This window comes from Candidatus Hydrogenosomobacter endosymbioticus, from assembly GCF_021654655.1.
Taxonomy (GTDB): Bacteria; Pseudomonadota; Alphaproteobacteria; order Holosporales; family GW7; genus Hydrogenosomobacter; species Hydrogenosomobacter endosymbioticus.
The window spans coordinates 57,672-173,014 of record NZ_AP025225.1; the positions used below are offsets into that span (position 1 = coordinate 57,672).

Below are 115,343 nucleotides of genomic sequence, written 5' to 3' on the forward strand. Positions count from 1 at the left end.
CGACAAAACATATTCGCAACAAGATTGGCAAGTTGTTGAAAACTCTAGCGCGAAAACTTTGTCTGGGATCGAGTATTACTCATATAGGAACCAAACTCCAACAGATCCTTACGCAGACCTTCAATTTTTTAAAGAATATCAAATGATAAAAAACATCCTCTTGTCAAACCCACCAGAAAAGCAAGAGGAGGCGCTAGAGCAAATATCGAATGGCGTTTGGAATGACAACGTAAACCAGATAGATACTAATATACTCAAACAAATAGACACTAAAATACGAGTAGATATGCAAAAACTATCGTCTTCGGAAACAATGCCTCACTCTATAAAAGCAGAAATTTTTTCTGTATATGAGCCTAAACAACAAGTAAAATTATGATTAAATTTATAATTTATTTAAAACATAAGAAATGGCTGATAAAAACAGGAAATATTATATATATATATTTGGGGAGGAATAATTATGAAAAATAATCAAATTGTATTTCCGGTTGGAGAAGAAGGATATGAAGCTCCAAGCACTCACGGTGAAAACTCTGAATGTCCAATTATTGAAATCACTTCTGAAGACGGAGTGCGGCTTTATGAGTTAGGAGAATTGTTGCCAAAACAAATTTTTTTATCTGTAAAAGCGGTTGGGGTTTTTGCTAACAATAACCCAAGCGTTCAGTTGTTAAAAAACGATACCGTATTTGCTTCGAGAAAACTATACTCTGATGCCGCGCTTGCTCCGGTTCAATACTTGGATTTGATGTATGAAGGGTCTGGAACATGCGTTTATTGCAACGGTAAAAGCGAACCAATTGATAGCTTAAACGAAACCGATAGAGCTCAAATATTGATTCAACAAAATAGAGTGATTTACAGAAAGCCTTTTGCTATTTTAAATCATGACGTCGTTTCAAAAATTAAAATTACTACTGGTTCGGACGTTTTTATCGATCCGCCGGGAGAATTTAGAGTTGTCGTGCTTTACCCATATGGAGGATTTTTCTCTCCAGAATATGGACCAAAATCGTTTTCTGCTATGTTTTTTTCTATCCTAGAACGCCAAAACCGTACGAGTATCCAAATAGTAAAAATGGAAGAAATAAAAAGCGACAGTCATTCAGGGAAATTTACTTTTGTAGATGATTCGGTTGTTTTTTACTATATGCCGTCTAAAGAAGAGTCTATATCGCTTGCTGACGCAATAAATTTTGGATATGTGCGAATAGAGGCGGTTTATGATGATCGTAAGTATGTATATAAATCGTGTTCTTACAGCAAAGGAAAAACAAACGAAAGCTTTGAAGTTTGTTTTATTCCATTTATTAATTAATGTGATAGGAGAACTATATGACAATAGTATATCGATCAGAAAAAAAAGCCCCGCTTACTGCAGATGAAGTTGATGGAAATTTTAGAGATCTTGATGAGAGACTGTCTAAACTGGAAAAATCAGTTCAGGTTGGGATTCCAGAAAGTATCGCATCTGTGAAGGTTGACCAAGGAAAATTACATATTTTTGGCACTAAGGGAACTAAGCTTTCTGAAGTCGACGTTCCCGTGCTCTCTTGGAGGCCGAGAGGTATGTGGCAACAGAAAGAAAGTTACAATTCTATGGATGTGGTGTATTACCAAGACTCTTTACACCTGTGCTTAGCGTATCACGTTAGCGACAATTTTAATCCAAAATTCTGGCAGGAGATCCTTAATGTTCAGGGCATTTTGAAATCGTGCGGTATGAAAATGAGATTTTATTCCAATGAAAGCCTTCCTAAAAATCCTGAGCTAGGCACATTGTGCGTTACTAATATCGATAATGGCATTATTATGGCTTATTATGATGGAAAAACTTGGCAGCGCGTCTCCGTTGAGCAGGGGAAATAGCATATGGATATTAGTATTTACGGAAGCGAAGAAAAAATACTTATCGCTGATACTATATACGGAGAGGCTCGTGGAGAAATAGTCGAGTTTGGAAGCGATGCGGCGATTGCTATTGCAAATGTAATCATGAACAGATATGCGAAGAGTCCCAAATATGGGGAAACGATAAAAGAAATTTGCTTGCGGCCGTTCCAGTTTTCCTGTTGGCTACCTAATAATCCAAATCTTGCGGTTATGAAAAGTTGCGAAAGGTTTAATACATATGAATATCAGATTTGCCTATCTGTTGCCGACGAGGCAGAAAAAGGCGGTCTAAAAGACATAATAAGAGGGAGTAATCATTATCACGCGTATGGAATTACTCCGAAATGGGCGCTTGGAAGAACCCCTACAGCAAGAATAGGGCGGCACATTTTCTATTATATCGCATAACAATCATAATTTTTTATTTACTTGCTTTTTTGATGATGTTTTTATATTTGGGAGGGGGCCATGAGCATGTCGCCAACATTTAAGGATTTTTTTGTACGAGCTTTTCCAGAACTGGCATCTGAAGCTAGCGATGAACAATTGACGCAAGCAGAAGCAGTTGCACAGCAGCTTACGCAAAAATCTGATACTTCAGATATATTAGATTCGCTTATGAGGAACGCTGGGCTTATGGGGCTTTTTTCTATGAGAATGAAAAGAATGCTGTTTCCTAGGTGTCCTACTTGTGGCACCAGGCGACGTTTTATCGATAGAAGGTTCTCTAGTACAGAAATAAAGGCAGGTTTTGCTACTGTTGGACTTTTGGGCTGTCTTTTCGCCGTTATTTTTCTAAGAAAATCTCTTCCAAACGACGCTGTAAATGTTTTCTCTATGATAGCTGGAGTTTTTAGTGCATGTTTAAAGGACGTCTATTCGGACTACCGCAGGCCTCAACAGCGATCTTCAACGAAAAGTTGTGGTCTATCATATGAGGACGACGAATTTTACCCAGACTGCGACTAAACGAGCACCTCAAACAAGAAGCCCAGCGACCTCTAAGTCGCCGGATTTTCTTGTTTACACAATTGTGCAAGAATTAAAACTAGTAATTAATTACTGCTGTTGGTTTGATTTCGATTCTTCAGAGTCATGCGAGCTCGAAGCTATGTTCCTGTGCGTTGAGCAGTACATCTCTATTTCGCAGTTCAAATCAACCAATATTTTGCTAAGCGCCTTTAAAGAAAATTCTGCTTGACACCTCTGAATGGCGATGCGCTCATTTAAAAAATCTATGCTCTGGTTTTTATCTTCTTTTAAAAAATCTGACAAGTCGAGCTGGATAGTATCTATGTATTTTTCTTTCAAAAACACTACGTCTTTTCGCTTAAAAAACTTCTCAATTTCCGTATCATCTGGTAATTTTATTTCTTCATTCTGGTCAAACGAAAGACCAGTATCGAAAAACTTTTCATGGCAAAGGTTCTGTTTCGAATACATACTTAACCCTTTTGAGAAGCCTTCACTTAAGCTCACAATGCTATCCTCACAAGCTCCAGGATGCTGGCCCACTAAGTCTAGGGCCTCTGTGAGATCAGAAAAAACAGAGCTCACACTGTTCATGTTTACTTTTACTAGAGAAAATTTGCCAATGTCTTTATAATCGCCTTTTGCAGGCACGAATTTTACTTTAAAGCTCCTTGCCACTCCATGACTCTCTTCGTAGCAGACAATGTCTTCAATGAAACCGTACCCATTAACTTGAAAAGAAAACACCTTGTCTGCGTCTATTTGATTCCGCACAATCTTGTAGAAATCACCAACGGTAGACGCATCCCTTTTAAAAAGCTCTATATCAACGTTAAAATTCCTACTATTTGCTTCCTTGAGAGCTTTTATCCGATCCTTACAAAGACTCGCAAACTGATTAACTAATACAGGATGGGAACATCCATCCTCTAACTTTAGCAAAGCCCCTAAAGCTTTAATTTTTTTGTCCCTTATATCCTCTGCCACAGACACCTGGGAGAAAACGCATAACGAAATGGCAATAGCCACGGACTGGCGAATATTCATAAAATTCCAACACAAATCGATCCGAGAGTAAAATGTAACACATTTTTAACTATGATTGAACCAGTTTGACGCTGTTATATCTGTGTATAACTCAGTATTGTTTGGGAACTCGGAATTTTCCGCAAATTCTGTAGCGTCATCTATCTCTTTTTGCACTTTTGCATCTATAAGGTCAAAATCAGCGTCGTTTAATAGTTTATTTTTTTTAGCGGTGTTTTTGAAAATCTCTATTGGATCCATGGTCTTTTTTGCTAACTCCAGTTCTTCGGCAGTTCTATACGTTCCAGGGTCTGACATAGAGTGGCCTCGAAACCTGTATGTCATCATTTCTATTACAAGAGGCTGGCTGTGCTTTCTCACATAGCTAAGCGCTTGTTTCGTAACGTCATATACATTAACGACATCTGTTGCATCTATGCGTAGGCCCTGAATACCAAATGGCTCTCCTCTTTTATATAATTCACCTGCGCATGCCCGGCTAACAGATGTTCCCATTGCATATCTGTTGTTCTCTATTACATATATGGCAGGTAATTTCCACAATGCTGCCATATTGAGAGACTCGAAAAACTGTCCTTGATTTGCCGCCCCATCTCCTAAGAATATTAGGCTTACTCCTCCGTCATTGTTGTATTTATGAGAAAGTGCAAGACCTGTTCCTATGGATGTTTGTGCTCCTACTATCCCGTTTCCTCCATAAAAATTCTTCTCTTTGCAGAACATATGCATAGCTCCGCCTTTTCCTTTTGAACATCCATCTATTTTTCCGAAAAGTTCTGCCATTAACGCACCAGGATCGACTTTTTTTGCTAGAAGATGTCCTCTAGACCTATAGGAAGTTATCATAGTGTCCAGTTCTTCAGAGGCTAGGCATGTTCCAACGGCAATGCTTTCTTGTCCAGAATACAGGTGGCAAAAGCCTACTATCTTTCCTCTAGAATACATCTGGGCCGACTTGTCCTCAAAATTTCTTATAAGTCGCATAGAATAATAAATTTTTTCAGCAGAGAGTTCAGATAAACATACGGCTCTGTTTTCTAGAAATTCAAAAGACTCCCACGGTGCGTTGGATACAGACATAAACGCTCAAATTTTGTTTTCTCTCATATAAACGAAATAGTAATACGCAGCTGAAGCTTATGTCAAAATTCGGTTTTCAAAAGTCAGCGTGGTGCGAGTTTTGATTGGCTTTATGCCATAACATTTATTTTGTTTATTAATAAGCAGGCCGCGTAAAATAATCGGATTTACAAAATATTAATTATAAAAATGTACGATATTATAAATATAATATGTGCGCGATTATTAAAAAATGAAAATAAAAAACAGAACTATTACAAGAGCTGAAATCAAGCAGCACTTACGTGATAATTTAGATGTTTCTCTGGGTGACGCTACTCAGCTTCTAGATGCAATAATAAATGAGATGTTTGTTGCTATGCACACAGAAGAAGAGGTGAAAATTTCTACTTTTGGCACTTTTCTTATTCATAAAAAGAAGAAGAGGTTAGGAAGAAATCCAAAAACAAGAGAAGAGGCTGTGATTTGCCCCAGAAAAAGTGTTAGTTTCAGGGCTTCTAGAAAGCTAAAAGATTTAATCGCTGAAAAAGTTCGGGTGTAGAAGGGGTTTGTATTGTTTATAATGGTGCTAAACATAACGTCACAGGTGCCAGAAAACTGTAACTAGCAATGGAGAATTGTTCGCGCCAATGGTATATAAAACTCTGTGAGATTTATTTTTGGTGATCTGTGAAAATATTTGTAGGAGCTGACATAGTTGATATACGGCGCATAGAAAGAGCGATTGTTCGTTTCGGCAATAAATTTATGTCGAGGATTTTTACGAAAAATGAAGAGATATATGCGTTCTCAAGCCCGTTTCCACATAGAAGCTTTGCAAAAAGGTTCGCTGGAAAAGAGGCTGTTGTCAAAGCTCTTGGAATAGGAATTGCTCATGGGGTATCGTGGAGAGACATTGAAATATTGAACGACGGAAATGGCAAGCCTTATGTCGAACTATCTGAAAATATTCTGAGGAAATGTTTTCTGTATAATTTTTTGAGAAGTAATTTCGAACTGGACATAAGCCTTTCCGATGAGTATCCTTATGCTCAGGCATTTGTTGTTGTTTATTATCATGAATCGTGAGGACAGAAAAAAGCGCGGTGATAAAGAAGGTTTTTTTAGAGGCATTTATGAGCGGTTTTTATACGGGAAGAAGAAAGGCGAACTTAGTTTGTCCGAGTCCAATCCTTTGTCCCCTAAGGATGTTTGGAGAGTTATAGTAGGAATAACGCCTCTTGTTCTTATGGTTGTGATTATAAGGTGTGTGGTTTTTTCTCCATTCAAAATTCCGTCTGGGTCTATGATACCAACGCTTCTTGTCGGAGATCATATAGTTGTGTCTAAATTTTCATATGGACTTTCTCGGTATTCTTTCTTTTTTGGCAGCAAGATAGAGTATTTTAAGGGGCGAAAAGTGCAGATGTATAAACCGAAGCGCGGAGATGTTATTGTGTTTGCTTATCCAGCCAACACTTCTATAGATTTCGTAAAGAGGTGCGTTGGGTTGCCTGGTGACGAAATTCAGGTGAAAGATGGGTATTTGTATGTGAACGGGAAAAAAGCAGATCTCCGTAAAGTAAAAGAAAAGTACTCAGAGCATGACGGGCAGGAGTATATATCTGGCGATGTTTATGAAGAGACTATTCCTGGTGATGAAAAAAGTCCTGAGAATAAGCATCTAATACTTATGCAAAATCAGTTTGGCAGCGTTGAAGCAGACAATACTCCTGTGTATAAAGTCCCTGTTGGTCACTATTTTATGATGGGGGACAATAGACATGGGTCCTCTGACAGCAGGTTTATGGATGCTCTTGGGTTCGTGCCTGAGGATATGCTCATAGGGCCAGCGCTATTTGTGTTCTTCTCGGGGGATGAAGGTTTTGGAACACTTCAGCCGTGGACCTGGCCTATGCATATACGTTATTGGCACCTTCTTGACAGGGTGTATTGATGGATATCAGAACAAAGCTGGTGGATGGTGTTACAATACCTTGTCTATGAGCGAGCTGGAGATCAAATGGGCGACCTTTCTGGGTTATGCGATTCTATAGGGTATTCGTTTTCTGATGTTGCTCTTCTTAGGGCGGCGGTTTCTCATGGGGGGCCTGTTAGGGTTAGGTTTGAGAGGTTGGAGTTTATGGGCGACCGTGTTGTTGGCTTGGTTGTTGCTGACGCGCTGCTTGCTAAGTATCCGTTCGCTTCTGAGGGAGAGTTGGCTAGGAGGCATGCAAACCTCGTTTCTAGGACTGCTATGCGTAGGGTAGCCAGCGAGATTGGCGTCGAGCGGTATGTTTTTCTTGACAAATCCGCATTTGACCCTTCGCGTAAAGTATTTGTCGACGTTGTAGAAGCTATAGTAGGAGCCGTGTATATAGACGGAGGGTTTTCTGCTGGGGATTCTGTGGTAAGAAAGTTGTGGAGCCCACTTATCGCAGAAGACATAGAAACTTCCAATATTGACCCTAAGTCTGCGCTACAAGAACTCTTGCAATCTCGCAAGAGCCCTTTGCCGCAGTATTTTGTTGTTCTACAAACTGGGCCCCAACATAACCCTATATTTACAGTAGAGGTCAGTATTCCTGAAGGAAAATTTTCCGCTAGCGGGTATTCCAAACAAGAGGCCGAGCAAAAAGCGGCAGCTGCTGCGTTTGGGGCGTTGAAAAAAACATTTGGCACTGGAAGAAAGAATAAACAATTATAAACAAACATGGTTGGAATTTTGCAAGAGAAGAAAGGCAAAAAATACGCCAACTTAGCGTGTTTTGAAGTTATAATTGTATGTGAAGAGCTCATGCGCGGCGAATTTATGTGTTGGTATCACCAAGTTTCTTACATGGTTTTGCCGTAGTATGTGTGTACGTTATGTTAAAGGCAGCGTTAGTGGTGCCTAGAGGTTTTATTAGTGGGGGCTGATGTGGATTTTGAGAGATACACAGATAGAGCAAAGCAAACCATACAAGCTGCTCAGATGCTAGCTATAAAAAATTCTAACCAGCAGCTTTTGCCAGAGCATCTTTTAGCGGCAGCTTTGCATGACAGCGAAGGAATAGCCGCTGAAATTTTAAATGAAAGTGGCGCGAACTCTGAGCGAGCAAGAAGAATTGCCGATGAGTATATAGAAAAATTGCCAAAAGTAAGTGGCGCAGGAGACAGCATATATGCCTCTGCAAATGTGTATAAAGTGTTTGAAGCGGCGCAGAGATTTGCTGATTCTTGGGGCGATTCTTTTGTTACTATAGAAGCTCTAGTTATTGGGCTTATAGAAGTTTCGTCAACAAGGGAAATTTTGCAAAAATCAGGATTAACAAGGGAAAAACTAGAGCGGGGGATAAACGATATGAGAAAAGGAACAGAAGCTACTTCGCAAAACGCAGAATCTGGATACGGGGCGCTTAAAAAGTATGCGAAAGATGTTACTCACATGGCGCGCGAAGGAAAGCTTGACCCTGTTATTGGTCGCGACGAAGAAATACGCAGGGTTATACAAGTTTTGTCTAGGAGAACTAAGAACAACGCTGTCCTTGTTGGCGAGCCTGGTGTCGGAAAGACGGCATTGATAGAGGGGCTTGCTCTTAGAATAGTTCAAAAAGATGTTCCGGATAATCTTCTAGATGTTCGAGTTATGGCGTTGGATATAGGGGCACTTATCGCTGGCAGCAAGTATAGAGGAGACTTTGAAGAGCGGCTTAAAGCTGTTTTGTCAGAGGTCTCTAAGATTGCAAATAAAATCATCCTTTTTATAGACGAAATACATATGATAGTTGGAGCTGGAAAAACTGATGGCGCTATGGATGCATCCAATATGCTGAAGCCTGCTTTGGCTCGAGGGGAGCTTCATTGCGTAGGTGCGACCACCCTTGACGAGTATAGAGAACACATAGAAAAAGACGCTGCTCTTGCAAGAAGGTTTCAGCCAGTTTATGTGGAGGAGCCCAGCGTTGATGACGCTATATCTATTCTGAGAGGCTTAAAGGAAAGGTATGAGCTTCATCACGGAATTAGAATATCCGATTCCGCTGTTGTAAGTGCTGTTAAGCTGTCTCACAGATATATAACAGAGCGATTTTTGCCAGATAAAGCGATAGACCTTATAGACGAAGCTGCAAGCAGGAGGCGTATGGAAGTTAGGTCGAAGCCAGAAGAGATAGAGAAATTAGAGCGTTCGATAATGCAGCTGAAAATAGAAAAAGAAGCACTTAAAAAAGAAGTAGATGATGCATCTAAGAAGCGGCTAGAAAAGTGCGAGAAACAAATAGCAGACCTAGAAAGCAAACTTGGTGTTCTTACAAGCAAGTGGCATAGCGAGAAATCTGCTATAGAGTCTATGCAAAGCGTGAAAGCAAGGCTTGAAAAAGCGAGAATAGAACTGGATGCGGCTCAAAGAGACGGGAATTTAGCAAGAGCCGGAGAGCTTTTATATAGTGTTATTCCCTCTCTTGAAAATGAGTTGAAAAATGCTGAGAGCGGGAAAAGCTCTTCTATTTTGCGAGAGGAGGTTACCTCGCAAGATATTGCTGCAATAGTTTCCCGCTGGACGGGGATTCCTGTAGATAAAATGTTAAGCGGAGAGCGGGAAAAACTTTTGAATATGGAAAGGCTATTGCATCAACGTGTGGTCGGTCAGGACGCTGCAGTGGCAGCTGTGAGCAAAGCCATACGTCGTTCTAGGTCTGGCTTGTCAGAATCTACAAGACCTATTGGTTCGTTTATGTTTTTAGGCCCGACAGGGGTTGGCAAAACAGAGCTTGCAAAGGCTTTGGCAGAATTTTTGTTCGATAATGATTCTGCTATGGTGAGAATAGATATGTCTGAGTATATGGAGAGGCACTCTGTCGCTAGACTTATTGGAGCTCCTCCAGGGTATGTTGGATATGAAGAGGGCGGCACATTGACAGAATCCGTTAGGAGGCGTCCGTATCAGGTTATTTTGTTCGATGAAATAGAAAAGGCGCATTCCGATGTCTTTAATCTATTTTTGCAGATTTTGGATGATGGTCGCCTCACGGATAGCCATGGCCGCGTTGTTAATTTTAGGAATTGCATAATAATAATGACATCTAATCTTGGAAGCGAATTTATAACTGTTGGCGAAGGAGGCGATATTGAAGAAAGTTCTAAAAAGGCGGTTATGGACGCTGTAAAATCACATTTCAGGCCGGAATTTCTAAATAGGCTAGACGAGATTTTGATATTCAAAAAATTGATGCGCGAGGACATAGGAAAAATTATAGGAATACAGATAGGGTATCTTCATAACCTTTTGGCTCAACAAAGAATAGAGCTTGATATTAGGCCTGATGCTGTGGACTGGTTGGTGGAAAAAGGGTATGACCCAGTATATGGAGCAAGGCCGCTTAAAAGATCAATACAAAAGTACATACAAGACCCTATAGCGGAACTTATCTTAGATGGGAGAATCAGCGATGGGGCAACAGTGCGTGCTGATGTTGTTGATAATGTTCTTCGCATAGAGCATGTTCTATGAAAGCTATGTGTAATATATTAGCATCCATAATAGAAGTGGCGCATGATTTACGCGCCACTAGTTTCATAGACTATGTGAGTTTATGCGTTTTGGTCCTGAGGGTCTTTGCTTTGTTGTTTCTTTTGATTATCTGGATTTCTGTCGCTGAATTTTTGAAACAAAGAGAACAAATCTGAGGCTATTTTTTTCAACGAGCTATCATATTTTGGCGCGTTAAGTACTGCTTTCACATCTTGCGCGAAGATCTTTTCTGGTGGCGGCACGCGGGAGTCCATCTCCTCGTATGTTATTTTTTCGTAATCGGATGCAAACTGTGGACCGAACGCATTGAGCAATCTAAATGCATACAGGTCTCCATAGTTGCCTTCATAACTAAGATTGTCGAATTTTTTTGCTAAGCGGGATATATCTTCTATTAGCACAATCCCTCCATTGCTGTTTTTTTCACTTTTGCCAGTGTAGTAATCAAGAGCTTCCGTGGCGAATTTGTAAAAATCTGTGTCTTCAGCACCTTTTTCTTCTGTTATAGCTTTCAATATTTCAATAGTTGAAAATTTTTCTAGTTTGAAAGAGATGGCTGAAGTAGATAACAGCAGGGATATAGCTAATGCTATGTATATAGATGTGGTTTTCATCTTTTGCTCCTTTGAATTTTACGGTTTGTTAATATTATACCATTATTTAGTTAATAGATTCTAGTTTATTTTGGCTAGATTTTACATTAACTGGGATTGGTGCAGCATTAACCATTATTTTGCTAAAATTTTCGGAATATTCATCTGCGAAGCGCTCGGCAACTTCAAATACGAGCTCATCATGGATTTGTAGGACTATGTTGCACAAAAGAGACCTTTTTGTTATCTCTTCGTGTATATCAACCATCGCTCGCTTAATTATGTCGGCGCAGCTGCCCTGTAGAGGAGCATTTATGGCTTGTCTTTCAGCCGCTGACCGCAAGGTGTGTTTATTGCTTAGTATGTTTGGTATAGAACATTTTCTTCCGAATATAGTGGAAACGAAGCCATAAGCTCTTGCATGTTCTTTCATTTTATCCATATAGTCGACAATTCCTGGATATTTTTCGAAGTAAAGAGCTATATATTTGCTTGCCTCGGATTGGGGGACCTTTAATTGTTTCGAAAGTCCGAAAGCACTCATACCATAAATTATTCCAAAGTTGATTATTTTTGCCTTTCTGGTCATCTCTTCCATAGTCATTCCGGAATTATTTCCGAATACTTCTATAGCGGTTTGTTCGTGAATATTTTTTCCATCTTCAAACGCGTGTTTCAATTCTTTTATATCCCCTATATATGCCAGAAGACGTAATTCAATTTGAGAATAATCGATGCTCAGAAGAATGTTTCCCTTTTCTGCAATAAACGCATTTCTGATTTTTTTGCCGTAAGCGGTTTTTATAGGAATATTTTGTAAATTTGGGGAATGTGACGACAACCTTCCTGTCGATGTTTCTGCCATAGAGTACGTTGTGTGTACTCGTCCCGATTTATCTGACTCTCTGATGAGCGCATCGATGTATGTGCTTACCAACTTTGATAGCTGTCTCCATTCGAGAATTTTATCTGCAAGTTTAAAGCCTTTATTTGCAAATTCTTCCAGGATATCAACAGAAGTTTTGAAGGCGCCTGTTTTGTTTTTTTTATTGCTGTGCCATCCGAGACGGTTGAACAAAATATTGCTCAGTTGCTTTGGGGAAGCTATGTTGAAACGTTCTCCTGCCGCTAGATATATTTCATTTTCTAGTTCTGATATGTTTGTAGAAAATTCGTCCCCAATTTGTCTGAGAGCTGAAACATCAACCTTTATTCCGTGCATTTCCATGTTAACAAGAACGTTTACCAGTGGCCTTTCCAATAGTTCATAGACTGATGAGAGAGAGCCCTGCGTTATTTTGATTTGAAGAGAGTGGTAGGCGCGCAGTATTTGATCTGCTTCTCGTATTTTATGTATTCGCGTATCTTCAAATATCAGTTCGTTTTCGATTTTGGTTTTTTTGCTCTCTCCGAGCTCTCTTTCTGCTATATCCTCAAGTGAATGGTTGCTGCGTCCCCCAAGAATGACGTATGACATGAGCATTATATCTTCGAACGATTTGAGTTTAATATTGCAAGTTTTGGAGAGAGCTTTTATTAAAGATTTTGCGTCGTGCGTTACTTTTATAATGCTGTCGTTTTCGAATAAATTTCTCAATAGGGTAAGCGAGCAATCGTTGTTTTGTGCTGTTAAATGCCACGAGTCTCCTTGATCTGTATAGATATAAAGTTCATAAGGAGCGTCGGCGTGATAAGAATAGCTAACTGCGCAAAGTTTAGAGGATTGTGTTTTTTTAACCAAAGAGAGAGCGTCGTTTTTATAGTATGGTTCGTCTATAGAAATGGCGCTAATTTTTTGATTTACGTTTGCGTGGTTTATTTTCTGTTCGTCCCTAAAAATTTTGTTATTAAGAGAGTTAAAGCCATATTTTTGCAAAAAATTAGAAAGAGCTGTGCTTGTCGGGTCTTGATAGCGTAGTAGCTCTATAAAATTGTTGTTCGGCAGCGGGGTGTCATAGCGTAAGGTTGCGAGAGTTTTAGACATTCGAGCTAAGCTTTCATTTGATCGTATGAGGGCGCCTTTTTTTGTAGATGATACGAGGTCTATTCGTTTAAACAACGAGTCAAGCGACCCAAACTCTTGTATTAATTTAGTAGCTGTCTTTGGCCCTATGCCAGGTACTCCAGGAATGTTGTCCGATGGGTCTCCTGATAGCGCTTGCACGTCTACTATTTTGTCTGGCGCGACGCCCCATTTTTCGATTACTTCCTGATTTGATATGGTCTTGCTTTTTATGGGGTCGTAAATAAGAGTGTTTTCATCGACCAGCTGCATAAGGTCTTTGTCTGATGATACTATTTCCACCATATATCCTAGCGAGACAATTTTTCGCGCATACGTGGCGATTACATCGTCTGCTTCAAATTTTGGGGAGCATAGAGTTGGTATTTTGAAGGCTTCGCATGCTTCTTTTACTATGTCAAATTGTGATATTAATTCTTTGGGTTTTTCAGTTCTATTCTGTTTGTACATTGGGAATATACTGCTTCTAAATGTTGGTACTGGCGAATCAAATACAACGGCCCAATGTGTAGGCTTCTTTGTTTCGCGCAGTCTGAGAATCATGTTGCAAAAGCCAAAAACGGCTCCAATCTGAGTTCCTTTGTGTGAAAGTGGAGGCAGTGCGTAAAAAGCTCTGTATATAAATCCTGATCCGTCTATTAAAATGAGTGTTTTATTCATTTTTTATTGCTGCATCCGCTACTATTTTGTATATAAAGTTCCATTGAACTAACTCTTTTTTCTTTCTATTTTTGAGGTACTCGACTATTATTGCGTTTTTTTCTTCTATTGGAAGATCCTCGTTTATAACTTGCGACATATCTCCTATAAAAAAGCGCAAGGTTTTTAGTGGTATTTGTCCATACTCAAGAAGTGGTTCTATGCATACGTTGAGAAGGAAATTCTCTTTATGGTTTTTTTCTAGATATTCGACGACATTCCTAACAACGGTTTCTATTTCTTTTGTGAGTTCGAATTCGCAGTCGTTTCGTTCTTTTTTCAATTTTTTTATTATTTCAGAAAAAAATAATTTTATAGTCTTTTTTTTCTCTATTATTTCATTAATTTGTGGAGCAGAGCTTTTAGTTAAGCAATGTTTGGTTATATCTTCTATTATTGGGGTGAGTATTTTCAAAGAAGCTGTTCCGCCGAATATTGGTGAAGGGGCCGATTTGGCTGCGCCTATTTTTGAGGTGGCAGAAGAGGTGATTTTGTGTCCATTCTGCAGATCGGTTTCAATAGTTTCCTCATGATTTCTGTGATGGAGAGCGAAGCGTGTGGACAGAGAATACATTGGAAAACAACACGTCAGTTCGGTAAAAAGCAAACATCGAAACAGATACATAAAAGTTATAAAGGTCTATATGGCTGTATGGATGCTAAACCAAAGTTATGTTGAAAGCAATTGCTCAGAAGCTACCATAGTTTTGTATGTGGTGTGTTGTTTAGGGAGCTGTGCGATCTGTCTGTAACTTATGATTTTTTGGAACCGAGCGGTAAAAAATCCGAAATGTTTTTAAAGTGCCTGTAACCCATAGTTTTGACTGTTAGCGACGCGTCAGCCTTTACATAGCGCTGGCTCTATCTGAACGCTGCTGTCGTATTGCTTTATTTAGCTTAATTTTCCGTGGCAATGTTTATACCTGAGGCCGGATCCGCATGGGCATGGGGCATTTCTAGACCCTGGAGCCTGAAAGTTGCTTGCCATTTTATGAGAAACACTTTCGCCAGGTCCTATAGATTTTGGTTGTTTGTCGTGTGTTTTTGGTTTCTTCCTATCGGTGCCAGAGACATTAGTTCCAGATACCGCTGTTTCTTCCGAATTTTTTGGCGAAGGTTTTTTTCTGATAGTTTTTTTTCTTGGTGTTTTTTCATCATCCAAAACATTGTTTTTTTGGGTTGTAGCTGAAACCGCTATGTTTTTCTGCTTCTTTTTTCTTGTTTCTGCTGATGGCGGAGTTTCAGAGCTTGAAGCTTCTTTTTCTTTCGTTTTGCTCGCTTTCTTTTTCTTTGGCGCAGGGTCTAAATTTTCTGTTTCGCTGTTGTTGTTATAAACCATGCTGCTGGACAATTCATTAACGAGAGCGCCTGCTTCTTCAGGGTGATCGTATATGAAGCTGTCAAACTCTCCGTCATCGTCTCTGAGCAAATCGCTGGCCACCTCAGAGGAGTGCGAGTTCTGCGGGTAGAAGTTGAACAAAAACGCAAGAACAGTCTCTCTCCATTTTGCAATCATAGTGTTGAACATGGTAAACGCTTCTTGTTTGTAAACGTTCAACGGGTCTTTTTGTCCATAAGACTGAAGGTGAATGCCGTTGTATAGATATTCCAGAAGGTTTAGGTGCTCCTTCCATACAGAGTCTAGAGTGCGGAGAATAATAGCCCTTTGAATATACCCAACGTGTTCTTCTCCGATCAATTTCTCCTGCTGTCCAAGTCTCTCCATAACCCTCTCTTCCAGAATTTCTTGAAGGAACTGAGGAGTTAAAGCTTCATGCGAGAGAATATCTTGCATAGAAACTTCTATATTAAATATTCTGTTCATTCCCTCATTTAGCTTTTCAATATCCCAGTTATCTGGCAGCGACTTTTCGTCTGTATGCAAGTTTATCAGAGAGGCGATAGTATCTATGGCCATTTGGCGCACTTCGGCCCCCATGTCAGGGCTCGACATAAGGTCCAAGCGTTTTTTATAAACGGCGGAGCGCTGCTGGTTTGGAATGCTGGAGTATTTTAGCAGGTGTTTTCTTATATCAAAGTTATGCGCTTCTACGCGCTGTTGAGCTTTTTCTATAGATTTAGATATCCACGGATGTTGTATTGGTTCTCCATTCTCAAGGTCCATTTTTTGAAACCATCTGTCCAACATAGAGATGCTAGGACCAAAAATTCTCATAAGGTCATCCTCTAGGCTGATGAAAAACTTTGATGCTCCTGGGTCGCCCTGTCTTCCTGATCGGCCGCGCAACTGATTGTCTATTCGTCTGCTTTCGTGACGTTCGGTTCCTATAACAAAAAGCCCGCCTGCGTTTTTAGCGCGCACAGAGTCCTGCAAAACCTGGCTTCTGACTTCTTTCGAAATTTTTTCTCTAATTTCTTCGTCTTCTATCCCGCGAACTGACTGAGCGATTAGCATATCCACATTACCGCCCAGCTTTATATCTGTGCCTCGGCCAGCCATGTTAGTCGCTATGGTTACGCTTCCCGGTATGCCAGCGTTCGCTATTATTTCTGCTTCCTGCTCATGATGTCGCGCGTTTAATACATTGTGCTTTATTCCTGCTTTCGTGAGCGCATTAGAGAATATCTCTGACTTTTCTATACTTATCGTTCCAACAAGAACAGGTTGCCCACGCTTTTGGCAGTCTCCAACTACAGCAACCACAACTCCTAGTTTTTCTGCAAACGTTCGGAATATTTCATCGTCCATGTCGTTTCTTATCATTGGTTTGTTTGTTGGTATCGCGATAACCTGAAGTTTATACATTTCGCTAAATTCATGAGATTCAGTGAGAGCTGTGCCGGTCATTCCTGCAAGCTTTTTATACATGGTGAAAAAATTTTGAAATGTGATAGAGGCGAGCGTTTGATTCTCAGACTCAACTTTTAGTCCTTCCTTCGCTTCCAGAGCCTGATGGAGTCCATCCGAATACCTGCGATCAGGAAGCGCTCGTCCAGTGAACTCGTCTATTATTAGTATTTTCTTTTTCTTTCCAACTGTCGCGACTATATAGTCTACGTCTTTATGGAACATGATATTTGCTTTAAGTGCCTGATTGATATGGTGGATAAGGATAGTATTTTGTGTCTGATATAGATGGCTTCCGCTCATAAGTCCTGCATCATTAACAAGTTTTTCTATATGTTCATGGCCCTTGTCTGTAAGCACAACAGACTTTGATTTTTCTTCTTTTTCATAGTCTTCTGGCAATATTTCTTGCATTAGCTTGTTTACAGTAATATACAAATCTGAAGAGTCGTCGGAAGCTCCAGATATGATGAGAGGGGTTCTCGCTTCGTCTATAAGTATGCTGTCTACTTCGTCTACTATGGCATAGTTCAGTTCTCTTTGGCACATTTCATCCAGCTCGAATTTCATATTATCTCGCAAATAATCAAAACCAAATTCGTTATTTGTGCCATAGGTTATATCGCAAGCATACTGTTCTTTGCGGTCAAAATCTGCTAGCCCATTTACAATACATCCTACTGATAGTCCAAGAAATTTGTATATTCTTCCCATTTCACGAGAATCTCGTCTTGCAAGGTAGTCGTTTACGGTGACAACGTGGGCTCCTTTTCCGGATAAAGCGTTTAAATAGATTGGAAGTGTAGCTACGAGAGTTTTTCCCTCTCCTGTTTTCATTTCTGCTATCATTCCTCTGTGTAAAACGATGCCACCTTTCAGCTGCACGTCAAAATGGCGCATTCTAAGTGTACGCTTTGATGCTTCTCGTACGACTGCGAAGGCTTCTACTAAAATGTCATCAAGAGTCTCTCCGTTTGCTAGTCTTTGTTTGAACTCATCTGTTTTTGCGCGTAATTTTTCATCTGAAAGCTTTTCCATCGCTGGTTCGAGCTTGTTTATCTTCTTTACATACGAATCAAGTTTTCTAACTATTTTTTCATTCCTGGAGAAACGAGCCGCTATCTTGCCAAGTACAGATAATTGCATTTTACAGTAAATATTGTGACGGAAATCGTATACCTATTATGTCATATAAATCGCTTAAAAACCAATGACGTTAAAGAGAGAGTTTTTGATTAACGTGTTAGGTTATATGCGCTAGGTTATGCGCAAAAAATCGAAAAGAGCTTTTTTAGCTTATTAAGCTGTTATTGACCGCGTTCATGATATGTAGTTTATTTATGTGGAGGCAGGACTAGGAGACGCAGGTGTGCGAGATACGCTCTCTTTGTGAAGACATGCGAAGAGCATGCCCTGATATTATGGTTGTTGGAGCTACTGGAAATGTTGGGCGGTGCGTGGTTCAGATTTTGCTTGAAAAAAACGTTCCTAAAGAGAAGATTCACCTGATCGCTTCAGATTTGTCTCACGGTAGGCGCATCACAGTATTAGGAAAAGAATTTATTGTTCATGGAGTTGGTAATACAGACTTATTCTGCAAAAGCGGAATTTTTATGTTTGCAACAGAGTCTGACGTGTCAAAAAGTATCATAGAAAAAGCGCTATCTAGCGGCGATTCGGAAGGGGCGAGACAATTTTTTCTGGATTCTAGTTCGGAATACAGAATGCGGGATGATGTTATGCTGGCGCTAGCGCCTATAAATGGAAGGCTCATTACTCTAGCGCAAAAAATATACTCCCATGCGAATTGCATAGCTTCTCCGCTTTCTCTTGTGTTAAACCCTCTTGCGCAGATCGGGATAAAGAATGTGTTTTTATCTACGTATCAATCTGTTTCTGGAGCTGGAAAGGAAGCAATGGATGAGCTTTTTGAAAATGCTAGGGCTGAATTAGACGAAAAATCCTATGAATCGAAACAGTTTTCGCGCCCAATAGCGTTCAACGTTATCCCTCAGATAGGAAGCGTTGGAGCGGATGGCGAGACTGGTGAGGAAAATAAAATCCGAACGGAAGTCAGAAAAATTTTAGCAAATGATATAGAGATCAACGCTGCGTCTGTGCGCGTTCCTGTTGCTGTTGGACATTCGTTTTCTGCTTGGATAAAATTTTCTGAAAAAGTAAGTAAGAGTGAGATAATTTCATTACTTTCTAGCGCGCCGTTTGTTAATGTCACGTCTTCGGATGGAAATTCTTTCTTGACCCCAAAGGAAGTTGTTGGAACAGACGAAGTGCATGTTGGAAGAATTTTCTCTTCTTCTTATAAGAGCGTTCGAGAAAAGGCTGGCTCTGTTTTCCATTTTTGGTCTAGCTCGGATAATTTGCGCAGAGGGGCGGCAACAGATATATGTGAGACTGCTATCACCTTAATAGGGGCTATGACGTCTCCGAGATAAATCGCATTTATTAGACGCAATAGATATGGAAATATTAAGTAAAAATTAGCAAATTTTACAAATTTATATGATGAAGGCACTTATGACTAGATAAAATAAAAACTACGATATCGTATAAATCAAATCATATTATGTTGAAATTGAGAAAAATGGTTTTAAGCAGATCTTTAGACCTACTTTTTTGAGCATAGATAGGTTTCTATTGTGAGAGCGCTGACTTTGCGCATTATGGTTGATTGGAAAATTTGGTAAATTTTGAAGCAATTAATTAATTTTATCAATTTTTGTTATCGATATTGTAATGTTTTAGCTTAGGGTGTATTATGTCTTTAAGGTTAATAAAAAATTGGACACATAAAATGAACATATTTAAAATTCTCGCACTAGCAGTTTTTGCCATTGGTGGAAGTGCGTCTGCAGGTTGGTTAACAGAATACCAAAAGAATGAGCTAAAAAATATGCTTTTTAATAATTATAAGAGAACTGACGTAAATACAGACGGTAATATAGCGGGGATTATCGCAATGATAGACTCTTTAAAGCCGAAAGATGAAAATATGATAAATTATCAAGATTTGCAAATTAAGATTCTACAAAAACCTTCATGTTTTGACGAAAGTTATTTAAGCTATAACTGTAAGAATATTGTGAATTTTTTAAATAAAACGTTTCTTGACAACAAAGAAGAGATTTTAGCCAAAGTGCAAGAAGAAAAGAAAGCAGAGGATCGTATTTCAGCTATGCATATAGTATTTGATATGGGGAGAATAATGAGTTTGTCTCAATTGTATGGCAATGAAGAGAATAACAAAACATGCTGTGGGTATTATGATCCGAAAGAAGCGGCCTATAATATATCTGGATTTGTTGGAATTAGAAGCGAAGAGCGTTTGTCAAGATTTATGTCTGATGTGGAAAATACATTTAATATTGCAAATTATCTCATTGATCAAAGAAAGTTCCAAATATCTGAAGATGAAATTGCGGTTGAAATATATGAGCTTTACAAGAAACACTTTTCCCCTATAGAGTGCGAAGTGAAAAACAGCATGGAAGAAGAGCTTAAGCGGTTGAATAATAAAATTTTTTTCGATCTATCTGAGACAGAAATATTTGATAAAGGATTCATTAGTTGTCTTTTAGAGTCTAAAAAAAATAAATTTAAATTTTTGAAATCTGCGCAAAATGAACAATTTCAATAATATTTAGTTTTTGTGCGTCGATTGAAAGCAGGCCCTTCTTGGGCCTGCTTTTTTTGAAAAATTACAAATCATTGGATTAATCGGATTATATTTTTTTAAAAGCAATCGAAAGAAGTATCTTACAAGAATCGGTAACGTTAGCTGGCATCGCATGGATAATATTCGAAGCATTGGATATACTGTTAGGAGTTGCACCGCGTACAGTTGTATATAAAATGGGTGATTTTTGGGGTTCTGGCCTTTCTTTGATAAGGAATTTTGCGATAATAGCGCACATCGACCATGGAAAGTCGACTCTTGCTGATAGACTTTTGGATGAATGCAATGCTATTGATGCTAGGCAGAAAAAAGACCAAATTTTGGACAGCATGGATATAGAACGTGAGCGCGGAATTACGATAAAGGCGCAGACAGTGTGCCTTTCATATACCGCTAGCGATGGGCGTACATATAAGCTAAACCTTATGGATACTCCTGGGCATGTCGACTTTTCGTATGAGGTGAGCAGGTCTATTGCTGCGTGTGAAGGGTCTTTGCTTATAGTGGATGCTAGCCAGGGGATCGAGGCGCAAACTCTTGCTAATGCGTATCAGGCGATAGCCAGCGACCATGTAATAATACCGATCCTCAACAAAATAGACCTTCCATCCGCTGCTCCGGATGTAGTGAAAAAGCAAATAAGCGATGTTATAGGAATAGATAGCTCTGATGCAATAGAAGTATCTGCAAAAACTGGTCACGGTGTGCGCGATGTGCTTGAAGCCGTCGTGAAGCTGCTTCCCCCGCCCAGCGGAAACATCAATGCACCTTTTAAGGCTCTTCTCATCGACAGTTGGTATGATCCATATTTCGGAGTCATAGTTCTTGCGCGTATCAAGGATGGAGCCGTGAAAGCAGGTATGAAAATACGTATGGTGTCGACCAGATCTGTATACTCTGTCGATCAAGTTGGAGTGTTCACACCATTTAAAAAGAAAGTAGACGAGCTTTCTAGCGGAGATATTGGCTATATTATCGCGAACATAAAGCAGGTTGGGGAATGCAGGGTTGGGGACACGATAACCGCAGAATCGAACGCTGATATCACACCTCTTCCTGGGTTCCGCCCCTCTATCCCTGTTGTTTTTTGCAGCATCTTTGCGACAGACACCAACGATTTCGGCAAATTGCGCGAAGGTATAGCAAAATTACAGCTGAACGACGCTAGCTTCTCGTTTGAGATGGAATCGTCTGCGTCGCTTGGATTCGGTTTTAGGTGTGGATTTTTGGGGCTGCTGCATCTAGAGATTATACAAGAGCGTCTTGAGCGCGAGTTTGGCCTAGATCTTATAACTACAGCTCCCACGGTTGTATACAAAGTTCATATGCGCGACGGAGCTGAGATCGATCTGCATAATCCCGCAGATATGCCAGACCAATCGAAGATCGAGAGCATACACGAGCCGTGGATTCAGGCTACGATATTCGTTCCGGATGAATATGTCGGTCCTGTGATAGAGCTTTTGTCCTGCGAACGTCGCGGAGTGCAGAAGTCATTTGTATACACGGGAAATGCCCGTGCGATGCTTGTCTATAGACTTCCGCTTAACGAAATAGTGTTCGATTTTTACGATTGTCTCAAGTCCATAAGTCGAGGGTATGCGAGTTTCGATTATGCTATGGACGGCTATGAAGAAGGCGACCTTGTGAAACTTAGTATACTGCTGAATGGAGAGCCTGTGGAGGCGCTGTCGTCAATTGTTCACAAAAGCAGGGCAGAGAGCAGGGGGCGCACGGTGTGTGAGAAGCTGAAAGGCCTGATCCCGCGGCAAATGTTTCCAATCGCGATACAAGCTGCGATCGGCGGCAAGATAATTGCGCGCGAGACTATATCTGCTCTTCGAAAGAATGTGACTGCAAAATGTTACGGCGGCGACATCACGAGAAAACGCAAACTTCTCGAAAAACAGAAAGAGGGTAAAAAGCGGATGAAGCAATTCGGCGACGTCAGCGTCCCTAAGTCTGCATTTATCGCCGTCCTTAAAATGGGTGATGAAAAGAAATAGTCTGCTCGCTATTACCCGCGCTATTACAGTAAGAATTTCATCTTGATAATAGACCGATAATATCTCGAAAAAACAAATATTTACAATCGCAATACAATGCGGTATGCTCCGATTTTGGGTGGTTTTACAAAAGGAGTAACCCTATGATTAAGCAAGTTTTGTTGATGTGTGCCTTGGCTGCATGCGCGTGCTCTAGCGATTCGTTTGCTGGGAAGTATAAACCCATGTTGGAGATGTATAAAAGAGATCTGTCGAGGAATTGGGCAGGGGTTGAAGATTGGAAAGAAGTTAGAGATGAGTGGGACTCTATTCCTCCTAACTATGGCGTAGTAGATATGGTTAGGCGTAACTTGATGGTGCAGAGAATGCATACTAGTGCTAATGCAAATAATAACGCACCAATACATAAATGTTACGTTGAAAATCTTAAAGATAATATGGAATCAGACCTTAGAGAACTGGAAAAAAGAGAAAAAACTCTGGCGAACGCGCATATAATCATGCAAAAAGATTTTGCCGCTAAGTCAAAAGAGGCGCTGGCTGATTTAGAAAATAGTATTCAGAAAGCAAAATCTTTACAAGAAGCTGAAAAACAGAGTAAGGAAAAAGACAAAAAGGAAGAGAGTAAAGAAGAAGCTCCGAAAAAAGCGTCAACTGAATTATTCGATTACTTAAGCGGTCTACAAACTCAGGCTTCTAATTTCAGTAATTTGGCTTCCAATGGAGCTTACAAAGCCCAGGACGTGTTCAAAGAGCTAAATAGAGCACATAATAATTATTTAAGATTTGAAAAAGAAGGGCAAGTTATTTTTGAAGAAATAAACAAAAAAACTTCTGAAAATATGAAGTTTTATGAAGAAGTAGAAAGTTATGCTAAGAAAATAGAGGAATTAGAGAAAATAGCAAAAGAAGACGCCGACCCGAATGAAAAAGAGACGGCGACTAAAGCTATAAAAGAATTTGATGAAAAAGCACAGATTAATAACGCAGCTATATTCAAGCATTGGGAAGATTTTGATAGTTTGTCTGAGAAATGCGGTCTGTAGTATTATAATATTATAACGAATTCATATATTTATACTAATGATGCCACCTGCACAGAAATGTTGCGGGTGGTTTTTTATTTTTAGGCCTTAGGCGATAATGTGGGGGCCTCCGTTTTGTTGCCTATTTCGGAATTGGAGGTGAAGATTAATGGGTTTCGGTTTATCTCTCGCTATTTTTGAATTCCTCCGCATTTTCATGGGCCCGTTTTTTGTTTTTTGATAAATAATTGCTTTTTTTTAATAATTTAAACAAAATATAAATAAAATTTTAATAAAGCATGCAAGAAATATGATAGTATACTGTAGGGTTTTATAAAAGGAGGACCTATATGTTTAAACAGACTTTATTTGCGTGCGCTTTGGTTGCGTGCTCAAGCGGGGCGTTCGCCGGAAAAGATATAGAAAGCATCATGGAAGAGATAGATAATGGCCAGAAACAATTAGTTGTAAAGCAGGCCGATTTCGTGCAACTGATGGCAAAGATACAGAACGAAGGCCAAAATGATAACTATCGGGCTTTAATGAACGGTCTTTTAAAAGAAATAAATGAAATATATTTCGGTATTGCAAGAAAAACCAAAATTGTAGAAGATTATAAAAATGGTAAACTAGATGATAGCGATTTAAATGACTAATTTTTTGCGCATTTATAAAAACGCAAAAACATGAATCATTTGTTATGTTTATACCTTTGTTCAATGTGGCGAGAGGCTGTTTCGCCACATTGCCACATGTCTATCTGTTTATTGTTACTTTGTTTCGCATTACTTTGTCTTATCTTTTCTTATTTTGCTCCAGCGCCACCATGGAAGCCTCTCCCCTGTGTTTGATTCGTGTATGATTGCTGCAAACACGTCCCATACGCACGGGTCCTGTTTTTCTTTCTTTATTATTTGAAGCTTTTCATAAAGATAGTCTGGGTTTTGTTCTCTTAACTGTTTGACAGTTGTTATTCCTAGAAGCTGAAGGTCTTTTAACACAGCTTTTCCGACGTTTTTTAGCTTTAAAAGCTCGTGTGTCATTATAAGATTTGTCACTTCTAACTAGTTGACTAATACCACTATAATTTCTCAAACGCAATTTAGTTTAGAAAATCGGTTACAGCACTGTGCGTAAGCAAGAGAAATAGGAATATTTCGTAAAGAATGGCGTTGCAAAAGATGGGAGGAGATAGTATTATCTCTGATGTTATAGTTTTTTAGAACCCGTTGTACGGGGTGTTTTATTCGTGAGGGTGTGTATGACTAGTTTGAGGACGGGGCTTATTGCTGAGAAGGTTGGTATGAGCGCTCTGTTTACAAAGGAGGGGGCCAGGGTCCCAGTTACTTTGCTCAATGTGTCTGGGTGTAGTGTTGTTTGTCACAGAAATGTTAACGGTGTTGTTGCGTTGCAGGTTGGTTTTTCTGGTTGCAGGGATTCTGGGAGAAATTTTTCTAAGGGGCTTCTTGGACATTTTGCTAAGAATGGCGTGCGTGCTCGGAGGAAGTTAGTTGAATTTCGGGTTGATGAGGACAATTTAATTCCTGTTGGTGCAGAACTTTTAGCTGGGCATTTTAAGGTCGGTGATTTTGTGGATGTTTCTGCAAATACCATAGGTAAGGGGTTTGCGGGAGCTATGAAAAGGCATGGGTTTGGCGGGTTGCGTGCGAGCCATGGTGTTTCTGTTTCTCATAGGAGCCACGGGTCTACCGGTAATAGAAAGTCTCCTGCGAAAGTGTTTAAAAACAAGAAAATGGCTGGTCATATGGGATGTAACAGGGTTACCATCCAAAATTTGCCCGTTGTTTTTGTGGACGAGGGAAACGGGTTGATAGGCGTTAAGGGAGCTGTTCCGGGGCATGATGGTGCTTTTGTTGTTGTTCGTGACGCGGTCAAGCGTAGTGGAGACAGTGCTGGGCGAGAGTTTCCTGGTAGGTTTGTTGTGCGTGGTGATACGGCGAGTGTTTTAGGCTAGTTTTGATGTGTGGAAGCTGATATGGAAGTTGTTATAAAAAAGTTTTTGTCTGGAGAGGACGTTGGGCGTGTTGATTTGCGTACGGAGATATTCGAGGCGCAGAGTAGGCCGGATATAGTGTATAGGGTAATAGAGTGGCAGCTTGCTAAGCGGCGTTCGGGGACTCACAGCTCTAAGGGAGTTAGCGATGTTTCTGGAACAGGTAGGAAACCTTGGAGACAGAAGGGGACTGGCCGTGCTAGGCAGGGTAGTTTGAGGTCGCCTCAGTTTCGCGGGGGGGCTGTGATTTTTGGTCCTGTTGTGCGTTCGCATGGGTTTTCGCTGCAGAAAAAAGTACGTAACTTGGGCTTGAAAGTTGCTCTTTCGGACAAGCTTGCGAAAGGGGCCATTACGTTCGTGGAAGATGTGATTTCTGACTCTATTAAAACAAAGGATTTCATAAGCGGGATTAAGATGCATGGGGTTGCGTCTGAAAAGCCTTCTGTTTTGATTGTTGGTGGCGCGGTTATCGATACTAATGTTGTGCGTGCTATTTCTAATGTATATGGAGTTGATGTATTGCCGCAGCAGGGTATAAATGTATACGATATTGTGAGACACAGTCATTTGATTTTGTCTCGATCTGCATTGGAGTATTTAGAAAAACGGTTGTTAAAATAGTATGATTCATAAGTATGTAAATAGAGATAGAAAGCGTTCGAGCTCATTAGAGAGACTGTTTTCTATTATGAGGTCTCCTATCGTGACGGAGAAGTCCAATTTGCGCGGATCTGATGGTGAGTATTTTTTCGAGGTGGCTATGGACGCTAATAAGATAGAGATAAAGCGCGCTGTCGAGAAGGTTTTTTCTGTTAAGGTGAAGTCGGTCAACACGTGCGTTTCCTATGCTAAAGTGAAGCGGTTTCGCGGGAGAATAGGGCATAGGTCTGGCGTCAAAAAGGCGATGGTTAAGTTGATCGAGGGGCGGATAGAGCTTGATGTTCCGGCCTCTTCGTAGTTTATAGCGTGATGATTGGGGAAAAAATATGGCGTTGATAGCACATAATCCGACTACTTCTTCTAGAAGGGGGCTTGTTACTGTTGATAGGTCTGGTTTATGGAAGGGAGGCCCTTGCAAGAAGTTATGCGTCGGTTTGAAGAAGACTGGCGGGAGAAGCAGAAGCAGCGGTCGTCTTACGGCTCGTCATCGAGGCGGTGGGCATAAGCGGATATACAGAATTGTAGATTTTAAAAGAAGGTTTTTTGACGTTCCTGCTGTGGTTGAGAGGATTGAGTACGATCCGTCTAGAAGTGCCTTTATAGCTCTTATAAAGTATGAGAGCGGAGAGGTGAGTTATATACTCGCTCCGCAGAAAGTTGTGCCTGGAGACAAAGTTGTTTCTGGCGAGGATGTTCCTGTTAAAGATGGAAATGCGATGGTTCTTAGGAATATTCCTGTTGGAACTGTTGTTCATAATGTAGAGCTCAAAAAGGGGAAGGGGGGCCAGATGGCGAGGTCTGCTGGAACCTCTGTTCAGGTTGTTGGGCATGATGGCGGGTATGCGTTGCTTAGGCTTCCGTCTGGAGAAGTGAGAAAGGTAAGCGATGAGTGCATGGCTACTGTTGGAGTTTTGTCTAACGAGGATAATAAAAATAGGAGCCTGGCAAAGGCAGGAAGGTCTCGTTGGATTGGAAGGCGCCCTCATGTTCGCGGTGTCGCGATGAACCCTGTAGATCATCCTCTTGGCGGCGGTGAAGGTAAGACTTCTGGTGGTAGACATCCTGTTTCTCCTCAGGGACAGTGTGCTAAGGGATTGAAAACCAGGTCCAAGAAGAAGACGTCTGGGAAGTTGATAGTGCGGAAGAGGAAATAGTAGATACTGGGTTGAGGTGTGATTTTTGAATCGTTGTTATGTGGTTGTTTTTTATGCGCGCGTGCGCGTTAGTTTTGTGAGGGAAGAAGGGTGGCTAGGTCTGTTTGGAAAGGTCCTTTTGTGGACGAGTGTTTATTGAAGAAAGTGGAGATGCTCAAGAAATCTGGGAGGAACGATCAGATAAAAACTTGGTCGCGTAGGTCTTCTGTTTTGCCGCAATTTGTTGGCTGTACGTTTCAGGTCCATAACGGTAGGAAATTTATACCGGTATTCGTTACAGAGAACATGATCGGGCACAAGCTTGGTGAATTTGCTCCTACGCGTACTTTTCATGGACATTCTTCTGACAGTAAGTCTGGTAAGAAGGGTGGAAAGTAAAGGTGTTGTGAAAGGTAGAGCGATGTGGTACCATTACTTTTAGTCGCTGATTGTTGTTTGTTTATTTATTTGTTTACAGTAGAGGGTTTGTATGTTGGGCTATTCGTCGTCTGATTTTGTTGAGGCAAAACTTAGGATGCTTCGCATTAGCAGTCAGAAGTTGAATTTGGTTGCTAAGGAGCTGCGGGGGCTTGCCGTGGTGGATGCTTTGGGTGTTCTTTCTGGAATGAGGAAGCGCGTGTCTCTGGATGTGAAGAAGTTGTTGTTATCTGCGGTTGCTAATGCAGAGAATAACTTTGGCATGGATGTTGACAGATTGCGTGTTGTGGAGGCTTCGGTTGGGAGGAATGCCTTGATGAAGAGGTTGGATATCAGAGGTAGAAGCAGGGCTGGACGGAGAAGAAAAGAATTTAGTCAAATGCGCATAGTTTTGGTTCAGGAGAAAGACTGATGGGACAAAAAGCAAATCCTATAGGGCTTCGGCTTGGTATAAATAGAACGTGGGATTCGTTGTGGTTTTCTAAAAGAGATTACGCGAGGCTTGTTAAGGAAGATATAGATATAAGAAAGAGTTTGATGTCTAAGCTTTCTGGAGCTGGGGTTGCTAGGATATTAATAGAGCGGTCGGACAAAAGGCCTCACGTTACTGTTTTTGCTTCTAAACCAGGTGTTGTTATTGGGAAGAAGGGGGCTGGCATAGAAGCGTTGTTGGCTGGTATGAAGAAGGATGTTGGTCTCGATTGTACTTTTAATATAGTGGAAGTTCGTAAGCCGGAGTTGTATGCTCAGATAGTGGCGGACGATATAGCCTCTCAGATCAAGAGAAGAGTTTTTTATAAAAGGGCGATGAAGAAGGCTGTTCAGTCTGCTCTTAAGACTGGAGCGAGCGGGATAAGGGTTAATTGTTCAGGTAGGCTTGGCGGTGCAGAGATCGCTAGGTGCGAGTGGTATCGGGAGGGCCGGGTTCCGTTGCATACGTTTCGTTCTGATGTTGATTATGGGTATAGTATGGCTGAGACGTCGTATGGTGCGTGTGGGGTTAAGGTTTGGATATATCGAGGGGATGTTTTAGGGAAAAATGTCGCGTTGTCTGAGAGAGATCTTGGCGGGATTGCTGGTAAAAAGTAGAATGTGTTGTGAGGTGGTTGTGATATGTTAGCTCCGAGAAAAACTAAGTATAGGAAGGCGTTTAAGGGCAGGATCCATGGCGTTACTTCTAGAGGGGATTGTTTATGTTTCGGGTCATTTGGACTTAAGGCTCTTTCTCCTGACAGAATAACTCAGAGGCAAATTGAGGCCGCTCGTCGAGCCATAACCAGGTATATGAAGCGTATGGGGCGGGTGTGGATAAGAATTTTCCCTGATCTTCCGGTTACTTCTAAACCAGCAGAGGTGAGGATGGGAAGCGGTAAGGGTAGCGTTGATAGGTGGGTCTGCAGGGTTCATCCTGGGAGAATATTGTTTGAGATTGACGGGGTTTCTGAGGAAGACGCAGAAAGAGCATTGTTACTTGGTGCGGCTAAGTTGCCTGTATATACTCGTATAGTTAGCAGAGAAATGCGTGAGGGAAGTTGACTATGGATATGAAGGAAATAAGGAAGCTATCTGTTGTCTCTATTAAAGAGAGGGTGGTTGATATTAGAAGGGCTATATTTAATATAAACTGTCAGAGGAAGATGGATGCTCAATCTGAGGCTGCTAAGAGGCTGAAGTTTTTGCGCAAGGATATTGCTCGTCTGAAGACCGAGCTGTCTTCCCGTAGGTTAGCGAGAAGTTAAGCGTGTTGGTTTTGGTATTTATGGAGATGTTTTATGCCTCGTAGAGTTCTTTCAGGGCGCGTTGTGAGTTGCAAAATGCAGAAGACCGCTGTGGTTCAGGTAAGAAAGTCGTTTAAACACTGTTTATATAAAAAGGTGTTGTTTCGGACCAAGAGGTACGCCGTTCATGATCCAGAGTCTTTATGCTCTGTTGGGGATTTGGTGAGCATTATAGAGAGTCGGCCACATTCTAAGACGAAGGCTTGGGAGTTGAGCAGCATAACAGAAAAGGGCGGATAATTTTTACGTTACGACGTGTTATTTTCCATTGATTTTGTTGTAAGGTGTTGTTTATTTGGTTTTTTTTGGGTCTTGTGGTGTTGGTTTGCATTTCTATGTCTTTTACGGTTTGTTGTTTTTTATGGTTTGGAGTGGCAGATATTTGTGGCGATGGTGTTTAGATAGACGCAGTTTTGGTATGGGTTTGCGCTCGATCTGAGTCCGGATTTCTGATTTTTGGTGTTTAGAGTTTTTTGTAAAAATTATATTTCTGGGATGTTAGGATATGAGGGAATTTGTCTCCGATTAGTGGAGAGGGTTTTGATGTGGTTCTGATACTCGATGCCAGGGTGTGTCATCTATGAGGTGGGTTTGGATTAGTTGATCGTGTTTTGAATTTTAAAAAATTTCTGACAGTAGTTTCTGTTTTTTTTGAATTAGAAAAACTCGGTTTATTGCCTGTCTATGTTTGACAGCTTTGTATAATTATGTAATTTCTTTAAAAGCTTCTGAGAGTGGTAGGTGGTTGTTGGTTTGTATCTTCTTCTATCAGAAGTGAACAGTTGATGGCGTTATGCAATAGCATCAACGGCCAACGAGGGTAAATTTTAGTGCGGGGGGGGTGTTTTTTTCAAACAACTCTCCTCTTCTTCATCTGTGTTATGTGCGTCATAGAGAGCATAACGCTTAGTGGAGAGAGCAGCTCTATAGAGCAGGCATCGTAAAATGACTCCGGTTTCGGGTGTAGGGCAGCCTCGCCTTATTTTTCAGCGACTTCGCATAAAACAACGATCTTAGCCCCGCCCGCTCGGCTAAATTTACAATAAATGGCTAAACATAAAAAAACAAAAGAGCAGAACTATTATAGAACCAGTACCACAACCGTCACAGAACCATTGCCGCTATCAGCACGAGAACAGCATTCATCGTTAGCGCATAACTCTATTATACAAAAAGCACAAAAACAGCCATAAGCACAGAACCATTGCCGCTATCAGCACGAGAACAGCATACAGAACCATTCCAACACATTCCTGCTACTGCTTTGGTTTCTTTGCTCCATATTTAGAGCGGCCCCTTTTTCTGTCTTTTACGCCTTGAGCATCTAGTGGACCTCGAAGGATATGGTAACGAACTCCAGGCAAGTCCTTGACGCGTCCACCTCTCAGCAACACAACAGAATGCTCCTGCAAATTATGTCCCTCACCAGGAATATACCCCGTAACCTCATATCCGTTCGACAGCCTAACACGAGCAACTTTACGTAACGCAGAGTTAGGTTTCTTCGGGGTCATAGTCATAACCCTGGTGCAGACGCCTCTTTTTTGAGGGCTGCCTTGAAGGGCTGGGGCCTTTTTCCTGTAAACTCTTGGAGACCGCGCTCCTCTCATTAGCTGATTAATAGTAGGCACAACTTTCTCCCTTTACAAATAACATCCCACACCACACTCAAAAAACACTGCAACAACAAAAACAAAAAAACAGCAACAAGAATACACAGTCTACCTCTTCGAAAACTGAGGTTTTCTCCTCGCGCCACGCAAACCATACTTCTTACGCTCAACCCTGCGAGAGTCGCGCGTCAACAAACCAACAGACTTAAGAGCGGGCCGCAAAGACGGCTCTAACAACTGCAGCGCAACACTAATGCCATGACGCACAGCGCCAGCTTGACCAGAAAGCCCGCTTCCCCTAACGGTGCACCAAACGTCATATTTCCCTTCCCGGTCTGTTTGCTGAAAAGGCCTATGTATATGGAAACGCAAAGCTTCCCTTCCAAAATACTCAAAGTCTCTTTTCCCGTTCACCATGAAGCTGCCGCGTCCAGGTTTAACCCAAACTCTGGCAACAGCGGATTTCCGCTTACCAGTAGCATACATGCGACCTCTAGAATCCGCGACAGCAGGAACTCTCTCGGAAACATGCTTTCCATCAAGCGAATTTTTTAACAAAGAAGAAAACTCTATATCCACAAACCCCTCCAAACAACACAATAAAGTGGCAAAAAGACACCACCAAGCAAGAAGCTAACAATAACTAAACGCCGCTATCCCTCCTGCAATTCTTCACATTCATAGAAGACACGTCAAGAGCCACTGGACGCTGGGCCTCGTGTTTATGCTCAGGACCTGCATAGACCTTAAGCCCAAGCATCTGTTTTCTGCCAAGCGGCCCGCGAGTAATCATACGTTCAACGGCCTTATATATAACTCGTTCTGGGAATTCGCCGCCAAGCAAATCCTTCATAGATCGCTCTTTAATGCCGCCAGGAAATCCCGTATGCCAATAAAACTTCTTATCGACCATTTTATTATTGCCGCTCAAAAACACCTTGCTTGCATTAATGACTATGACGTTGTCTCCGCAGTCCATGTGAGGGCAATACGTTGGTTTATGCTTTCCGCGAAGCCGACATGATACAATGGCTGCAAGACGCCCTAAAACAAGGCCAGACGCATCTATAACGCACCAATCTTTTCTAATATCACCAGCCTTCAAACTAAACGTCTTCACAACGCACCCTCCGAAACAAAAACCACATACAACTGCCTTGCACAATTCTTCTAAAAACTGCAATCAAAGTCAAGTCTTAAATGTACAAAGTCATGAGTAAGAGGCTGCTGGAATATGCCTGGAGGCGATCGATTTAAGTTATAGGTTTTTTAATGAGAAGTCAGATAGGATTCATTCAGTTGATGATAGTATGAGGATTTTTCTATGAATGCAACTCTATTTTCGAGATGCGCGGCCATGACTCTGCGATTATTAATGGCCGCGGCATCATCGTACTTTTTGTTCATAGAAAGTGCGCTCGCGGCGGCAGAAGGTGATTTCATTACTGTTGGAGAGAGGTATACCATTGTTCTCGGGGACCAAAGCTTGATAACAAAATCTATACTAATTCCAGCTTATCCAGTGGAACAACAGTTTAAGCTTCGAGCCCATTATAATGTTTTAGCTAGCAGCGACTCAGCAGAGACTCCTACGTATAACGAGATCATAGACGATGAGTTAGATCGAGCGTCCAATTTAATATTCTCAAGTGTTCATACAACATCTACAACTACTAACGGATACAAATATGAAACAAATGGTCGAATTCCAAATTTTTTTGATATAAATGTAAAGGTTTATGGAAATAGAACAGATTCTACTGGCGCTAAAGATGACAAGATAACAATTGAAACAACTTTCACAGCTCTGCGGGATTTGACTAACATAAAAATAGGACATTTTTATAATTTTGACAGCGATGATGTTAGTGGTGTGAGCAAGACGCACAGAGAGTCCGAAAATCACAATTTCATATGTTCACATAGAGGGTTTAGCTCAGCAAGTGGAGCGTCGCATTACGGAGCGGCTGGGATCTACGTTCGGCCGTCTTCTTCGTCGCTATACAAGACGTTTGCTGGATACGAGGTATATAAGCAAGATTTCTCTGTGAGCGATATCGATATAGGAACCGCAACAACAGATACGGGTGATTATCTATCGTGCGCTTGCATTCTCGGCCCAGACTCGGATCCAGCAACAAAAACTGCAACGTCATTTTCATTAAACTCTGGGCAAAGCGCCACGATTAGCGTGGATATGTACTCTGCGCCAGCTGGATTCGGATCTAGTGTTTCTGCGGTGGATGATGTTGGAGATCACTTAATGGGATATACTCCTCCACCAACGCCGACCCCAACGCCAACGCCGTCATCCTATTTATCTATTAAACAAGCGATAAAGCTTTGGTTCGATATTCTGAAATCATCACATTGTCCAACAACAAGCGCAACTGCAACAAGCATATGGCGTCAGGTACACACAAGAGCCGCTAATCATAAAAAGCTTAGGATAGACGAAAACTTCTTTTTATTGAAAAACAAATTAAAACCATTGTCGCAAAATAATTTTGTGATGACAAAGTCAAAGAAAAACAAGGTTAAAAAACCTCTTGCTTTTGTTAAGAAGAAAAAATTGTTGAAAAATTTTGAGGTTGTGGAAATGTGAAAAAACGTTGGAAAACGTATCGTTAAATTCGCGAAAACATCGTTAAAAATCTTTTTTATCAATTACTTATCAAAAATATGAAAAAATTGATCTTAATTTCAAGGCATGCTATAAAATATTCCAGCCTATAAAAATATTAAAAACAGGGAGGAGGCATGAAAAATTTTTGCATGGATAGCGTTATGTTGTTTGACAGGTTGCATAGACTATTTCTTGCATCGATAAAAAAAGAGCTCAGTGCGCGAAATATATCAGACATAACTCCGCTTCAAGCGATAATCTTATATTATATTAACAAAAAAACTGTAAAAATATCAGAAATTTCAAGTAATAAATTTTATCTAGGGTCAAATGTTTCATATAACGTTCGAAAAATGCTAAATAATGGATATATTAAGGGACGATGTGCTGAAGAGGACAGGAGAGTAGTTCACGTCGCGCTCTCTCAAAAAGGAGAAAAATTCAAAAAGCAGATGGATGAAATAATGGAAAATTATGCAAGTATGTTTGAAAAAAATGGACTAGGTGGCGATATAATGAAAGACATAGCCTCGTACGCCGACACTATGGAATGGGTGTTGAGTAAGCGGGGCGTGTGGTGAAGCGCTGTGTTTTGATGCTAGAGTTCAGAAAGTTGTTATTCCCAGGGCATTTTATTTGCAGAGCGCTGAGAATTAATAGGGGAAGGCGGACGTTATATGTCATAGCGTAATCATTCTTGATTGAAAAATTAGCTCAGCTGATGATAAAATGCTGTGAAGCGGAGTTTTTACAAGAGATGATAGTTTGTCGATTATGTCGTTTGCTTATTGAGAGGTTGAGTTGGCTGGAATAAACGCTAGTGAGTTGTGTTTGCTGCCGTTTGGCGGCTCTGGAGAGATCGGTCTAAATGCTAATTTATATTGCTATAAAGGGAGCGCTATACTGGTGGATCTGGGAGTTTCGTTTACGGATATCGCGGGGATAGAGGTTGTAGTTCCTGATCTAGGTGCGCTGTCTTCGTTGCCAGTGAAGCTGGAGGCTATATTTCTTACACACGCTCACGAAGATCATATAGGTGCTGTAGCTTATGTGTGGAGGAAATTTGGCCTCTCTTGTCCAATATATGCAACTACTTTTGCGTATTATATGCTTAAAAACAAACTTTCAGAGCGTGATATTGACGCTTCGATCCATAAAGTTGCATATAAAAAAGAGGTTTCGGCTGGGGAGTTTAGTGTTACATTTTTAGGAATAACTCATTCTGCGCCTGATTCTGCTGCGTTGGCTATAAAAACCGATCTAGGGATAGTTGTTCATACTGGTGATTGGAAAATAGATAGAAGTCCGCAGGTTGGAAATCCGACAGACGAAGAGTCTTTTAAGAAGCTGGGAGACGAGGGGGTTCTTGCCCTTGTGTGCGATTCAACGAACGCTATAGATCAGGACTGTCCGTGGGGAGAAAGCGAAGTCTGTAAAGAGCTTGAGCGGTTGGTGGGAGAGTGTGAAAACATGGTGATAGTAGCATGTTTTGCTTCTAACGTTGCCAGAATGCTTAGCTGTGTGAAAGCCGCTCAAAAAAACAATAGGAAGGTTGTACTTGCCGGAACATCGCTTAGAAGAGTTTCTCAAATAGCTCAAAAGGTTGGTTATTTAGACAAGACAGTGAAGTTTATATCCGACCGAGAGGCTGGAAACATGAGGTCATCAGAATTTTTGGTTATTGCTACTGGCAGTCAGGGAGAGCCCCGTTCGGCGTTGGCAAACATGTCGAGAAGGGCTCATCCCAGCATTAAGATCGACAATTCTACGGTGGTTATATTTTCTTCAAGTGTAATTCCTGGAAATGAAAAGGCAGTGTTTGGCCTTCAAAATAGATTAATAGAACTTGGAGCGAGAATAATATCAGAGCGAGACATTGCAAAGGTGCATGTTTCTGGACATCCAAGTAAGAGCGATCTGCGGGAGATGTATTCTTGGATTAGGCCAAAAATAGCTGTTCCGATACATGGAGAAGCGGTTCATCTTCAGGAACATGCCAAGCTTGCCAAGGACTTTGGGGTTGATGACATAGTGATTCCTAAAAATGGGAGAATCTTGAAGATAGCTCCTGGCGTTCCTAGGCTTGGTGACGGGTTCCGCTCTGGTAAGCTTTTTGTCGACGGTGACCGGCTTATAAAGTCTGATGGCGACGTTATAAAGGATAGGTATAAGATGATGGAGGCCGGCGTTGTGTTCGTTACGCTTGTGGCGTCCGCTGATACCAGGAAGGTGTCGTCTGCTAGAATTTCTATGAGGGGTATATCTGAGGATATCGCAGAGCTGGAGGAGATTAACAAAAATTTGAGCGATTTATTTAAAAAGCCGTTGTTCAGGACCGTTGTTAAGGGAGGGGAAAAGGCCATGAAAGAAACTGTGCATAAAGAAATCTCGCAATTTTTTAATCAGTGTATAGGGAAAAAGCCTATGACCCAGACTCAGATAGTGATGATTTGACCTTTGCTTGTTCTGTTCGAGTTTTTAGTTCTGATTTGTAGAGGGTTTGTTCTATATATTTTGGTTTGCTAGAGTTGATGCTGTTTTTGCATTAAAACGCTCTATAGGTTCTTTTTGTTGTTTTAATAGTTCTTAATTGCATTTTTGTTTTAAATCGTTAAAAGACCTTTACAAATTTGTCGTGTCATAGTATAAGAGCAGTTGAGGAAGTTCTTGATTTAGGATTTTGTTTGTATCGAAATCTTGATAATGATGGGAGTGTTTAGATGGGCGCTTTGAAGAAGAAGTTTGTTTTGGCTGCTATTTTGGGTGTGATGTGTTTCGATAGCTGTTCTTACGCAATGAAGAATGGCGGAAAGAAAAGCGGAAAGAAGAGCGGCAAGCAAGATGGCGGTAATTTGCAAAAGAAAGTGACAGTGGCTAGAGAATTTTATAAGAATATCGAAGGACCCGCTTTCTTGGAGGGCGGCAATCCTATTAATGGGGATGGAAGTTTTGGGGGGCATGGGTCTAATGCCGAAGAGGAACTGTTTGATGAGCTTCCCTTTCGTAGCGGCTCTGCCGATAATATGGAATTGGTTCAGCCAGAGGCTGATCTTCATAAAGATTCCGAACAACAAATGAAAAGTCAGAATCTTAGTGGTCAGGGCGATGGACTGGTTAGTATAGGGTGGCCCGGAGAATTAAAAGGTAGAGATGAGTTGATTGATAGCGTTGGCCAGTCTAACCAGAATAAAGTCTGCAATGATCGCTTGTTTATGTCTGAAGCTATTCCGTTAAGCGCCAAGATTCATGATGTTTCGCATAAGGCTCAGTCTACCTTATTGCCATCAAGAGAGTCTTTTATCTTTCAGAAAGCAGAGGAAAATAAAAGAACGAGAGAGATAAATTTGACTTTGAAGAATCTGATAGAGACTTGCGATCAAGAGAAAGATCGTGCAAACCTTTTGGAAAAGGAGCTTGATGAAAAAAACCAGGAGATTTTGGAGTTGTATCAGAAGAATTCTAGCCTAGATCAAGAAAAAGTTGTTATAGAGCAAGAACTTGAGAGATATAAAGATATTAATAAGACTATTATAAATGTTGCGAACGACGGGGAATGTCAGATGGAGGGTCTTAAAAAAAGTGTTTATGAAATGAGAGAAGAATTGGTTAGGAAAGGTAGAGAAGTTTTATGTCTAACCGATCTTATTCAACAGAAAGAACTCGAAAAAGCGTTGTTTAGCAAACAGATTAATGAGCAAAACCTTCATATATGCGCTCTGAATGAGAAGTTGGCTGAATTTAATATGAAAAATTATAGTGTTGATCGAAGAAAATTTACTAAAGTTGATCCTAAAAGTAATGGTATAAGGTGGAAGGGTGAGGAAATTTTGTCTGTTCAGGGACAGCTTGATACGGCATTAGTGGCGAAAGATCAGCTTGAGTCGGCATTATTGGAGAAGGATCAGCTGCTTGAGGCGGCATTAGTGGCGAAAGATCAGCTTGAGGCGGAATTGTCGGAGAAGAATCAGCAGCTTGAGTCGGCATTATTGGAGAAGGATCAGCTTGAGTCGGCATTATTGGAGAAGGATCAGCGGCTTGAGTCGGCATTATTGGAGAAGGATCAGCGGCTTGAGTCGGCATTATTGGCGAATAAGCGGCTTGAGTCAGAATCGTCGGAGAAGCAGCAGCTTGAGTCAGAATCGTCGGAGAAGCAGCAGCAGCTTGAAACGGTATTGGCGAAGGTTCAGCAGCTTGAGTCAGAATCGTCGGAGAAGCAGCAGCAGCTTGAAACGGTATTGGCGAAGGTTCAGCAGCTTGAGTCAGAATTGTCGGAGAAGCAGCAGCAGCTTGATTATAGTTTCTTAGAACTTAATAGTTATAAAGAGCGCTGTGAAAAACTTATTGCAGAGAATACCTTAAAAGAGCAGTATGTTATAACCTCTGATTTTGAATTAAATCATTTGAGAAAGGAAAAAGAAGAGTTGAAGGGTGAAATAAGTCTGCTGAAAATGATAAAAAATCTAGGCGACGATAGTCCGGAAAAAGGTGTAGAAGGTGTAGAAGGTGTAAAAATTGCTGTTAAGCGCAGGTCTTCTGATGGGGCAATAAGTAGAGAATCTAATTTTGATAGAAAATCTGATAATTTTGGCGAATGAGAAAGGCTTGGTTGTTGCATGAGTGGGGGGCGCGCCGGTTCCCTCCCTCTGCTGGGAGGGAGCTTCTCTCTTCTCCATTATTGGTTGACTTGTGGTCTGTGGGCTGTGCGTGTGGGCGTCTTCATTGCCAGGCCGCTATTATTTTGTAGTTTTGAGTTGTGGGTGTGAAAAGGCAGGTGCTTGTCTTTTATTAGGTTAGTTTTCTTATAGGGCTTTTTTAAGGAAGTTTCTGCCAGCATTTTTCTACAGTGATTTTTTAGAAATAGTAAAGTACGCGCAGGTTGAACTATAAGACAGAAGTCGACAGTGACTGCGTGTTTAATGATGGATCTTGCATAATGCGTTACTTTTGTAGCCGATAATTTTGATTTATGCAGGCGTTTAAAAAAAACGTGTATAGAGCAGAGCTTCTAGCGCATAAATTCTAAACAATGTGGTATTTATGGATGAATTTTTGCGTTTATTCATTAAGATGCTTAAACGCAATAGATGGAGACTTTCGGATCAGTCTGAAGTTTTTGGCGCCGTGTTTTTACAATTTTTAGAGCCGACGGCAAAAAAACAGCGGGAAAAATTCCCGCTTTAAAGTTAATAGGGAGGCTTTTACGTCCAGAGGACGGGCTGCATAACAAGCAGCCAACAGCACTAATGCTGCATAAGAGACCATAAAGCTGAAATCTCTTAAGGGCAAAAAAGCCCTACAAAGATAATAGCAATAATCTATATCGAAAATCAATATATTTTTAGCGAGAAAATGAAAAATTTTAAATTTTATATAAAAAGCAATGTCGTAGCGAATTGGGGTGAGTGATGGAAATTGAAGCAGTACCCAGAAGAAGTACCCAGTTTTTTCGGGTATACGCGGACGAGAAAGGCTATTTGCTTCCTGATTGTTGGGGGGGGGGGCGCGCGCGGGATACTATTAGTCTCCCCCAACTACAGCTTCTCTCTTCATACCATATGTGTTACCAGATGCGCGAAGGTGGCTTGGGTTATGGCCACTAAACATATGTAACAGAAACGGACGGCGGGTGTTGGAGAGGCAATTTGTAGCGGTGGGGGGGGGTATCATTAATTTTAATTATACATACGTACATGCGATACAGTGATGTAGATGCGAATTTCTAGTTCTTTTTGCGGCAAGCTCTAGTTAACTACTTACACGTGCGGCTCGTTTTGTTGGTCTAGAGAGCGGTTTACACGCCTCAATGCTTATATTTCGTTGAAAAATACTCACACTTCGTCGAAAATTTTTTCTATACTGACGCGGTTGCATCTTGTTTTACAGGCGCATTTGCATTACTAGAACGCAAAGCTGAAACAGGCTTTCCAGACATAGACTTTGCGATCGCTTTAATTTGTCGAACAGATGTGACCCTGAAGTAAAGGCTAAAAAACACGAACGAGACAACTCCAGCGCTAACCACAAAAGTCATCATTAGAGATTTTGCAACTAGCGAAGATTCTTTGCTGACGGCAAAATCTGTAAATCCGCCAGCGACTAGCTGCCCTATAAGTAAATTAACAGCAATCAATACAAAACCCATAGCCGCGCAACTTCCAGCCAACCTCAGAAAAAACAAACCAACGCTTCTCTTGATTGTTATCATTCCGCGCGAGTATAAAATTACCACCAAAAAAAACACGCTAGACCAAGACGAACAGCACGACGCAGCAGCAATGCCTACGCATCCAAATTTTTTCATAAGCCAAACGCCAAGCACTATGTTTACAACCAAATTAAGGCAGCTCGCATACAACGGTACTTTTGTGTTTCCCTCAGAAAAGAACCTTACATTAAATATTTTCATCAAAACATACGCAGGAGCGCCAACTCCGAATGCCGCCAAAATAGCCGCTATCTTGCTCAGGTCGTTTTGAGTAACTTTTCCATACCCAAAAAAAGCGTGAACCATGCTATACGAAGCTCCAATAAACAAAACTGCAACCGGAAATGTAAGAAAAGACGCAAGCTTTACAACATTGTTTTGTGTTCTATTTGCCGCGTGCACATTTTTGCTTTTTGCCTGTTGAGACAAAAGTGGAAGCAAAACAGAGCTAAGAGACATTCCTATTATACTAAGAGGCAGCTGATTAATTCTGTCTGCATAGCTGAGGCAAGAAATGCTTCCTTTTGGAAGAGACGCTGCAAGATACGCTCCTATCACAAGGTTCAGCTGAATAACCCCCACTCCAAGAGCTCCTGGACCTATGTTAAGTGCGAATTTCTTCATAAACCCGTTCCACCTAGGAATCCTAAAGCCTATATGGTATCCGCTCCAATAGCACGCAACCAAAACCCATAAACACTGAAATACCCCAGATATAAGTATTGCAAATGAGAACAAAACACCTATATCACTTACAAGTGGCAGCAACGCAAGCACGAACGCTATAACCGTAAGATTCCCTATCATTTGTGCAGAAGCATACGCGCCAAACTTGCCAAAAGAATTCAAAATGCTGCCGAAAAATGACGACATCGATATGAAAAAAACGAACGATAAAGTTATGGTTCCGAACTTGTTGTATAATTCAAACGTCTCCGGCTGTTTTGTGGCCATATCGCTGAATATAAAGTGATTTATTGCCGAAAAGTAATACGTAATAAGCGCTACGCAAGCTATCAAACTAAGCGCGAGCACAGTCATTATTGCTCCGGCAAACTCGAACGCCTCCTTGTTTTCTTCAACAGATTTTCCTTTAATCAACTTGGTGAATATTGGCAAGAAGCTGACATGAAACGCGCCCTCTCCAAAAATTCTCCTGAAAAACGATGGAGCTCTTATGGCGAGCATTAAGGCATCACTGACGCTATTAACCCCTATAAAATTAGCGATCAAAAGGTCTCTCATATAGCCAGTCATTCTGCACAGAACAGAAACGCCACTTACGGACAACATAGACCTGAGAAAATTTATTTTTACTTCTTTTTGTTCTGGAGAAGCTCCGAAGTTTTTCTTAAAAGACACGAGTAGAGCAATCGCAACACAAAGCGCACTACGGTAGTGTACACTAGCCTAAATAAAAATTCAACGACCGAAAAATGCTACAAATTAATAATCCAGAGATTGCGCCAGAATATTTCACGGTTGCTAATTCTCGACAAATTCACAAATCACCTGAACGAAAACCTCAGAACTTGTCGATATAAACGCAATTGCTATAAACGCAAAGTGCATATACTAAAATATAAAAGCCACCCTCGGCCAGACTAAAGATTAGAACTGACAAAAACGAAAAGCAGATAACAAACAAAACAAGCATAACACTATACGCGAGAGAACAATCAAAAACAACGAAACAGCTAGCAGACGTTTACTATACTCTTTCCCTTCTTTCTAGAGAATCTCACGGTGCCGCTGATAAGAGAGAAAATTGTGTGGTCGCGACCAATGCCGACATTATCTCCAGGAAAGAACCTAGTTCCTCGCTGTCGCACAATTATACCGCCAGCTCCAACAGACTGTCCGCCAAAGCACTTAACCCCGAGTCTGCGCCCCGCCGAATCTCTACCGTTTCTCGCGCTTCCACCTGCTTTTTTATGAGCCATCTATAATACCTCCAAACAATCAAGCAGCACCGTCGCAAACGACAACTTGCTCTATAAGCACAGGAAGTTTTATTTGCCTATGCCCCTTTTTTCTTCTGTGATTATGTCGACGCTGCTTCTTAAATACGATAACTTTATCCGAGCGGATCTCGTCAAGCACAACTGCTATGACTGTGGACTTTTTTATCTTAACCGAACCGTCCTCACTTTCGACAAACGAGACGCCGGGAAACTCAACGCGAGCGCCCTTATCATGAGCCATCCGCTCTAAATACAACTTTTTACCGTTAACAACCTTATGTTGCCTACCGCAAGCATGAATAACTGTATACATATGAGATAAACGACGTCAACAACTGGTCGGATGATAACAGGTATTGCCGAAAACATCAAGAGCATACGGTTCCTATGCGTGAGGGAGATTTTACAACTATTACATAGTTCATGGTCAATTTATAACTAGAGTCAATTTATAACATTATAGAAACATAATCTTACATATATACAATTAACTATAAATATTAAACAGTACTATTTTTTCTGCAAAGGTCTTTTTTGTAAAGATTTTGGAGTAACTATAACTTTTACTCTCTGTTTTTTGTTCCCGCAAAGAGAGGACTTTCCATTTTCAAGATTGATTTTTCCTATATGGCCTATTCCTGAGGAGCCTCCTTCTGATATGCGGACTTTTCCTTTTAGTGATAAATTCTTGTTCGAAGATTCATATATGGCAGAGTCACCTACGGCATTCTGTACGCCATTGCTCATGGACACATTTCCATTTGCTATTGCTCTTTTTACGGCTAATTGTCCGCCGTTTGGTTCTGTTTTATTAGAGGTTTTGTTGGCGGTTTTTTCGAAAAACACAGTAATGACGTTGCTTGATATGGTTTTATCTCCATGGCGGAGAATGGCATTTCCATCAGCTGTTCCTTTTAGTTCTGAATTCGAATATTTTATGAAATTGTTTGCTGTAACAGAGTATTCAGGAGTCTTGAGAGAGATAGCTCCTCCGCAAGCTACTAGCTCTTCTTTTTTTGCTGTATATACAAGTTTTTCGCTTGTGACGTTTCCGAATGGACCAAAAAGAGCAGCTCGACCGTTTGCTTCAATGGTGCGCAGAGCTCTTTTTCCATCTGGAGACTGGTCGAAATATACGCGTAGTTCACTAGCTGACACAGTAACGTTACCTTTTCTTGCTCTAGCTGGTGAATTTTCGTTTCCTCGTGCTATGCACATATTTTCTTTTTCTAGGAACTCTATTTGATGAGGAGCGTCCACGTGAACTTCTCCAGAGGCATCAGTCTTTTCGGCAGGCGCGCTTTTGTTTTGGCTAGAGCAGTAAGCAGGTAAACATATACCTACGCATAGTATTAGAGAAATAACGATCGATGGACGATTTTTTGCAAAAAAATTATACATATGCTCCTCCTGACGTGGCGATTATACCAGTTTTTACATATCCAAACATCAATGTTTTGCGCGAAACATTTTCTATATCATGCATAGTGTGCGCAGAGATATTTAAGAAACATTAAGATATATAAAACCTTTGATGGATTTTTGAGGTGTTTTTAGCGGTTTAGCTACTGCTTGTAGGCGTATAGTATAAGCGCGAACGTACACGCGCCTCTTTAGTTGGTCTATCAACGAAAGCTATAGACCAGAAATTTATAGAGAATGGGCGCTAATGGGATCGAACCAATGACATCTACCATGTGAAGGTAGCGCTCTACCGCTGAGCTAAGCGCCCGTATACTCGATACGAGCCAGTATAATTGATAAACGATTTTTTAAAATTATGAAAGCCCCTGTCAATTTTGGCCATCAAAGACAGACTTTGGCAGGAGCTCCTGCCAAAATTTATTTTTCTGCAAAATTACAGAAATATTGAAGAACTTCCGACAACTCATGCGCAAGATTTGCTTGATATTTTGTTTGTGTGCGTTGGAAGTATTGCAGACACAAAAGCGAACACAGCAATCAATAGCAGAGCAAGCGCAAGGTCTATAGTTTTTCCATACATTCCATATATTGTTGAAGGGATTGGTTTAGGGAGTTTGCAGTCTATTATACCGCAAGAAAAAATAGGTAGCTTATTAATCTCTATTCCATAGGGATCTATCATTGCCGAAATTCCGGTATTTGCAGCTCTTGCTATTGGCACACCTTCTTCTATTGCGCGAAACTTCACGCTGGAGAAATGCTGATATGGGCCGGAAGTGTCGCCGAACCAACCATCGTTTGTTATGTTTATAATCCACTGTGCTCGATCGTTGTTTTTGATAACTTCTCCGGGAAATATTGCTTCATAGCAGATTAGCGGGCTGAAGGGTGGAGCGTTGTCTATTCTCACAGTTTTAACGCCGTATCCTGGAGAAAAGTCCATGGCGCCTGGAGTGACTTTTTGCACATATTTTGCGTCAACAGCCAATTCTATAAACCTTCTGAATGGGACGTACTCTCCAAATGGTAAAAGGTGCGACTTTGAATAAATCACGTTTATATTCGTAGCATTCTTTACTACCATTGCGTTTGTGGCTATAAGATTTCTTTCTTGTTCAAAAATATACCCAGAGCCAGCGATAAGAATCGTGTTGTTATTTATCATCCTAAGTTTGTCAAACACTATATGCATAACGTCATCGCTGATTGTCCATGGGATTGATGATTCAGGCCATATTGTGTGTGTTATTTTCTCCGCGCCATAAGAATTTGACAGAGCTAGGAGCTCTGTTAGGTTTTTTTCTGCCATTTCTGGGCATATTTTATTTTTTTGTATTATGCTTGGTTGAACTATGCGAACTACTATATTTTCGTGATACTCTATAGATCGTCCAGACAGTCTTATATATCCATATGTATACATAGCTGATATTGGAACTATGAAGGCTAGAGCGGGCAATAGCAAGCGCCTTTTGCTCAAAACTATGTATGAAAACAAACATGCTGCGGCTGTTGTTATGGCGCCTATTCCATATGATCCTATAGCAGACGCGATTTGAGATATCTCTATGCATTCAGACCATATGTATGCTACGAGATTCCAAGGAAATCCAGAGAGTATATGGCCGCGCAGAATCTCAATTATGCTATACAGGCAGGAGAACGCTACGGCGTATGATCCAATTTTCCCGTGCTGTGAAATCCTGGAAATGAATAGAGCGTATGAAAAAGCTGCATGGTATATTGCCAGGATTGCCGGGAGGCCTGTAACGGCGAAAGGAATCATCCATAAGAACTTGTCTCCGTCAATATAAAGCGCTTCGCTTACCCAAAACAGGCTAGTAGCGTTTAGGCCGAATCCAAAACACCAGCCTGCAAACACGGCCTCCCATAGATGTTTTTTCTGGTAGAGTCCGCAGAATAACATAAGCACGGCTGCTATGAATAATGGCCATATGCAGCTTGGAGCCCACGCAAAAGACGCACCTGCACCAGAAACAGTAAGCACTGTGTTACTTCTAGATAGCCAGATGACTCTGTTTACTATAATTCTTTCTATTTCTGATACGCTCAATTTTGCTTTTTCTTTCAGACGGTAGGTGTTAAGTATTGCATAACATTTATCGATGGCGCAAAGAGTTTGTGTTATAAAGAAGTTCCCAGTGATGTTTTTTTTGCTTGTGGGTTATGACTAAAATAAGCTTGATTAAAGGGGAGTTAGGTTACCAAGACGTGGTTTCAAGAATGAAGCTTCGTGCTGATGAAATAGCGAGCGGTGCAGATGAAGAGGTGTGGCTTATTCAGCATAGCTGCGTTTATACGGTTGGTGCTAGGGCCGCCGCGTTTGACGAGCTTTGCCATAATATTTACGGTGTTCCTGTGTGTAAGTCTGATAGAGGAGGACTTGCGACGTATCACGGACCGGGCCAGCGCGTCTGCTATGCGATGATAAATCTCAGAAAAAGAGGATTGTCTGTTCGTGATTACATATTTCTTTTGGAGGAATGGATAATATCAGCTCTTAAGAGAAAAGATATATCTGCAAACAGAAATGACGTTAATATTGGTGCTTGGGTTGACAGAAAAAAAATCGCTTCAATCGGTGTTCACGTTTCTAAGGGGGTTTCGTCGCACGGATTCGCTCTTAATGTTTGCACAGAAATGTCATATTTCGAGAAAATAATTCCGTGCGGTATTTTGGGAGTCGAGATGACGTCGATCGAGCGCGAAATTGGAGAAAATATCAGAGTAGATTATGCAGATGAAGAGATAATAAACGCTATTCCGTTTTAAATTTTCATGCTTTTTTTCATCTTGTTGAATATGGAATCCACCGTATACTCTAAGTTTTCCGAAGATTCTTTGTAAATTACAAGGTCTGGAGAAAATTTATTTCTAAACCATGTTGATTGGCGCTTGGCATACCTGCGGGTAGATATTTCTGTAAGCTCTGTTGATCGTTCAAGTGATATGGCCCCGTCTATGTATAGTGAAAATTCCTTAAACCCTATAGATAAAGCTAACTGCGAGCTTCTATAATTTTCAAGAGAGCGAAACTCTGCGACCTCATCAATAACTCCAAGACGAATCATTTGATTTAGCCTTGCTGTTATTTTCCTTTTTAAGGTCTCTCTGTCTGGCAAGACCAAAATATTGAAAAATTCTATTTTTTGAATGGACCGAGGGAGAGATTGCCATGAAGACATCGCGCGGTCAGTAAAAGAACTGACCAGAAGCGCTCGCAATAACCTTTGTCGATCAGAGCTTTGTATGCTGGCTTCAGAGTCTGGATCTATTTCGCGCAATGATGCTCGTATGCAATCTGTGGATGTGTTTATATGCTTTTCATAAAATGCTCTTTTTATATCTGGATTTATAGTCGGTATTGGAGACAGTCCGTTTATAAATGCATCGATATAAAACCCCGTCCCTCCAACTAATATAAAAACACAAGACGGGTCTTTTGATGAAATTTCTGAGATTGTTTTTTCTGCTAATATAGACCACGAAGCGCTTGAGACTTCTTGTTCGTCGTATTCGAAAACACCATAAAGTTTGTGAGGTACTTTATCCATGTCCTCTTTTGATGGATGCGCTGTGAGTATTGGAAGACCTTTATAAAGCTGTCGGCTGTCTGCATTTATTATTACCCCGCGTATACGCTCTGCTATTGACATAGCTATTGAGGATTTTCCAGATGCTGTTGGACCGGCAATTACTATTACCATCGAGAAATGTATATGTTTTTAAATAACGATAAGTCTACGGTCATTCTACCAATAATAGAAGCGCACAGATGCCAAGGTAAGCGATAATCACTGATAGCCCACAAGAATGGTATACCGGAGAAGGCCAGAGTGCGGTCGAGAAGACTCGAACTTCCACAGGCAATGCCCACAGCGACCTCAACGCTGCGCGTCTACCGGTTCCGCCACGACCGCTCGTACACAGGATAAACGATTTTTCGTTTCGTAGTAAATAGCTGGCGGCAAATAGCTGGCGGCGATTCCTAGCTGATTGTTATGTTTAGATGTATTAAATCGGTAAGGCGGTGATCGCAAAAGTAACTATTGTGCTTTCCCGCCTTTTCTATAGTTGCTGGAATTACTATTTTAGATAAGTAGGTATGTTTTGCTTAGTTTCCATCGGGCTGAGCGAGTATGTTTAAAAGTTTTTCTGCAGGAGGGCGACCTATCACTACTTCTCCGGATGGAGTAACTATCGACGGAAATCCGTCAAGCATAAACTGATTAGCGATACGTGAGACTTCATCTATTTTTCTTTGTATATTTTTACTGTCCATATGTTTTGCAAATTGTTCTTGGTTGATTCCTAGCTCTTCTGCTATTTTTAGCAAATCTTCCTTTCCTCCTATTTTTTCCATATCATCTTTTATTTTGTTAAAAAACGCCTCAAACTGGTGCATTTCTGCCGCAGCAGAGAGAGATTGCGTTATGTGATCTTTTGAATTTCCGACTATAAGGAAGCAAATTTTGCCATCGCCACATTTTCCTTCTTTGTTTAAAGACAAAATGTCACTTATAAGGAATTTACAATGAGGGCATCCTGGGCTTACGAAAGCGTATGTTGTTTTTTTCCCATCTCCAATGGTGAATGTTGCGATGCTGCTTAGTATATTTGGGGTTGCTCTTAGGTGTTCTTTGACTTTTGCCGCTCTATCTTCGTTTCTTTTTTGATCCATTTTTTGAGAAAATGCGACTGCTATTTTTTCGAAAAGAGGAGGGTTTTCCTCAAATGTTTTTACATAATGGTTTATTTGCTCTTGCTCGATGTTATTCGAATTATTTGTATGCGCAAGTAGCGGTGAATAAAAAGAAAAGGATGAAACGATAAGAGCTATAATTGAATATGCAACTGTTTTATTTGTCATTTTTCAATGCCGATAGATTCCATACACGAAATATTACAACAAAAAATATAAGAGATTATAAAAGGTGCAGATATTTTACAAAAAATGTGAGAGTTTTATTTGCGCTAAAAATGCAAAGTAAAATTGTTACAAATGTATTGTTTTTTATAGCGTTTATTCCAGATTGTGGTTTGTTTTTATGTTGATAGAACTACTTAACGCTTTCGACATGTCGTAGTAGAAGCGAGCCTGCGCTAGATGCGAAGGTTTCTGTTGTGACGAGCGGGATTATTTCTTTTTTTCGTATTGTGAAATGGAAGTGAGGGGCAAAGCGTTTTAGCAGAAACCACGGATTATTAATGAAAGCGCTCTAGTAAATGGGTGATGTCTAGAGCCGATAGAAGGTGAAATCCCCTACACGGAGACGGCACAAGGTGCCGCCTCTGTATTCATGACAAGCGCATCTCTAACGGTAGGGCGATGCAGAATCAAAACCATCGTATAAGCTTATTATTATATGCTATTCCGATTTTTCTATGGCTGGTTTCAATAGGTCTCCAAGCCTAGAGCCAGAGCTAGCGGTTACGTACTCTTCAACAGCTTTCTGCTCGTCTTCCATATCCTGCGCTCGAATCGATAGCATAAGCTTGTTGTTTATAGTTTGTATCTTCACGATCTTAGCCTCAATCACTTCGCCTATAGAAAATCTACGCACATCTTGATCGGTATAATCTCGTGCAATGTCGGATTTTTGTATAAATCCCATTAGATCGCCAACCTTAACTTCAAGCCCAGCATCTACGATGTTTACAATTTCACACGACACTGTCATCCCCTTTTTCAAGCTTTTAAGTTGAGATTTTTGTGAATCAGAAGAAACCTGCTTAACTCCAAGGCCTATGAGCTCTTTCTGCGGGTCTATGTTCAAGATTTTCACACGAATCTTATCTCCAGCATGATACTTTGCAAGCGCCTCATCTCCTCCAGACCAAGCAAGGTCAGACCTGTGTACAGTGCCGCTTATGTTTGGTGTAACCTGAACTATTACGCCAAATTCTGTGACGCCTTTAACTTCTACATCAACTTCACTTCCAATAGGATGTTCGCGCGAAAATTCTTCTAACGGGTTTGATGAACATTGTTTCAAGCTAAGAGAGATTCTTCTATTGGCTGCGTCAATGTCTAAAATTACTACCTCAACCTCTTGTTTTTCCGACACTACTTCCGACGGAATGATGTTTTTTTTGCTCCAAGAAAGCTCTGAAACATATACTAGCCCTTCAACTCCATCTTCAATAGAAACAAAAGCGCCACAATCGGTGACATTAGTGACAATTCCCTGGACCTTCTGTCCGGGAGAGAACCTTTGTTCTATGTCTGCCCACGGGTCTCGCTCGAGTTGTTTCATGCCAAGAGAAATGCGCTGCGTTGTCTTGTTGAACCGCGTTATCATCACCTCTACGGACTGGCCAACAGTAAGCGCGTCAGACGCGTGCTTGACTCTTTTCCACGATATATCCGACACGTGCAAAAGGCCATCAATTCCTCCAAGATCCACAAAAGCTCCATAATCGGTTATATTCTTGACAACGCCGGTAAGTATGCTTCCTTGTTTCAGCCTCGATAGAAGATCGCGCCTCTCGTCAGCTCTGGACTCTTCCATGATAGCGCGCCTGGAGACAACTATATTAGTCCTAGATTCCTCCATTTTTATTATCATAAACGGCTGTTTTATGCCCATAAGAGGAGTGACGTCCTTGTCTTTAATTGGCCTAACGTCGACTTGGCTTCCAGGGAGAAACGCCATAGCTCCGCGAATATCGACTATAAAACCGCCTTTTACGCGGTTAACTATAATCCCCTCTACAGCTTTTTTCTCTTCAAATGCTTTAAGCAAGAGGTTCCATGTTGTCTCTTGTCTAGCTTTTTCTCTGCTGAGGCACACGCCGCCGTGCTTATCCTCATACTGTTCGACGAAAACATCTACGAAAGAGCCAATAGAGAGGTCTGCAGGACTCTCTTCGTCTTGGAACTGTTTCAGAGGTACGCGACCTTCGGACTTAAGCCCGACATCAATGAGCACCATATTGTCGCTAACGCTAAGCACCCTACCTTTTACTATTTTTCCTTCTAAACTTTTTTGCTCAGAAAAAGATTCAGCAAGCATGCTCTGAAAATCCACCTTGCCTGATGCGGACGTGCCCGCGCTGTTAATTAGCTTTTCGCTCATTGTTTGTTGATATAGAAACGACCACTCCGCATTATACAATGAACAAACAGAAACTCCAACATAGCGAGGAAGGCATAAAATCTATCTTTTCCAGATCAGAGTGAGTTTATGTAATGAAGCTTCGGCTTAAAGAAGGAGGAAAACAGCAACAGGCAAAAAAAAACGACCATCCAAAATCGCGGCGCACATCAAGACACACGCGCAACCAGCGAAAAACGAAAGAGAAACTCCCCGGGCTGGATTCGAACCAACGACACGGTGGTTAACAGCCACCTGCTCTACCCCTGAGCTACCGAGGAACGCCATATTAATAGCACGAGATAAGGACTTTGTCTACTAAAATTTGCGTTGCGCTGGTTTTATATTGCTGCCTGCGCAGAGTGATTTTGTGTGGAGACTAGGTTTATAGAATTGAAACAGAGTCTTTTTGAAAAGTTCCACAGTTTAATTTTCTGTTTTATTTGGTTATTTTTAATGCTGCCGCGCTATACTTTATCTGAAAGCCAAAGCTGTATTTTGAAATGAGAAAATTTTTGAATTTAGCCTTATTAATTACTTTAAGTGTTACAGCAAGTCCAATATCTTATTCAGGTGTAAGGGAAACTGAAAGGTGGGTTAAGGCGCACGAATTTAAAGTAGGGCGCAGCGATTGGTATTTGAATTTTTCGTCCAGGGAGAAGATGGAATTTTTTCAAAGAAAATTGCGAAAAGAAAGGCCGAAAAACGTGTCTGAATCTGAGTTAGTAGCGTATTTTTTAGAAAAAAATTATTCTTAATGTTTATTTATATTTTCAGCGTAATGAAATATAAACTTTATTTTAAAGTAAAAATATTTGTCGGAAAGATTTTTTGCATTCTCCGTATTCTGAAATTACATTAAAAAGACAAAATATATATTGTTTAACGACCAAAATTATCTTAACATGTGCTTGAGTACGTTGTTTCAAAGGGTTGCGCATGATAGATCTGAAGTGGATAAGGGAAAATGCTGACAAGGTCGATAGGTCTATGGCTGCAAGGGGGAGCGGCCCGATATCTGGTGGCATTTTAGATCTTGATGAAAAAAGCAGAAAAGCGATAACAGAGCTTCAGGAAATTAGAACGAAAAGAAATAAGCTGGCGTCAGAAATTGGTGCACTTAAATCAAAAAGGATGGATTGCGGCCACTTGATTTCTGAAGCAGAAAAATTTAAGCGCATTGAGGACGAGCTGGCGTCTGGAAGCAACGAGCTATCGTGTCAGCTTAGGAAGCTGCTTCTTATGGTACCTAATATTCTTGACGAAACTGTTCCGATAGGAGCTGGAGAAGAAGACAATGTTGAGGTCAGGAAATTTGGAGTGGCGACGGTTTTTCCTTGGACGAAAGACCATATGGAAATTGGAAAATCTCTGAGCTGCATAGACTTTGAAAGCGCAGCAAAATTTGCTGGGGCTAGGTTTGGCTTGTTAAGGGGGCAAATAGCTCATATGGAAAGAGCTCTATTAAACTGGATGATAGATTTGCATGTATCTGAAGCTGGTTTTATGGAGGTTGCAACGCCATATCTAGTGAAAGAAGAGGCTCTGATTGGATCTGGAAATCTTCCAAAATTTAAAGGGGATTTGTTTGAGACGACTGATGGGCGTTTTCTTATTCCTACAGCAGAGGTTTCTTTAGTTAACATGTTCAGGGAGCAGGCGATAGACGAATCAGAGCTTCCGATACATGTTGTTGCTGGAACGCCTTGTTTCAGGTCTGAGGCTGGGTCTGCAGGGAAGGACACTTACGGAATGATAAGGATGCACCAGTTTCATAAGGTAGAGCTTGTTAGTGTATGTAGGATCGAAGACTGCGCTCGGGAGCTTGAGTTTATTGTTTCGCGAGCAGAGAGGGTTTTGCAGCTGCTCGATATACCATACAGGGTTGTAACTTTGTGTTCTTCTGACACTGGATTCACCGCCAGCAAAACATATGATTTAGAAGTGTGGCTTCCGGGTCAGAATAAATACAGAGAAATTTCAAGCTGTTCTAATTGTAAGTGCTTTCAAGCAAGGCGCGCTCAGATTCGTGTCCGTGGTAAGAGCGGTTCGTTGTCTTATGCTGGAACATTAAATGGATCTGGCATCGCTGTTGGAAGGGCGCTCATCGCTGTTTTGGAAAACTATCAGCAGCAAGATGGATCTGTAGTGATTCCTAACGTATTGAGGCCGTATATGGATAATAAGGAGAGAATAGAAAGATCATGATCATAGAATATCGCAGGAAAACAAAGTCGATACCGGTTAGGCTTTTGATTTTGTTTCAAGTTTTGCTGACTCAATGTACTCTTCCGTTAGAGCAGGTGCGTCCAAATCTTGGTCCATATCAGGTGTGTGTTATGAAAGGAGAGTCTATATACAGTATTGCGGCAAAAAATGACATCTCTGTTAGGGATTTGATTATAGCGAACAGACTGGAAGCTCCATATGCTGTTTCTGAGGGGCAGGTTTTGGTTTTGCCTGATTCTTCGTCTGGTGAACGGTCTAATGCGAGGAGTGGGGAAAGTGGAAAAGCAATATCGGAAGGTCCAGAACTTATACCTGAACCGGGTCCAGATAGAGATTCTATTGATAAAGTGGCTGCGGAAGTTCCTCCTTTATCACCAATTGGTGGAGGATTTTCGTCTGAAAAGTCTGGTGAGGTGGCGGCTCAGGCTCCTAGACAGCAGCAGCCCTATCAGGCTCAAGGAGCAATTGATGACGATCTTTCGCAGGAGCTAAAGAAGGCATGTGAAGAAGACGGCCGATCTACATCCTGTGATTCTAGTTCTTCTAAGCCTGCTTCAAAAAGTTCTCAGCAATCGCAAAAGGATAAAAAACAACAGTCGTCTGCGCAAAAATCACCGTCAGCAGCTCCAAAGGACCCTGTTAGTTTCTCTCTTCCAGCTCGTGGCAAAATAGTATCTACGTTTCAGCAAAAAGGCCGTAAGAAATGTAATGGTGTTCGTATAGAACTTCCGCCTGGGTCTTCTGTTGCTGCTTCAAGTGATGGTACGGTTTTATTTGCTGGTTGTGAGCTTGGTCATAACCTCATACTCATAGAGCATAGGGACAAATTTCTCACTGCATATGGCAATGTTTCTGATATAAAAGTGAGGCAGGGACAGCATGTGAAGAAGGGGCAAATTATAGGAGGTATCTTGGGAGAAAAAGGTGCTACGATACACTTTGAAATGCGGAAAGACAGAAAGCTAGTTGACCCAATGGCGCATATAAAATAGTATTCCGTCCTACGGTTGTTGTTATTTTTGTAAAAGAGGAAAGCCAATGAATGAAGGGATTATTGAAATTATAGCTAGGGTGGCGCCGTTTTTAATGATTGGAGCTGTGTTTTATTTTTTGATATTTTTGCCACAGCAGAAAAAGATGAAAAAACACAAGGAGATGAACGAGTCTCTTAAGAAGGGAGACAAAGTTGTCACAAATAGTGGTATTGTTGGTATTTTTGAAAAAGCCGCCGATGGTTATGCTAGTATAACAGTCGCTGAGGGTGTTGTTATACAAGTGGTTAATAGTTCTATCGCTGATGTGCTCAAGGGTGATAAGGCTGCTGAGAAAGTGGCAAAATTCAAACAGCAGAACGAAGATTCTGATAGCGGTGTAAGTAAAAAAACGGCTACTAAGAAAGCATCGAAGAAATAGACTTAGGGAACTCTATACTGGGTGGCTGGTCGATAAGAGTGCTTTACATGCGGGAGCCCGGTCTTTCGGCGCGTGTTTACTGTAAGTGTGTAGGGTGGCCTATGCATAATGAGCTGATGCGCCGCTTCTTAACTTTGCTGTGTTGGCGAGGCTGGTTGTTGTCATGAGACATGAGGCTTTTTTATCTCACTGAAAACATTGCGCGCGTCGACAAACCGCCATCCTGAACTGATTCGCGATAATGTTTCCTACAGAATGATACGTATCTACTTCCTGCCTGGTCTAGCTGTTCACCATTAGTTACGGCGTTTCCATCCTGATCTAGTCTGACCACCATTGTCGCGTTTTTCCCGCAAAAACAGACTGTTTTTATTTCTTCTATCTCATCGGCCCAAGCGAGCAGGTGCTTGCTTCCCTCAAAGAGATTCCCTTGAAAATCTGTGCGAAGTCCGTACGTCAGCACAGAAATATTTAAGTAATCAGCAATATAGCATAGCTGCCAAACCTGGCTTTTCGTAAGAAATTGGGCCTCGTCTATGAGGGCGCATGAGATGCTCTGGCTTTCTTGCGATTCCATAACGAAGTGATCAAATCTAAACTCATTATTAAACGATATGCAAGGAGACTCTATTCCTATACGAGATATAATTTTTTCGCTGCCTATTCTGTCGGTGATTAAACTTGGCAAAAAACACAAAGTGTTCATGCCGCATTCCCTGTAGTTATAATTAGTTTGCAGAAGGGCCGTGGTTTTTCCTGCATTCATCGCGGAATAATAAAAAACGAGCCTAGACACGGGGAAAAAATTCAACATCCCATAAACCATGATGATAGCAGCAGTTGACAAAAAAATCCAGGAAATACACGTGTGGCCACGGTCGTTATATGGAACCTAACAGAGACTGTTGCACAAAAGAACCAATAAAAAGTGCTGTCATCAACATAAGCCAATTCAGTGCTGAGAAACAACAGGCAAACTATGGCGAGCTCTTCCCACACATACTGTATTATAATAAGTAAGCGCGCTTAGTCTCTAATACAACACTCCGAGCAGTTAAAGCTTATTTTAACAGATTGCTTTATTTGCTATTTTTTTGGAGTGCCAAACTGTAATCCGGAAAATTTTTGTCTAAACCTGGCTAATTGACCTTTTTCTATTAGGTGCTGTTCCTTTGTCCAAGCCACGTGCGTTTTTGGATCTATCTCAAGGTTTAAAGTATCGCCCTCTTTCCCCCATGTGGACTTTGTTTGAAATTTTGTGCCATCAGTCATAACAACGTTTATCGTGTGATAATCCGGATGAATTCCTTTTTTCATTGCAATATCTCCAAAGACTGCCTGAACGGAGTATAGCACAGTTTGCTCATGCTAAGAAGACAGTATTCTTAGCGAGCGCGTTGTGAGAAAACCAGAAAAACCTTCTATTGGACCAGAGATATTAAAATCGATAGGCGTTCATTCATCGACGTCTGCGTTGCAAAGTTTTTTCTGTGTGTATTTTGTTCTTTTTTGTGGCATCCTCTGAGACTCCAGCCGTTTTTTCAGTAATATAGGAGATCGATCCGTTCCAGCTCTTCTTCTAGAATCCTTATGAAAATTCTTTTTTGCGAAACATATCATCCGATGAGACCATTCGCGAATTCTCTCTCTCATCTTCATTCTTTTTCGCTCTTTATATTTCTCTGGCCAGGCACTTTTTTCCTTGAGTGAAACTTCAGCTGGGTTGAAGAAACCACTATGATTTACCAGAACAATATTTCTTTTTCTAATTTTTTTATTTTTTAATTTAACAGTTTTAGCGGCGCTTGACCGATTTTTAATATCTGTTTCGCTCTGCTCATTTTGTTCGGGATGCAAAATTCCAAGTTGGTCGCAAAGGGCGGCGCTTTCTGTTAGCTCTTGCACAGAGCTATTTGCATTTTTTATATTTTTTTTATTTGTTCTGATAGATTGGGAAGCTATTTTTGTGCGACTTGAAGAGGAGAGGTTTTTCGATAAAGAAGAGCTATTTTTAACGGTCTCTATATCTAAATCATCTAAATCTTCAGGGAATTCGCTTGTTATTGAGCTGTTGTTAGGCTTGGCCTGCGAGGTATCTAAATTTTGTGCATATGTTTCGTTCCATAAAGCAGAAAAAACTTTCTGTGTATTGTATGCGCCGCTATCAACAGCAATAAGCACGCGTGAGGACAGCCACTTTCTCGATGGAACTGTTATGGCATAACTTTTGTCTATGTTTTTGCTGTTGGTTGTTGCATCATCTTCACAACATAAAAGAAGACCAAAAGGGACGCTAGATCTTGTTTCTGTATACGAAGAAGCCTTGTCAATGATCGAATAATTATTTATGTCGTATAATTCCTCCTTTTGGGAATAGGCTGACATGTCGTTTATTATTGGTAGAGCTCTCAATATTTGCTGGTTTTTCGAGTTATCTGCTACTTCTGTCCCATTTAAAAGCCCGCTGATGACTGCTGCGCGAGGACAGAACATAGCTTCAGACCTGCGGTAGGTTTTTGCATGGCAGTCGATATAGTTGATATACGGATTTGTTTGCCCAACGCTTGCGCAAATGTATTCTGATGGAATGAAAAGAGGTTTTGTGTCTCCTGACGCACGCACAGAAGGACTTAATATTTCTGCCATAAGTAGATCGACAGATCTGCTGCTTCCTTGTGGGTATAGAAGATTATACACCTCGCACGCCACACAGTTGTTTCCGCTTGGAAGGGTAATAGTTCTAACAAGCGAGAACTGTCTGCCGGTCGGGTCTTTTTTGTTTCTGAGTTTATATGAAAATGTGAGGCTTCCGGTTTCGTCATTTTTTGATATGGTTATGTCGCCAATAATGTCATGTTTCGTAAGCTGAAATTCTTTTCCCTTAGAATTCCAATATTTTATTGAAAACCCAGGAAATCCTTCTCCGTCAGAAAATGCGTTATTAAACAGTGTTTTCGGAGATGCGCTTCCTATGTGCGTTATTCCTCCTCCATTTTTATCTATAACAACGTAAACGTCCTGACCGTTACTGTTTTTTTCCTGCATTACATAGCGGCTTCCTAGGTCTGTTATTGTGGTCGCTTGCGCGTCGCGTATCCAACAGATGCAACATGCTATGGAGCAATAAATAGAGATGACAATACGAAACTTTTCTAAAGCATAAGGGACAATCATTTCTTCCTCACTTTATATGGACCAACAAGAAACATTCTTGCTCCATATTCTACATTATTGTCTCTCGGCCCGCTTCCAATTAATACTTTTTTCATATTTTCACATGGCTCAATAACTCCGCCCAGATAATTGATCACCGTTTTTCCTATTCTTTCTTTCTCAGACTGAAGAATATAGACATGTCTGATATCCTTTCCTTTTTCTAGCTCTAAAAACGCGAGGCTGAATTTATCAAAGCTGTCTTGCCGGCTATCTTTGCTTAAATAGAATTGAAATAAACATCCGAACGATTTTGCCCCTATAGCCGAGACAAACCCAGCAAGGTACGGAGCGAAAATACGATCTTTTTCAAAATCAAAACCATTGGTCGCAAGAGTTAGGCACAACTTATCAATGCAATTGCTGGTTAGTTTAAATATTTTTATTTTCTTCAAATACGGGCTTCGTATAGGAACAGTTCCAAAATCCTTATCGTGCATTATTGAGTTATGGCCGAATTCTTTGAATACAGATATAAACGCTCCTATATATGACGAAAAAACCACGGCCATTAGCATAATTATCCACCGTTTTTTAGTGAACGAGCGAGTATAGTCAAACGCAGCTACTACGATTGGAAGAGCTAATGATCCCATAGAAAACGCCATAATCCAACTGAGCCTAGCCGCGCTGCCAAACGCAGATAAAAACGTTGCCGACAGCGATGAAACTAAAATAAATGCTCTGCCCTTAATGAACTTAGCTCTTTCTATTCTTTCTATTTTCGATTTTTCCTGCCCCTCGTCATCGGACTTTCTGAGGTACCAAGAAAAACATGTGAACGATGAGATGATGGCTATGACAGAAGCCATCCGAGCCATCATTTCCCGCTGCCAGAACACTTTTGACGGCTTCAAATATTTCCACACATAGAGAAGCTTCTTCGTGTCTAGAAAAACAAGCGTGAAAAAGTATGCCGCGCACATAGACAATATCCACACCGCCATGTGAGTATGGCGCTTAAAGCTGCGCTTTGTAATTACTATGCTAAAGGTCACCGCGCTGAAAATAATAGGATGATAACGCGCTATTAGCTCTTTAAAATCACTCAGATAGCGCTCGAACATTCCGCCATGCATAGCAGACATCTCCGCTATGTAAAGCTGGTACATGTTAGTGTAAATGTTGTAGCACAGCGCTATGTGAGCGACTATTATAAACAGACTGGACAAGAAGAAAACAGCCGAATCCTTCCACGCTTGAGCGAGCATACGTCTTCTCTCATCGCCCACATAATAAATCATGGCAAAAGAGACTATCATTATAGGGCTCCACACAATCATAGCTACGCCAGTAACCGGGCGTCCAAGAAATAGAACAAAAACAGAAAAAGCAGCTCCTACCATGTGTACAGCTCTAGAAAATGGTTTTGAGGAGCGCAGATACAACATCATACATCCCATCCATAAATACGTTCCACATGTTGAAAATGTGTAATAAGAAGGGGTTTGTATGAGATGCATGTAATAAAATAACGACAGTATGTTAACTATCAATACAAAACACAAAGCAGACGCAAAATCTCTGTTTTTTTCTCCTTCTCCATCCCGTTTAAAAAATCCTAAATTATTAGTTAATGAAGCATATCTGAATGTGCTCCATGCCATAAAAGTAGAGCTTGCAACTATCATCCCAAAAGTCAAAAATCTGTAAATAAGCACGAAATGTTTGAACATACAGCCGATTTTATGCAAGATCACATAATAAGCGCTCAAGAAGAGCGCCGTGGGTTCAGCTCCTTGCTGAAGGATGTAATACGTATATCCTTCATAAAAAATATTGAAATGGAAAAATGCTCTATATAAAATTTCATAGCTAAGCCACGAAAATAAAAAAAGAGAAACAGAAAGACATAACCATTTTGATGACAAAAATTTATGAACAAATAATTCTTTAGCTATTTTTCTGATCCTAATCACAGAACTTTGCAGCATAAACACCTTTTCAAGAGCAATACAAAGCGATGCTATCACATAAGAGAACCCAATCAAACGCTTTTATTAATCGGTGAGTTAACCTAATATCAAACCAATTCACCGAGCGATCGAGCCTACCAATAGCTAAGCCCCATAACCCCCTTAACTTGCGATAGAGTGACTGCGGCAACTGCTCGAGATTTTTCTGTTCCAGCAATCAATATTTCGTCTATCTGATTTTTTGTTATGCTTTTTCTGCGCTCTCGTATAGGAAAAAGGATTTTCTGAAGCGTATCATTTAAAAGAGACTTTATGACCTTATCACCTAGTCCGCCTTTTCGATACTTTTGTTTAAGTGTGTCGATTTCATCGCGGTCATCATGAAACGCGTCAAGATATGTAAACACTACATTAACTTCAACATTGCCAGGATCGTTCACATGTATATGGTTTGGATCTGTGAACATAGAAAACACTTTTTCTTTTACGACGTCTTCTTCATCGCACAGCATAATAGCGTTTCCAAGAGATTTGCTCGCTTTTTGCTTGCCATCTATGCCTATAAGGCGCGCTTCCCTGCTTAGGCTAGCTTTAGCCTCTAAGAGGATCTCAGCTCTATATATTCGGTTAAATTTACGCACGATTTCGTTGCACGTTTCAATTAATGGAAGCTGATCTTCTCCAACAGGTATTATTTCTGCTTTAAACGCAGTTATGTCAGCTGCTTGGCTCACAGGATAGCAAAGAAATCCTGCTGGAATGCTTTGTCCGAACTCTTTTTGTTGCAGCTCGCTTTTTACTGTTGGATTGCGCTCAAGTCTGCTTATCGTCACTAAATTAAGATAATAAAATGTTAATTCTGCAAGCTCTTGAACTTGTGACTGCACGAAAATTGTGGCTTTTTTAGGGTCTATTCCAACAGCTATGTAATCTTTTACAACTTCGTATACGTTTGCTCGGACTTTTTCTGGAGTAGAGAAATTGTCCGTGAGGGCCTGCGCATCGGCGACCATTATGTATGAATCAAACTTGCTCTGCATTTCCACTCTACTTAGCAAAGATCCCACATAATGCCCTAGATGAAGAGCGCCGGTAGGCCTATCTCCTGTCAACATAACCTTATTTTTCTCAATTTCCATGTGGTTTACAAAATATCTAAACGTGTTTATGAAAGTATATAAATATCAGACTAAAGTTTGCAAATAACATTTTGATTGAAAATTTTCATCTATGCTCATACAAATAAAATACAAAATTTGTGCCTGAGCTTTTTCTATAATTATGCTTAAATTAGTACTATCGAACTTTATTTTTCATTTATTCAACGGCTAAACAATGTTAATACAAATTTATATTATGCATATGTAAAATACGAAACTTGATAGGTGCTCGCTCAAGCTTGTACAATTCGCCTGTAAACAATCCATTACACAGGAGATAATAGCATGTCTTTTAATGGAGTTAGCGTCGCTGTCCCAACATTTATGCTTGCTGATAGAGCTGTAAACTGGAGCGCTTTTGAGAAATATATAGATTGGCTTTGCGGGGATAAAGTTGACGGAGTTGTTCCATGCGGAACCACCGGTGGGTTTTTGTGTCTTTCCGCCGATGAGCAAAGAAGGCTCATAGAAATTTGCGTTGAAGTGTGTGGGAAGAGGGCGAAAGTGATCGCAGGAGCAGCAGCTGCAACAACGCCAGAAACTATAAATCTCGTGAAAAGTGCTGAAAAAGCCGGCGCTAACGCAGCTCTTATAGTTTCACCATTTTATGTGAAACCATCGCAAGAAGGGATATATCAATTTTACAAAGATATTCATGATGCAACGAATATTCCTATAGTAATATATAGTAATCCAGGTAGGGCGGGCGTTGGTATTGCTATAGATACTGTGAAAAGATTGATGGAGTTGCCTCGTATAGTTGGCCTTAAGGACTCAACCTCAGATCTTTCTAGAACTTTAGAGATATCATCGTTCATGAAAAGAGGGTTCTCGCTGTTGTGCGGCGAAGACTCTTTGTTTTTGCCATTCCTTTCATGCGGAGGAACCGGAATCATATCTGTTACCGCTGGTGTCGCACCGATGCAATTTAAAGAAATTTGGAAATGTTGGAATGATAAAGACATAGATAAAGCTCATAAAACCGCTATCTCTGTTAGAAAACTGTGCGCCGCTATGTTTATGAGTCCAAGCCCAATACCTGTTAAGTATGCGCTATATATGATGGGATTTGCCGAGCCGCATACAAGGCTTCCGCTTGGTCCAATATCTTGCGAATGTAAAAGTATAATAAAAGAAGAGCTTGCTTCTCTTGGATTATGCAATAGCTGCTTGAATAAAAAGTGTTGCTGAGGGTTGAAAAGATAAAAACAAGATATAAATAATTGAAAATCTGCAATGGCCTGCAGGGGATTTTTAGAATATAGAAAAATTGCATTCTATATGAGAAATTGTTATAAAGTCTGCGCGAGCCAAGCTGTTTTATGATTTTTTTTCTTTGATTTTAGAGAGATTTTTATTATGGTTTGTGTTGCGTTTTGTCGGCCAGAGATTCCTCAAAATGTTGGCGCTATTTTGAGAATATGCGCGTGCTTTGACGTTAAGGCTGAATTTATCGGTCCTTTTTCTTTTTTGTGGAGCGATAAATATTTGAATAGATCTGCTATGGACTATAAAAAAATTGCAGAATATGAAATTCGTCCATCTTGGGGGGAATTTATTAAAAGAAGAGGGAAGGGGAGAATAATTGCCACAGCTGCCAGAAAAGGTATAGCGTATCATGAATTCAAATTCGAGAATTCTGATACGCTTCTTTTGGGATCTGAAAGCGTTGGGCTCGGCGAGCTAGAGATTTCATATTCAGACTCTATAGTTAATGTACCAATATCGCAAAGAGCGCGGTCGCTTAATGTGCATGTGTGTGCAGCGATAGTTTTGTCGGAGGCATTAAGGCAGACCGATGCATTGCCTCATCCAAGCAGTTAATTTTTATGTACAAACATAAATATGTATTAAATTTTATTGACTTATATCTATAGTTATATCTATAGTATTTGCCATATTTTGAAATTGTTTTCGGTTGGTTTGTTAAATGCGAGCTCTGTGGCTGCCCACACAAGAGCGTCAAGCCTGTCTGGAGAATTTTTGCTATCTGGAGTATAGGATAAAAGCTGTTCTTCAAGAATTGGAAACTTTTTTGCGTGAATCACTCTTCCTTGCTCATAAAGAGCCGCTATAGGTTCTGCTCTCACGTATTTTCCGCGCATGGCTCTGACTGCTTTATATGGAATATTTGGATATAATGTATGCAAAAGTTGTTCTACAAGGTCGCCGCCGTTGTTTACTTCTGCTATGACTTTATCTGCTGAATAACGTTCAAACGCAGCTGCAACATCAGATATCCATTGAGTAGAATTGAACTTCCCGCTAAGGTCGTCGAGTATGTGTATCGTTCCTGTGTTATCTAATCCAGCGACTATTATTCCAGTCTCGTCACTGTCCTCATTGCAGGTGACTGCCGGGTCTACAGCTATAACAACTCGCTTCATTTCTTGTGTATGCTCAGCATCAGGTGTTGGTTTGGAATGCTCTGATAGACTAGTGGACGAGCGCTCTATATACTTAAAAAAGCTAGGCCTCCATAGCGCGCCATTATTTTCGTTTAGAATTTGTCCTTCAAGCTCTTGCGCCCCTATTCTTGTTCCAAGATAATTCCTTTTCATGGAGTCTATATAGCTTTCAGACAAATTTGCTTGGTTTTCAAATGTGCTTCCAGTTGTAACAAAAACATCTGGCATACAGGAAAGTTTTCGTATTAGGCTTGATGGGCGCGGTGTTGTAGTAATTACGGTTTTTGGCGATTTTCCGAGCCTCATGCAAAACATCAGTTGATTGAATGCTTCGTCGGCATAGCTAAATTTGGCAAGTTCGTCTATCCATGCCCCATCAAATTGAGGGCCTCGAAGCTGTTGGTATGCTTGCGCGCTATATCCGGTTGCTATTGCTCCATTTTTCCATATTAGCGTTCTAAGAGAGGGTAAATATGTCGGTCTTTCATCGTCTGGAAAGACAGAAAGAAGGCCGCTTTGCCCCTCTATCATAACAGAGCGCACATCATCAAATGTTTCTCCGAGAAGGCAAATTCTCTTACATTTTCCGGACGATATCCAAGAACGTATTGTTTCCGCACCGGTCCTAGTTTTTCCAAAACCACGTCCTGCGAGGATTAACCATATACGCCAGTCTCCTTTTGGCTCTTTTTGGTTTTGCCTTGCGTTAGCGTGCCAATCATATCTGAGCGCAACTTCTACCCTTCTAGATTGTTCTCGACGCAATAATTTGATCATTGATTCTGCTCGATTTTTATCCATTTTGTGCTCTGCAAAATTCCTCATAATAAAATTATATGCACCGCCAGATTTGCTAAACAAAATATTTTGCAAAATTCTTTAAAAGACATATGCAAAATGAGAGAAATGGAGAGAAATGAGTGCGAAAAACCTGCGAGTTTAAAAAAGGACACTTTTATTGGTATTGAGGGTGCTTCAAGTTTACGCTTAGAACTCTCCGAGTCGCTGTATTTCCCACTCTAAGTGTATTCCCAATCGTGAGGCCGCTTCCTTTCGTATCTTTTCTCCAAGCTGTTCTATGTCGCTTGCTTTTGCTTTACCAGTGTTAACTAGGAAATTAGAATGTTTTTCGCTTACTTTTGCTCCTCCTAGTGAAGCTCCTCTGAACCCAAGTTCATCTATTATTTTCCATGCACAATGTCTCGTAGGATTTTTAAAGACGCTTCCGCATGAAAGACCGCATGTGGGCTGGGTAGACAGTTTTTTTTCTCTTAGCTTTTTTACTGTATGGGAGACGCTTTCTATGCTAGAGCTCGTGCAACGAAACGTAGCTCCGACTATTATCCAGTCGCTCGGAATGCTGCTCGACCGGTATCCATATTTTATATCATCTGCGCTGATTGTATATGTTTTCCCTTCGTCTGTAACAAGATGGACGTTGAGTACGATTTGCGATATTTCAGCACCAAAGCATCCTGCGTTCATATAGAGCGCTCCTCCGATTGTTCCAGGGATTACAGATAAAAATTCCGCTCCGGACAAGCCTTGTTTTTGGCACTCTGAAGCAAACTCGCAAGATTTTACGCTCGCGCCAACATCAATATCTGTAAAATTTTCCGAACGCCGAAACGAAATTTTTCCGAAGTTGTTGCCGAGAGACATTGTCAATCCTTTGATTCCTCCGTCTCGTATGAGCAAATTATACCCAGCCCCTATGGTCGTTATACATTCAAAGTCAGATTTATTGCGAATCAAGAAACAAAGTCCTTCGACTCCGCTTGGTATGAACATGGCGGATGCGTAACTTTTTGTTCTGAATCCGGTGTATGACGTGAGGTCTACATGTTTTTCTAGAAAGCCAAATTTTGACAGATATAAGGAAGAGATATTGTCCATGTTATCTTACCTATAAATATTAAGTATTCAAGGGTGGCCTATTAATAAAACTCATAGCGACAGATCTTCCTGTTTCTGAAACGTCTCCCGCTCCTAGAAAAGCGACGGTATACTTTTGGTTGCTGCTGCTGCTGGTTATATCTAGTATGGCGTCGTGCAAGCGCAGAACGTTGTTCGTTTGTTTTTCCAGAATTAAGCTATTTTTACCAATAGATCTAAGGCGTTTCCACAGTTCAAAAGAATTTACTCGTGCTATTTCTGCTTCCCCGGCGCTATATACTGGAAGCAGTATGATGTCGTCTGCTTTTGAAAGTTCGAGCGCAAACTCATCCAGGTTGTTTTTTAACCTGGAGTATCTGTGCGGTTGAAACACAGCCAGCAGTTTGTTTTCTGGTTCTTTTTGGCGCAGAGAGCTTATTACTGCCCGAACTTCTGTCGGGTGGTGAGCGTAGTCATCGACGAACAATAGGTTATCTGAGAGTCCAAGGACGGTCATTCTTCTTCCAACTCCTCGAAACTGTGCGAGAGCAAGCTTTACGCAGTCATACTCTATGCCGATACTTTTTGCTGTGGCGACTACAGAAAGAGCGTTTAGTACGTTGTGCTCTCCATAAAGGCCTACGTCAATATCTGGCCAGGTTTCTTGGCTTTTTCTGAAAAATATATCGAATCTTGTTCCTTTTTTAGAATATACAATGTTTTTCGCTTCGACATCAGAGCCAACGGCTATTCCATATGAAATAGAAGAGCCGGTTGCTGTTTGCGATGTTGATTCTAGGACGCTGCGGGCGCACGGATCATCGTTACACGATATAGAAGCAACTGTTGCTTTTTCTAAAAACTCTTTGCATGTGCGTTTAACGTTTTCGAAGCAGTTGTCATAATTTTCCATGTGTTCTGGCTCTATGTTTGTGACTATCGAATAGCTTATTTTTTCGAAATTCAGCAGGCTTTTGTCGGATTCATCTGCTTCTACGACTGCCCATTTGCTAGATCCAACGCGAACATTTGACTTATATCGTTCCATTATCCCTCCGCTTAGTATGGTTGGATCTAGTCCTGCACAATCAAGTACGTGTCCCATTAGAGAGGTTGTTGTTGTTTTGCCATGAGTGCCGCTTATCGCTATTACGTTGTATCCGGAGAGTATTTTTTTTAGCAAGTCTGATCTATGGATAACGGGGATCCCTAGCCTAAGAGCATCAGAAATTTCTGGATTATCTTTATCTATTGCGGACGAAACCACGATCACATCTATGTCTTTATCTATTCTTCCGCTTTCGTGACCTGTGAACACATGGACTCCTGAAGCGCGCAAAGAGTCTATAACATATCCGCTGCACTTTTCGTCGCTTCCTTGTATGCAAAGATTTTTTCTTTTGCACAGATTGGCCAAGGCGCTCATTCCTATCCCGCCTATTCCTATCATATGCAACTTATTCCACCCCACCATAAAATCAAAAAATGTCCACGCGCCATGCGGAATTTTAGCATTATACAAACTTTCGCGCCATGCCTATGCGCTAGTTTTTGGTTAGAACTCATGCAAAAAAAGGGGCTTGCAAGATTCTCTTTATGCGCTTATTTGACGCATGTGCACATGAACCTGTCCGCGCGCTTATTATGAGAGGTTTAATCCATGCCAAACTTAATCAAAGCCAGGTTTCGCAGAGGGTTCCTGTTGACGCTGTTGGCGATCTTTAGGCAAGTCCGAAGTTGGAGGCGGGGATATTGTTTCGCTATCATGACTAAGCGGCTCTTGTTCGCGTTTTTGTTCTCCGCTGAACATGTATTTCTGAAGCAAGTCCTCAATATTCATTGACGATTGTGTTTTGTATATGGTGTCTCCGTCAGAAAATATTTCTGAATCGTTTCCCGGAGCTATAGTCAACACTTTCCCTCCAAGCAAGCTTTCGCTAGATACAGAAACAGTGCTGTCCTTTGGTATATGGATATTTTTTCTAACAGAGAAGCTAACCACGGCAGAGTATTTTCTCGTGTCCACACGTATGGACTTTATAAAACCAACCGTTACTCCGCTGATCTTCACAGGGCTTCCCTCTCGCAGGCCACTAACAGAATCAAAGTCTGCATTAAGAGTATATGTGTCTCCAGCTTTTTGCGAAAACTCTGAGAACGAAAAAAAAACAGCGACCATAACCGTGCAGATGACGATAATGCCAACTGCAAGTTCTAGCATGCTTCTGCCGTTTTTCATTGATTTTGCCAGTCACACAGTCTAGTGTGAAGACTATCATGCGAAAATTCTATAGGCAATAGACTGGTAAATTATGTACGTTCTAATCATGTAGAAAAGCTATACATACATTTTTCCGTGCGCTTATTTTTCTCTGTAGAGTGATAAATATCGATCATTTCCGAATACATCTTTATCTATACAAATGTTTTCAAAAAATTTTGACGCGATAGAAAAAACGTGGTCCGCTTGATCATGTGCGATTTCCAGAAACGCGGCTCCTTCATTTTTAAGGTGCCTAGCGATCACAGGGATTAAGCGCCTGTACGATTCAAGCCCATCATCTCCTCCATCAAGAGCAATAGACGGATCCCATAATCTTACGTTATCGTCCAGCCCTGAGATGCTATTACGTTTTATATATGGGGGATTGCTTACTATGCAGTCAAATTCTCCAACTAAACTATTTTCCCAAGATCCAAAAACAAATTCAGCTCTGTCTGAAACTCCTGCGTCTGAGGCGTTTTTTACAGCGGTCGATATCGCGCCGCTCGATATGTCTATACCAATTCCATTTGCATTTGGAATTTCAGAAAGTAGGCTTATCAATATACAACCGCACCCGGTTCCGCAGTCTGCGACACGTATAACAGAGCTTGTGATATTGGGGTTTGCTTTTTGCGCCGTTTTCTGTTGGTTTTGGCTAACTGGCTTTGAAACATCGTGTCTGCAAGTTATACATTGCTCAAGGTAATTATTCTCTGAACGTGTCTGATTCTTGTAAATCTTGCTATTTTTTTCCCTGAGAAACTTTGCTGCTTTTTCTACAAGCCCTTCTGTCTCTGGCCTAGGTTCAAGCGTATCTTTTGTAATAAGAAAATCGCGATCCCAGAAGCATTTCCTACCAAGAAGCCTTGCCAACGAGATTCTATGACAAGAGCATATTCGGACAAGCGCGAGCACATGATCTGCCTGAGGCCTGTCGACGCCGAAACACACGGCTCGACGGAACGAAAAATCACCGAGAGCGTCGCGAACAAAAGCCCGAGAAAAAATAAAACAATAATCATTCGCACCTCTAGCCTCAGGTTTCGCGCCTTCAGCATTTACTCTCTCGCCGCGGCCGCACTCTCCGATATCAGTTCGAAGCCCCAGAGACTGATTGCCGCGGAAACAATGGCACTCGGCAAAACCGCAACCGCAAGAAAACAGACCAGAACTACTGGCTAAATCTTCAACGTCTTTTATGAGCTTGAACAAGCTATATGCGCCCATGCGCCGCAGCTCCTCCCCTATAAAACCGTCGCCCAGACGGCGATCCTATAATCAGCCAACTGCGCTCGCTGGTCTTCTGTAAGCTCTAGCTCTTGTTTTTCCAAGACCATTTTGCGTCGCGAGTCTGCTGCGTTTCTCGGCATAATCAGGCGCTACCATCGGATAGTCAACCGGAAGACCCCAGCGCTCTCTATATGAGTCAGGAGTTAGGCCATAAGATGTTCTTAAATGCCTTTTAAGCATTTTGAGCTTTTTGCCGTCCTCGAGGCATATTATATACCCAGGCGTAACAGACTCTTCAATTGGAACTGGAGCCTGCTTTATGTTCTTTTTCTGCGTACTTTTATCAAGGTTTGTGATAGTTGCGTATACGCTGTGAATTACGTCCGCAATTGAAGAGCTCGGGATCGCGTTCCCCGGGTTAGATAAGTATGCAGATACTACACTTCCAAGAACCTCTAGCACTTTTTCATTCTCTTTTGGAAGAGATGGGGAAGAATTTTGCATCATGTTTATTCCTTTGTTTATTTAATGTATGCTCAGTTCTTTGTAACACATCTTATCCCATAAAACAAGAAAAAGTTTGAATATATTCATCATTTTTTCTAAAAGCGTTAAAATTTCGTTTATGCTTAGGGATGAAAGAAAGAAAATCCTATATAATATCGTGTAATGAGATTGATTATATCGAAATAAAACGACATAAAGTATTCTTTGGCAGAATTTTTACCTTTTTAGAAATTTGTGTTAAGCTATGTTAAATATTTGTTTTTGTAAAACAATTATTTAACACAAGACAATATACATTCTTAGCCTATAATAAAGTTCGTTACAAAAAATATTACATGATGATATTTTCTGAAAAATTGATAAAAGGTTTGTAATATCTACGGTGTAATTCTGTTGGTCCGTGAGTTAGGATTGCTCCCATGTGTTCTTTTGTCCCGTATCCTTTGTTTTTTTTCCAATTGAATTGCGGATATAACTCTCCAAGATCGGCCATCATTTTATCTCGAGTAACTTTTGCAATTATTGATGCTGCGGCGACAGAGGTGCTTTTTTTGTCCGCGCAAACAACTGTTGAGTGTGGGAGGTCGAATATGTCAGATTTTTTATTACCGTCAATTATAAGGTGACCGACGTCTGACGAAAGCGACTTATACGCTCTTTTCATTGCGAGAAATGTTGCCTGCAATACGTTTATACAGTTTATTTCATCGACTTCTGCTATACCAACAGCATATGAGCAACTTGAAGAACTTGATATCATGCCATATGCTCGAACTCTATTAGAGGCGCTCAACACCTTAGAATCGTTTATACTGTTGGCTAGGCTTTCGCTTATATCGTATGAGTGAAATACAACGGCGGCAGCGACAACAGGTCCCGCAAGAGCTCCATACCCGACTTCGTCTATGCCCGCTACGAGTCCTCCAATTCCTCTCTCTATATGAAAATCTGGATTTGCCATCGAAAAAATCTTATTACAAATCACAACGATAGAATTCTAAACAAATTCTTAACTCTGCGCGACAAAAAAGTATAATCGGAATCTTCGATATGGGCGCTCTTTATATCTGGTTGCGTATGGATAAAACATTGCTAATCGCTCAGGTTCGATTTAGTATTAGAACGGTTTTTCTGCGCTCTTGAACGATATGTATGGTACGTTGTCTAAGTTTATTATGCGAAGTATAGGGACTGTCGTTTGTGCGTTGCTGCTTTTTTATCCTGTAGCTTTTGCAGAAAGGTCTGCGAATTCGGAAAAGAGAGTTAGCCAAAAGCAAAATAGCAGCGGAGCTAACTCAAAAAAGCTTGCAAGAGACGTTGAGGACCTGCAAAGGTCTTTTGATAAATTTCAGCAAAAACTTAAAAGTGTGAAAAAGGATCTTAAAGAGATTGCTGATATAGATTTTGATAAAGAAAAAACAGAGCAAACAGATAAACTTGCTCAGTTTGGCGTTGCTATTATCGATTTTTTTGACAACGTTATTAACGAACAAATAAAGAACAAGCTGCAAAATTTTACGACAGGATTGCGAGATATTGGTGAATATGGCAAATTTTTTGCTATGAGCGGAGAAGATGCCTCGAAGCATGCTATATGTTTTGCAATTGCTGCTAGCATAGGGGCGATGACGTCTTGGATAGGTGCGTATGTTATAAGAAAAAAGACTTCGGCCATTCTTAGGACTCTTAAGAGACAAAAGGCTTCGATGGTGACGTCTGTTGCGGTGTTTAGCTCTGTTTCTGCTGTTCCTCTTGTTCCTCACCTTGTATTGTTTGTTGTTTTGTCGCTTTTGTTTAAGTTCATGTTTCCTCCTGTACACAGTATGATAGGAGCGACTTCGGTGCGTGTGGCGGTGCCGAGCGTATACAATTATTGGGCCTTTCTTCCTGCTGAAATGTATTTTATTTGGCTCACGTTTTTTTGGACGTCGAAGATTTTCTCGTTGGAAAATCCTAAAAGGGCTGTGGTAAAGATAAACGAGCGTAATGCTGAGGTGATTTCTTTTTGGATCCGGAGCTCTGTTGTGCTGTATTTTTCCTATAGCGCTGTTCAGAAATTTTTTGTCATAACTGGAATGTCGAGCGTAAGCATAGAAGCTTTGTCGGATATTACTGGTATTTTAATAGGCTTTTCTATTATGAAGATCATCAATGTTATCCAGATTGATATAAGCGAATTTCATACGGAGCTAAGCGATGCGGTGCGCGTAAAAAGCATGCGGAATGCTTCTTTGATGAAGATTATAACATTTGTCCTCTGCGTTATGTGGGTATTTGCGCATGCTTGGTTTACAAAGCTGCTTTTTCCAGCAGTTGCAACTGGGGTTTTTATTGTTTTGCTTTCCCCAATTCAACAGTTGTTACGACGTGCTCGTGTTGTATATGTATGGCATCGCCGTAGAAAGCCTGATCTGCTTAGCAAGCTTTTGTCTATGGGGAGCGCTGTGGAGCAGACAGTAAAGTACCTTTTGTATGGTTCTGTTTCTGTGATGTGGATGTTTTATCTGCTCAGTTTAGATGCGTTCGGGGCATTCTTTAGCATGTTTTCATGGTTGCATTATCTATTCGAAGGAAAGCTTATATCGTCAGTTGTAAGTACAGTATTCGCTGTTGCTATAGCGCATCTTTTGGTAAAGACAGGAGACCGTGCGCTTAAATTTTATGTGGAAGAAAAATACTCTTCAAATTCTCAGGAGAATAATTTTTTGGCCAGCAGACTTAAAACACTTATGGCTATGCTTAGGACTCTTTTGCGTATATGTGTTTGGGCTCCAATTATAACAATCGTCGCTACGCATTTGGGTATTAGCAATGTTTCAGGAATATGGGCTGGGATCTGCGCTATAGGGTTTGGTCTTAGCTTTGGATTTCAGCAGGTGGTTCGTGACTTTGTGGCTGGTTTTTTCATAGTGCTAGAAAACAATTTGATGATAGGTGATGAAATCGAAGTTGATAGCAAAATCGGTAAAGTTGAAAGCATAAGTTTGCGCACTCTTAAAATACGAATGAGAGACGGGGCATTGGTTATAATTCCGTTCGGTATAATAGGTATAATAATAAACAGGAGCCGTCAATTTGCTTATGTTTTCTTAAGCATATCTGTGAAATATGATGAAAATCAGGAGAAAGTTGTTTCTTGTATAGAAAAAGCATTTCAAATATTGAAAAGGACATATCCTGTTGGGCGGTGCGTCATGAATCCTCTGGAAATTTTGGGGTTGAACGAAGTGACCAGCTTTTCTATGGTATTTCAGGCGAGAATCAAGACTATACCGAGCACGCAAGACTCTGTGAGGCGCGCTTTTAACAAGATTCTGAAACAGATATTCGATGATGAGGGCATTTCTTTGCCAATACCTCCATACAATATTCCGAATTTACAGCCAAGTCTGACGAATACGGTCTGACAGCGCTCTGTGTGTGGTTGCGGCGTTATCGCTGTCGTAGTATTCTTGCTGTTTTCTTAATGTGTACTAGTTTGGCATGTGGTTTCCGTGAGAAAACTTGGTATGGCTCGGCTTTTATTGCTGTAATCTGCGCGGGGGGGCCCGTATCCTATGAGATAGAAGGCTGGGCCCCGTTTGTCCTGCCTCTGAGCACTATTATATACGAATATGTATAGACATATTAAACTGCGCGCCATAGACTTTTTTTTTCTTCAGAGATATCCTTAGCACTAGTTGTTTTGCGGTTTTTTTTCAGGTGTTGTCATGAACGCTGCGCTCTTTTTATCTGTGTTTCTGGTATCTATTTTATGCGTTAGTGGGGACGCTATTTCTGGTGGCGGGTGCTCTGATAAGAAAAGTGTGAACAAAACAAACGATGGCGGAATCAAAGATAGTGGCGCTAAAATCGATAAGGATAATGGTAATAGGGAGCCTGGGGATAAAGCCGACAACAAGAAAGAAACAACGGCTTCTGATATATCGAAAGACGAAGCTATAGGGCTGATTTCCGCCGTATCAGAATTTGTTAAAAAAGAGTATGTCAAAGAAATTAGCTATAAAGACTTATGCAATACTACTATAAATGGCATGCTTTCTTCTCTTGACCCCCATTCCTCATATTTCACAAGGGAAGAGTTTGAGGATATGTCTCATGAAGTGAACGGCGAGTTCGGAGGGCTTGGTTTGGAGGTTGGGGCGAAAGACGGTGTTATTGAAGTTATATCTCCAATAGATTCTTCTCCTGCTCAGGAAGCTGGAATAATGTGCCGTGACCTTATAGTGGCTATAGACGGAGTCCCAGTTCAGGGAATGAGATTTTTGGACGTAGTGAAAAAAATGCGTGGTAAGCCTGGAACAGTTGTCACTTTGTTGATAAAGCGTGAAGGAAGCCCGATTATAACTAAGAAACTTACAAGGGCGATGATATTAGTTAAATCTGTGAAATACATTTTGCATGAGGGGGATATAGGCTATGTAAGAATCTCGACATTTGATTCCAAAGTTACGTCTCTTCTCAAAGACGCGATAGTTTCTATAAAGAAAAAAGCTAAAAATCGCTTAAAAGGATTCGTTATAGATCTTCGCAATAATCCTGGAGGATTACTTGATCAAGCTATAAGTGCGTGCGGTTTGTTTTTCAGCGATAAGGCAGTCGTATCAACTAGGGGGCGCGATATGAGGGAGCAAATTTTTAGCGCTCCTCACGGGCAAGATGTTATAGGAAATATTCCTGTTGTTGTGCTTGTTAATGAAGGAAGCGCATCTGCATCAGAGATAATGGCTGGCGCTCTTCAGGACAACAAAGCGGCTCTTGTTGTTGGCGTGAACTCTTTTGGTAAGGGGTCTGTTCAGCGAGTTGTTCCTATCGGTGAAAATGGGAAACTTGGAGGTGTTCGCCTTACGGTTGCCTTGTTTTACACTCCGTCTGGCAAAGTTATACAAACAAATGGTATAAAGCCAGACATATATATTTCGCAAGACACCGTTGTTTCAAAAGAGTCTCAAGACTTAAAATTCAGGGAAAAAGACCTTCACGGTGTTCTTAGGCCAGAAAACATGAGCAAGGACGCTGCTGATAAAATAGCAGGGAAATTTGATGCCGAATATAAAAAAGGAAGGAAAGAGGCGTCTGAAGGTTTTTCGGTTAGTCCTGGTATCGATGGAGGTCGCTCAAGCTCTGGGGGCCAGGGAGACTCCTCTGGCGCAGACAAAAGCTCTGATGGAGTGGCTGCAGCGATAATAAAAAAGGAAGATTATCAGCTAATGCGCGCCGTTGAATTGGTGAGGGGGCTCTGGATCTTCGACAAAAATAAAGAGTGCTCCGGGATGAAAAAAGCATCATAAATCAGTCGCATAGAAAGAGATAGCTTATCTGCTTTGTTTGTTATTTTTTGTTTATGGCCTGTAGAGGTGGTATATAGAGCGCGAGCTTTTTGATTTCGTTGGCTTACGATAAATCGGGTATTTTGCTGAGGAAAATTCATACTCCCAGTGTTTTTTATAGGTTTGCTCTTCTTATACCTATAGTTTTCGATGTGGGTAATACAACAAAGAAACTGTGATATTCAGCGTTTTATACAAAAAAGTTAATGCAAAAAAACAAAAATTGATGAATTATTAAGATCAAAGTTATATATTAATAGTGTATTAAAATCTAAGATGGGAGAACGCATATGAACAATTATAAAATGTTAGTTTTGGCAATTGCAATTGCGGCGCAGTCAACTTTCGCTGTTGCAGTAGGCGATTTTTACGAAAGGCAACAAAAATTTTTAGAAAAAAGAAACGCAGCTATAGCTAAAAAGATAGAAGAGCAAGCGAACGAGTATACAGGACGCCCAATGATAAGTGACGCCAGTAATAAGATGGTGCTTTTAAAAAGGAAACAAGAAAACGACACAAGGGATGTATTTCAACGAATGCATGAAGATGTCGAGAGAAGAAGGGCTCTGGGTTTGAAGCGTCAATTCGAAGCTGAGCAAAAAAAATCCCGTATAGTTAAAGCAAACCCTGTGCCCAAGTTTCAAAAGCCAATGAATCGTGGACGGGCAATAGAAGAAGTCAATTATAACCAGATAGAAAATGTGATGGAATCGGGAGACGTCAATCAAGAGGTAGAAGAATTCGCGGAAAATAGACTGATAAGCAGAATAAGCAAAGATAAGCTTGGCAGACCGGAAGCAGTACAAGATCAGGGCTTGTTAAATGTACAAGAGCCTGCTTTCACTAGTCGTTTTTCTACATTTCAGTCGGCTAAAATTTTTCCAAAAAAACATTTCCGAATTCAAAAAGTGCAAAGGCAAGATGGAACTATAGAATACATTAAAAAACAAAACCCATAAATTTAACAATCGATGCAAAAATGGATGAATGAGAAACTCAGCAATATTTTTTATTAAGTTTATCAATCATCCTTTCTGCATTAAAGCATAAAAATTAGAAATAATTAGTGATAATTATCGATTTATAAAATAAAAAGGCAGTGAAAATGAATGTTAAAACAACTATATTAATAGCCGTTTGTGTTATTAAATCTATTAGTGCAATGGCTGGAACGCATAAATTCGGAAGAAAAATGTTTCCTAACGATAAAAATGCAAGCGAAAGCGTGAGAGAAGCTATGCAATATGGCGCTATAGCAGAAAAAGATGTGTCGAAAAAGCCAATAAAGAAAATTGATAATCAAAAAAGGAAAAACAACAACGTTGCAGATAAGTCATGGAAATTGAGTTTAAGAGCAAATGTTGTAAAACCAGGTGAAGAACTGTTTTTAGAAGAAGGAGAAATTCCCGCAGACCAAAGATTCAAAAAAGTTTTGCCCAGAGCAGAGCGGGAAAAATTAGAACGCAGTGAAGTTAACCATGAAAAAGGACTTGCCCAACAGTATTTTGCGCAGCTGCCAGCTGAAGATCAGCGATATGATCAGTCAAAAGCGTCAGCGTTAAATGAGAAATATAGATATTTCGCAACAAACGAAAATGTTTATAAGAGACTTTATGATGACGCGAGAAATAGGGTGGCGGTGAAAAATTTTGAAATTCAGAAAAAAAATTCTGGAAAATTCGACGTTGCTCCTTTTCCTTTCATAGAGGAAAAATCTCGTAATATTGCATTGGATCTGTCATGGAATGAGCTTGATCTTAAGTATAGGTCTAATATTGATAATTTTTTTAAAAATATACTAAATCAATATTCATATCGTTCAGAAAAAAAAGGTGAAGAAGAAAGGCTTGCTGCTGAAATCGGAAATTTTATAGAAAAAGAGGCGGAGAAAAATTTTAAAGACGAGTTAAAGAAGGAGCCAGGCATGACTGGCGAGGAGAAAGAGGCCGGACTTCTCTCGTGGAAATATAAAGTAGCCGACTATTTAAAATGGAAATTCACCGTAGCAAAATTCGATAAATCCTTGAAAGAAAAGGCTATCCCATTGGTTGAATACATTTTAGAAGAAATATCTCACGATAATGAAAGAATTCTTCCAACTCTAGAGCGATTGCGAGATGCATTAAAAAATGATCTATTGGAAAAAGGTATTCGAGAGGAGCTTATTGCCGAAGAACAGGAGCAGAATCTTTTGATGCAGCGGCAAAGTAATGACAGAGGTCCTTTCCAAGTAAACTTTAATGATTAGTAACAGTGAGCGGGAGCGGCCAACGGTAATATAAACGTCGATTTACTGGCAAAGGACGTGGATTAATAAAAAAAGAGATAGCTGGCTTGCGTGTATTATCATTTTTAAGCAAGCGTTACGAAAAAGCCGCTCGGCCAACACATATGTTGCGGGCGGCGTCTTTTCGGACATTTATTTGTGCTTAGGTCTGTTCTAAGTCTAAGAAAGGCGGCGCGGGTTATTCCTCGCAATACAAGAAAGGCTGCTACGGAGCAACTTATCCTATTACATAATATACGCAAAAATCATGAAGCTATGGATGAAATGGGCGAGCGACCGGGATCGAACCGGCGACCTTTAGAGCCACAATCTAACGCTCTAACCAACTGAGCTACGCCCGCCACACAACGTCGATGATGGCTGACGGATAAGCGTTTTGTCAAGGCTAAGAATTTCCCGAACCAAATAGTTTCTGCTGAAAAATTTTCTCGGACCCGCAAGGAGGCAAACTACATGTTTTGCTTCGACCTATACAAGTGACACAGAGCTACGGCTGCTGCATCTGCGCTGTCAGCTGGTATGTTTGAACGAGTTCCAAGCTCTACCATGATTGTCCGTGTAACTTGCTTTTTGTCTGCTAGTCCAAATCCAGTTACAGTTTTTTTTATAGAGTTTGGGCTGTATTCTACGGTTTTTATTTGTAAACTTCCAAAAGCTGTCAAGCAGGCTCCTCTTGCAAAACATAAGGAAATCGATGACTCTGGATTTATGTTGATGAATACTTTCTCTATTGCTGCTATTGATGGTTTAAATTCTTGGATTATCGAGCCAATCTCTGAATATATTTTTGCAAGTCTTTTCTGTATTTCGTCTTTTGAGCTTGTACGAATGACGCCTAACTCTAAACAATTAACGGCATTTAACTTCCTACTAGACGCTTCTATTATCGCATATCCAGTTTTGTTGAGCCCTGGATCTACGCCTAAAATTCTGTAATTTTTTTCATCATAACAATTTTTTTCCTCTTTTTTTTCTGCAGCAGGCATTTCTTTACTGGCTTTTTCCGACATTCGCATCTTTTCCTGAGGGTTCCACTTAACATAAAGTTAATACTTTTCTATCATAGATAGTAGAAAAAAGTTTTATCTCGGAGGTATCTTTGACCGATTGTGGAGTTTGTGTGTCTGCTGGAGGGTTGTCACTTTGGGCGATGTTTTTGCAGGCAGATCTTGTGGTGAAGTCTGTAATGGTTCTTCTTGCGCTTCTTTCTGTTCGTTCTTGGACTGTTATATTTTCAAAATTCATGTCTATAAAGAGAGCGCGAGAGGAAGCTGAGGAAGTAATGGACTATGCGGACCAACGCGATATTCTGGATGGAGGGATTCATATGGCGACTGGACTCAGCGGTTCGTTTGCGGATCTTATGGTTTTGTCTGTTCAAGAGACTCAGAAAGCAAAAGATTATGGTTCTGCAGGCTTGTCCATGTGGCATCAGCATTTGTTGCAGCTCATGGGGGTTATAATGGAAGAGCAAAAAGACGAGCTGCACAAAGGGCTAGGATTTTTAGATTGGTGCGCTGCCGCGTCTCCATTTATAGGTTTATTCGGAACGGTTTGGGGTATCATGCATAGCTTTCATGTCGCCGTATCTGGAAAAGCTGATATTGCAGTGATAGCTCCTGGAATGGCAGAGGCATTATTCGCCACAGCAATGGGGCTTGTTGTTGCTATACCGTGCTTAATTGCATATAACAAGCTGTCTTTAGAGGTGATCCGCTTTACATTGAAAATGGAGAACTTTGCTCAAGAATTAAGTGCAGCAGCACTTCAAAAAGTCTGCACTAGTAAATCTGATTTTCTATAGCTTGGGGGTTTGTTATTATGGGAAAATCGTCGTTTAGTTTATTTGGAAGCGGTGCAAGCTCTGCTCTTTTTAAGACCGGAGACACGAAGTCAAAAATAAACGTCACTCCATTTGTAGATGTTATGCTTGTGCTTCTTGTGATATTCATAACTGCAGCTCCTGTAATAAAAAACAATATAAACGTTGACCTTCCAGAATCAAGTGCAGCACCAGCTACCTCAGAAAAAAAGCCTTTATCCGTAAGCCTGGATAAAGACGGGAAAATATTTCTTGATGACAAAGAACTAAGCAAAGATGAGCTTTTTCATGCTCTGTCTTCCATGGAGGATGCGAAAAGCGAAAGGATACACCTGTTTGCAGATAAGTCTTTGTCCTACGCGCAGGTGGTGGATGCTATGAATGCTATTGTAGCCGCAGGTTTTACGAAAGTGGCGCTTGTTACTGATGGTGAGAAAAAGTAGGAAAGAGCGAATAACATGAGCAATGATAAAAAAGGGTTTTTGCTATCGGCGCTTTTTCATGCGTTAATAGTCGCTTTTTGCTTTTTTGGCTCAATGTATATGAGCGATAAACTCAAAATAGAAGAAGCTCCTCCGTGCACAATTCCCATAGATGTTGTTGCAGTGAGCGATATATCAAAAGCCCCACCTTCAAGGCGAAAAGCCGAGGACCCGCCTCCTCAAGAGCATGCTCGCGATCCAGATCCCAAGAAAGAAGAACCTAAGGAAAAAGAAGTCAGGAAAGACGCTTCTATGGAAGAGCTAATACAAAAGAAGCTATCTGAAAGAAAAGAAAAATCACATGTAAAAGAAAAGCAAAAAGCGCAAGACAAAAAACATGATAAAAAAAAGATAACCAAGAAACAGCCGACCAAAAAAAATAATGTAAAAAAGTTGCGTGGACAAAAAAACAATTCTTCAGATCAGCAGGACTTTATGCGTTTTCTCAAGGACGTTAGGAAGGATAAGTCTGATGCTCCTGTTGCCGATACGCCTATGACTGACGATAACTCAAAGTCAAACTATGGGGCTTCGTCCGTTGGGGAGTTATCTATGAGTATAGTAGACCGAGTTAGGAACCAGCTTGAAAGTTGTTGGAGAATCCCGCTTGGAGCTCAGAATTCAGGAAACATAGTTGTAGTTGTACTTTTAGAAATGAATCCTGATGCAACTGTTAGAAAAGCTACAATACTTCATAATGAAGGGACAACAAATCACCCCATGTATAAAGTGGCAGCAGAAAGCGCTCTTCAAGCTGTGTTTCATCCAGACTGCAACCCCCTTGTGCTTCCGCTTGACCAATATGAAAAATGGAAGATTTTTAAATTCAGGTTCATTAGATGACAGAAATATATAATGTATAAACTTGATGCAAAAAATTAATTGCGGAATATGACATAATATGCCATGTATCATGTAATATAATTTTATTAAGCTAAAAGATGACCTTTTTTGTGTATTTTTTGTATGGTCGTGTTTTGCTTCCTATTGTATTTTTTGCAGCAATTTGTTAATAATACTTCTGTCATGGGGCGTATAGCTCAGCGGTAGAGCACTACGTTGACATCGTAGGGGTCATAGGTTCAATCCCTGTTACGCCCATGTTAGTTGCAGTTTTTTTTGTTTGTGCTTTCTGTTGTATTTTGTTTTTGGCAGCAAAGAGGCTCTGTTTTTAGAGGGTTAATTGTTTTTTTACTAGATCGATGATAATATGTCAGTACAGGTGTTATAGCGTTTTTAATTATGGCTTACAACATGGGCTCTTCGATAAGGAGCAGAGCAGAGGTGGGGCTTCGACAATACATAATGAATGTGTATGGATATATGGGGCTTGGGATTGGTCTTACTGCGGCGATAGCATTTTGCATTTATTCGTTTAGGCTTGACGGTCTTGCGGCCGGAGGGTCGATAATTGCTGCTTTTGCCATGCTTGGGATCGGTTTTTATTTCTCTTTTGCATGGAATAAGATCAGCTTTTTTAGGGCGCAGTCATTGTTTTGGGTATACGCGGCTCTTATGGGGATTTTTATTTCGCATGTATTCTATATTTACACTCCTATAAGTATAGTGAAGGCGGCTTTTGTAGCTGCATCAACGTTTGGGTGTGCGAGCGCGTATGGGCACGTTACGCAAAGAGACCTGACTTCTGTCGCGTCGTTTTTGTTGATAGGTCTTGTGGGCGTGATGCTAGCGAGCGTCGTTAATTTGTTTTTGTCTAACTCTGTTGTTGATTTTGTTATCTCTGTTGTCGGCGTTATGGTGTTTTTAGGTATTGCAGCGTATCAGACGCAGGCTCTTAAGCAGATGTACTTTAGGGCGCGCTCGGAGGAGGAGCAGAATAAGATGGCTATATTCGGAGCTCTTAATTTGTATCTTGCCATAGTTAATATTTTTATATTTCTTCTTCACCTTGTCGGAGAAAGAAAATAGTTTTTCTGTTTTTACAAATAAGATAAGATAGAAGTGATTTGAAAGCGCTTGGGGTTTTTGTATAGACCCTGGCGCGTTTTCTTTTATATCGTTTTTTGTAACGTATCTAATAGCGCGCGCTAATAGCGTTTAATAAAAATTAAACTTAAATCAAACCATGTTTTCATATTTTTTGAATTGGAGATTATGCAATGAATAGCAAAAATACACTATATGCACCTAAGCACAATATTGAGGATACACTGCCAGTTTGCGATAAAAAACGACGAAAAGTGATAGAAAAGTCTGGGAAAAACACGAAATCTGAGGCTTTATGCGGATTTGTTTCTGAAATAGAAGATCTGTTTCACAAAGCAATGGAGACAGGGAAACTTAGTGTTGCTCTTAAAGCCAAGGAAATGTTAGCAAAGATAAAGGGGTTGTTTCAGAAAAAGACTAGCGATATGAAGCCTGTTAGCCAATGGAGCGATGATGAAATCCAAGCCGTTATAGATGAGCTAGAACAAATGAGCGAGGAGGCTTCATAGAAAATTGTTATCATTTTGTTATAGAGGCGTTGCATGAGTTGCATACGTCGTTTTTCCCATTTTCTGCTTGCAGTTTTTTTTTGATTGTGTATCCTATCTAGATCGGGGCCCGTAGTTCAGCGGTTAGAACTCGCCGCTCATAACGGTGGTGTCGTTGGTTCGAATCCAGCCGGGCCCATTTTTTTCTCCCATTTTTGTTTGGATCTCTTTAGATTTCTTTGGACTTGTATTTTGTATTAAGTCTTAATCCTACGCATTTTCTTGCGGCTCTTCTTTTATTTTTTATTTTCTATGCAATGGAATTGCAAAATTAGCATCCTTGTATTATGTAATTGCTCGTATAGTAGCTAATGTTTTTTTGGTCTCTTATTAACGATCGTGGGCGAGGATGGTTATTTATCTGCTGTGTTTTATGACCATGTTGAGCTTCTGGTATTTTTGGCTAAATTCTTGAAGTGCGCGCAAAAAGCGTATTTCTATTTTTTAGATATGCTGTTATAATGCGCACATGTTCTTATGCTGTGTTTTGTCGAAGGGCTGTTTGTTATGGTTATGGTGCGGTTGCGGCAGATATATGAGGAATCTATTACGCCTGAGCTTATAAAGGAGTTTGGGTATTTTAATATTCATCAGGTTCCGAAATTAGAGAAGATAGTGATAAATATGGGGCTCGGCAGGAAAGACAAAAAAGTCGCTGAGGCGGCCATGGAGGAGCTTGCTGCTATATCTGGTCAGAGGCCGGTTAGGACCGTTGCTAGAAAGTCTATAGCGGGATTTAAGCTCCGTGAGGGAATGGATGTTGGTGTGAAGGTGACTTTGCGTAAAGCGCGTATGTATGAGTTTTTAGATAGGTTCGTTACCATAGCAATGCCTAGAATAAGGGATTTTCGCGGATTGTCGCTGAAGAGTTTTGATGGAAGCGGGAATTTGTCTGTTGGTATAAAGGAGCACTATATATTTCCAGAAGTTAATTACGATAGGGTTGACCATATTTTGGGTATGGACATATCTATTGTGACAACGGCTAAGACTGATGACGAAGGCCGTTCTTTGTTGCAGAAATTTGGGGTTCCTTTCAGGAGTTGAAGTTGTTTTTTGTGGTTGTATTATAATTGGAAGTTTGAGGGATTTGCGATGGCTAGAAAAGGTTCTATAGAGAGCAATGATTTTAAGAAGAGGCTTGCTAAGAGGTTTGCTGATAAGCGTGCGAAGATGAAGTCTGTTGTGATGGACAAGTCGGCTTCTATCGAAGAGAGGTTTAACATGGCTTTGAGGCTCGCGAAGCTTCCGAGGAACAGTTCTCGGGTTCGCGTGAGGTCCAGGTGTGTTTTGAGCGGAAGACCTCGTGCTGTATATAGATTCTGCAATCTTTCTAGGATAGCGTTTAGGGATCTTGCTACCAGCGGGAGGCTTCCTGGAGTTAAAAGGTCGAGTTGGTAAGCGGCTTGTGGCGGTTGAATTGTGTGAAAGTTTGAGGAGGAAAGTATGTCTTTTTCTGATCCGATAGGAGATATGATAACTAGGATAGTGAATGCTCAGCGTGCTGGACATGAGTTTGTCGTCGTTCCTGTATCGAAAATGAAAGAAAGTATAGCGAATGTTTTGCATAAGGAAGGCTATGTTTCCTCTGTGTCTATGGGCGATGATGGAAGGAGTTTGCTTATTGGGCTTAAGTATTTTAATGCTTCTCCGGTGATTAGGTATATGAAGCGTGTTTCGAAGCCGAGTGTACGAATATATTCTGGGGTTAAAAGGCTTCCTCGCGTTGCTAATGGGCTTGGTAATGCCGTGCTTACGACTTCTCGTGGAGTTATGTCTGATAATGACGCGAGGAATATAGGGGTTGGCGGAGAGGTGCTTTTTTATGTTGCATAGATTACGCTGTGTTTCGATTCTCTGTTGTGGTTTTTTGGCCTTTTTTGCGCCTTTTGGGGCTGTTTGTAGAGGTTTCTCTAGGTCTTTCAGTGTGTGGTGTATGTTGTCGGCTGGTTCTGTGGTGATTGCTGGTTTTTTTTATGATTTTGCGCTAGATGTGTTGATGCGGAAGCGTTGTTTCGGTTATATGATGATTGTGAGGGGGGGCTATGTCTCGTATTAGCAGAATGCCTATTGAGCTTCCGAGCGGTGTTGAGTGTCGGGTTGATGGGCGAGTGGTTGTGGTTTCTGGTGGAAATGGTGAACTTTCTTTTAGCGTTCCCGATGCTGTTAAGGTTGTTGTTGATGGGCGCTCGGTGTTCGTTCGGTCTGCAGATGACGTGAAGATATGCGACTTAACTAAGGAGCAGTCGTCTTTGTGTGGCACTGTGGCTAGGCGTATAAAAAACATGGTTGTTGGGGTTTCTAGTGGATTTGTTAAAAATCTAGAGTTGATTGGTGTCGGATATAAGGCGGAGTATCAGCCTCAAGCTTCTGCTATAAAGCTTAATTTGGGCTTGAGCCATAGCATAATGTACAGCGTTCCGAACGGAATCATGGTAAAAACCGATAAGCCAACTTCGATTGTTGTGTCTGGCGTTGATAAGCAACTTGTTGGGCAGGTTGCCGCAGAGATTCGCAAGTTTTGTCCGCCAGAACCCTATAAAGGTAAGGGAATACATGTTGATAAAGAGTTTGTTAGACGTAAGGAAGGCAAGGCTAAGTAGTTTTTGTTTAGTTTTGATGGAGGTTTGTTGTGTTGTATCGAGGTGATTCTGTTGTTAGAAGGGTTGCTAGGGTTAGGTCTAAGCTGAGAAGTCGAGCTGGTGGCCGTCCTAGATTGTCTGTGTTTCGCTCTGAAAGGCATGTCTATGCACAGGTTATAGATGACGCCGTTGGGAAAACTTTGGCTAGCGCTTCGTCTGCGGAGAAAAGCTTGAAATCTTCGGGCCTTTCTGGTGATTTTGCTGTGGAAAAAATGGTTGGCAAGCTTATAGCAGAGCGGGCTGCAGCGCAAAGCGTTTCTGAGGTTGTGTTTGATAGAGGTCGGTTTGCGTTTCATGGAAGAGTTAAGGCTGTTGCCGAGTCTGCCAGAGAAGGTGGGTTGGTTTTTTAGCTGTTGTTTATGGTTGCTGCAGTTTTTGTGTTTTTGTGTCCCCGTTTTGTGGGTGCGTTGTTGGGAGTGAAAGATGGTGCGAGAGAGGAGTTCAAAGCCTGCTGATAAGGAGCTTATTCGCCGTTTTGTGTCTGTGTCTAGGGTGTCTAAGGTTGTGAAGGGCGGTAAGAGGTTCAATTTTTCTGCGTTGGTTGTTGTGGGCGATGGGAAAGGGAGTGTTGGTTATGGTGCCGGTAAGGCTAGGGAGGTTTCTGATGCCTTGAGAAAGGCTGGGGACATTGCTACCAGGTCTATGCGAAGGGTTCCTCTTAAGGAGGGCAGAACGGTTCATCAAGACCATATGGCGTCGTTCGGTGCTGGTAAGGTTTTTGTGAGAAGCGCTCCGAAGGGAACGGGAGTTATCGCTGGAGGAGCTATGAGAGCGGTGTTCGAGGCTGTTGGTGTTCAAGATATTGTCGCGAAGGTTATAGGCTCTTCCAATCCTCATAATGTTGTGAAGGCTACTGTGAGGGCTCTTGAGGCGATACAGTCTCCTCGTATGGTTGCTAATAAGCGTGGTAAGAAAATATTTGAGGTATTTGGAGCAGCGCAGTCGTCTCCTAGAGAAAAGGTGGTTGGCTAGCAAAAGATGGGCGATGTGCGACGTGGTGTTGCTGTGGTAGAGTGTTTTTGCATGTTGTGCGTTTTGGTTTTATGGAGGTGATATGGCTGGAAGTAGATGCTGTTCTGATTGCGGTTCGTGCGTGATGGGGTGCGCAGGAGGTACTGTTAGGGTTAGGCAAGTCAGAAGCTTGATAAGGGAGGCGCGCTCCACTCGCGGTATTATTCGCGGGCTTGGTCTAGGGAAAATAGGCGCAGAGAAAGAACTCCCCAATATCCCAGAGGTAATTGGTATGGTGCGTAAGGTTCTTCATTTGGTAGAGGTGTATTGAATTTTCGTTTTTAGTTTGTCATCTTTAATTTGTGTGGGTGTTTAGCGGTGGTTAGTATGAGACTTAATGATATAAGGGATAATTTCGGAGCTAAAAAAAGAAGGAAGCGTGTTGGTCGCGGGATCGGGTCTGGTAAGGGGAAGACCAGTTGTCGTGGAGGCAAGGGGCAGACTGCTCGCTCTGGTGTTGCGATAAAAGGATTTGAAGGAGGCCAGATGCCTTTGCATAGGAGGCTTCCACACAGAGGATTTGTTAATTTTTGCGCTAAAAATTTCGCTGAGATAAACATATGCGATGTGCAAAGGCTGGTTGATTCTGGAAGGCTTTCTGTGGACAAGGTTGTTTGCATTGAAGAGCTTATTAATATCGGTGTTATAAAGGGACGGTTTGACGGATTACGCGTTTTAGGGCGAGGTGAAATTACCAGTAAGATGAATTTTCGTGTTGATGGCGCGTCTAGGAGCGCTATTGAGGCTATATCAAGCGCTGGAGGAGCGTGCGAGGTTGTTAGTCGCTGTAAGGAAGAAGTAGTTGGGAAATAGCTGTGGTTGCGTGTTGTTTTTTGTGTTGCCGCTGTGTTTTTTTTGTTTTAGGGGGTGGAAGTGGCGTCTGTTTCTGAGCAGCTGTTGTCTAATCTTAGTTGGAGTGCTTGGTCTAAGGCGAAGGACCTTCATAAGCGTATATGGTTTACTCTTGGGATCTTCGTAGTATATAGGTTTGGGACTTATATCCCGTTGCCTGGCATAGACCCAAACGAGCTGGCTTCTTGGACGCATCAGTATGCTAATGGGATCCTCGGGATGTTTAACCTGGTTTCTGGTGGAGCTCTGGGGCGTATGAGCATTATGGCGTTGAACCTTATGCCATATATATCTGCGAGCATAATAGTTCAGCTTATGACGGCTATATTCCCGCATTTTATTGCTTTGAAGAAAGAGGGGGAGAGCGGGAGGCGTAAGCTTAGTCAGTATACGCGTTATGGGACCGTCATTTTGGCGTCGATGGAGGCTATGGGTATTGCTTCTTGGATTTCTTCATACCCGAAGTTGGTTGTTGATTCTGGGCCGTTCTTTTTTGCTTCTACGGTTGTGACTATAGTTGGCGCTACTCTATTTTTGATGTGGCTTGGAGAGCAGATAACTTCTCGAGGAGTTGGCAATGGGTCGTCGATGATAATATATGCCGGGATTGTGGCTGGATTGCCTCCTAAAATGGTTAGCACGATAATGATGAGCAGGGCCGGCGGTGTTTCATCTGGAAGTGTGATGGCTACTGTGGCTATTATTATGTTTGTTGTAGTACTAATAATATTCGTGGAGAGGGCGTATAGGCGTGTAGTGGTTCAGCATCCGAAAAGGCAGGTTGGTAGGCAAGTGTATAGCTCTGAGCAGACTTATATGCCTATAAAGATCAATAGTACAGGGGTTTTACCTCCTATATTTGCTCTTGCGTTTTTGAGCTTTTTGAGAATCTTTGCTCAGTCTAGAATAGTGTCTGAAATATATCCTTTGCAGTTGTTTTTTAGGTATTTTTTTACTGAGGCGTGGTTGTTTATGCTGATAGAGATAGTGGTGATAGTGTTTTTTGCCTTTTTCTATACTCCGATAGTGTTCAACCCTGATGAAACTGCTGAGAATTTGAGAAAAAGCGGTGGGTTTATTCCTGGGTATCGACCCGGAAAGATGACGGCGGAATTTTTTTCTTATTTACTGACGAGGCTGACGGTGATAGGGGCGGCATACATATCGTTTGTTGTTGTTCTGCCTAGTTTTTTGAACTATATGTTCAAAATGGATTTTCCTTTTCAAGGTACAAGTTTTTTGATCGCCGTTGGCGTGAGCTTAGATATGATTACCCAGGTGCACTCGTATCTTATTGCTCACCAGTATGAAAATTTGTTGAGGCGGGGTAAGCGGTGATTAGTGATGTAATTGTCGTTCTGGGTCCGCCTGGCTCTGGCAAAGGAACGCAGGCGAGGGCGCTGTCTTGTAGCCTTGATGTTCCTAGTATAGGGATGGGCGATCTTCTTAGGCAGGAAATAGCTGATGGAACAGAGATAGGGAGACTGATACAGGCTGAAGTTGAGTCTGGGGGAGCTCCTGATACGGCGTTGGTTATGGATGTTTTAAATTCTAGGCTTAGAAAGATTAGTGCTGGCACTGTGATTTTAGAGGGATTTCCGCGTGATTTGGCGCAAGCAGAGGCGTTCGAGAGCGTGTTAAAAGACCTTAGAGCCAAGATTCTTATGGTGTTTTTATTGGTTGTTCCTGAAGAGGAGTTGGTTGATAGGGCTCTTCGCAGGTATAGCTGCAGCGGGTGCTCTGCTATATACTCTGTAGGAAAGCGAGATACCGCTGTTGATGGTGTGTGTGACGTGTGCAGATGTACAAAATTTACCAGAAGGTCAGACGATCAATCGCATATAATCAGGAAGAGGCTGATGCTTGACAAGAAAAAGGCTTCTGGTCTTATATCGTTTTATGAGGGAAGCGGGATGCTTATGTCAATGGACGGGTGTGCGCCTGTTGAAGAGATTAGCCGCGTAATGTCCAGAGTTATAGAATCAAAACTTTCGCTTTTGTAACTCGCGGAAATTTTATCGATTATGAATCGATATCCATATATGGAGAAAGTTGTCGTGGGCTGGATTATAGCCTGTTGTATTTGTTACTTTTGTGCGATGCATGCACAATCCTAAGCACTATGTGTTGTTTGGTTTTCTGGATTGAATTTTCATCGTATAATGCTAGAATCGAGTTGAGTCTTTCTTGCAGTGTTATAGTATGGTTAAAATAGTGTCTGATTCTTCGTTTGTTGAAGAAGTGCTCCAGAATAGTGGTGTTGTTTTAGTCGATTTTTGGGCTCCGTGGTGTGGGCCGTGTGTGCAGATGCTTCCTGTGATAGACGCAGTCTCTTCGTCGCTTCCTGACCTGAAGGTTGTAAAACTTGATGTGCAGGAAAATCAAGAGATTCCATCTGAATATGGTATTATGGCGCTTCCAACTCTTGTGCTGTTTAAAAACGGTGTAGAAGTTGGTCGTCATGTTGGGTTTTCCGATGAGCGTTCTTTGTTAGAGTGGATAAAAAGCTTGTCATGATCATTATAGTTTTTATTCCAGAAAATTATGGAGAAAATAGGTGAACGCTTCTCCTAGCCTTGTTCGTAGCGAATTGTTATTAGGGGTTCCTCATGGATTCTTTGGTATGTTTGGTGGAGTTAGCTTCGGTAGGCTTTGTCTTCTGAATGGTTCGCTTCAGAATGAAGATAGTAAAGCGAATGTTGCTGAGAATAGGCAAATCGCTCTCAGATACCTTGGGATAGAAAACCACAGGCTCTTGTTTGTTGACCAGCAACATACGAGCACTACGATAATTGCTAGCAGAGCCAGAACGACTTTCGATACTCCAGCTGACGCGATTGTGACTAAAGAGCGGGGCGTGGCTCTTGGAGTTCTGACTGCCGATTGTGCTCCTGTGTTGCTTTACGATGGCGACAATCAGATTATTGGGGCAGCTCATGCCGGCTGGAAGGGAGCTTTATACGGGATATTGGAGAGCGTGGTTTCTGCTATGGAGAGTATAGGGTCACATCCTCATAGTATAAAAGCTTCTGTGGGGCCAACCATTACGAAAAATAACTATTTCGTGAAAGAGGATTTCGTAGAGTTGTTTTTGCAGAATGATTCTGAGAGTGAGAAGTATTTTTCTGAAATTGGAGGAAATACGAAGTTTGACCTTCCTGGTTATGTTGCAGGAAGGCTGAGAAGGGTCATAGAAAGCGTCGAATTTGTAGAAGTAGACACGTTTTCTGGAGAATTTTTTAGCCACAGAAGAGCGATGCAGAAAGATCAATTTTCGGATGGAAGGTCTATGTCTATAATAGCGCTTCCGTAATCTTTGCGTGCGTTTTGCTTCATAATGCTGCGGGCTTCGTTTGGTTTTTTTGTACTGCAAATGGGAAATCGTTGGTTTTATGAGAGTTTTTCGGTTTATAGCCCCGAAGTTTTGGTGGAAGAGGGGGCTTGTTGCTCGGTCGGTGAGTTGCGTTGTGTTGGGCCCTTTTTCGCTACTATATGCTCTGATTAGCAGAGTGCATTTTTTTGTGCGATCTATTAGAGCGACCAGATGCACTTTTCCAGTGCTTTCTGTTGGAAATGTTGTCGTTGGCGGATCTGGAAAAACTCCTGTCACTATCGCGCTAGCAGAATTGCTTAGAGAGAATGGTAAGAATCCAATTATTGTAACCAGGGGATATGGTGGAGATATATTTAAAAATGCTGGAGTTACTTCAGGGCGGTTTTCAAGATGGTTTTGTTTGAGTTTTTATAAAAGCATAAAACCAAATGAAAAAAGCGCCGCTACACCAGAAAAATCGACCATGGTTGTGAATGGCGCTGTGTTGGTTGACGAGAAAATTCATTCGGCTAGAGAAGTTGGTGACGAAGCGATGGTTCTCTGCAAACACGCAAGTACCGTTGTTGCTAAGGATAGAAGGTTAGGTATTGACCTCGTTAACTCTTTGGAATTTCCAGAAAACACAGCGGTTATTCTAGATGATGCGCACCAAAACTCATCAATAAAAAAAGATGTCAGCATTATAGTGGTGAACAGTAAACAGATGTTTGGCAATGGATTTGTTATTCCATCTGGCCCTTTGCGTGAACGAATAAGCTCTGGAATTGCAAGGGCTGATCTTGTTGTGTTTGTGTATGACGACGAGAGAGAGAAAAATCGTGCTCGCGAATTATGTAAATACGGACGTCCGATCATCTTCGCTAGGTCGTCTTTTTATGTTGATATAATGAGAGGGGCGCGTGTGGTTGCATTTGCAGGTATTGGGTTTGCCGATAGGTTTTTTGATACTCTTTGCGCGCTCGGCCTTGAAGTTGTAAAATTTATCCGATTCGAAGATCACCATGAGTATGACGTAAGAAATGAAAAATGCTTGCTGCAGCTTGCGCGAAGTAATGACGCATTTTTGGTCAGCACGCGAAAGGACTATGTGAAATTTTCTTCGTTATTTTGCAAACAGGTTCACGTTGTTGACCTTTTTATATCTTTTAGCGGTTCAGTATTAACGCCAGCAGGGGAAGAAATTTATGTTGGGACTAGTGGGGTTGTAAAGTTTTTTACATAAAATTTGCTTTTTTTTATTAATTATGATTACAATAGACCTGCGGGCTCTGTAACGATAGGTATTTGCGTGAAAAAAAGTTTTAACTTTCTAACTTGTTTTATTTTTTGTATTGTCTTTTTTAGTTCAGAAGAATCTTTTGCAGGAAAAAAAAAGCATGGCCTGAGCAATAAAGAGAAAAAAGAAAAAAGAGAGAAAAAAGAAAAGAAAAAGGAGTGGGAGGAATGCAATAAACAAACCAAATTTCCTATGGTCATACAGTGGGAAAAGTATATAGCGCAGGTGGAAGAGATTAAAAATTCTAATGAAGCAGACCTGCAGCTTGAAAAGCAAAAACTAGAGATCGCTATAAATGAGAAATTCAAATGCGACGACGAGCAGCGGGAGATGTTAGCTGAGAAGTGGAAGCAATATGTAGAGTTGCTTCGCGGCTTTGACGGAACTAGAAAGGAAAAACAGGAGCTTGAGGATATTTTTAACACACAAATGGAAGAACTGTTAAAAGGATCTATGGCGGAAGAAAAGCAAGAGCACGAGGAATTTTTAGAAAGTCTGAAGCTTTTAAGAGATCTATCATCAAATGATTATAAACTGGAAAACAATCAAACAAATAGTCAGTCAAAAAATCAGACTGGGAATCAAATTTATATGAATGCATATAATCACCTTTACATGAATAATGGACAAGAAGAGGAAAAACAACAAACTCAAAGTGTTGGCGACACTCTAAGCGATGAAGAGCAAAAGAAGCAGGCATGTAAATTTGTTATTAGCCTTTTCCTAGGAAATTCGGATATTTTGTTGCAGCAATCTGTTGTAAATTCGACAAAGCTGGGGCTAATGGGGGAAAAATATTCAAATATTATTAAAGAAGTTGGGCGCCTCTACACAAATATGGATTTTTTGTTAGACCTAATAAAAAAGGTCGGTTCGGAAATGGCAGATGATTATGTGAAAAATACAGGAAAGGAAGACGAAAAATCCTTTAAGATGCGCGCCGCAATCAATAGTTTTGACAGAATTTTCACAACTGACGTGAAAGGATGTAAATTTCCCAGGACGACAGAAGCTATTCTAGATGTGTGCGAGAAAATCGTTTTTAAAAATACAGATGGAGCTGCTAGCGTATTAAATGATCTGAAAAAAGAGGATTTTCTTTCTTATCTTGAAGCTGTTAGCATTTTGTCTAAAGAAAACAAACTAGGGAATTTGGAAAGCGTATTCAAGCAGGAAAGAGCCTCATTTGTAATTCAGTGTATTGAAGAATTGTCAAACGAGATAGTTGACAGCGAGTTCCAAAAGGAAGAGCCAAGGGCAAGCTCCAAAGAGCTTAAAAGGGTCATGTACGAAATAATGGAAAAGAAGTATATGTAGTTATTATTGCGACGTTTGCGTTAGTTTTTGAACTGACGCTTATGTCACGATAACTGGCGCCTCTCCTGGGGTGCCAGTTACTCTATAATCAGCTTTGCGCAACCAATTCTCCAGTCAAAACTCTCGCGCTATTCATGCAATTCTCGAGCTATAGATTCGCATATTTTTTTTGCATCTGAGTAGATCATAAATGTTTTATCGCTATGGAACAGAGGATTGTCAACTCCTGAATATCCAACTCCTCCTGCAGATCTTTTAACAAACAGTACGCAACGAGCCTTGTCCGCGTCAAAAACGGGCATACCATATATGGGACTCGATTTGTCTGTTCTAGCAGATGGGTTAGTGATGTCATTAGCTCCTATAACGAATACGACGTCTGTTTGAGGCATATCATTGTTAATATCGTCCATTTCAAAAACATCTTCGCTTGGGATGTTAGCTTCCGCTAGAAGGACGTTCATATGTCCAGGCATCCTTCCGGCCACTGGATGTATCCCATAACGAACTGTAACTCCTATTTTTTTTAGCAGGTCTGCCATCTCTTTAAGAGCATATTGTGCATGAGCTGCAGCCATTCCATACCCAGGTATTATCACTATGGAATCAGCGTTTTTCATAATAAAAGCCGCTTCCTCAGCTGCTGCAGTTTTTGGCGCATTTATTGCCGAATTAGTTTCTCCGCTCTTAGTAAAAGTTTTCGTTGAGCTGCGTGAGGTTGTATTCTTCATACTGTCCGAAAATATGCTAAACAAAGAGCGGTTCATTCCGATGCACATCACATAGCTAAGCATAGCTCCGGAAGCTCCCACTATAGACCCTACCACTATGAGCAAAAAGCTCCCGCCAAATTTTCCAGAAGATGCAAAACCTAGGCTTACAGCAGCCCATCCAGATAACGAATTCAGAATAGATATCACAACAGGCATATCAGCTCCTCCAATCGGTACAACGAGGAATACTCCAAGCGCACACGCAATAATCGAAAGCGCAATAAGCATTGTAACAGACGGAAAGACCATGAATAAAAACAAAAATATCCCCTGTATAAAACACAGGACGAAAAACCATATCGGCTGATCACTTATGATCGCCGAGCGCGACAGGATACCTTGCAGTTTACAAAACGCTATTATAGATCCTGCAAACGTGACCGCTCCTATTACGGCTCCGCCTCCGATATCAAGAGCAGACATAGCCGTGATCGATTCTAAGATTTGTTCACTGCCAACGCTATTTACAGCAGTAGAAGAAAGAGCGAGCATGAAAATAGCTATCAAAACTGCCGCTAATCCAACAAGGCTGTGAAACGCGGCCATAAGCTGGGGAAGAGAAGTCATTTTTACCATATACGTCCATGCAACGCCAACTGCGCCACCTGCCAAAAACACGGCCGTATATCTTGCAAACCAATAATCAAAGGAAACGCATCCCAAAAGAGCTGCTCCTATCCCAACAGCTCCAGCAGCAACTGCTTTTCTTGAGCTGCTTATAGAAGAAAGCATACTAAAAGACACTACAACAGCAGCCATAGCTAAAACATAGGCAATCAAAACAAAAACGCTAAACATCTAAACCCCTATAAACATTTTTGCTGTTTCTCTTACAGCAGTTTATTTTATTCATTGCGCGCACTAGCAGATCTAGGGCTTTTTTTCCTGGGCATAAACATAGAAATCATTCTATGGGTTATAAAAAACCCACCAAAAACATTTATACCAAGGATAAAAACCGACAACATATTAACAGCCGAAAATGAATCTATGCTGGAAGCGCGCCAAGCACTTACTTTTTTATCAACATCAAATTTTCTATAATCGCTTGATTTTCCGTCCTGTATATAATCCGAAGCTTCATATGTTGTTTTAGAGTTCGCGATTTGGACCTCTTTATTGTCTATATTTGAGACTGAGCGCCTCAGATCTGCAGAATTTCCATATTTTATCCCAGAAGAAATTGCAATAACTATTATAATGCTCGATATGGCATTAGTAAGGCTCATCAGAGGTGCGTGTAAAGAGCCGCTTACCCTTGAGACTACGAAATAACCTAGAAACACAGACAAGACCAAAATGATCACGGGGTATGAAGCGACTCCATCGCAATAACCAGAGGCTGCTGAGCTGGGAACAACGCCAGAAAAACACAAAAACATCACAGTCATAAAAAATACCTCTCTAATCTTCTACTATTTTCTTCATTTCATCGAGAAATCAAAGTGCTTTCCAAAAGCTCGTCGTCGAGCCTATATTTCCTGATGTCATCCCCACCATTAAGCAGCTTCACAAATTCGAACAGGTTGCGTGAATACATTGAACTCGCATCTTTAGAAACTGCATTAAGTCCATATTCTGGTCCAACTACAGTTACCCCATCGACGGACAGAGAGCGCCCCTTTTTGCTAAGTTCGCAGTTTCCGCGCATAGTATCATTAGCATTAACTTCATAGGCCCTGTCTGAGGCTATATCTATGATAACTGACCCCTTTTTCATTTCAGATATAATGCTTTTATCTATGAGAAGAGGTGGCTCTTTTCCTGGTATCAAAGCGCTGCATATCACTATGTCGGAGTTTTTGGCGGCAGATGCTATGCTGCTTCGCTGCTTAGACCTATATTCTTCGCTCATTTCAGAAGCGTACCCAGAGCTGGATTCCGAAGACTCGCTGTCTGGATCAACGGACACAAATTTTCCTCCAACGCTTTCAACCTGCTCTTTTGCAGACGATCTTACGTCGAAAGCAAAAACATTTGCCCCAAGTCTTTTTGCCGTCGCTATGGCTTGTAGACCAGCCACTCCCGCTCCAAGAACCAAAACACGCACGCCTCTAGTGCTTCCAGCAGAAGTCATAAACACTGGAAATACTTTTCGAATGTGATATGTCGCAAGTAGAACTGCAGCATACCCATAGAGATTATTTTGAGAAGAAAGAACATCCATGCTCTGAGCCCTAGAAATTCTCGGTAACAGTTCTAGACTGAACGCAGACACCCCGTTTTTTCTAAGCAAGGAAGAGAATTTGCATGCAGAGCCTCCGAGCATACCAACTATACAGCTGTCCTTCGGTATACGAGACACCATATCGTCGTTATGGGCTCCAACAAGAAGAAAGATTCCGCTATCAGAGTAAATCCTGTCGCTGTCGACACAGTGTGCTCCAGCTGAAGAATATTCATCATCGCTGAAAAATGACTTTTCACCAGCTCCGCGCTCTATATAGACATGCGCGCCTCCGTCAACAAATCTTTTCGCAATGTCAGGAGTAAGAGCAATCCTGTGATCTTCCTCCGGGCTCGTCCTCGGTACAAAAACCTTCATAAAACAAACTATAAAAACAAGAACTAGCGAATGCTATCAGAATTGGTATTTTTTTACAATTTATTAAGTTGAAAAACTTTTTAGGCGGCAGGAGCACTGAAGGTTGCGCAACCGCTTCTCTATAGTAGGCAGAGCCTCTAGCCACAGCGCGAATGCAGGGGTGTTTTCATGGTTTTTTATTCAGAGTTAAGAGATCCCCGCGCAGCTCTGCTCCGCATTCTTCCGCAGACTTGACTATAGAAAGCATCATAGACCGTAAGTCATTGTCTGAGAACGCTTTATCTTTTGGCTGGAATGTACACCTTATGGAAACAGATTTCTTTCCAGTTCCAACCTTCTCCTCGTCAGAGAAAATGTCTATGAGAGAAATTCCGACCGTTTCCATAGTGACAGATCTTGATAAAGCGCTGAATAATTCTCCAATTTGGTAATTTTTGTCTATTACGAACGACAAGTCTTTTTCTACCTGCTGTAGTTGGGGGATAATGTAGGGTGGCTTTGGAAAGGAAACAGAGAACTCTGGCATATAAGAAAGGTTTACTTCGAATGCAGCAATTTCTAGCTTCTCATCAAATTCGCGGTCTATCTTTGGATGAATCTGTCCGCATACAGCGATTACTTTGTTACCTGTGTAGTAGGTGAGAGATCGTCCTGGATGAAACCATGAAGGACCTCCATTTTTTATAGAGCTCCATTTTACGCCGCAACAAAGCAGTATTTTTTCCACTATTTCTTTAGAAAAGAACAGAGATTGCTCGCGTGCACTTGTAGTTGGGATGATCCCGCTAGCGGCAGTGTGTTCTCCATCGGAAGACTGCTCAAAAAACACTTTTCCTATTTCAAATATTGGAGAAAATTCGACATTTTTTCTTATGTGATATACGGCGTTGCTTAAAAGGTTAGGAATTATTGACGGACGCATAACAGAAAGTTCGCTGCTTATAGGATTTTTTAGCTCCATACCTTTTATGGCATCGCAGTTATGAGTGAAAAGATTGGCCATTCTGCGTTGCATGAAAGACCAAGTGATTGCTTCGAAAAACCCACAACTTATTAGGAGACTGCGAACGCGTCTTTGGATAAGCAGAGGACTTTTTAAAAGAGCCTCAGAATATAAAAAGGGGTTTGATGGAATGTCTGCATATCCATTGATTCGAAGTATCTCCTCCACATAATCTTCGGCGGATGGCCGTATGTCATTTCTCCACGAAGGAGCTATTATTTCGGCACCCTCCTGATCGTGAGATTTTATATAACACCAGAGAGAACACAGCCTTTTTAATATTTCATCATTACTTATGCTTGCGCCGCTGAGTTTTTTTACATCTGAATATTCGAATCGAAATGGATCTGCAACTCTAAGAGCTCTTGATGTAGTTTTAATTTCTGTTTGCGTTACAATGTCTGCGCCTCCGCAATATTCCGCAATCATGCTCGAACAAATTTTTACAGCCTTAGCACATCTGGAGTTGTCTACTCCTCGCTCAAACCTGAAGCTTGATTCACTTTTTATGCGGGATTTTCTTGCTGTTATAGCTATTGTTGACGCGTCAAAGTTCCCAGATTCTATAATGACGTTTTTCGTATCTTCTTTGCACGCTGTCCTTTCTCCTCCAAGTATTCCGGCGATTGATATAATCCCTTCGTCATCGCATACAACTATTGCTCCTTGGTCCAGGACATAGTCGACTCCGTCAAGCCCACGAAACTTTTCTTTATCATTTGATAAACGAACGTGTATTTTCCCGCGTATCTTATCAAGGTCATATGCGTGAACTGGGCGAGAAGAGTCGATACACAAATAGTTTGTGATATCTACTATCGGCGATATGGTCTTTAAGCCTATACTTGCAATGCGTTCGCTTATAAGACTACAGCTTGATTTATTATTGATTCCGCGCAAAGAGCACAGGCACAGCTCTGAGCATGCTTCAGTTAGGATTTCTCCCATGATTTCGACAGGTCGTTCGTCTGAGCAAATACATTTTTCATCGTCAAACTCGCGAAATCTATATGGTTTAAGAGTTCCGCATCCGAGAGAAGATAGCTCTTTTGCGATTCCCCTAACCCCAAGCAAGTCTCCTCTGTTAGGTGTAATCTCTAGTTCTAGTATAGGGTCATATGGAAGCAATGAACTTAGAGTGGTTCCTTCAACAGCGCTTTCGCAAAGCTCTATAATTCCCTCGGTTTCTTGTTTTAGGCCCATTTTCTCGAGCTTGCTTTCTATGCAAAGCTCTTTCGCAGAACACAGCATGCCTTCACTTTTAACTCCACGCACAGAACTTTCTTTTATGTGAACATGGGAGCCAGGAAGTATGCTTCCGGGAATAGCAAGTATGGTTTTCATTCCGGGCCGTACATTTGCTGCTCCGCAAACTACGCTTAGCTTTTTCTCGCCATATCTCACAGAGCAGACGCTTAGTTTATCCGCATTTTCATGCTTTATTACGTTCTCTATGTAAGCGATAAAAAAATTGTTTGCCCATTCGCTTCCTTCTTGAAGCGATGTCTCAGTTCCAGAGATAGAAAGCGATTCGCATATTTGATATGGGTGCAGGAGAAGATCTATGTGCTCTCTAAGCCAACTTAGTGTTACTTTCATAAAAAAATCAATTCACAGCGGTGCCTAGCCATCGCAACATTCTACACTTAAAACTGTACAATAGGGAGGTCTTGCGGAGGCGTATTCTAAAATTGTTTGTGAGGCAATAAAATAACAGTTAGAAAATACTAAAAGCTAAAGCCTTTTGCAAATGATAAAACTGAAAGAAACGAAATTTTTGCGAAATAAGAATATGAAGTCGTCGTCAGCAAGGTGGATTTCGAGGCATATAAAAGATGAATATGTTATTGCTGCTAAGAGGGAAAAATACCGATCGCGGTCGGCGTTCAAGCTTATTGAAATACATGAAAAGGAGAATATATTCAGTCGCAAATGTTTGTCTGTTTTGGACCTTGGGTGTTCACCAGGCGGGTGGAGTCAAGTTGCAACGAGGATTTTGGAAAATAATATTAATAATGTCACCATAGTGGGAGTTGATTTGATTGGCATGGAGCCGATAGAAGGAGTTAATTTTATAGCAGGAGATTTTTGTGACTTAACTATTCAAAAATCGATAGTATCTTTCAAAAATAAGTTTGACATTATAATGAGTGACATGGCTCCAAATACTATCGGTCACAAGTCCACAGACATGATTAGGTCTGCCGCGCTGATAGAGCAGGTATGCGAATTTGCCGACAAGTATTTATCAGAAGGAGGAACCCTTGTGTTTAAAAGTTTTTGTCAGAACATAAGCCAGAATTCGCAACAGTTTTTGAAGTCTAATTTTGCGTATTTTAAAAGAATAAAGCCAAAATCAAGCAGAAAAGAATCTATAGAAGTGTATTTTGTTGCAAAAAATTTTAACGGTAGGAAAAAATCTTCTACAAATAATTTGCTATAGCACTTTATGAGAGCTTGGATACAAAAAATATGCGCTATCATGCGCTATCTTTGTGATGGAAGTCTTTTGTTTACGCGTTATTTTTGATATACAATTTATGGAAGGAGTTCATATGCGCTATTGTGCTTTTTTCGTCTATAGCTATAATCTTCATCAGTATAAGGTTTTTGATTATAGGCGAAGCGAAAGAGAGTCTGTGTGGTGTATAGAGCGGTCGAACTTTATGGTAGATAACAAGGATGGTTGTTCTGGGCAACCTGGGTCTGGAGAGGGTTCTTTTAGACGGGCCGGGGTCTTGTCGCTTTTTTGTGTGGGCTCCGAGCTGGCTGTTGGGATAGTGTTCTGTGTTTTCGTTTCATGGTGGATCGGGTCTTTTTTTCATTTATCCAATTTTTGTAAAATAATGATAGGATTCACATTGGGTATGTCGCAGAATTTTTTTGTGCTCTATAGGATAGCGAAAAGGAAGTAAAATGCATCCTCTGAAACAGTTTGAGATTCACACGCTTATTCCTATAGACGTTTTCGGAATTGATCTGTCGTTTACTAATGCTGCTGCTTTTATGATGTTGGCTGCGGTTTTGCCATCAGCGTTTTTTTTGTTTTGTTTGCGTTGCGAGTCTATAGTTCCCGGTAGAGTGCAATCTGTTGGTGAGATGTTTTTTTATTTAGTCTACAGAATGCTTTCTGATATAAGCGGAGAGAAAGGGGTCAAGTTTTTTCCTTTAATATTCTCGATATTTATGTTTATACTAGCCGGGAATGTTTTGGGAATGCTTCCGTGGGCGTTTACATTTACGAGCCAAGTTATTGCTGATTTCGCGCTTGCGCTAGCTGTTGTTGTTGCAATTACAGTTGCTGGGATCGTTGTGAACGGCAATAAATTTTTTCGTGTGTTTTTGCCGAGGAATGTTCCCATTTGGATCTCGCCAATTCTTCTTCCAATAGAGATAATATCGTATTTCATTAAACCGTTAAGTCTTTCTGGTAGGCTGTTTGTTAATATGACGGCAGGGCATATAATGCTTAAGGTATTTGCTCATTTTATAGTGAGTATAGGAGTGTTTGGGGTTGTGCCGCTTGCTGTAGCAATAGTTTTGACTGCGCTTGAATTTTTTGTGGCGCTGCTTCAGGCTTATGTCTTTACTATAATGAGCTGTATTTATTTGAATGATGCGTTACACCCGCATTGAGATGGTGAAAAAAGGAGATGTGTTATGGACGTTAATGCTGTAATTGAGAGTTCTAAGTTAACAGCGGCTGCGATGGCGGTTCTTCCGCTTGCTGGTGTTGGGCTTGGTATTGGTGTTATTTTCAATGCTTTACTCAATTCTGTCGCGAGAAATCCGGAGGCGAAGGACAGTTTGTTTACTATGGGAATTTTAGGCGCGGTTTTGGCTGAGAGCATAGGGTTGTTCGCCCTTTTGGTATCTTTTCTCATTTTGTTCAGATAACTGCGTAAGGTGAGGAGTATCATATATGCCGCAGCTTGATCCGGTTTTTTACCCTTCGGTGTTGTTTTGGCTTTTTGTTTCATTTGCGCTTTCTTTGGTTCTTATGCAAAACTTAGTTCTTCCAAGATTTTTTCTGATAAAGAAACGAAGAGAAGACAAAGTTAGAGATCTGATGCTGCGAGCCGAGAAGATTCAAAGGTCTGCGGATGAGGCAAAAGAGATTGTTGAATATGCTGAAAAAGGCGCAAAAGCTGCTGTTGATAAAATAATAGAAGAAGCAAGCGAGGCGTGCAGGTCTAAATACGATGAGTATGTTTCTGATCTTGATGCTGCTATTGAAAAAAGACTATTTAGTGTGCAGAAGCACTTGGAAAACGAACGTAAGATTGCAATGAGAGATTCAGAATCATTAGCGAAATCTATATGCGGAGCTATTGTTGAATCTAATATAGGAATAAAAGATGCTAATGATATGAAGAATATAGGCGGAGGGGCAGGTGAGAGACCATATGAAGAGCAGCGCTCCGACGACTGAATTTATCTTAGACGGAGAGCTATGCTCAGGGTTCCTCTATAGGAGCTATAGATTTTATTGGAGATTGGTATGACGGTTTTCGTTGGTTCTTTTTTTCAAGATCCTGCGTTTGGAACGCTTCTTGCGTTTATGGGATTTGTCATTTTATTTGCAAAATTCGGAGTGAGGTCAGTTATTTCTGCGCTGGATTCTCATATAAACGAAGTTCGGGATAGCATAGACAAAGCAGAGCAGGCCCTTACACAAGCGGAGCAGTCTCTCGCTTCTGTTAACAAGATGGCGATAGAACAGAAAGAGAGGCGAGAAGAGATGCTTCGATATGCACACGCAAGGTCGAAAATTATTTTTCAGCAGATGAAGCAGCAGCTAGAAAACGTAGAGCGGGCGAGGGCGGCTATGGTTGAAACACAAATAGATGCAATGACTAGGAGTTTGAGGCTTGAGGTTACAAAAAGCTTGCTGAGAGAGGCGTTTAGTCAAGTTCGCGCTGTTGTATCTAAGCAGGATGCACAACTTGTGTCTGTGGAATTTTTTAGCAATGAGCTTGATTTAATAGACAAAATTTCGAGATAGAGATAAGGTTCAGCATAGTGAGCATAAAAAGAAAGGAAATGGAGTTTTTGTTGCGTAAATATGCGTACGAGCGTGATGTGGCAACACAAGATGCTGGTTGTTTGCTTATTTGCCGGACAGGGGGGGCATCATTTGCGGCTGCTTGCTTGCCTATCGTTTGTTTGGGAACGAAAAACGATTATTTTTCTTGCTTTTCTTTCTCTAATTCGTCCAGCGCTTCTTTTGCTATGGAATATGAGATACAACTTTTTTGCGCGATAAGGGCTAGTTCGTTGATTTTGTTTACCACAAGCTGGGCATAGCTAAAGGACCGGTCTATGCGAGAAGCGATAAACTTTGCGACTTCATGCGTGATGATAAGTTCGTTATCAGAAAGGCATTTACGAAGAACCGCTTCCAGCACGTTATCGTCAGGGAGGGAGATGGCCTCTGAGGGTACGGCTGCGACTCGTGACCTAAGATCTGGAAGTGATACTGACCACTTCGTTGGCGCTTCCTCTGCGAGAAACAAACAGAAAGCACTTTTGTCACGTATTGCTCTGCAAAGGTATAAGAGGGAGGCTTCAAAATTTTTTTCTGAAAAGTAGCGATTATGTATGCGAATTATATAGAGGCTTTCATTTTTATCTAACTCCGGTTTGTCTTTTATCAGAAGTATGTCTTTTTTTTCGATTAGCACAGCTGCTCCTCTTGCCCAAATTGCTGAGAGATGTGTTTTGCCAGATCCTTTTGGGCCATAGATGCACAAAAACCGATCGGGCCAGTTCGATGGCCATGAAGATACCCTTCTGAAAGCCATCTCGTTACACTTTCCAACGCAAAAGCTACCATCTTTGAATATGGGACTCCAACAAAGTGGCAGAGCCCGCTGTTTATAAGGGTTTTTCTCTTTCATGCTCTTTCATAGACGATATTTACTATTATTTACGACTTATTAAACTAATAATCAACATTATGAACCGCTAAACTGTTTTGCAAACATTACAAAGTTTATTCTGGTTAATCTGTGGAGCCCAGTTTATCGCGTATGCGCGGGTCATCGAATTTGAACACTTCGTCAGAAATAGGACAGTTCATTTTAACATTTCTTAGATTTACGACTATTGGCTTTGCCCCAGTAGGATGTATTATCCAGCCCTCAAGTCTAAGAGGATTTTCCCCGAATACGATTGTTATCTGTCCGTCCGAGGCTTTATTTTGTTTTAATGTTGCTATGATTTTGGTGTTGGATGCGCTTTGTACAATGCCAAGCACATTAACGTATTCTCTGAAAGCAGCGTTTGGTTGAAGAATGAAATATAGTGGCACGCTTTTAAGATCAATATAAGTTGTTCCTTTTGTCTTTTTATCGTATTGAACAAGCCATGTTCCAACAGTAATAATTTCCATTGGGCTATTGCTGTATGTGATCCTTGCTTTTCCAGGTTTTTTTATAAAAATTTCACCTTCCGCGACGTTTGCTCCATTTTCCGATATTTGCGAAAAATCAGCATGTACAGTTTTCATATTTACAAGTAATTTTTCATATTTTTTCAAATCTATATTTGATTTCTGTTGTTTTTCATCGATATAAGCTATGGTGTTTTTGATTGATGAACGGCTATTGTTGGACAAAGAAGGGAAAGCATTAGAGCATAGGGCATAGATAATGAAGTTTGTATACGCTGCGTATTTATACGACGTGTATGAGAAAAATGTCGATGAGCAAGAAGGAGATTTGGCTGTACGCTTGAAAAACAAAGATCTAAAAGCACGGTTCATAGTGGCCTCATTGGTTATCTATAGCTAGGAACCACATTACCATCTTGAATGCAAATTTGTCACTTATTTTTTCATATCAGTTAGTTGTTTATTGTGTCGTGTGATTTTTGCCGATCAATAACAGGAAAAATTTCTATTTTCGGATTTTATCAGCGTTTAAGCGAACTTTAGCTTTTCATATTTTCCATAATATATATTATACAACTTTTTATTGGATACTAATGTGTTGCATACCTCGGATATTGAGGCCTCCATGAAGACTTATTTTTCTAACTTTTCAAAAAAGAAGCAGCTTTTATATGGAGAGTTCATGATGCTTCTGTACACGGCCATATTTTCCAAGACGCGTTGCACATAGCTCCTAGTTTCCGCATATGGTATGTTTTCTATCCATTCTATTGCTTTGTCTATATTTTTTTCGTGCCTAGGGGTCCAGTCGCGCCATCTGCAAACGCAAGTTTTTCCGGCGTTGTATGCCGCTACGGCGAAGATATAGTCTCCATCAAACATGCGCAGTAATTTTTCTAGGTGAGAAGTTCCTAGGCGTATGTTGTATGAGGGGTCGAAAAGTTTTCTTTTGTCAAATTTTATATTCAGGCCTAACGCTTCTTCTTTTGCTGTTTCTGGCATCAGCTGCATAAGTCCGATCGCTCCAACTGGACTTATAACAGACGGGTTGAAAGATGACTCTGCTAGTATGATTGCGTGTACAAATGCTTCGTCTAGGGCTCTGCGGCTTTGTGACAGCTTGACCATTGGAAATGCATCTTTGAATAACACGCCGAATCTGTTTCCTAATTTTTTTGCGAACAGTATAGACTCTTTTTTGCAGAAATTTTTCATAAATGATATAAATTCGCGAGCTTCAGTATATGACTTGACAACTTTAGAATAATCTTTCGCTATATTAGAAAACATGTCTTGTTGTGCGCCGTATTGATGAAGCGTCTTGATGACGTCAAAGATTATCGCCAGCTCTTTGCTTGGACAAGCCTTTCCTGAAGCGCTGTGAGAACTGCAATAAGATGCAACTATTGGAAGCTCTAATTTCAGCATAGCGGCCTGTCCATAAAAGAAAAAAGGATATTGCGCGGATATTTTTAAACATGTCTTAGATTCTTCTATTCTTCCTAGGCGTTCGAAGCACATAGCTTTCCAATAGTTTGCTTTTGCTATGTATCGAGCGCGAGAATCTTCAGATATTTGATGTGCGTGATTTGTTATTTGAGAAAAGCATAAAAGCGCTTCTTTCGGCTGGTTTAGGCCATATAAATGTACCCAACCAAGCAGCCATAAAAATTCTGGCCAGTCCTTAAAAAGCTTATCTTTTCTGCTTTTATAATAGGCTGCGTGCTCTGCCCTCTCCTCTGCGAATGAGCCTAATTTTCTGTCCTTAAGCACAGACATAGCTTTGGAAAACATTTTACGCGCCTTGTCGTGTTTTCCAGTAGCTCTAAACTCATTTCCTATTTGGATTAGTTCTCGCGCAAGGTATATATTCAGTTTCCAAAGCTTCTCTCTTTTGTATAGAGACAAATTTTTAAACTTTACATTAGATGCTCGGATCGCTTCTTCAATTCTTCTTTCTCTTATAAGGAATGACGTATAAGCCCACCTAAAGAGAGCTTTTCCTAGAGTGGACCGCAAATTACAATTTAACAGAGCGTCGACAAGGCGGTTACTTACATGTTCTTTTTTGTTTGTAAGAGCAATGCAGCCAGCGTATATCTTATAGTTGGGATTGTTTTCTCTATTTTCGTGCTTAAATAATTCATTTAACAGCGCGACAGCTTCTTTTTTTTTATCGTTCCATAAAAGTGATTCCAGCCTGTCAAATACAAACGAAAGATATGGCAAAGCCAGTTTCAGAAAGTCTTTTTGCTTGCTGATAGACATGGTAAAATCTTCGCGCCAAAAGTTATCAAGAGCCACTCTTGCCTTTGCGGACAATATTTTTGCAATTTCAGCTTTTTCAGCGCGGCTTATTTTCTCTTCACTGCGCGCTCGTTTTGCTATGCTTTTTATATGCGGATCGGCTAGAGATTCGCATATACCTATGTATATCGCCCAGCCGCTTGCTGTCACTGGTGGATATTTGTCGAAAAAGCTCTTTACGTCTCGATATATAACGCCTCTTCTATCTTTTACAAGAGAATTTTCTCCGCATTTTTGAAGCTCTTTCATGACAGATGGAAAAAGGTAAAGCCAGTCTGGGTTGCGATAGAAACAATTCGTCATCCCTGAAAATGATACGTTTTCGGAAGAATGCGCCTCCTTAAGAGCCAAAATATCAATTCTCCATGCGTGGTGGTGGCGAGCGTCGTCAGCGTTACAGTAACGGTGCGAATCCATTGCTACTACAATTGTAAACGCATATACGATCAGAGCGGCAACACTTGATAATTGGTCTAATATTTTCATATGTCGGAAACAGAAGCTAATATTTCGCATTGTGGTTATGCTAGAGTCTAATTTGATAAGGCAAAAAGTTCAACTTTTGAGCGGCTCTTGTCATTCCTGCCGTAGTCAGCGCGAAAACAATGGCTAAATCAAATGAAAAGAGCTCCTATTAGTCGTATTTAAATCCATCCCTTTTTCACAAATAAAAGCAGCCGTGTAGGAAGCGTGCAAGCTTACGGTAGCGGCTCTGTAATTACGCTTCTCTGTCTAAAAAGCTCCGTAACTTTTTCGATCTAGCAGGATGCTTTAGTTTGCGTATAGCCTTAGCTTCTATTTGCCTGATGCGCTCTCTAGTTACTTTAAACATCTTTCCAACTTCCTCAAGAGTGTGTTCGTGATAATTAAACCCTATACCGAAACGCATCCTAAGGACTCGTTCTTCGCGCGCTGTAAGTCTTGCTAGTATCCGTGTGATTATTTCTTGAAGATCTTTTCGTATGGCGGCGTCGGTTGGAGATACGGCAGATTCATCCTTGAGAAAATCTCCTATGTGGCTGTCTTCTTCGTCTCCTATTGGGGTTTCTAAACTTATTGGCTCTTTCGATATTTTCATGATTTTCTTTACTTTTTCCACAGACATGCCAAGGTGCTTTGCTAGTTCTGTGGCGGTGGGTTCTCTGCCAGTCTCATTAATGACCTGACGAGTTATTCGAACTATTTTGTGGATAGTTTCTATCATATGGACAGGTATACGGATGGTTCGGGCTTGATCAGCAATAGATCTCGTGATTGCCTGGCGAATCCACCACGTTGCATATGTAGAAAACTTATATCCTCTCTGATACTCAAATTTATCGACGGCTTTCATAAGGCCTATGTTTCCCTCCTGAACCAGATCGAGAAATTGAAGACCTCTGTTCACATATTTTTTCGCTATAGATATGACAAGCCGAAGGTTTGCTTCTATCATTTCATTTTTAGCTTTTTGAGATTCTAGTTCTCCCTCTTGAACTGAAAGAACAATGTTTCTGAACTGAGAGATTGTTTTGCCAACAGAATCTCCTATCGAATGTATTTCTTTTAGCTTTTCATCTATATCGCGAGATTTTTCAACAACGAAATTTTCCCAATTTTTATGAGTTTTGGCCATCTTATTTGCGTATAATAGAAATTCTTCAGGATTTTTATCGATATAGCTTTTAACAAAATCTTTTCTATCTATATCGCAGCTCTTAGCAATTTTTAATAGAGCCTTATCGCATTCTATTAATTTTGTATTGAATGAGTATAAGTGATCGGTTAGTTTTTTTATGCGCTGAGGCTGAAGCCTTATGCCCTTCATAAGAGCCAGAATTTGCTGATCTTTTAAGGCTTTGTCTTCTGAAGATTGTATAGAATAAGTTTCTGTCGATATTTGTTCTACTGTGCGTAGTTTTTCTATCATAACTGGAAGCATAGCAAGTTCGAAAGATGAAATAGAGATTTGTTCTTCCGAATCTTCTATATCTTCGTGAGTGTCTCCTGCGTCTTTTTCTGTGTCATCGTCGAATTCTCCTTTGCCTCGGGCTTTTAATTTTTGTGAAAGTTTTTTTTGTTTTCGCTCTGTTCTTGCGTCGTCGTCGGATTTTGTTGAGCCTTCTGCCGATGCTTGATCTGTTTCCTCTTCATCTTTTTCTGTTGGTTCCGTGTCGGAAAAATCTGAGTCTATTTCTGACGCTATATGCATTTGGTCTTCGCTCATAAGAGAGTCTATGTCTATAAGATTACGTAGAAGCATTGAGCCATCTTCCAGTTGTTTTCTCCATGATGATAGCGCTGACACCACTATTGGGCTTGAGCATAAACCAATCAGCACTTTTTCTTTGCCGCCTTCTATGCGTTTTGCTATTTCAGTCTCTCCGTTTCTTGATAAAAGCTGAACAGATCCGATTTCTTTTAGGTATAACCTAACGGGATCGTCTATGCGAGCCGCGTCTTCTTCTATGGTTTCTTCAGGAGATTCCGTATCAGCGAAAAAAGGTTTTTTATCAGCTCCAAGATCGAATAGCTCGTCTTCTGCGAGAGATATATCTTCATCTGCTAGAGCTGCTATAACTGTATCTAGCTTTTCTTGAGTAATTGGGTATGATGCAAACGCATTCGTAACGTCACTGTATGTAACAAATCCGTCCTCTTTACCTTTATCTATTAAATCTAAAATTATTTTACGCAGAGGTTTATCTTGTTGGATCTCTTCGTCGTCTGTCCACTCTTTTTTTAGTAATTGTTTATCGTCGTTCATACGGATAATGTCTCCTTTTATCAATAGTTTAAATTCTGTTTATATAAAATTCTTTCATTTTTCGAAGATGATTCCACGATTCTTCTGTTTTTGAGTTTAGCATGGCGATTTTCAGCCTATCTATTTCGAGAGTTTTGTTGATCTTTTCTTGATGCGCGCAGAAAAACTCTGTCCATTTTTCTGCTATTTCTGCTGCAGACTTTTCTTTTGAAAATAAGTTTGCATGGGGCTTTACATCCGCTAGATTCTTGCATGCTCGGGCGCAATCTGTTTTCCCAGAATCCTCGAAATGCTTTACTATCCAGTCCATTCCGTCAACGTCGCTGTTTCTCGGAAGCTTGCTAAGAGTAACGCTGGGAAAGCCATCTCTTAAAAGGGTTAGCTCTTCGTATATTTTCTTATCAAGATGCGAGAAAAAGCATTCTTCGGGGATATTTATCATGGAGATGCTTTCTTCTATATGAGGTATTATCTCCGGATTGAAAACTATTATCGCAAACAAAATTCTAAGCTGGTTCGTAGATGGGGAGCAGGCGTTTGTTTTTGTAAAAGCGATTGTTTCTGTTTTACGTATAAGTAAACGGTTTTTTCCGCTGATGTTGTCGAAATAGTGTCGGCGCTTTTCGTAATAAAAATCCATGTAGCACTTTTTGGTCATATCGTCTTTTATCAGCGAGACCCACTCTTTAAATTTTTGGTTGTTGTATGCGCGCCGCTCAGGGATGCGCTCTTCTCTTGCTCCTTCCATTCCTACGCTATTTTTCCAAAGGAATTCACATAGAGGCACTGCATCGTGGGCGATCTTTCGTAGCCTATCCCCTGAGGAGTCGTTATAGACAATGCTATGCGGGTCTTCTTTGTGCTCAAGGTTACAAAAGAATGCTGTGTGGCCAGGGCGAAGAAGAGGAAGCATTTTCTCTGCGGCTCGCAAGCTTGCTGAAAACCCTGCGGTATCTCCGTCGAAGCATATAATTGGTTCGCGACAAAATTTCCATATATGCAAAATTTGTTCCTCGCTTAGTGATGTTCCAAGAGATGCAACAGCTGGCATCACTCGCTGTGCAGCTATAACGTCAAGGTAGCCTTCTACTATTAGTACGCGAACGCTATCGCTGCGACAGTTATGCAAAGACTCGGCGCCATACAGCTCTAATCCCTTTGAAAACAGTTCTGTTATTGGAGAGTTTAGGTATTTGGGGGCCGCGCCATCAATGGATCTTCCGCCAAACGCTATAACTCTTCCTCTTCTATCAAAGATGGGGAACATCACGCGTTCCCGAAATTTATCGTAAACCTCTCCAATTTCGTTTTGTGATATCAGGCCGCATTTTTGCATGACGTTACTGGAGATTCCCAAGCTTCTCATTTTGTGGAAAAGCCCGCTACGAGGCGCCCACCCTAATTTAAATCTTTTTATTTCATCCGAGCAGATTCCTCTGGACGCTAAATACTTTGCTGCTGGAGCATTGCCATTTAAGTTATCACAAAACCATTTGCACGCTGCGTTCATTGCTGAATACATTTCTTCTCTTTGCTCATGGAAATTGTCGGAAATACTCTCGCGTGTTGCGCTGGGGATGCTGACCCCTGCGTGTGACGCAACGATTTCAACGGCTTTTAGAAAATCTATTCGCTCCATGTTTTGTATAAAAGAAAAAACGCTTCCATGCGCACCGCACCCAAAGCAATGATAAAACCCCTTTTCGTCGTTAATCGTGAATGACGGAGTGTTTTCCTTATGAAAAGGACACAATCCGCAGTACTCGTTTCCAGCCTTTTTCAATCGCACATAGCGTCGAGCTATGCTAGACAGCGAAACTGCATTTTTTAGGTCAGAAATAAATCCAGGTGGAAGCACGGACCGTTGCCAACATTATCGACAATTCGTAATGATAGTATAAACGGCTAAAAATCTCAACAAACCTTTTCACGTTGGACTTGGTGGTTAAGGTCTGCGTATGATCTCGCGATGCTGTTTCTAAAACGGTGATACTGAACCGTTATCTGCTATGTAATCCAACACAGAAATACCAAAAGATTTTTCATAATTGGCTTTATATATAAATTTTGGATATTCTACGTATGTGAGTTTGAGGTTATTCTTTGCGAAGTCATCTTCGTTTTGGTAGATTCTCGCACCGTTTCCTGATATATACTCATCACCTCCTGTATAACGTAAGATTTCAAATGTTCTGTTGCTTAGCGAGCTTGATATATTCATTTCTGATGCGAAGACAATTTTTTTTCTGAACCATAGGTCGTTTATATAATTGATTATTGCCATGTTTATGTCGAGAAGCAGTTTAAATAACTCTATTTGGCGTATAATTTCTATAAGATCGTAAGCATCGTTAGAAAAAGGCCGTTTTGAGTATAAAAGTTCAAGTTTGTCTGTAATTGCAGCTATGTTTTTTGCGCGCATACGGCCGCTTATTTTTGTTGGAGAGTCTTTATATACCTCTATGTCTGATATTGGTGTGTTCGTTTTGTGTTTTTTCACTGGAATAGTAAGCCAGGAACTCTTGTCTCCACGTATGATGCGTGTACGGTTTATATATGACTCCTTAACATATTGCACGTCATCTAGGATGACGAATGTGTCACACATGTGCATCTTATAGAAATATCCCATCCACGGGAGGAAATTAGGTTGATGGATTGCAATTTTCATATAATGTCGTCAGCTACTCGCATGTAGCTATCATAAATTTATGACTATTTTCAGAGAAAATCCAAAAAAATCCAAGCCCAGAGTAAAACTTGAACAGTCGCTTATTGTTTTGCGGAAGCTTTAAAGACAAAAATTTGTATTTTCCAGAAACTAAAGTTGTGTCTATGGCTTTTTTCACTAGAGACGTCCCTATTCCGCATGAACGTTCTCCTGTCTTCACCACTAATCTATGTATGTGCGCGCATCTGGGCGATTTTTCAGACATAATGCAATAGCCAATAACAGTTTTGTCTTTGCTCGTGTCAGGAGCTGCTATAGAATGTGCGCTGTAAGCCACAAGCGACAGCGTCCATTTTCCCGGCATATATAAGAGAAAATTCTCTTTGCTCCAAATTTTGCCTAAGCCAGAAAGAGCGTCTATGTGAACAAGTTGACTCATAAAATCATCGACCGATCTTTTGCATAATCTGTTTATCGATATACTCAAAGTAATTCTTTCGCACTTTTCGTCCATTTTTCAATTTTCTCACCTCGCGCTAATTTTTTCATATATCATAGCGTCTCTAAAAATCACCAGATTATACGAATTGCTTCAAACGATTCTGCAAAATCACAGCCGCACTGTATGCCTCGCGCAACCGCAAGTCCGCGTATAAAGCTGTCATTGAAATACCCTTTTTTAAGAGTGTGTTTTTGGCTGTCATAGCAAGACAAAGCAGCTATTTTTTTTTCAATCTGTGAGGAGTTTAGGCTGATGAACATGTTGGGATCGAACCCGAAGTTATTCCATATCATTTCATAGCACCACATACTGCAGTTTTTAAATGTGCGCATAGCTTCTAGGTATACAGAGCTGTGGTCCTGATGAATGTCTGATTTTGATGGAAATACAACTGTGTCGGGAGATATTTCTTTTGAGATTTTTATCATATTGTCTAGAAGCAATTGTCTGTCGCGCTGAAATTCGCGTACCTCAAAGTCAAGCGTAATTCGGCGGTTTTCAGCGACTCCGAGCACATCCATAGAGTTATGAAATTCTGAAACTAAAGTTTTGCTGTCGGTCAATCCAGAGTTCTTGATTGATTTTTCGCATTTAGAAAACGCCACGACCCAAACGTCAGCACCATTTTCGACCATTTTGGAAATTGTTCCTCCAGAGCCCAGTTCCGAATCGTCTGTATGCGGAGACAAAAAGATTATTCTATTGGTTTTCATCATGCGTCTCTGAATATTTTGCAAATACGATAACAAAAAACTGAAAATATGCGAAACATAACTGATGAAAACGAAACAGAAAGAAAGAGTGCCCAGAAGAAGACTTGAACTTCCACGGGAAAACTCCCTCTAGAACCTGAATCTAGCGCGTCTACCAATTTCGCCATCTGGGCATACCCTGATATGGTACATGCGTAGTATGAAACAATTGTATGGAATACACAAGAGCGCATATATCAATGGTATGCGCGTATAAGAAACGTCTAAATATTTTATAAATTTATTGAAATAAAAATTTATAAAAACAAGGAATAGAATAGCTGTGCAAATAGCTGTGCAAAAACACAAAGCCACCTGGTTGAGAGCAAGTATGTTGTATAGTTACGGCCCTATCCAACGAGTTTTCCGCTTAAGCTGTTTTGAAATCCGCGCGATATTTTCACTGGAAAAACCTTTCCTATGAAATTTTTTGGAGCAGACAAGTGAACAGACTGCATATATTCTGTTTTGCCTATAACCTGATTTTCATATCTTCCCTCCTTTTCTATAAGAACAAGAAGCTCTTTTCCTTCCATAGATTGGTTATAGTGAAGCTGATGCTTATTAATAATCTCTTGCAACACTGCTAGGCGGCGTATTTTTGTTTGTTCATCAATTTGATCCCATTTAGAGGAAGGTGTTTGCGGTCTTGGGCTATACTTGAATGAATATGCCTGCGCGTAACTCACTTCGTCGACAAGCGCGCATGTGGCTTCGAAATCGGTCTCTGTCTCTCCTGGAAATCCCACAATGAAATCGGATGAAAACGCGATATTAGGGAGTATTTTACGAAACTCATTGATGATTTTTATGTATTGACTTCGCGAGTAGCCTCGATTCATTTTTTTCAAGATAATATCAGACCCGGATTGCGCAGGCAGATGAATGAACGGCATAAGTGATGAAATTTCTTTGTGCGCTTTCATTAGCTCTGTAGTGATATCGCATGGGTGAGATGTTGTATACCTGATTCTTTCTACACCTTTTATGCTGGAAATGAGGAATAAAAGCTCTGTAAATGAGCAAACAGCAGACGACGAATATTTTCCATTATATGCGCTGACGTTTTGTCCAAGAAGAAATATTTCTCTTGCCCCAGAAGATACAAGTTGGTTGGCCTCAGATATTATTTCTGATGTCGGCCTAGAATACTCTCGTCCTCTTGTGTATGGAACAGAGCAGTATGTGCAAAATTTATCGCAGCCCTCTTGTATAGATATAAACGCTGATGGCAACTTTACTAAAGTTCTGTTGCGTGGGAGCAGTTTAAATTTGTCTTCTGCTGACATTGTCGTGTCTACTATGAAATTTTTTTGCATCTTTACCTCTGGGCATTGTTTTTGGCTTATAACTTCTTCTATAGACTTTTGTATATTCTGATATGCCTGAGGCCCAAGAACTATGTCTACGCAATCGGCTCTTGCAAATATTTCTTTCCCTAACGCCTGCGCGACGCATCCGACTACTAAGATTATAACCGAACGTCCTTTTTCTGCTGCTTTTGCCTTTATTAGAGCAATTCTTCCTAGGTCAGAAAAAAGCTTTTCTTGAGCTTTTTCTCTTACGTTGCACGTGTTTATAACAACAATGTCTGCGTCTTCTGGAAGCGATGTTTTGATATGACCAGCTAAAAGCAAAATCTCTGCGATTCTGTCTGAGTCATAAGAGTTCATCTGACAACCATATGTCTTTATAAAAAACTTTTTGTTTCTGCTCATCAACGCTTTGGAAATAAAGCATATAGACAGCATTATAGACTTTATGGACGGTATCGAGGAAGTGGTTTAAAGCTTTATTTACTAAGAGCTCTGGTTTGTTAGATGAATTGTTGTAACTTGTAATCGCTATATGCTAGAATCCATTGCAACTCGGCGGAGTAGCTCAGTTGGTTAGAGCAGCGGAATCATAAACCGCGGGTCGGGGGTTCAACTCCCTCCTCCGCTAGTGTGTTTTCCAGTTAACTCTATGTTTAGTGCCTGCGCGTATAATGCTTTGTGAAGGGCCTGATTATGCGGAAAAAAAGTGAGTTACATTTCAAAAATAGCTATTTATTCTGCGGTATCGTTGTCTGTATGTGGAGAATTTTCTTTTTCTGCGACGGATGATTGCGCTGAAAAATGCAGAGATAATTCTATGACTATATCAGAATATATAGAATGTATGGGGAAGTGCGATATAAAAGACAAAAACTCTAAGAGTGGTCGGTAATGAATTTATATATTGCGCATAAACGTGAATATTAAAGCAGGGGAGAAAACAACATGAAAAAAGTAGCCAAAATTACGGGAATAGTTTTGCTTATGCCGTGTATTATTTGCGGTTGCGAAACGGCGAAGAAAGAAAACCATCTGAAAGACGGAGATTGCGAATATAGCTGTGCGTCTAAATCAATGAATAAAGCAGATCTTTTAAACTGTCTAGGCAAATGCAAAAAATCCAATGAATCGACGGTTAAGGTTGGCATAGCTCCAACATATAGCGGCGGGAAAAATGACTCTACTTCTAGCAATCCAACAACCCATGGAAGACGCTAGCGTACCTGTTTGTTACGGCGAAGCCTGCGTTGTCCATATTGTTATTGCTCAACGTTGATTATTTTTATGGGCGATACGATTAAGATGCAGGTTTTGTTTTGCGATAGAAAACGGGATTGATTAAAAATGACTAGAGGGCTTATGTGCGTTTTGGTTTATGGTTTTTTCGTGGTTATTCTGCCCTCTTATAAAATATTATTTTGAATTTTGTGCGTATAGGGCGCGCATTGAATAAATTTTTGACGTTATATTGATGAGGTTTTTTCTAGAAATTCTTTTGCCAGAGCGAAGCATTATCGTTTTTTTTTTTCCTTTTTCATATAGCGCGAGGACAAGATCGCAATTTCCTTGCGGCAATTCTGACAATAGGTTTTTAAGTTCGACAAGCTGATACTCGTTGGTTATGTCAATGGTCGCCATGTCACATTCGGCTTCCATCATTTCATTCAAGTCGTTTACGATTTGCACGGTGAGTTTTGGAGAATCCTCTTCAACGTAACCGCTCGCAACTATGTGTAAAAATTTTCCGACCTTAAGAAGTTCTGTAAATTTGCCTAGTACGTCAGAAAATGCAACAACTTCGTAATGCCCTTTTGGATCGGATAAATTTATAAAAGCATATTTGTTACCAGCTTTGCTCACCTTCTCTTTCACGTCTATCACAACTCCTATCATGGAAAAAGGTTTATTAGTCTGGTTTTTTTCTAGGAATTCGCATATATCGGACGAGAAAACAAAATTTTTTTCTATCTTGCAAAAATCTTCAAGCGGATGCGCTGTTAGATAAAATCCGATGGCCTGAAATTCGTGCAGAAGTTTTTCGTGCGGGCTCCAGTCTTCTATTTCTTGAAGCTGTGGTCTTATTGATTCTTGGCTGAATAGTGAGAGCTCATCGGAGGTTTTGTTGCTTGCGGATGAATGTGAGAGAAGGAGATCTAGAGAATCCATAAGTTTACGCCTGTTGCTGCATAAACAATCGAAAACGCCAGCTTCTATTAGGCTCTCCATATTTTTTTTGTTTATGCAATCGACTCTTTCGAGAAAATCGAATATGTCTGAAAATTTGCCGTTTTTTTCTCTTTCAAAACAGAGCTTTTCCATTGCTGCTGCTCCGACATTTTTAATTGCAGCCAGCGCATATCGAATACACTTATCTCCTTTTTCTGATGATTCTATAGAAAATTGAGCTTTTGAAATGTTAATGTTAGGCGGCAATATGTTTATTCCTATGCGCTTTGCTTCTCGAGTGAATAAGCTTAGCTTATCAGAGTTTGCAATGTCTTGCTCCATAAGCGATGTGAGAAACTCTATGGGGTGATTGGCCTTTAGATATGCTGTTTGATATGTGAGGAGAGCGTATGGTGTTGCATGCGCTTTCGGAAACGCGTATTCAGCGAATTTTTCTATTTGGTCAAACAGACGTTCTGCTTTCTCTATGGTACCTCCAGTGTGTTTCAGGACTCCGTCTATAAAAGTTTTTCTCTGAGAGTCCATTTCAGACTTTATTTTTTTTCCCATAGCTCTTCGCAGAATATCAGCTCCGCCCATGCTATATCCCGCTAGTATTCTCGCTATTTGTAATACTTGCTCTTGATATACTATGACTCCAAATGTTTCGCGCAGGATCGGCTCAAGTTCGGGGTATGCGTATGAAATCGCCTCTCTGCCATGGCGACAAGCCACATATCTTGGAATTTCGTCCATAGGACCGGGTCTATAAAGAGCGCCGAGCGCTATTATCT

113 protein-coding genes and 8 tRNA genes (2 of these 121 cut by a window edge) are annotated in these 115,343 nt (G+C 40.8%); 71 read left to right on the forward strand and 50 right to left on the reverse strand.

From position 1 onward, the window contains the following. The 5 genes from HYD_RS00265 to HYD_RS00285 all read left to right on the forward strand — a co-directional run. Window positions 1–379, forward strand: partial view of a hypothetical protein gene (locus tag HYD_RS00265; protein WP_236865155.1) — the 3' portion only. The gene continues 1,499 nt to the left of window position 1, outside the view; the window shows 379 of its 1,878 coding nt (coding positions 1,500–1,878); the start codon falls outside the window, past its left edge; its stop codon occupies window positions 377–379. Between the two features lie 84 nt (window positions 380–463). Further along, window positions 464–1,321: a hypothetical protein gene (locus tag HYD_RS00270; RefSeq protein WP_236865156.1), complete on the forward strand. Its 858-nt coding sequence runs from the start codon at window positions 464–466 to the stop codon at window positions 1,319–1,321. Between the two features lie 17 nt (window positions 1,322–1,338). Then, window positions 1,339–1,872 carry a hypothetical protein gene (locus HYD_RS00275; RefSeq protein ID WP_236865158.1) on the forward strand — a complete coding sequence of 178 codons (534 nt, stop codon included), beginning with the start codon at window positions 1,339–1,341 and terminating at the stop codon, window positions 1,870–1,872. A 3-nt stretch (window positions 1,873–1,875) separates the two neighbouring features. Continuing rightward, window positions 1,876–2,304, forward strand: coding sequence for a cell wall hydrolase (locus HYD_RS00280; RefSeq protein WP_236865161.1), 429 nt, complete (start codon window positions 1,876–1,878; stop codon window positions 2,302–2,304). A gap of 66 nt (window positions 2,305–2,370) precedes the next feature. Next, a complete protein-coding gene (locus tag HYD_RS00285; RefSeq protein WP_236865162.1) occupies window positions 2,371–2,865 on the forward strand; it encodes a hypothetical protein in 495 nt (164 codons plus the stop codon). A 90-nt stretch (window positions 2,866–2,955) separates the two neighbouring features. Here the strand turns inward: HYD_RS00285 and HYD_RS00290 are convergent, their stop codons facing one another. Both HYD_RS00290 and pdhA read right to left on the reverse strand, forming a co-directional pair. Then, window positions 2,956–3,915 carry a hypothetical protein gene (locus HYD_RS00290; protein ID WP_236865164.1) on the reverse strand — a complete coding sequence of 320 codons (960 nt, stop codon included), beginning with the start codon at window positions 3,913–3,915 and terminating at the stop codon, window positions 2,956–2,958. Between the two features lie 45 nt (window positions 3,916–3,960). Further along, entirely contained in the window at window positions 3,961–4,995 is a 1,035-nt protein-coding gene (pdhA, locus tag HYD_RS00295) for a pyruvate dehydrogenase (acetyl-transferring) E1 component subunit alpha (RefSeq protein ID WP_236865166.1), read from the reverse strand. Window positions 4,996–5,227: 232 nt separating this feature from the next. Between pdhA and HYD_RS00300 the strand changes: the two genes are divergently transcribed. The 5 genes from HYD_RS00300 to clpB all read left to right on the forward strand — a co-directional run bounded on the left by HYD_RS00300 (window position 5,228) and on the right by clpB (window position 10,465). Then, the gene (locus tag HYD_RS00300) at window positions 5,228–5,536 is read left to right on the forward strand and encodes an HU family DNA-binding protein (RefSeq protein WP_236865169.1); all 309 of its coding nucleotides are present in this window, start codon (window positions 5,228–5,230) and stop codon (window positions 5,534–5,536) included. Window positions 5,537–5,664: 128 nt separating this feature from the next. Further along, entirely contained in the window at window positions 5,665–6,063 is a 399-nt protein-coding gene (acpS, locus tag HYD_RS00305) for a holo-ACP synthase (protein ID WP_236865171.1), read from the forward strand. Then, window positions 6,053–6,931 (forward strand): signal peptidase I, encoded by an 879-nt coding sequence (gene lepB, locus HYD_RS00310; protein WP_236865173.1) that lies wholly within the window; start codon window positions 6,053–6,055, stop codon window positions 6,929–6,931. The genes acpS and lepB overlap by 11 nt, the downstream gene beginning before the upstream one ends. A gap of 24 nt (window positions 6,932–6,955) precedes the next feature. Next, window positions 6,956–7,681 carry a ribonuclease III gene (gene rnc, locus HYD_RS00315; RefSeq protein WP_236865175.1) on the forward strand — a complete coding sequence of 242 codons (726 nt, stop codon included), beginning with the start codon at window positions 6,956–6,958 and terminating at the stop codon, window positions 7,679–7,681. Between the two features lie 213 nt (window positions 7,682–7,894). After that, on the forward strand, window positions 7,895–10,465 hold the full coding sequence (gene clpB / locus HYD_RS00320; RefSeq protein WP_236865177.1) for an ATP-dependent chaperone ClpB: 2,571 nt from the start codon (window positions 7,895–7,897) through the stop codon (window positions 10,463–10,465). A gap of 80 nt (window positions 10,466–10,545) precedes the next feature. On the opposite strand, the gene HYD_RS00325 is transcribed toward clpB, so the two are convergent. The 4 genes from HYD_RS00325 to secA form a co-directional block, all read right to left on the reverse strand. Continuing rightward, window positions 10,546–11,100 (reverse strand): hypothetical protein, encoded by a 555-nt coding sequence (locus HYD_RS00325; protein WP_236865179.1) that lies wholly within the window; start codon window positions 11,098–11,100, stop codon window positions 10,546–10,548. Between the two features lie 46 nt (window positions 11,101–11,146). Continuing rightward, on the reverse strand, window positions 11,147–13,762 hold the full coding sequence (gene polA, locus HYD_RS00330; RefSeq protein WP_236865181.1) for a DNA polymerase I: 2,616 nt from the start codon (window positions 13,760–13,762) through the stop codon (window positions 11,147–11,149). Further along, the gene (locus HYD_RS00335; RefSeq protein WP_236865183.1) at window positions 13,755–14,375 is read right to left on the reverse strand and encodes a hypothetical protein; all 621 of its coding nucleotides are present in this window, start codon (window positions 14,373–14,375) and stop codon (window positions 13,755–13,757) included. Before HYD_RS00335 ends, polA begins: the two co-directional genes overlap by 8 nt. A 318-nt stretch (window positions 14,376–14,693) precedes the next feature. Then, window positions 14,694–17,756 (reverse strand): preprotein translocase subunit SecA, encoded by a 3,063-nt coding sequence (secA, locus tag HYD_RS00340; RefSeq protein WP_236865185.1) that lies wholly within the window; start codon window positions 17,754–17,756, stop codon window positions 14,694–14,696. 221 nt (window positions 17,757–17,977) lie between these two features. On the opposite strand from secA, the gene HYD_RS00345 reads away from it, so the two are divergent. From HYD_RS00345 to HYD_RS00365, 5 genes are all read left to right on the forward strand, one after another. After that, window positions 17,978–19,063: an aspartate-semialdehyde dehydrogenase gene (locus tag HYD_RS00345; RefSeq protein WP_236865187.1), complete on the forward strand. Its 1,086-nt coding sequence runs from the start codon at window positions 17,978–17,980 to the stop codon at window positions 19,061–19,063. A gap of 323 nt (window positions 19,064–19,386) precedes the next feature. Then, window positions 19,387–20,265, forward strand: a complete 879-nt coding sequence (locus HYD_RS00350; protein WP_236865189.1) for a hypothetical protein — start codon at window positions 19,387–19,389, stop codon at window positions 20,263–20,265. A gap of 215 nt (window positions 20,266–20,480) precedes the next feature. Continuing rightward, complete coding sequence (gene lepA / locus HYD_RS00355) at window positions 20,481–22,310, forward strand: translation elongation factor 4 (RefSeq protein WP_236865190.1); 1,830 nt, start codon at window positions 20,481–20,483, stop codon at window positions 22,308–22,310. Window positions 22,311–22,453: 143 nt separating this feature from the next. Further along, window positions 22,454–23,356: a hypothetical protein gene (locus tag HYD_RS00360; protein ID WP_236865191.1), complete on the forward strand. Its 903-nt coding sequence runs from the start codon at window positions 22,454–22,456 to the stop codon at window positions 23,354–23,356. Window positions 23,357–23,685: 329 nt separating this feature from the next. After that, the gene (locus tag HYD_RS00365; RefSeq protein ID WP_236865192.1) at window positions 23,686–23,991 is read left to right on the forward strand and encodes a hypothetical protein; all 306 of its coding nucleotides are present in this window, start codon (window positions 23,686–23,688) and stop codon (window positions 23,989–23,991) included. 129 nt (window positions 23,992–24,120) lie between these two features. On the opposite strand, the gene HYD_RS00370 is transcribed toward HYD_RS00365, so the two are convergent. Continuing rightward, a complete protein-coding gene (locus tag HYD_RS00370; protein WP_236865193.1) occupies window positions 24,121–24,378 on the reverse strand; it encodes a helix-hairpin-helix domain-containing protein in 258 nt (85 codons plus the stop codon). Between the two features lie 227 nt (window positions 24,379–24,605). On the opposite strand from HYD_RS00370, the gene rplC reads away from it, so the two are divergent. The 10 genes from rplC to rpsQ all read left to right on the forward strand — a co-directional run bounded on the left by rplC (window position 24,606) and on the right by rpsQ (window position 29,598). After that, window positions 24,606–25,310 carry a 50S ribosomal protein L3 gene (gene rplC / locus HYD_RS00375; RefSeq protein ID WP_419469460.1) on the forward strand — a complete coding sequence of 235 codons (705 nt, stop codon included), beginning with the start codon at window positions 24,606–24,608 and terminating at the stop codon, window positions 25,308–25,310. Between the two features lie 21 nt (window positions 25,311–25,331). Beyond that, complete coding sequence (rplD, locus tag HYD_RS00380) at window positions 25,332–25,970, forward strand: 50S ribosomal protein L4 (protein WP_236865195.1); 639 nt, start codon at window positions 25,332–25,334, stop codon at window positions 25,968–25,970. Window position 25,971: 1 nt separating this feature from the next. After that, complete coding sequence (rplW, locus tag HYD_RS00385) at window positions 25,972–26,307, forward strand: 50S ribosomal protein L23 (RefSeq protein ID WP_236865197.1); 336 nt, start codon at window positions 25,972–25,974, stop codon at window positions 26,305–26,307. Window positions 26,308–26,335: 28 nt separating this feature from the next. Next, complete coding sequence (gene rplB, locus HYD_RS00390) at window positions 26,336–27,163, forward strand: 50S ribosomal protein L2 (RefSeq protein WP_236865199.1); 828 nt, start codon at window positions 26,336–26,338, stop codon at window positions 27,161–27,163. A 90-nt stretch (window positions 27,164–27,253) separates the two neighbouring features. Beyond that, window positions 27,254–27,541 (forward strand): 30S ribosomal protein S19, encoded by a 288-nt coding sequence (gene rpsS / locus HYD_RS00395; RefSeq protein WP_236865206.1) that lies wholly within the window; start codon window positions 27,254–27,256, stop codon window positions 27,539–27,541. 91 nt (window positions 27,542–27,632) lie between these two features. Further along, the gene (locus HYD_RS00400; RefSeq protein ID WP_236865208.1) at window positions 27,633–27,992 is read left to right on the forward strand and encodes a large ribosomal subunit protein uL22; all 360 of its coding nucleotides are present in this window, start codon (window positions 27,633–27,635) and stop codon (window positions 27,990–27,992) included. Continuing rightward, complete coding sequence (gene rpsC, locus HYD_RS00405; protein ID WP_236865210.1) at window positions 27,992–28,669, forward strand: 30S ribosomal protein S3; 678 nt, start codon at window positions 27,992–27,994, stop codon at window positions 28,667–28,669. The genes HYD_RS00400 and rpsC overlap by 1 nt, the downstream gene beginning before the upstream one ends. A 24-nt stretch (window positions 28,670–28,693) precedes the next feature. Then, window positions 28,694–29,116 (forward strand): 50S ribosomal protein L16, encoded by a 423-nt coding sequence (gene rplP, locus HYD_RS00410; protein ID WP_236865212.1) that lies wholly within the window; start codon window positions 28,694–28,696, stop codon window positions 29,114–29,116. 2 nt (window positions 29,117–29,118) lie between these two features. Next, window positions 29,119–29,319 (forward strand): 50S ribosomal protein L29, encoded by a 201-nt coding sequence (gene rpmC, locus HYD_RS00415; protein ID WP_236865214.1) that lies wholly within the window; start codon window positions 29,119–29,121, stop codon window positions 29,317–29,319. A gap of 33 nt (window positions 29,320–29,352) precedes the next feature. After that, window positions 29,353–29,598, forward strand: coding sequence for a 30S ribosomal protein S17 (gene rpsQ, locus HYD_RS00420; protein WP_236865216.1), 246 nt, complete (start codon window positions 29,353–29,355; stop codon window positions 29,596–29,598). A 1,016-nt stretch (window positions 29,599–30,614) separates the two neighbouring features. Here the strand turns inward: rpsQ and rpsL are convergent. The 3 genes from rpsL to rplM all read right to left on the reverse strand — a co-directional run bounded on the left by rpsL (window position 30,615) and on the right by rplM (window position 32,091). After that, window positions 30,615–30,989: a 30S ribosomal protein S12 gene (gene rpsL, locus HYD_RS00425; RefSeq protein WP_236865218.1), complete on the reverse strand. Its 375-nt coding sequence runs from the start codon at window positions 30,987–30,989 to the stop codon at window positions 30,615–30,617. A gap of 90 nt (window positions 30,990–31,079) precedes the next feature. Continuing rightward, entirely contained in the window at window positions 31,080–31,550 is a 471-nt protein-coding gene (gene rpsI / locus HYD_RS00430) for a 30S ribosomal protein S9 (protein WP_419469450.1), read from the reverse strand. A 64-nt stretch (window positions 31,551–31,614) separates the two neighbouring features. Continuing rightward, window positions 31,615–32,091, reverse strand: coding sequence for a 50S ribosomal protein L13 (rplM, locus tag HYD_RS00435; RefSeq protein WP_236865220.1), 477 nt, complete (start codon window positions 32,089–32,091; stop codon window positions 31,615–31,617). Window positions 32,092–32,295: 204 nt separating this feature from the next. On the opposite strand from rplM, the gene HYD_RS00440 reads away from it, so the two are divergent. The 4 genes from HYD_RS00440 to HYD_RS00455 all read left to right on the forward strand — a co-directional run bounded on the left by HYD_RS00440 (window position 32,296) and on the right by HYD_RS00455 (window position 38,192). Further along, window positions 32,296–33,576: a hypothetical protein gene (locus HYD_RS00440; protein WP_236865221.1), complete on the forward strand. Its 1,281-nt coding sequence runs from the start codon at window positions 32,296–32,298 to the stop codon at window positions 33,574–33,576. Window positions 33,577–33,731: 155 nt separating this feature from the next. After that, entirely contained in the window at window positions 33,732–34,178 is a 447-nt protein-coding gene (locus tag HYD_RS00445; protein ID WP_236865223.1) for a MarR family winged helix-turn-helix transcriptional regulator, read from the forward strand. Between the two features lie 220 nt (window positions 34,179–34,398). Continuing rightward, a complete protein-coding gene (locus tag HYD_RS00450) occupies window positions 34,399–36,051 on the forward strand; it encodes a ribonuclease J (protein WP_236865224.1) in 1,653 nt (550 codons plus the stop codon). A 266-nt stretch (window positions 36,052–36,317) separates the two neighbouring features. Continuing rightward, complete coding sequence (locus tag HYD_RS00455; protein WP_236865225.1) at window positions 36,318–38,192, forward strand: coiled-coil domain-containing protein; 1,875 nt, start codon at window positions 36,318–36,320, stop codon at window positions 38,190–38,192. 1,256 nt (window positions 38,193–39,448) lie between these two features. On the opposite strand, the gene murJ is transcribed toward HYD_RS00455, so the two are convergent. From murJ to lnt, 6 genes are all read right to left on the reverse strand, one after another. Next, on the reverse strand, window positions 39,449–41,164 hold the full coding sequence (gene murJ / locus HYD_RS00460) for a murein biosynthesis integral membrane protein MurJ (RefSeq protein ID WP_236865226.1): 1,716 nt from the start codon (window positions 41,162–41,164) through the stop codon (window positions 39,449–39,451). Between the two features lie 335 nt (window positions 41,165–41,499). Then, window positions 41,500–41,745, reverse strand: a complete 246-nt coding sequence (rpmA, locus tag HYD_RS00465) for a 50S ribosomal protein L27 (RefSeq protein ID WP_236865227.1) — start codon at window positions 41,743–41,745, stop codon at window positions 41,500–41,502. Between the two features lie 19 nt (window positions 41,746–41,764). After that, entirely contained in the window at window positions 41,765–42,079 is a 315-nt protein-coding gene (rplU, locus tag HYD_RS00470; RefSeq protein WP_236865228.1) for a 50S ribosomal protein L21, read from the reverse strand. Window positions 42,080–42,276: 197 nt separating this feature from the next. Next, the gene (locus HYD_RS00475; RefSeq protein ID WP_236865229.1) at window positions 42,277–43,167 is read right to left on the reverse strand and encodes an LptA/OstA family protein; all 891 of its coding nucleotides are present in this window, start codon (window positions 43,165–43,167) and stop codon (window positions 42,277–42,279) included. 259 nt (window positions 43,168–43,426) lie between these two features. Next, a tRNA-Val gene (locus HYD_RS00480) sits at window positions 43,427–43,498 on the reverse strand. A 156-nt stretch (window positions 43,499–43,654) separates the two neighbouring features. Further along, window positions 43,655–45,199: an apolipoprotein N-acyltransferase gene (gene lnt / locus HYD_RS00485; RefSeq protein ID WP_236865231.1), complete on the reverse strand. Its 1,545-nt coding sequence runs from the start codon at window positions 45,197–45,199 to the stop codon at window positions 43,655–43,657. A 179-nt stretch (window positions 45,200–45,378) separates the two neighbouring features. Here lnt and lipB point away from each other — a divergent pair, with 179 nt between their 5' ends. Next, window positions 45,379–45,984: a lipoyl(octanoyl) transferase LipB gene (lipB, locus tag HYD_RS00490; protein WP_236865234.1), complete on the forward strand. Its 606-nt coding sequence runs from the start codon at window positions 45,379–45,381 to the stop codon at window positions 45,982–45,984. On the opposite strand, the gene miaA is transcribed toward lipB, so the two are convergent. From miaA to HYD_RS00515, 5 genes are all read right to left on the reverse strand, one after another. Continuing rightward, entirely contained in the window at window positions 45,981–46,919 is a 939-nt protein-coding gene (gene miaA / locus HYD_RS00495) for a tRNA (adenosine(37)-N6)-dimethylallyltransferase MiaA (RefSeq protein ID WP_236865236.1), read from the reverse strand. The genes lipB and miaA overlap by 4 nt on opposite strands. Before the next feature lie 130 nt (window positions 46,920–47,049). Further along, window positions 47,050–47,132, reverse strand: a tRNA-Leu gene (locus HYD_RS00500). Between the two features lie 194 nt (window positions 47,133–47,326). Further along, window positions 47,327–48,082: a DsbA family protein gene (locus tag HYD_RS00505; protein ID WP_236865237.1), complete on the reverse strand. Its 756-nt coding sequence runs from the start codon at window positions 48,080–48,082 to the stop codon at window positions 47,327–47,329. A 499-nt stretch (window positions 48,083–48,581) separates the two neighbouring features. Beyond that, complete coding sequence (locus HYD_RS00510) at window positions 48,582–50,291, reverse strand: 30S ribosomal protein S1 (RefSeq protein WP_272876443.1); 1,710 nt, start codon at window positions 50,289–50,291, stop codon at window positions 48,582–48,584. Window positions 50,292–50,518: 227 nt separating this feature from the next. After that, window positions 50,519–50,590: transfer RNA gene (locus HYD_RS00515), tRNA-Asn, on the reverse strand. Window positions 50,591–50,812: 222 nt separating this feature from the next. Between HYD_RS00515 and HYD_RS00520 the strand changes: the two genes are divergently transcribed. The 4 genes from HYD_RS00520 (at window position 50,813) to yajC (ending at window position 53,951) form a co-directional block, all read left to right on the forward strand. Next, complete coding sequence (locus tag HYD_RS00520) at window positions 50,813–51,067, forward strand: hypothetical protein (protein ID WP_236865239.1); 255 nt, start codon at window positions 50,813–50,815, stop codon at window positions 51,065–51,067. Window positions 51,068–51,248: 181 nt separating this feature from the next. Next, the gene (gene serS, locus HYD_RS00525; RefSeq protein ID WP_236865240.1) at window positions 51,249–52,517 is read left to right on the forward strand and encodes a serine--tRNA ligase; all 1,269 of its coding nucleotides are present in this window, start codon (window positions 51,249–51,251) and stop codon (window positions 52,515–52,517) included. Then, window positions 52,514–53,530: a M23 family metallopeptidase gene (locus HYD_RS00530; RefSeq protein ID WP_236865241.1), complete on the forward strand. Its 1,017-nt coding sequence runs from the start codon at window positions 52,514–52,516 to the stop codon at window positions 53,528–53,530. Before serS ends, HYD_RS00530 begins: the two co-directional genes overlap by 4 nt. A 46-nt stretch (window positions 53,531–53,576) precedes the next feature. Then, the gene (yajC, locus tag HYD_RS00535; RefSeq protein WP_236865242.1) at window positions 53,577–53,951 is read left to right on the forward strand and encodes a preprotein translocase subunit YajC; all 375 of its coding nucleotides are present in this window, start codon (window positions 53,577–53,579) and stop codon (window positions 53,949–53,951) included. A gap of 181 nt (window positions 53,952–54,132) precedes the next feature. Here the strand turns inward: yajC and HYD_RS00540 are convergent, their stop codons facing one another. The 5 genes from HYD_RS00540 to trpS all read right to left on the reverse strand — a co-directional run bounded on the left by HYD_RS00540 (window position 54,133) and on the right by trpS (window position 60,219). Beyond that, the gene (locus tag HYD_RS00540) at window positions 54,133–54,747 is read right to left on the reverse strand and encodes a thymidine kinase (protein ID WP_419469461.1); all 615 of its coding nucleotides are present in this window, start codon (window positions 54,745–54,747) and stop codon (window positions 54,133–54,135) included. A 290-nt stretch (window positions 54,748–55,037) separates the two neighbouring features. Further along, a complete protein-coding gene (rpmE, locus tag HYD_RS00545; protein ID WP_236865246.1) occupies window positions 55,038–55,268 on the reverse strand; it encodes a 50S ribosomal protein L31 in 231 nt (76 codons plus the stop codon). Window positions 55,269–55,406: 138 nt separating this feature from the next. Further along, window positions 55,407–56,996 (reverse strand): hypothetical protein, encoded by a 1,590-nt coding sequence (locus HYD_RS00550; RefSeq protein WP_236865248.1) that lies wholly within the window; start codon window positions 56,994–56,996, stop codon window positions 55,407–55,409. A gap of 125 nt (window positions 56,997–57,121) precedes the next feature. Further along, a complete protein-coding gene (locus HYD_RS00555) occupies window positions 57,122–59,137 on the reverse strand; it encodes a hypothetical protein (RefSeq protein ID WP_236865250.1) in 2,016 nt (671 codons plus the stop codon). A gap of 77 nt (window positions 59,138–59,214) precedes the next feature. Next, window positions 59,215–60,219 (reverse strand): tryptophan--tRNA ligase, encoded by a 1,005-nt coding sequence (gene trpS, locus HYD_RS00560; RefSeq protein ID WP_236865252.1) that lies wholly within the window; start codon window positions 60,217–60,219, stop codon window positions 59,215–59,217. Between the two features lie 306 nt (window positions 60,220–60,525). Here trpS and dapA point away from each other — a divergent pair, with 306 nt between their 5' ends. Together dapA and HYD_RS00570 are read left to right on the forward strand one after the other, a co-directional pair. Then, the gene (gene dapA / locus HYD_RS00565; protein WP_236865260.1) at window positions 60,526–61,431 is read left to right on the forward strand and encodes a 4-hydroxy-tetrahydrodipicolinate synthase; all 906 of its coding nucleotides are present in this window, start codon (window positions 60,526–60,528) and stop codon (window positions 61,429–61,431) included. Window positions 61,432–61,599: 168 nt separating this feature from the next. Then, window positions 61,600–62,064, forward strand: a complete 465-nt coding sequence (locus HYD_RS00570) for a TrmH family RNA methyltransferase (RefSeq protein WP_236865262.1) — start codon at window positions 61,600–61,602, stop codon at window positions 62,062–62,064. 59 nt (window positions 62,065–62,123) lie between these two features. Here the strand turns inward: HYD_RS00570 and HYD_RS00575 are convergent, their stop codons facing one another. From HYD_RS00575 to HYD_RS00605, 7 genes are all read right to left on the reverse strand, one after another. Then, a complete protein-coding gene (locus HYD_RS00575) occupies window positions 62,124–63,449 on the reverse strand; it encodes a DNA-packaging protein (RefSeq protein ID WP_236865265.1) in 1,326 nt (441 codons plus the stop codon). Between the two features lie 186 nt (window positions 63,450–63,635). Then, window positions 63,636–64,544 carry a UDP-N-acetylmuramate dehydrogenase gene (murB, locus tag HYD_RS00580; RefSeq protein ID WP_236865267.1) on the reverse strand — a complete coding sequence of 303 codons (909 nt, stop codon included), beginning with the start codon at window positions 64,542–64,544 and terminating at the stop codon, window positions 63,636–63,638. Window positions 64,545–64,563: 19 nt separating this feature from the next. Continuing rightward, window positions 64,564–66,045, reverse strand: coding sequence for a UDP-N-acetylmuramate--L-alanine ligase (gene murC / locus HYD_RS00585; RefSeq protein ID WP_236865269.1), 1,482 nt, complete (start codon window positions 66,043–66,045; stop codon window positions 64,564–64,566). Between the two features lie 147 nt (window positions 66,046–66,192). After that, complete coding sequence (gene mlaD, locus HYD_RS00590) at window positions 66,193–66,762, reverse strand: outer membrane lipid asymmetry maintenance protein MlaD (protein ID WP_236865272.1); 570 nt, start codon at window positions 66,760–66,762, stop codon at window positions 66,193–66,195. 123 nt (window positions 66,763–66,885) lie between these two features. Further along, entirely contained in the window at window positions 66,886–68,016 is a 1,131-nt protein-coding gene (locus HYD_RS00595; RefSeq protein ID WP_236865274.1) for a HemK/PrmC family methyltransferase, read from the reverse strand. Window positions 68,017–68,067: 51 nt separating this feature from the next. Next, the gene (locus tag HYD_RS00600; protein WP_236865276.1) at window positions 68,068–68,526 is read right to left on the reverse strand and encodes a Ros/MucR family transcriptional regulator; all 459 of its coding nucleotides are present in this window, start codon (window positions 68,524–68,526) and stop codon (window positions 68,068–68,070) included. Between the two features lie 331 nt (window positions 68,527–68,857). Beyond that, entirely contained in the window at window positions 68,858–69,511 is a 654-nt protein-coding gene (locus HYD_RS00605) for a ribonuclease HII (protein WP_236865277.1), read from the reverse strand. Between the two features lie 163 nt (window positions 69,512–69,674). Between HYD_RS00605 and HYD_RS00610 the strand changes: the two genes are divergently transcribed. From HYD_RS00610 to HYD_RS00625, 4 genes are all read left to right on the forward strand, one after another. Next, window positions 69,675–71,933, forward strand: coding sequence for a mechanosensitive ion channel family protein (locus HYD_RS00610; protein ID WP_236865827.1), 2,259 nt, complete (start codon window positions 69,675–69,677; stop codon window positions 71,931–71,933). Between the two features lie 303 nt (window positions 71,934–72,236). Next, a complete protein-coding gene (locus HYD_RS00615; RefSeq protein WP_236865280.1) occupies window positions 72,237–73,817 on the forward strand; it encodes a S41 family peptidase in 1,581 nt (526 codons plus the stop codon). 329 nt (window positions 73,818–74,146) lie between these two features. Then, window positions 74,147–74,815: a hypothetical protein gene (locus HYD_RS00620; RefSeq protein ID WP_236865281.1), complete on the forward strand. Its 669-nt coding sequence runs from the start codon at window positions 74,147–74,149 to the stop codon at window positions 74,813–74,815. Window positions 74,816–74,961: 146 nt separating this feature from the next. Then, window positions 74,962–76,104 carry a hypothetical protein gene (locus HYD_RS00625; RefSeq protein WP_236865283.1) on the forward strand — a complete coding sequence of 381 codons (1,143 nt, stop codon included), beginning with the start codon at window positions 74,962–74,964 and terminating at the stop codon, window positions 76,102–76,104. Between the two features lie 306 nt (window positions 76,105–76,410). Here HYD_RS00625 and HYD_RS00630 read toward each other — a convergent pair. Beyond that, window positions 76,411–76,484, reverse strand: a tRNA-His gene (locus tag HYD_RS00630). A gap of 108 nt (window positions 76,485–76,592) precedes the next feature. Then, entirely contained in the window at window positions 76,593–77,153 is a 561-nt protein-coding gene (gene ruvC / locus HYD_RS00635; RefSeq protein ID WP_236865285.1) for a crossover junction endodeoxyribonuclease RuvC, read from the reverse strand. Between the two features lie 89 nt (window positions 77,154–77,242). Here ruvC and HYD_RS00640 point away from each other — a divergent pair, with 89 nt between their 5' ends. From HYD_RS00640 to HYD_RS00740, 21 genes are all read left to right on the forward strand, one after another. After that, entirely contained in the window at window positions 77,243–77,947 is a 705-nt protein-coding gene (locus HYD_RS00640; protein WP_236865287.1) for a MotA/TolQ/ExbB proton channel family protein, read from the forward strand. A gap of 17 nt (window positions 77,948–77,964) precedes the next feature. Beyond that, a complete protein-coding gene (locus HYD_RS00645) occupies window positions 77,965–78,408 on the forward strand; it encodes an ExbD/TolR family protein (protein ID WP_236865289.1) in 444 nt (147 codons plus the stop codon). Between the two features lie 15 nt (window positions 78,409–78,423). Next, window positions 78,424–79,290, forward strand: a complete 867-nt coding sequence (locus tag HYD_RS00650; RefSeq protein ID WP_236865291.1) for a TonB C-terminal domain-containing protein — start codon at window positions 78,424–78,426, stop codon at window positions 79,288–79,290. Between the two features lie 186 nt (window positions 79,291–79,476). Then, window positions 79,477–79,548: transfer RNA gene (locus tag HYD_RS00655), tRNA-Val, on the forward strand. 141 nt (window positions 79,549–79,689) lie between these two features. Continuing rightward, window positions 79,690–80,376 (forward strand): Bax inhibitor-1/YccA family protein, encoded by a 687-nt coding sequence (locus tag HYD_RS00660; protein WP_236865293.1) that lies wholly within the window; start codon window positions 79,690–79,692, stop codon window positions 80,374–80,376. 191 nt (window positions 80,377–80,567) lie between these two features. Further along, entirely contained in the window at window positions 80,568–80,903 is a 336-nt protein-coding gene (locus HYD_RS00665) for a hypothetical protein (protein ID WP_236865295.1), read from the forward strand. 105 nt (window positions 80,904–81,008) lie between these two features. After that, window positions 81,009–81,081: transfer RNA gene (locus tag HYD_RS00670), tRNA-Ile, on the forward strand. Window positions 81,082–81,455: 374 nt separating this feature from the next. After that, window positions 81,456–81,989, forward strand: coding sequence for a 50S ribosomal protein L5 (rplE, locus tag HYD_RS00675; RefSeq protein ID WP_236865829.1), 534 nt, complete (start codon window positions 81,456–81,458; stop codon window positions 81,987–81,989). A gap of 48 nt (window positions 81,990–82,037) precedes the next feature. Then, a complete protein-coding gene (rpsN, locus tag HYD_RS00680; RefSeq protein ID WP_236865297.1) occupies window positions 82,038–82,343 on the forward strand; it encodes a 30S ribosomal protein S14 in 306 nt (101 codons plus the stop codon). A gap of 45 nt (window positions 82,344–82,388) precedes the next feature. Continuing rightward, complete coding sequence (rpsH, locus tag HYD_RS00685; protein WP_236865299.1) at window positions 82,389–82,778, forward strand: 30S ribosomal protein S8; 390 nt, start codon at window positions 82,389–82,391, stop codon at window positions 82,776–82,778. A 209-nt stretch (window positions 82,779–82,987) separates the two neighbouring features. Further along, complete coding sequence (gene rplF / locus HYD_RS00690; RefSeq protein ID WP_236865300.1) at window positions 82,988–83,545, forward strand: 50S ribosomal protein L6; 558 nt, start codon at window positions 82,988–82,990, stop codon at window positions 83,543–83,545. A 29-nt stretch (window positions 83,546–83,574) separates the two neighbouring features. Continuing rightward, window positions 83,575–83,934, forward strand: coding sequence for a 50S ribosomal protein L18 (gene rplR, locus HYD_RS00695; protein ID WP_236865302.1), 360 nt, complete (start codon window positions 83,575–83,577; stop codon window positions 83,932–83,934). A gap of 73 nt (window positions 83,935–84,007) precedes the next feature. Continuing rightward, the gene (rpsE, locus tag HYD_RS00700) at window positions 84,008–84,556 is read left to right on the forward strand and encodes a 30S ribosomal protein S5 (RefSeq protein WP_236865304.1); all 549 of its coding nucleotides are present in this window, start codon (window positions 84,008–84,010) and stop codon (window positions 84,554–84,556) included. Between the two features lie 82 nt (window positions 84,557–84,638). Beyond that, a complete protein-coding gene (gene rpmD, locus HYD_RS00705; RefSeq protein ID WP_236865305.1) occupies window positions 84,639–84,866 on the forward strand; it encodes a 50S ribosomal protein L30 in 228 nt (75 codons plus the stop codon). A 56-nt stretch (window positions 84,867–84,922) separates the two neighbouring features. Beyond that, on the forward strand, window positions 84,923–85,408 hold the full coding sequence (rplO, locus tag HYD_RS00710) for a 50S ribosomal protein L15 (RefSeq protein ID WP_236865307.1): 486 nt from the start codon (window positions 84,923–84,925) through the stop codon (window positions 85,406–85,408). 60 nt (window positions 85,409–85,468) lie between these two features. Beyond that, window positions 85,469–86,785 (forward strand): preprotein translocase subunit SecY, encoded by a 1,317-nt coding sequence (secY, locus tag HYD_RS00715; protein ID WP_236865310.1) that lies wholly within the window; start codon window positions 85,469–85,471, stop codon window positions 86,783–86,785. Continuing rightward, entirely contained in the window at window positions 86,782–87,450 is a 669-nt protein-coding gene (locus HYD_RS00720) for an adenylate kinase family protein (RefSeq protein ID WP_236865312.1), read from the forward strand. Before secY ends, HYD_RS00720 begins: the two co-directional genes overlap by 4 nt. 184 nt (window positions 87,451–87,634) lie before the next feature. Then, window positions 87,635–87,964, forward strand: coding sequence for a thioredoxin (gene trxA, locus HYD_RS00725; RefSeq protein WP_272876444.1), 330 nt, complete (start codon window positions 87,635–87,637; stop codon window positions 87,962–87,964). Window positions 87,965–88,004: 40 nt separating this feature from the next. Beyond that, entirely contained in the window at window positions 88,005–88,760 is a 756-nt protein-coding gene (locus HYD_RS00730) for a purine nucleoside phosphorylase YfiH/LACC1 family protein (RefSeq protein ID WP_236865323.1), read from the forward strand. Between the two features lie 79 nt (window positions 88,761–88,839). Then, window positions 88,840–90,003, forward strand: a complete 1,164-nt coding sequence (lpxK, locus tag HYD_RS00735) for a tetraacyldisaccharide 4'-kinase (RefSeq protein ID WP_236865326.1) — start codon at window positions 88,840–88,842, stop codon at window positions 90,001–90,003. A 66-nt stretch (window positions 90,004–90,069) separates the two neighbouring features. Beyond that, a complete protein-coding gene (locus HYD_RS00740; protein WP_236865328.1) occupies window positions 90,070–91,374 on the forward strand; it encodes a hypothetical protein in 1,305 nt (434 codons plus the stop codon). 128 nt (window positions 91,375–91,502) lie between these two features. Here HYD_RS00740 and HYD_RS00745 read toward each other — a convergent pair whose 3' ends face one another. The 4 genes from HYD_RS00745 to pheT form a co-directional block, all read right to left on the reverse strand. Continuing rightward, window positions 91,503–92,945, reverse strand: coding sequence for an NAD(P)(+) transhydrogenase (Re/Si-specific) subunit beta (locus HYD_RS00745; protein WP_236865335.1), 1,443 nt, complete (start codon window positions 92,943–92,945; stop codon window positions 91,503–91,505). A 47-nt stretch (window positions 92,946–92,992) separates the two neighbouring features. Further along, window positions 92,993–93,538: a proton-translocating transhydrogenase family protein gene (locus HYD_RS00750; protein ID WP_236865337.1), complete on the reverse strand. Its 546-nt coding sequence runs from the start codon at window positions 93,536–93,538 to the stop codon at window positions 92,993–92,995. A gap of 38 nt (window positions 93,539–93,576) precedes the next feature. Continuing rightward, the gene (locus tag HYD_RS00755; RefSeq protein WP_236865339.1) at window positions 93,577–94,692 is read right to left on the reverse strand and encodes an NAD(P) transhydrogenase subunit alpha; all 1,116 of its coding nucleotides are present in this window, start codon (window positions 94,690–94,692) and stop codon (window positions 93,577–93,579) included. Between the two features lie 166 nt (window positions 94,693–94,858). Next, window positions 94,859–97,294 (reverse strand): phenylalanine--tRNA ligase subunit beta, encoded by a 2,436-nt coding sequence (gene pheT, locus HYD_RS00760; RefSeq protein ID WP_236865340.1) that lies wholly within the window; start codon window positions 97,292–97,294, stop codon window positions 94,859–94,861. Between the two features lie 151 nt (window positions 97,295–97,445). Between pheT and HYD_RS00765 the strand changes: the two genes are divergently transcribed. The 6 genes from HYD_RS00765 (at window position 97,446) to HYD_RS00790 (ending at window position 100,700) form a co-directional block, all read left to right on the forward strand. Further along, the gene (locus tag HYD_RS00765; RefSeq protein ID WP_236865341.1) at window positions 97,446–98,138 is read left to right on the forward strand and encodes an RlmE family RNA methyltransferase; all 693 of its coding nucleotides are present in this window, start codon (window positions 97,446–97,448) and stop codon (window positions 98,136–98,138) included. A 112-nt stretch (window positions 98,139–98,250) separates the two neighbouring features. Beyond that, window positions 98,251–98,610 carry a hypothetical protein gene (locus tag HYD_RS00770; RefSeq protein WP_236865342.1) on the forward strand — a complete coding sequence of 120 codons (360 nt, stop codon included), beginning with the start codon at window positions 98,251–98,253 and terminating at the stop codon, window positions 98,608–98,610. A 1-nt stretch (window position 98,611) separates the two neighbouring features. Further along, entirely contained in the window at window positions 98,612–99,331 is a 720-nt protein-coding gene (locus tag HYD_RS00775) for a F0F1 ATP synthase subunit A (RefSeq protein ID WP_236865347.1), read from the forward strand. Between the two features lie 24 nt (window positions 99,332–99,355). After that, window positions 99,356–99,592 (forward strand): ATP synthase subunit C family protein, encoded by a 237-nt coding sequence (locus HYD_RS00780; protein WP_236865349.1) that lies wholly within the window; start codon window positions 99,356–99,358, stop codon window positions 99,590–99,592. Window positions 99,593–99,617: 25 nt separating this feature from the next. Next, window positions 99,618–100,127 carry a F0F1 ATP synthase subunit B family protein gene (locus HYD_RS00785; protein ID WP_236865350.1) on the forward strand — a complete coding sequence of 170 codons (510 nt, stop codon included), beginning with the start codon at window positions 99,618–99,620 and terminating at the stop codon, window positions 100,125–100,127. Window positions 100,128–100,196: 69 nt separating this feature from the next. Beyond that, window positions 100,197–100,700 carry an ATP synthase F0 subunit B gene (locus tag HYD_RS00790; protein ID WP_236865351.1) on the forward strand — a complete coding sequence of 168 codons (504 nt, stop codon included), beginning with the start codon at window positions 100,197–100,199 and terminating at the stop codon, window positions 100,698–100,700. A 178-nt stretch (window positions 100,701–100,878) separates the two neighbouring features. Here the strand turns inward: HYD_RS00790 and HYD_RS00795 are convergent, their stop codons facing one another. Both HYD_RS00795 and HYD_RS00800 read right to left on the reverse strand, forming a co-directional pair. Further along, window positions 100,879–101,595, reverse strand: coding sequence for a P-loop NTPase family protein (locus HYD_RS00795; protein WP_236865352.1), 717 nt, complete (start codon window positions 101,593–101,595; stop codon window positions 100,879–100,881). Window positions 101,596–101,699: 104 nt separating this feature from the next. Continuing rightward, window positions 101,700–102,206 carry a LolA family protein gene (locus tag HYD_RS00800; protein WP_236865356.1) on the reverse strand — a complete coding sequence of 169 codons (507 nt, stop codon included), beginning with the start codon at window positions 102,204–102,206 and terminating at the stop codon, window positions 101,700–101,702. A gap of 142 nt (window positions 102,207–102,348) precedes the next feature. Between HYD_RS00800 and HYD_RS00805 the strand changes: the two genes are divergently transcribed. Next, complete coding sequence (locus tag HYD_RS00805; RefSeq protein WP_236865358.1) at window positions 102,349–102,489, forward strand: hypothetical protein; 141 nt, start codon at window positions 102,349–102,351, stop codon at window positions 102,487–102,489. Between the two features lie 233 nt (window positions 102,490–102,722). Here HYD_RS00805 and HYD_RS00810 read toward each other — a convergent pair whose 3' ends face one another. The 8 genes from HYD_RS00810 to miaB all read right to left on the reverse strand — a co-directional run bounded on the left by HYD_RS00810 (window position 102,723) and on the right by miaB (window position 112,818). Then, the gene (locus tag HYD_RS00810) at window positions 102,723–104,882 is read right to left on the reverse strand and encodes a lytic transglycosylase domain-containing protein (protein WP_236865360.1); all 2,160 of its coding nucleotides are present in this window, start codon (window positions 104,880–104,882) and stop codon (window positions 102,723–102,725) included. A gap of 232 nt (window positions 104,883–105,114) precedes the next feature. Further along, the gene (rpoD, locus tag HYD_RS00815; RefSeq protein WP_236865369.1) at window positions 105,115–107,142 is read right to left on the reverse strand and encodes an RNA polymerase sigma factor RpoD; all 2,028 of its coding nucleotides are present in this window, start codon (window positions 107,140–107,142) and stop codon (window positions 105,115–105,117) included. 28 nt (window positions 107,143–107,170) lie between these two features. After that, window positions 107,171–109,000 carry a DNA primase gene (gene dnaG / locus HYD_RS00820; RefSeq protein ID WP_236865372.1) on the reverse strand — a complete coding sequence of 610 codons (1,830 nt, stop codon included), beginning with the start codon at window positions 108,998–109,000 and terminating at the stop codon, window positions 107,171–107,173. A gap of 120 nt (window positions 109,001–109,120) precedes the next feature. Further along, window positions 109,121–109,813, reverse strand: a complete 693-nt coding sequence (locus HYD_RS00825) for a WbqC family protein (protein ID WP_236865373.1) — start codon at window positions 109,811–109,813, stop codon at window positions 109,121–109,123. Window positions 109,814–109,826: 13 nt separating this feature from the next. Then, window positions 109,827–110,327 carry a GNAT family N-acetyltransferase gene (locus tag HYD_RS00830; protein ID WP_236865375.1) on the reverse strand — a complete coding sequence of 167 codons (501 nt, stop codon included), beginning with the start codon at window positions 110,325–110,327 and terminating at the stop codon, window positions 109,827–109,829. A gap of 56 nt (window positions 110,328–110,383) precedes the next feature. Then, window positions 110,384–111,031, reverse strand: a complete 648-nt coding sequence (locus HYD_RS00835) for a PIG-L deacetylase family protein (RefSeq protein WP_236865380.1) — start codon at window positions 111,029–111,031, stop codon at window positions 110,384–110,386. An 86-nt stretch (window positions 111,032–111,117) separates the two neighbouring features. After that, window positions 111,118–111,201 (reverse strand) — tRNA-Leu (locus tag HYD_RS00840). A gap of 216 nt (window positions 111,202–111,417) precedes the next feature. Continuing rightward, entirely contained in the window at window positions 111,418–112,818 is a 1,401-nt protein-coding gene (gene miaB, locus HYD_RS00845; protein WP_336511902.1) for a tRNA (N6-isopentenyl adenosine(37)-C2)-methylthiotransferase MiaB, read from the reverse strand. A gap of 119 nt (window positions 112,819–112,937) precedes the next feature. Between miaB and HYD_RS00850 the strand changes: the two genes are divergently transcribed. From HYD_RS00850 to HYD_RS00860, 3 genes are all read left to right on the forward strand, one after another. Then, window positions 112,938–113,011 (forward strand) — tRNA-Met (locus tag HYD_RS00850). A 78-nt stretch (window positions 113,012–113,089) separates the two neighbouring features. After that, on the forward strand, window positions 113,090–113,275 hold the full coding sequence (locus tag HYD_RS00855; RefSeq protein WP_236865385.1) for a hypothetical protein: 186 nt from the start codon (window positions 113,090–113,092) through the stop codon (window positions 113,273–113,275). Window positions 113,276–113,328: 53 nt separating this feature from the next. Then, the gene (locus HYD_RS00860; RefSeq protein ID WP_236865386.1) at window positions 113,329–113,601 is read left to right on the forward strand and encodes a hypothetical protein; all 273 of its coding nucleotides are present in this window, start codon (window positions 113,329–113,331) and stop codon (window positions 113,599–113,601) included. 195 nt (window positions 113,602–113,796) lie between these two features. Here HYD_RS00860 and dnaE read toward each other — a convergent pair whose 3' ends face one another. Then, a protein-coding gene (dnaE, locus tag HYD_RS00865; RefSeq protein WP_236865388.1) for a DNA polymerase III subunit alpha crosses the window boundary here: on the reverse strand, window positions 113,797–115,343 show its 3' portion. Its footprint extends 1,903 nt past the window's final position; the window shows 1,547 of its 3,450 coding nt (coding positions 1,904–3,450); the start codon falls outside the window, past its right edge; its stop codon occupies window positions 113,797–113,799.

Bases quoted from the DNA above. Each gene is read 5' to 3' on its own strand.
- HYD_RS00270 (WP_236865156.1), top strand. From the start codon at position 464: ATGAAAAATAATCAAATTGTATTTCCGGTTGGAGAAGAAGGATATGAA.
- HYD_RS00275 (WP_236865158.1), top strand. From the start codon at position 1,339: ATGACAATAGTATATCGATCAGAAAAAAAAGCCCCGCTTACTGCAGAT.
- HYD_RS00280 (WP_236865161.1), top strand. From the start codon at position 1,876: ATGGATATTAGTATTTACGGAAGCGAAGAAAAAATACTTATCGCTGAT.
- HYD_RS00285 (WP_236865162.1), top strand. From the start codon at position 2,371: ATGTCGCCAACATTTAAGGATTTTTTTGTACGAGCTTTTCCAGAACTG.
- HYD_RS00290 (WP_236865164.1), bottom strand. From the start codon at position 3,915: ATGAATATTCGCCAGTCCGTGGCTATTGCCATTTCGTTATGCGTTTTC.
- pdhA (WP_236865166.1), bottom strand. From the start codon at position 4,995: ATGTCTGTATCCAACGCACCGTGGGAGTCTTTTGAATTTCTAGAAAAC.
- HYD_RS00300 (WP_236865169.1), top strand. From the start codon at position 5,228: ATGAAAATAAAAAACAGAACTATTACAAGAGCTGAAATCAAGCAGCAC.
- lepB (WP_236865173.1), top strand. From the start codon at position 6,053: ATGAATCGTGAGGACAGAAAAAAGCGCGGTGATAAAGAAGGTTTTTTT.
- rnc (WP_236865175.1), top strand. From the start codon at position 6,956: ATGGTGTTACAATACCTTGTCTATGAGCGAGCTGGAGATCAAATGGGC.
- HYD_RS00325 (WP_236865179.1), bottom strand. From the start codon at position 11,100: ATGAAAACCACATCTATATACATAGCATTAGCTATATCCCTGCTGTTA.
- polA (WP_236865181.1), bottom strand. From the start codon at position 13,762: ATGAATAAAACACTCATTTTAATAGACGGATCAGGATTTATATACAGA.
- HYD_RS00335 (WP_236865183.1), bottom strand. From the start codon at position 14,375: ATGTATTCTCTGTCCACACGCTTCGCTCTCCATCACAGAAATCATGAG.
- secA (WP_236865185.1), bottom strand. From the start codon at position 17,756: ATGCAATTATCTGTACTTGGCAAGATAGCGGCTCGTTTCTCCAGGAAT.
- HYD_RS00350 (WP_236865189.1), top strand. From the start codon at position 19,387: ATGTCTTTAAGGTTAATAAAAAATTGGACACATAAAATGAACATATTT.
- lepA (WP_236865190.1), top strand. From the start codon at position 20,481: ATGGGTGATTTTTGGGGTTCTGGCCTTTCTTTGATAAGGAATTTTGCG.
- HYD_RS00360 (WP_236865191.1), top strand. From the start codon at position 22,454: ATGATTAAGCAAGTTTTGTTGATGTGTGCCTTGGCTGCATGCGCGTGC.
- HYD_RS00365 (WP_236865192.1), top strand. From the start codon at position 23,686: ATGTTTAAACAGACTTTATTTGCGTGCGCTTTGGTTGCGTGCTCAAGC.
- HYD_RS00370 (WP_236865193.1), bottom strand. From the start codon at position 24,378: ATGACACACGAGCTTTTAAAGCTAAAAAACGTCGGAAAAGCTGTGTTA.
- rplD (WP_236865195.1), top strand. From the start codon at position 25,332: ATGGAAGTTGTTATAAAAAAGTTTTTGTCTGGAGAGGACGTTGGGCGT.
- rplW (WP_236865197.1), top strand. From the start codon at position 25,972: ATGATTCATAAGTATGTAAATAGAGATAGAAAGCGTTCGAGCTCATTA.
- rplB (WP_236865199.1), top strand. From the start codon at position 26,336: ATGGCGTTGATAGCACATAATCCGACTACTTCTTCTAGAAGGGGGCTT.
- HYD_RS00400 (WP_236865208.1), top strand. From the start codon at position 27,633: ATGTTGGGCTATTCGTCGTCTGATTTTGTTGAGGCAAAACTTAGGATG.
- rpsC (WP_236865210.1), top strand. From the start codon at position 27,992: ATGGGACAAAAAGCAAATCCTATAGGGCTTCGGCTTGGTATAAATAGA.
- rplP (WP_236865212.1), top strand. From the start codon at position 28,694: ATGTTAGCTCCGAGAAAAACTAAGTATAGGAAGGCGTTTAAGGGCAGG.
- rpmC (WP_236865214.1), top strand. From the start codon at position 29,119: ATGGATATGAAGGAAATAAGGAAGCTATCTGTTGTCTCTATTAAAGAG.
- rpsQ (WP_236865216.1), top strand. From the start codon at position 29,353: ATGCCTCGTAGAGTTCTTTCAGGGCGCGTTGTGAGTTGCAAAATGCAG.
- HYD_RS00440 (WP_236865221.1), top strand. From the start codon at position 32,296: ATGAATGCAACTCTATTTTCGAGATGCGCGGCCATGACTCTGCGATTA.
- HYD_RS00445 (WP_236865223.1), top strand. From the start codon at position 33,732: ATGAAAAATTTTTGCATGGATAGCGTTATGTTGTTTGACAGGTTGCAT.
- HYD_RS00455 (WP_236865225.1), top strand. From the start codon at position 36,318: ATGGGCGCTTTGAAGAAGAAGTTTGTTTTGGCTGCTATTTTGGGTGTG.
- rpmA (WP_236865227.1), bottom strand. From the start codon at position 41,745: ATGGCTCATAAAAAAGCAGGTGGAAGCGCGAGAAACGGTAGAGATTCG.
- rplU (WP_236865228.1), bottom strand. From the start codon at position 42,079: ATGTATACAGTTATTCATGCTTGCGGTAGGCAACATAAGGTTGTTAAC.
- HYD_RS00475 (WP_236865229.1), bottom strand. From the start codon at position 43,167: ATGTATAATTTTTTTGCAAAAAATCGTCCATCGATCGTTATTTCTCTA.
- lipB (WP_236865234.1), top strand. From the start codon at position 45,379: ATGACTAAAATAAGCTTGATTAAAGGGGAGTTAGGTTACCAAGACGTG.
- miaA (WP_236865236.1), bottom strand. From the start codon at position 46,919: ATGGTAATAGTAATTGCCGGTCCAACAGCATCTGGAAAATCCTCAATA.
- HYD_RS00505 (WP_236865237.1), bottom strand. From the start codon at position 48,082: ATGACAAATAAAACAGTTGCATATTCAATTATAGCTCTTATCGTTTCA.
- HYD_RS00510 (WP_272876443.1), bottom strand. From the start codon at position 50,291: ATGAGCGAAAAGCTAATTAACAGCGCGGGCACGTCCGCATCAGGCAAG.
- HYD_RS00520 (WP_236865239.1), top strand. From the start codon at position 50,813: ATGAGAAAATTTTTGAATTTAGCCTTATTAATTACTTTAAGTGTTACA.
- serS (WP_236865240.1), top strand. From the start codon at position 51,249: ATGATAGATCTGAAGTGGATAAGGGAAAATGCTGACAAGGTCGATAGG.
- HYD_RS00530 (WP_236865241.1), top strand. From the start codon at position 52,514: ATGATCATAGAATATCGCAGGAAAACAAAGTCGATACCGGTTAGGCTT.
- yajC (WP_236865242.1), top strand. From the start codon at position 53,577: ATGAATGAAGGGATTATTGAAATTATAGCTAGGGTGGCGCCGTTTTTA.
- rpmE (WP_236865246.1), bottom strand. From the start codon at position 55,268: ATGAAAAAAGGAATTCATCCGGATTATCACACGATAAACGTTGTTATG.
- HYD_RS00550 (WP_236865248.1), bottom strand. From the start codon at position 56,996: ATGCAGGAAAAAAACAGTAACGGTCAGGACGTTTACGTTGTTATAGAT.
- trpS (WP_236865252.1), bottom strand. From the start codon at position 60,219: ATGGAAATTGAGAAAAATAAGGTTATGTTGACAGGAGATAGGCCTACC.
- dapA (WP_236865260.1), top strand. From the start codon at position 60,526: ATGTCTTTTAATGGAGTTAGCGTCGCTGTCCCAACATTTATGCTTGCT.
- HYD_RS00570 (WP_236865262.1), top strand. From the start codon at position 61,600: ATGGTTTGTGTTGCGTTTTGTCGGCCAGAGATTCCTCAAAATGTTGGC.
- HYD_RS00575 (WP_236865265.1), bottom strand. From the start codon at position 63,449: ATGGATAAAAATCGAGCAGAATCAATGATCAAATTATTGCGTCGAGAA.
- murB (WP_236865267.1), bottom strand. From the start codon at position 64,544: ATGGACAATATCTCTTCCTTATATCTGTCAAAATTTGGCTTTCTAGAA.
- mlaD (WP_236865272.1), bottom strand. From the start codon at position 66,762: ATGAAAAACGGCAGAAGCATGCTAGAACTTGCAGTTGGCATTATCGTC.
- HYD_RS00595 (WP_236865274.1), bottom strand. From the start codon at position 68,016: ATGGGCGCATATAGCTTGTTCAAGCTCATAAAAGACGTTGAAGATTTA.
- HYD_RS00600 (WP_236865276.1), bottom strand. From the start codon at position 68,526: ATGATGCAAAATTCTTCCCCATCTCTTCCAAAAGAGAATGAAAAAGTG.
- HYD_RS00610 (WP_236865827.1), top strand. From the start codon at position 69,675: ATGTATGGTACGTTGTCTAAGTTTATTATGCGAAGTATAGGGACTGTC.
- HYD_RS00615 (WP_236865280.1), top strand. From the start codon at position 72,237: ATGAACGCTGCGCTCTTTTTATCTGTGTTTCTGGTATCTATTTTATGC.
- HYD_RS00620 (WP_236865281.1), top strand. From the start codon at position 74,147: ATGAACAATTATAAAATGTTAGTTTTGGCAATTGCAATTGCGGCGCAG.
- HYD_RS00625 (WP_236865283.1), top strand. From the start codon at position 74,962: ATGAATGTTAAAACAACTATATTAATAGCCGTTTGTGTTATTAAATCT.
- ruvC (WP_236865285.1), bottom strand. From the start codon at position 77,153: ATGTCGGAAAAAGCCAGTAAAGAAATGCCTGCTGCAGAAAAAAAAGAG.
- HYD_RS00645 (WP_236865289.1), top strand. From the start codon at position 77,965: ATGGGAAAATCGTCGTTTAGTTTATTTGGAAGCGGTGCAAGCTCTGCT.
- HYD_RS00650 (WP_236865291.1), top strand. From the start codon at position 78,424: ATGAGCAATGATAAAAAAGGGTTTTTGCTATCGGCGCTTTTTCATGCG.
- HYD_RS00660 (WP_236865293.1), top strand. From the start codon at position 79,690: ATGGCTTACAACATGGGCTCTTCGATAAGGAGCAGAGCAGAGGTGGGG.
- HYD_RS00665 (WP_236865295.1), top strand. From the start codon at position 80,568: ATGAATAGCAAAAATACACTATATGCACCTAAGCACAATATTGAGGAT.
- rplE (WP_236865829.1), top strand. From the start codon at position 81,456: ATGGTGCGGTTGCGGCAGATATATGAGGAATCTATTACGCCTGAGCTT.
- rpsN (WP_236865297.1), top strand. From the start codon at position 82,038: ATGGCTAGAAAAGGTTCTATAGAGAGCAATGATTTTAAGAAGAGGCTT.
- rpsH (WP_236865299.1), top strand. From the start codon at position 82,389: ATGTCTTTTTCTGATCCGATAGGAGATATGATAACTAGGATAGTGAAT.
- rplF (WP_236865300.1), top strand. From the start codon at position 82,988: ATGTCTCGTATTAGCAGAATGCCTATTGAGCTTCCGAGCGGTGTTGAG.
- rpsE (WP_236865304.1), top strand. From the start codon at position 84,008: ATGGTGCGAGAGAGGAGTTCAAAGCCTGCTGATAAGGAGCTTATTCGC.
- rpmD (WP_236865305.1), top strand. From the start codon at position 84,639: ATGGCTGGAAGTAGATGCTGTTCTGATTGCGGTTCGTGCGTGATGGGG.
- rplO (WP_236865307.1), top strand. From the start codon at position 84,923: ATGAGACTTAATGATATAAGGGATAATTTCGGAGCTAAAAAAAGAAGG.
- lpxK (WP_236865326.1), top strand. From the start codon at position 88,840: ATGAGAGTTTTTCGGTTTATAGCCCCGAAGTTTTGGTGGAAGAGGGGG.
- HYD_RS00745 (WP_236865335.1), bottom strand. From the start codon at position 92,945: ATGTTTAGCGTTTTTGTTTTGATTGCCTATGTTTTAGCTATGGCTGCT.
- HYD_RS00750 (WP_236865337.1), bottom strand. From the start codon at position 93,538: ATGACTGTGATGTTTTTGTGTTTTTCTGGCGTTGTTCCCAGCTCAGCA.
- HYD_RS00755 (WP_236865339.1), bottom strand. From the start codon at position 94,692: ATGAAGGTTTTTGTACCGAGGACGAGCCCGGAGGAAGATCACAGGATT.
- pheT (WP_236865340.1), bottom strand. From the start codon at position 97,294: ATGAAAGTAACACTAAGTTGGCTTAGAGAGCACATAGATCTTCTCCTG.
- HYD_RS00765 (WP_236865341.1), top strand. From the start codon at position 97,446: ATGATAAAACTGAAAGAAACGAAATTTTTGCGAAATAAGAATATGAAG.
- HYD_RS00770 (WP_236865342.1), top strand. From the start codon at position 98,251: ATGCGCTATTGTGCTTTTTTCGTCTATAGCTATAATCTTCATCAGTAT.
- HYD_RS00775 (WP_236865347.1), top strand. From the start codon at position 98,612: ATGCATCCTCTGAAACAGTTTGAGATTCACACGCTTATTCCTATAGAC.
- HYD_RS00780 (WP_236865349.1), top strand. From the start codon at position 99,356: ATGGACGTTAATGCTGTAATTGAGAGTTCTAAGTTAACAGCGGCTGCG.
- HYD_RS00785 (WP_236865350.1), top strand. From the start codon at position 99,618: ATGCCGCAGCTTGATCCGGTTTTTTACCCTTCGGTGTTGTTTTGGCTT.
- HYD_RS00790 (WP_236865351.1), top strand. From the start codon at position 100,197: ATGACGGTTTTCGTTGGTTCTTTTTTTCAAGATCCTGCGTTTGGAACG.
- HYD_RS00795 (WP_236865352.1), bottom strand. From the start codon at position 101,595: ATGAAAGAGAAAAACCCTTATAAACAGCGGGCTCTGCCACTTTGTTGG.
- HYD_RS00800 (WP_236865356.1), bottom strand. From the start codon at position 102,206: ATGAAAACTGTACATGCTGATTTTTCGCAAATATCGGAAAATGGAGCA.
- HYD_RS00805 (WP_236865358.1), top strand. From the start codon at position 102,349: ATGAAGTTTGTATACGCTGCGTATTTATACGACGTGTATGAGAAAAAT.
- HYD_RS00810 (WP_236865360.1), bottom strand. From the start codon at position 104,882: ATGAAAATATTAGACCAATTATCAAGTGTTGCCGCTCTGATCGTATAT.
- rpoD (WP_236865369.1), bottom strand. From the start codon at position 107,142: ATGAACGACGATAAACAATTACTAAAAAAAGAGTGGACAGACGACGAA.
- HYD_RS00825 (WP_236865373.1), bottom strand. From the start codon at position 109,813: ATGAAAATTGCAATCCATCAACCTAATTTCCTCCCGTGGATGGGATAT.
- HYD_RS00830 (WP_236865375.1), bottom strand. From the start codon at position 110,327: ATGGACGAAAAGTGCGAAAGAATTACTTTGAGTATATCGATAAACAGA.
- HYD_RS00835 (WP_236865380.1), bottom strand. From the start codon at position 111,031: ATGATGAAAACCAATAGAATAATCTTTTTGTCTCCGCATACAGACGAT.
- miaB (WP_336511902.1), bottom strand. From the start codon at position 112,818: ATGCTGTCTATATGCTTTATTTCCAAAGCGTTGATGAGCAGAAACAAA.
- HYD_RS00860 (WP_236865386.1), top strand. From the start codon at position 113,329: ATGAAAAAAGTAGCCAAAATTACGGGAATAGTTTTGCTTATGCCGTGT.